Consider the following 111,807-nt stretch of genomic DNA (forward strand, 5'->3'; position numbering starts at 1 on the left):
TCGATTTCCGATCACATCGTCGTGCTGGATTACGGAGTGAAGATTGCATCTGGCTTGCCCGGTCACATTCAGGAAAACCCAAAGGTCATCGAAGCGTATCTGGGCGCCGCAGCATAGGAGACAGCCATGACGCAATTGCTTGAAATCAGGAACCTCGCGGTCAGCTACGGTGCGATCAACGCGCTGAAACAGGTCTCGCTGCACGTGAAGCGCAACGAGATCGTGACGATCATCGGCGGCAATGGCGCGGGCAAAAGCACGATGATGCGCGCGTTATCGGGCATCGAGAAGTCGAGCGGCACGATCGTTTTCGACGGTCAGGATCTGGCGGGCATCCCGGCGCATAAGCGCGTGGGGATGGGCATTGCCCATGTGCCCGAAGGTCGCCAGATCTTTCCCGATCAGACCGTCTTCGAGAATCTGATGCTCGGCGCCTTTTTGCGCCGCGAGTCCGCCGCGACACTGGCATTGGAGATCGAAGCCTGTTTTCAGATGTTTCCGCGTCTCAGGGAGCGCCGCGAACAGTACGCCGGCACGCTGTCGGGCGGCGAGCAGCAGATGCTCGCGATCTGCCGCGCACTGATGAGCCGGCCCAGGATTCTGATGCTCGATGAGCCTTCGCTCGGACTGGCGCCGCTGATCGTCGCGGAGATTTTTCGAATCATCAAGTTGCTGAAAGAGCGTGGCATGACCATTCTGCTCGTCGAACAAATGGCGAACCAGGCGCTCGCGATTTCCGACCGCGCTTATGTGCTCGAAGTGGGCAACATCGTCGTCGAAGGCACCGGCTCGGAACTGCTGACGAGCGACCGCGTGCGCGAAGCCTATCTGGGCAAACAGAAGCATTGACCGCTGCTGCGCGGGCATCCATCGGCCCTGTCCGACGCATGGCGCGTCCAGTGCCGAGGCTTACGAATTTAACGAGGAATTCATGTCTTCCAAACCATTGAATGGCATTCGCGTGCTCGAACTCGGGCAGCTTATCGCCGGACCGTTTGCAGCAAAAATGCTCGCGGAATTCGGCGCCGACGTGATCAAGATCGAGGCGCCGGATAAAGGCGATCCGCTGCGTAACTGGCGCATGCTGCATGAAGGCACCTCCGTCTGGTGGCAGGTGCAGTCGCGCAATAAAAAATCGGTCAGCCTCGATCTTCGTCAACCGGAAGCGCAGGAGTTGATCCTCGCGATGGTCAAGGACGTCGATGTCGTGGTGGAGAACTTCAAGCCCGGCACAATGGAGAAATGGGGCTTGGGCTGGGACGATCTGCACAAGATCAATCCGCGCCTCGTAATGCTGCGCGTCTCGGGCTACGGGCAGACTGGCCCGTATCGCGATCTGCCCGGCTTCGGCGTGATCGGCGAAGCGATGGGCGGCCTGCGTCATCTCAGCGGAGAGCCCGAACGCACGCCGGTTCGCGTCGGCATCTCGATCGGCGATTCGCTTTCGGCATTGCATGGCGTGATCGGCGTATTGCTTGCGCTGCGTGCCCGCGATCAATCGGGCGAAGGGCAGATGATCGACGTCGCGCTCTACGAGTCGGTGTTCAACATGATGGAAAGCCTGCTGCCCGAGTATGCCGTGTTCGGTGAAGTGCGACAGCCCGCTGGCAGCAGTCTGCCCGGCATCGCGCCGAGCAACGCCTATCGATGCGCGGACGGCAAGTATGTGCTGATCGCGGGAAATGGCGACAGCATCTTCAAACGGCTGATGAGCGTCATCGGCAGGAGCGATCTCGGTGAGTCGCCCGAACTGGCCAACAACAACGGCCGGGTGCGGCAAGTAGAGAAGCTCGACGCAGCAATCTCCGGGTGGACAGGGCAACATCGCATGGACGAAGTGCTGAGCCTGTTGAACGCGGCGCACATTCCCGCAGGAAAAATCTACGACGTGGCCGACATCGCATCGGACCCGCACTACCTCGCGCGCGGCATGATCCTCGATGGACAACTGGACGACGGTACGCCGATAAAGCTGCCGGGCATCGTCCCGAAACTGTCGGCGACGCCCGGTGAAGTGAGCAGTCCCGCGCCATCGTTGGGCCAGCATACCGACGAGATTCTCGAACGATTCGGGCTCAACGCCGAACAGCGCGCCGACTGGCGCAGCCGCGGCATCATCTGAGGAGCGAGCACATGTCACTCCAGGTTGCCAATGGCAAGAAGCTGTATATCCAGGAAGTTGCGCCGCGTGATGGCTTTCAGAACGAAATGCAGTTCATCGATACCGATCAGAAAATCGCGCTCGTCGATCGCCTGTCGGATGCCGGTTACGCGAAGATCGAGGTGACATCGTTCACGTCGCCCAAGGCGATCCCCGCGTTGCGTGATGCCGAAGAGGTCATGCATCGCATCCGGCGAAATCCGGACGTCGTTTATACGGTGCTGGTGCCGAATGTTCGTGGCGCCGAACGGGCGATGGAATGCAAGGTCGATGAGATCAATCTCGTGATGTCGGCGAGCGAGACGCACAACCGCGCCAATCTGCGCATGACGCGTGCGCAGTCGCTCGCGCAACTCGCCGATGTGATAGCGTCTGTCAGCAGTGAACGCGTGGCGATCAACGTGTCGCTATCGACCGTTTTCGGCTGTCCGATGGAAGGCGACATCGATCCGTATCAGGTATTCGAACTGGTCGGCCGTTTTGCGACGCTGGGCGCGCATGGCGTCACGTTGTGCGACACGACGGGGATGGCGTATCCGTCGCAAGTCGCGCGCATCGCGCGTGAGGCGCGCAAACTGTTTCCCAAACTGGCGCTAACGCTGCACTTCCACGACACGCGCGGAATGGCGCTTGCCAATACCTTGGCCGCATTGGACGAAGGCATCGAGCGGTTCGACGCGTCACTCGGCGGTCTCGGCGGATGCCCCTACGCACCGGGCGCGAGCGGGAACGCCTGCACCGAGGATCTCGTGCATATGCTCAATCTGATGGGCTATGACACGGGCATCAGGGAGCAGGAGCTGCTGGATATTGCGTCGGGTCTGCCTGGGCTGATTGGGCATGAACTGCCTGGTCACTTGAATAAGGCCGGTCTGCGCTCACGGCTTCATTCTGTGCCGACACGGTGTTAGGCCGATTCAACTGCGCCGGTTTTTGTGGCGAGCGAAACCGCCGCCGGGTCGTTGGACGAGCGTACCTGAGCGTCGTCCATCGCGTCTCGCTCGAGCGAGCGGATTGGCGAGGTTCGTGCGCGTGCCAGGTCAACTGGTTCATCCGCGTCATGATGCTGGCATCGATTCATACTGTTCTCCTAACTACCGCCGGATGAGGACACACCCCCCGACCAGGAGTGCGGTTCCAATCAGGCGAGGAAGATCAATCGGGTGTTCGGGGAGGCCCAGCCATCCGAAATGGTCGATCGTCACCGATGCGAGCATCTGACCGGTCACAAGCAGGACGATAAAGGTCGCAGCCCCGAGCTTGGGGATAAGGAAAATGGCCAGGCCGATGAAGATTGCGCCGAACAGTCCCCCGCTAAATGCCCACCAGGGGATGCGCCCTGCCACGGCCACAGAAGGGATCGGATCGCGCAGAACCAGCGCAAGCAGCGCCATACAGGCGACGCCGACGAAGTAGCTCACAAAGCCCGACCAGGCCGCCGAGTTCAGGGCCACGCGAAGGCTTGCGTTCAGTACCTGCTGAGCGGCCACGCTGGCGCCGGCCAGAATGGTGAGGATCGAAAAGAAGAGCACGTTAGGCATCGGAGTCACCTATTCCTAAAGTTGTCACTGCGATTTGACGGCGCGCTGGTCCATGTTGTCAAATGCCATAAATCATCATTTCCATGCAAAAGAGGCATGATGAACCCGGCTCATATCGACCTGTTTCGCGCCGTGATACGTCACGGCGGGATGACGAGAGCAGCGGAAGCGCTTGGCATCGGCCAGCCTCATGTCAGTCGCGCGGTTGCGCAGCTCGAAGCGGACCTTGGCTTTCCGCTGTTTGTACGAGGGCATGGAAGCGCATTGCCGACAAAGGAGGGAGAAGCTTTTTCGCGCGAAGTCGAGCGGACCTATGCCGGGCTCGATCAGCTTCGGCAAGCGGGTCGCCAGATACGGGAGATAGGAACCGGGTTGCTGCGCGTGGCGTGTCAGCCATCGCTAGCCTCACGGTTCGTGCCACGCGCCATCCGGCGGTTAGGTTTGGCAAGTCCTGGAGTGCGCGTTTCGCTTCACGTGCCGGGCCCCGACACCATCTGGTCATGGACTTCGACTGGGCAGTGCGACATTGGCCTCGTGCGGCCGCGCTCTGGCTACGCCGGAGTCGAGTGCGAATCCTTCCTCACGGTCGATGCGGTCTGTGCGCTGCCGAGGCGGCACGCGTTGGCTCGCAAACGGACCATCGCCGTGTCCGATCTTGTGGGCGTCCCTCTGATCGCGGGTGCCCCGGGTGTTTTCCAGCGGGCGATCGAGGAGTCATTTGCACAGGCGGGCATCGAGCCACGCTTCGTTCTGATGGCGCAGTACACGGCGGCGCGGTGCGGCCTCGTGTCTGAGGGGCTGGGCCTCGCCATTGTCGATCCGCTGCCAGCCCGCGAACTGACTGGTTTGCCCATCGTGCTGCGCCCCTTTCAACCTCGTTTGCCCATTGAGACGATGCTTATCCGGCCGGGCGGGAGGCCGCCTGATAGTCTCGCGGCACGCTTCATCGATCTTCTGAAGGCCGAACGCGATGCTGTGACGTCGGCATCTACCGACTATCGTTGAAGCAGGCTGGTGTGCATCGAATCTGCAGCGGGGGCCGAGGTTCAATCCACCCTGGATTAAATGCAGAAATCAACGGTTGTCTGCCGCTTCGAATGTCCTATGGCTGCTGGATAGCTGCCGGTCACGGGCGGGCCAGCTTCTGTTTCACGGAAAGTCATAGCGTCTTCACATAGGCGGTTCGTGAAGGAGCGGACGGACAATTGCCTGTCGTTGGCATCGCTTCGCCGGGCTTGATGATGGCGAAATTGCACAGTGTAAAATGCGGCGTGGGCATGACCGCGGATGAGTGAGCCCCGTGCCAGGAAGGCGCGTTGAATTTAATGTGCTGCTAGTGGAGAGACTATCAAAATGGGTCCCAACGACACGCAGGGCGCAAGGCCGCCGCTGCGAGGGGAAGCGGGAATCACGATACGCGACGTAGCGAAGGCGCTCAATATCTCGCATACAACGGTCTCGCGCGCGTTGGCCGATAGCCCGAAGATTAGCGACGAGACCAAGTCGCGTGTTCGCGCGGTGGTTGCCCAGATGGGCTACCTTCCTTCCGCCTCGGCGAGAATGATGCGTGGCCGGCGCAGCTCGCTCGTTGGTCTCATCATTCCTGATATTCAGAATGATTTTTATGCGACTGTTGCGAAAATCGTAGCTGACTCCCTTGCATCGCATTCGATGCAGCTTCTGCTGTCCGTCACTGACGATAACCCCGACCGAGAATTGCGCGAACTGAAGGCGATTCTCGAAACGCGCCCTGCTGGAATAGTGATTGTTCCGACGGCGTCTCCGCGCCCGGAAGCCTGCGCGTTGCTGAAGAACGTGGAAACGGTGCAACTCGTGCGTGTGCACGCCGATCTTGCGGGGAGCGCCGTCCTTATCGATGATCGCGCGGGCATCAAGGCAGCAACCCGGCACCTCCTTGATAGCGGCCACACACGACTCGCATTCGTGGGCGGGGACGAAACACTCAGTACAGGGCGGGAGAGGCTTGGCGGATTCCAGGACGCATTGGCCGAACATCGCCTGAAAGCCGCGAAGATAGCGCTTGGATCGCCGCGTCCGGAGTTCGCGCGGCACGCTGTGACCTCCATGATGTCAGGAAGGAACCGCCCGACGGGAATCATCCTTGGCAGTGCCGAGTTGACTCTGGGCGCTCTGCAGGCGCTGAGGGCGCTGAAACTCGACTGGCCACGAGATATATCCGTTGTTGGGTATCACGACCCTGCGTGGTTCGAATTGGCAGAAGGAGGCATTACAACAGTGAGGTTGCCGGTGGAAGACATCGCTACCACTGCGACTACTGTCCTGCTGTCCCGTCTCGGTGAGCGTCAACCTGATGGCGCACCGGAGATCTCACCCGGCATCGTCCAGTTCGAACCATCGTTGGTGCTTCGGGGATCGACGAGGCAGTTGTGAGTCCGTTGCCGGAATGACGTTGAGCATCCCCAGGAAGTAGTAAAAACTCCCCGCCTGTGCTGGTGATCCGACTCGCTCCGGTTTGCAGCGTGAGGCTGGACGTAAACATGAAACCGCTCCCGACTGAAGAGCATGATCGAAACAATCAGTACATCGAAACATGTACCCGGAAGTTGCTGCTCGGGTGCTGATGGAAGCGGCGGCGCTGCGCTCCGCTGTTGATAGCGTCCGTGCCGGAGCACCACGAACCTGGTTTTCCATCCACGATGATGGAGCGACGACCAAGGCCGGCAGAATCGCCGGAATCGTGCCTACCACCACAGTCCACTGATATTGCATGCGGATTCGGGTAAACCATAATGCACACGTGTGCCCAAATTTATCCTATACTTCGATCCAACATCAAGCGCTGGAAGGTTATTGCTGATCGCGACGACCCATCAGGCGCGACATGCAGTCTTTCACCGGTTCAAAGAGCATCGAGTTGGCGTGGCCTGACTCGGGCGGTGCGCGTTATGCAGGCGCCGCCGAGGGGCAGACCTTCTGTTGAATGAATGCAGTTAAACCGAGTAGGCGGAGACACCATGATCAGATCGATCAGCCATGCAACATACCGGCATCGCGACCTCGCGGCCGTTCGGACGTTCTTTGAGGACTTCGGACTGATAGTCGCGCATGAAACGCCGGACCGCATCTTCTTTCGGGGATGCAACGATGCACCGTATCTCTATATCGCAGAGCGCGGAGAGGAACCCGCTTTTGTCGGGGTGGCGTTCGAGGTGGATTCGGAGGAGAGCTTGCAGGTGTTGTCCGCGCGTTTCGGCGCTCCGATCGAAGACCTCGATTATCCGGGCGGTGGAAAACGGGTGGCGACGATGGATCCGGATGGCCGGAGGATCGAGCTTGTTCATGGTGTTGCTCGCGTCGCGCCGATAGCGGTAAGTCGTCCCGCAGTCGCCTGGAATTCCGCGGGCGAACGCCGTCGCCTTGGGAGATTTCCGATTTTCGACGTAGGGCCAGCAGAGGTCATTGCGCTTAAGCACGTCGTAATGAGCTCTCCGAATCCGGCAGCGATTATCGAATGGTTCACGGAGAAGCTAGGCGCATTTCCCTCGGACCTGATCGGCGAAGCGAAAGAAAAAGCAATTGGCGCGTTCATGCGGTTTCCGCGCGGCGCGGAATATGTCGACCACCACAATATCGCTGTCTTCATGGGGCCGACGAATGGTGCACATCATGTCTGCTTCGAGACGATCGATCTCGACGCCATCGGCATGGGCCGTCAATACCTGGCGTCGAAGGGGTACAAGGCGTCGTGGGGCCTCGTGCGTCACTCGCTCGGCGGAGCAGTTTCGGACTATTGGTACGACCCGTCTGGTTTTCGTGTCGAGCATGTGACCGATGGAGACTTCCTCAACGATACGTACCCGACGAGATTGAATCCGCATAACCAGGAATCCCTCGAGCAATGGGGAACCATGGTGATGCCGGAAGACTTCCTGCGCTCCTGACGATCGCGGGGCCGACAGTCGGCCCTCCTGTAACCAGTTCGGAAATGCGATGAAAGTACTTATCACCGATTATGCCTGGCCCGACCTGAAGATCGAAACCGACGTGATTGAAACGGCGGGCTTCGAACTCGTCGCGGGTCCCGCCGTCGCCGGGAGCGAAGAGGACATTGAGCACCTGGTTGCGGAGCATGATCCGGACGCCATTCTGACCTGCTGGGCTCCTGTGTCGGCGCGCGCCATAACGTGCGCGACCAGGCTGAAGATTGTGGCTCGCCTGGGAGTGGGACTGGATAACATCGACGTCGGCGCGGCGACCGCGGTAGGCGCGTGGGTCACGAATGTGCCGGATTACTGCGTTGAAGAAGTTTCGGATCACGCCGTCGCACTTCTGCTGAACCATTTCAGGGCAATTGCCGGATATGACCGCGACGTCAAAGAGGGCCGATGGGCGCCGGGGTCTCGGCCGCTGAAGCGTATAGCCGAACTGACGGTCGGCATTATCGGATACGGGCGCATCGGCCGTGCTACCGGTCGCAAGCTGGCTGCTTTCGGATGCACGGTGCTGGCGACGAACGGCGATTATCCGGTGACCGCGGAAGCAGGCGTACAGACGGCGACCATCGCGGATATCCAGAAGAATGCGGATGCCATCATCCTGCACGCGCCGCTCACCAGCGAAACGCAGCATCTGGTCGACGAAAGTTTCATCTCGGCCTGCAAACACAAGCCGCTGCTCATCAATGTCAGTCGTGGCGGACTGGTCAGCAACGAGGCCGTATTGGACGCGCTCGCGGACGACCGGCTATCCGGTGCGGCACTGGATGTCGTTGAAGGCGAACCGAGCCCACCCGCAAATCTCATCGGACATGCGCGTGTCATCGCGACACCGCATGTGGCGTTCCTATCGGACACCTCAGTCATTGAACTGCGGACCAGGGCTTGCGAAGAGGTAGTGCGGGTTCTCCTTGGCAAAGACCCGGTCAACGCGTGCAACCATCTGCAAAGCGGTCAGTCGCTGCAGGGCGGTGTGGCGAGCGACATTCAGGTGATCCAGACTGTTCAGGGTTCGATCGTGATAAAGAAGGCACTGGACAAGCTGAAGGTTGCCGCTGACTGGCGGTCGGACCCGGCGCGTTCGTTGACGGAAGTCGCAGCGCTGAACGCCGCAACCGAATTACTGGGACCGGGCGTGGTACCTCGTGTTCTGTGGAGCGATAGCGTTCGCAACCAGTTCGCGATGGAACTCGTCTCACCCACACAAAAAAACTGGAAGCAGGAACTCCTTGCGGGCACGATCAATCTCGCGACCGCCCGAAGAGCGGGTGAACTGCTTGGAATGCTGCACAAGCGCTCCTCCAGGTGCCCGGCGCTAGCCGAACGATTCGCTGACCAGACGTTCTTCCGCGAATTGCGGGTGACGCCGTACTTCGAAAGAGTCGCGCAGCGCAACCCGGAATATCGCGACGCAGTTTCGGCAGTCATCGAAGGCATGACAGCGCGGCGACAGGCGCTGGTTCACGGTGATTACAGCCCGAAGAATCTACTGGTCGACGACGCAACCGTCACGGTGGTCGACTGGGAGGTCGCGCATTGGGGCGACCCGCGTTTCGACGTGGCGTTTGTCCTTGCTCATCTGATTCTCAAGGCGCACCGCCGCGAGGCGAACGTGAATGAGCTGTTGCTCGCTGAGCGTTCGTTCGTCGAAGGCTATCTCGTCGAGGGGCCCGCAGTCTTTGACGCCTGTCTTCTGCCGCTGCTCGGGTGTCTGCTGCTGGCGCGCCTCGATAGCGATTCTCCCGTCGACTACATTGCTGAGCTCGACACAGGGGGTATCCGGCGCGTTGCGCGGACATTGCTGGGCGGTGACATGGCGTTCGCGAATCGGTGGTTTAACTAACCAATGGAAATGACGTGACACATCCTTCTTTCAATCTAGCTCGCTCGGCCGATATCTTGCGTGTGCGCGGCCGTCAGATTCTCGACTCCCGTGGGCGCCCGACCGTCGAAGTCGACGTGGAACTGCGAGACGGGTCGTACGGACGCGCTTGTGCTCCATCAGGCGCATCGACGGGCAGGCACGAGGTTCTCGAATTGCGCGACGGCGACGATGGACTCCATGAGGGTCGAGGTGTTTCCAAAGCGGTGAACAACATTAACGGTGCGATCGCCGAGCTTCTCAAGGGGCGGCCCGCAACTTCGCAGGCCGGGCTCGACGAGGCTTTGCGCACTCACGACGGCACGGCGAACCTGTCCCGGCTGGGAGCGAACGCGGTCATTGCAACGTCGCTCGCGATCTGCAGAGCAGCCGCGATGCATGAGCGGCTTCCGCTGCACCGTTACATTGCGCAGCTCGTGGGGACGACGCGGACCTCGATGCCGATGCCGATGACCAATATCCTCAGCGGTGGCGCGCACGCCCGGCGAAGCATGGATTTTCAGGACTTCCTCGCCATCCCCGTCGGCGCGAAGACCTACGGTGATGCCCTGAACATGCTCGCAAGCGTGCGCTCGGCTGCGAGCGAGCTGCTGGCCGAAGACGGTATCACCACCCTGCTGGCAGACGAGGGCGGTCTCAGTCCGGGATATTCGTCTGCGGACGAGGCGTTTCAGCTGATGATGCGCGCATTTGAACGCGCGAAGCTGCGGCCGGGTCACGACATCGCAATCGCAATCGATGTCGCCGCGAGCGAGTTCTATCGTGACGGTAAATATCACCTGGCCGGCGAGCAGCGCACGCTCGACGGCGAAGAGATGGCGGAATACCTCGCGGATTTCATCCGGCGATATCCGTTGATTTCGATCGAGGACGCCTTCGAGCAGGACGACTGGTCTTCGTGGTCCTCATTCACGAAGCGCTTCCCGAACGTGCAAATCGTCGGTGACGACCTGTTTGTGACCAATCCCGAGCGCATCGCGCGCGGAATAGAAGTGGGCGCGGCCAACGCGACGCTTATCAAGGTGAACCAGAACGGCACGCTCTCCGGCGCGTTCGAAGCGATGAAGCGTGCACGGGCGGGGGGCTACGCGACCGTCGTATCCGCGCGTTCCGGGGAAACGGAAGACTCGTTTATTGCCGATCTGGCTGTCGGATCGGATGCGGGCCAAATCAAGATCGGCTCCGTGCGCAGTTCGGAACGTCTCGCGAAATATAACCAGCTAACGCGGATTGCAGAGCTGGAGGACGCGGAACTGACCTTTTCTTTTTCGTAGGGTGACGTCGGATAGCTCGTCATTACTTGATACCTAGGAAACGCATACTCATGACTCCTTCATACACACTCGCCACGTTCCGTCACCAGGGAAAACCCACTCCGGTGATTGAGGTCGATCGCCGTTATTGGCCAATTTCGACGGTGGCACCGGATCTGCTCCCCGCGGATTCCGCTCGCGGCCTGATGCAGCTTTTCGACGACTGGGAGCAGTCCCACAAACGTCTCGGCAGTCTTGCTGCGCGTCTTACATCCGAAGGCGCGCCTGGCGAGATTCAGGCTCCGCAATCGGCCGACGACATCCTCGCACCGTTGCTTTACCCGAACAAGCTGGTCATGTTGGGTGCCAACTATCTCGACCACATGCAACAGGACGCGGGTTATGCGGATTTCGACAAGTCATCGAAGATTCCTGTTTTGTTCATGAAGCCGCCTACTACGGCGATTGTGGGTAGTGGCGCTTCTGTGCCTTACCCGATCCAGACGCAAAAGTTCGATTGGGAAATCGAACTGGCCGTCGTCATCGGCAAGCGGGCGACAAGACTCACAGTGGAGAACGCGATGTCCTGCATCGCAGGCTACACAGTGGGTATCGACCTGTCGGCGCGCGACTGGCAGTTTCACGAAAAGCATCTGGTGAAATTCGATCTGTTCGGCGGCAAGGCATTTGACTCGAGCAATCCGCTCGGACCGTGCATCGTTCCCGCGGATCAAATCAATGCCAACGATCTGCAATTGACTCTCAAGGTCAACGGGGAGGTGAAGCAGCATGCCCGAACCAGTCTGATGATCTGGAACATCGCCGAGCAACTTGCTGCGATCACGGAACACGTGACGCTGGAACCCGGCGATATCGTCATGACCGGAACGCCCAGTGGCGTGGGCCTGAAGACCGGAACGTTCCTCAAGCCGGGCGACAGGCTGGACGCGGAAATCGAAGGGATCGGTCATCTGGCCGTCCAGGTGCAGGCATAGGAGGGGACGGCGATGATTGTCGAGCAACGGACTTACACGGTGAAACCGGGTGCGGTACCGGCGTATCTGGACCTCTACGTGCGGGAGGCGATGGAGGTCCAGAAGAAGCACCTTCCGCGGATGGTTGGGTACTTTTCGACCGATATCGGAGCGCTTAATCAGATCATTCATATGTGGGGCTACGCCGATCTCAACGAGCGGGCGCGATGCCGTGCTGCGCTGTATGAGGATCCGGCCTGGCAAGTGGTCGTGAAGAAGCTTCTCGAGATGATTGAGGTGATGGAAACCAGGATTCTCGTGCCGACCGCTTTTTCGCCAATCAAATGAAGGGGGAAACGTGGATACGACACAACTGGTTGACCTGAAAAGCCTCGAGGACGAGCGGTGCCGCGCGATGACGAGCGCCGACATGGCGGCGCTCGAACGACTGTTCAGCGACGACCTCATCTGGACGCACTCATCCGCTAAGGTCGACGGCAAAAGGGCGTTGCTGGCCAAGATCGAAAGCGGCGAGTCGCAGTATCTCTCCATGCACCGCGAGGACGAGAAGTACGTCATTTCGGCCGACGCTGCCATCGCGTCGGGGGCTGTCAGCATGGAGGTTCGTCTGGGCGGGGTCGAACGATCACTTCGCAGCCGATATACCAATGTCTGGTTTAGAGAGGGAGGCGTCTGGCGCGTCGTAGCGTGGCAATCGACTGCCGTACCGGCATAGTTTGAATTTGTCCTGTTCGGCGCAGCGGCACCGACAACCGCCGACAACATCCACCAGGAATCAGCACTGATCCATGAATGCATCCCCCCAAACAGTATCTGGCACACCGCCCACGGTGAAGCTTCTGATTGACGGTAAGCCAGTTGAATCCACTACCCAGGAGTGGCGAGAGGTGATTAACCCCGCTACCCAGGAAGTGCTTGCTACGGTCCCGTTCGCGACCGCAGACGAGATTGACCGTGCGATCCGTTCGGCGCACGCGGCTTTTGAAAAGTGGAAGCGTACCTCCGTGGGCGCACGCATGCGCATCATGCTGCGCTATCAGGCACTTGTGCGCGAACATCTGCCGCGCATCGCGAAGACATTGAGCGCGGAGCAGGGCAAAACCCTGGCCGACGCCGAGGGTGATATTTTCCGTGGGCTGGAGGTCGTCGAGCACGCTTGCTCGATCGGCAGCCTCGCGCAAGGAGAATTTCTCGAGAATGTCGCCGGCGGCGTAGACACCTATACGCTGCGCCAGCCAATCGGCGTCTGTGCGGGCATTACCCCGTTCAACTTCCCCGCGATGATCCCGCTGTGGATGTTTCCCATGGCCATCGTCTGCGGCAATACCTTCGTATTGAAGCCTTCCGAGCAGGACCCACTGTCGACTATGCAACTGGTCGAGCTTGCAATTGAAGCGGGCGTGCCGCCGGGCGTTCTGAACGTGGTGCACGGCGGCAAGGAAGTCGTCGATGCCCTGTGCACGCACGAACTCGTGAAGGCCGTTTCGTTCGTGGGGTCAACCGCGGTCGGCACTCACGTGTACCGGCTTGCGAGCGAACACGGCAAGCGCGTTCAGTCGATGATGGGCGCGAAGAACCATGCAGTGGTGCTGCCGGACGCGAACCGCGAGCACACCTTGAACGCTTTGGCCGGTGCCGGGTTCGGCGCTGCGGGTCAGCGCTGCATGGCGACTTCAGTCATCGTGTTTGTGGGCGAATCTCATCAGTGGCTGCCCGATCTGGTCGCCAAGGCGAAGCTGTTGAAGGTCAACGCCGGCAGCGAACCCGGAACGGACGTGGGACCGGTGATTTCACGCGCCGCGAAGGCGCGCATTCTTGCGCTACTGGAAACCGGTGTGGCCGAAGGCGCGACGCTGACCCTCGACGGCCGCGATATCAGCGTAAGCGGATACGAGGACGGGAACTTCGTCGGGCCGACAATTTTCTCGGACGTGACGACGGACATGCAGATTTACCGAACCGAAATCTTCGGTCCGGTGCTGCTCGTGATGTCTGTTCCGACGCTTGACGACGCAATCGCTCTCGTGAACGGCAACCCTTATGGAAACGGCGTGGGACTGTTCACCAGCAGTGGCGCTGCTGCCAGAAAGTTTCAAAGCGAAATCGATGTCGGCCAGGTTGGTATCAACATTCCGATTCCAGTACCGGTTCCGTACTTCAGTTTCACGGGCTCACGGGGCTCGAAACTGGGCGACCTTGGCCCTTATGGCAAACAGGTCGTGCAGTTTTACACCCAGACGAAAACCGTCACTGCACGCTGGTTCGACGACGCGACAGTGAATGACGGCGTCAATACGACGATCAGCCTTCGCTAGAAGCGCCATGTCTGCGCGGATCGATCAGGCATCAGACGAGATGTGTGTTCGGTCCGGGCATCGCCGTAAGGGCGTGGAGGAGACCTTTAAATTCGCCTGGGCGAAAGAGCGGTGAAGCGCCGGTCTATATCCCTGTGGATTGCGTCGTTCTAACTCGTGGGAGCTGAAACATGTCATATGCCGTGATCTGCCTGGACCGTCCCCATACTCGCGAGCTGCGGGACAGAACCCGGCTTGCGCATATGGAGTACATCAATGCGCACCGCGAACTCATGCAGCTCGGCGCCGCGCTTCTGGAAGACGCTGGCGAAGGCCGCATAGGCATGATGATCGCGATCGATTTGCCGAACCGCGAGGCAGTGGAAGAGTTCATGCGTAGCGAGCCTTACAACGCCGCCGGAATCTTTGAGAGCGTGATGATCCGCAAATGTGCCCGGGTCTTCCCGGAGACGGACCCCGCGCACTTCGACAATCTGCTGATTGAGGAGCGACGTAAGGCGGTCCTTCAAAAATAGGGTCGTTGGCGGTGTCAGCCGTGACCGGTCGTTGGCGAATCCACTCGCTTTCAGATTCGACCCAACCCTGAACGTTCTCGCGCTGCGAGAACTCGGGAATCGGCAGGAGTCCATATGCGATACACAATCGGAACGGATGCGATTGAATAAGTGCTGGTGCATGGTTCACTGGCAATTCATAGCAATGCCGACGGAACAGTTGCAGGGAGAATAGATATGAAAGTCGACGTGTTCGTTTCCTGGATCGGCGTTGGGCGGATCGGTGGCCCGATGGTCAGGCATCTCGTCAACGCCGGACTTCGAGTGAAGCTCTACGACCGTAGACCTGAGGCAGCCAACGCCATCGCAGCGGATAGAGCTGTCGTGGCATCCAGTGTGGCCGAGTGCCTGGCGGGCGCATCGATCATCTTTACGTCGTTGCCCAACGATGCGGCGCTCGAACAGGTCGTGCTGAATGACGACGGGACGCTGGCGCGATGCGCGGGGGCGGTTCTCGTCGAGACCAGCACGATCTCTCCGCGGCTTTCGCAGCGGGTTGCCGAGGCGTGCATCGCGCACGGCGTCGACTACGTCAGGCTGCCGGTGTCCGGCAACCCGGCGATTGCCGAACAGGCGCGGTTGAGCGCATATGCATCAGGTCCGCACGAAGCATGGGAACGTGTGCAGCCGATCGCTTCGCTTTTCAGCGCTTCGCAAACCTATATGGGCAGTGGAGACGAGGCGCGATATATGAAGCTCGTGCTCAACTGCCTCGTCGCAAACTTCGCACCGCTGATGGCGGAGTCGCTTGCCTTGGGTCGCCGCGGTGGCATCGGCTGGAAAGCGATGCTCGATGCGATCGGCGCTTCGCCTCTGTGTTCCCCATGGCTCAAGCTGAAGCTGCACGCGCTGGAAAACCGTGACTTTACGGCGACTTTTCCGCCCTACATGATCGCGAAGGATATCGATCTGATGCTCGACGCCGCGCGTGAACTCGGCGTGACGATGCCGATGACCGCCGCAACGCGCCAGACGATGCAAGGCATGTGCGCGGAACCATTTTGCGAGGAGGACTTCTTCGCGTTAGTCAAGGTGGTCGAGCGAAACTCGGGCATCGGCGATATCCCGTGCTGACGGATGAAGGAGCGTGGCGAATGGATGATGTGAAGAGCAGGGTACGACTGGATATCGTTCTTCGGCTGGAATCGATCCGGCAACAGGCGATGCTCGACCGGGACGTGTTGTTGTTGCGTGACCTCTTTGCGGAGGACGCGGTCTATACGCACTCGTCGGGCAACGTGCATGACAGAGAAGGGTATCTGCGCGCGTTATCCGCGGGTGAGTTCATTTACAGATTGATTGAAATTCGCGATCGCCACTGTCAGGTGTTGGAAGACACGGTCGTGATAACCGGCTATTCAACGCATGACGTGGACTTCCTATCCGGACCCAGGAAGCTGGAAGCGCGATTCCTGAGCGTCTGGATCAGGAGGCGGGACAAGTGGCGTCACGTTGCATGGCAGACTACGCCGCTCGATTAGTCATTTGTGGTGCCGGACAATGCTTACCGAGTCCCGGTACCATCTTCCCGGCAATTCAATGCGCGTTCTGCCCATCGCTGAATCCGTGGGCCCGCCTCTGCGCGATCTCCCAATCTTCCGACCTCTCGCATCTAGATGAAGGTGCGGAAGCATGCCTTCGATAGTCGCCACATTCAGCGTGGCGGATCGGAGCGTGTCACTCAACGAACAAAATTTTTTTGTCCGTGCCGCGCGGAACTATCAGCGTGGCAGCATCGATCCGTGACGTCGATAGAGAAGAATACATATCCGGCTAATCAATATACGCACAACTATCACGGCAATTTCGATTTTCAATTAGCGTATATGGAGTTGATGTCCTGTAATGACAGTGCTTTCTCAATCAACGATGGTCATTAAGGAGTGCAATAGAAATGTCAAAAGCCGCGAACCGATTGCTTCAAAGCCTCGTGGCCGCAACCTGTGTCGCCTTGGGCGTGTCTTCTCACGCCGCAGACATGACACGCGATAACGGCTCGCTTGTTGGCGACAACCAGAACTCGCAGACTGCCGGTCCGAATGGGCCGGCTTTGCTGCAGGATTCACAATTGATCGAGAAGCTGCAACGCTTCGATCGTGAACGCATTCCAGAACGAGTCGTGCACGCGCGCGGTACCGGCGCGTTCGGTGAGTTCGTACCTACAACGGACATCAGCGATCTGACGAAGGCGGAGGTGTTCACGCCGGGCACGAAGACGCCCGTGTTCGTGCGCTTCTCGACCGTGATGGGCTACCGCGGTTCACCGGAGCAGGCGCGCGATCCGCGCGGTTTTGCGATCAAGTTCTATACGGCGCAAGGCAACTGGGATCTCGTCGGCATCAACTGGCCGATTTTCTTCATTCGCGACGCGATCAAGTTCCCTGACTTCGTTCACGCGAACAAACCCAGTGCCGTGACTGGCGTTCAGGATCCGAACCTCGCGTTCGATTTCTTCGCGCACACGCCCGAGGCAACGAACATGCTCACGCACCTGTATACCGATGAGGGGATGCCTGACTCGTATCGGCACATGGACGGGTTCGGAGTGCATGCGTTCAAGCTCGTCAACGCTCAGGGCCAGGTGCACTACGTGAAGTTCCACTTCAGGAGCGAACAAGGTGTACACGGCATCCGTCCGCAGAATATCCCAGGTTCGATCGGCGCGGACTGGAACCTGATGACGAACGACCTGTATGGCGCACTGAAGGCGGGTAATGATCCGAAGTGGGATCTGTACGTCCAGGTGCTGACACCCGAGGATCTCGGCAAGTTCGATTTCGACGCGCTCGACGACACGAAGATCTGGACCGGTGTGCCCGAGCGCAAGATCGGCACATTGACGCTCAATCGCGTGCCCGACAATTACTTCGAGACGACCGAGGAATCGGCGTTCGCTCCTTCCCGGATGGTGCCGGGAATCGAGCCGTCTGAAGACCGTATGCTGCAGGGCCGGCTGTTCTCGTACGCCGACACGCAGATGTATCGTCTCGGTGCGAACTTTAACGACCTGCCGATCAACCGTCCGCGCGTTCCAGTGGTGAACAACAATCAGGACGGAGCGATGAACAGCGGCGATCGTAAAGGCGAAGTGAACTATGAGCCGTCGACTCTCGGCGAGATTCCGCAGGATCCGCGCTACAAGTACGTGCAGACACCACTTGCCGGCACGACACAGCAGGCCGCGATCCACAAGACGCTGAATTTCCGTCAGGCGGGCGAGTACTACCGTACGTTGTCCGAGCAGGAGAAGGAGGACCTTGTGACGGCGCTGTCGAGCGATCTCAGCCGCGTGACCAACGACACGAACAAATACACGATGCTGTCGTATTTCTTCAAGGCCGACACCGACTACGGTGCGCGCCTCGCCAAAGCCACGCATGCCGACCTGTCGCGCGTGAGGTCGCTCGCCGACAAACTCGCTGAAAACTGATCGCCCTTTCGGGCACGAAGGCCGCGCCGCGGCCTTCGTTCGTTTCCACTTATTTATCATTGCTCCACTGTGCGGAGCCTGCACCCGATGAACCGATTCCGATCCTTCCTGACCCGTGCGCTGTCCGCCGTTTCCCTCGGTGCCGCGGCTGTTGCTGCAACGGGATGCGTGCAGACGTCGTTACCCGATTCAGTCACGCCCAATCCAGGCCCGCGTGCCGATCTACGCCGCTACGACGCGGAATGGTTCGATGCAGCGCGCCTTGGCCGCGTCGATATTCTGCAGGCGCTCGTCAGCGCGCGCTACCCGATTGATGCGACGACCCGCGAAGGCTATACCGCGGTGATCCTTGCCGCGTACCGGCATCAGCCCGCGGCGCTCGACTACCTGTTGCGCGCAAAGGCCAATCCATGCCTCGGCGACCAGCACGGCAACACTGCGCTGATGGGCGCGATCTTCAAGGGGGACACTGCGATCTCGGAGCGCCTGATGAACACACGCTGTCCGATTGATGAGGCCAACAACGCGGGCGAAACGGCACTGTCGTTCGCCGCCCTGTTTGGCCGGCTTGACCTGCTGCCCGAACTTGTCGCGCGCGGCGCGAATCCCGATCATGCCGACGCGCTTGGCCGGACTGCGTTGCAGACCGCGATTCTGCAAGGCAATGAATCGGCGGTTGCCGCATTGGAAAAGGTGGGCGCAGCGCGCAACGAGGATCAGTCGCTGCGCAGCCATCCTTGATGGTCATGACGCGAGAGCGAGAGTTTTGCGAGTCGCCCAGTCCACCACTGCCGTCAGGTATACGAATCCGCCGCTCCAGACCAGCCATTCGTCCACGGCAGCGGCGAATATCCGCTAGCGACTTCCGCGAATGAGTACTTTCGGCCACGAAGCGGCATTCGAGCTTGCCAATACATCGGGCTTCACGGCGGCAATCGATCCGTAGTCCTCGCCCGCGCCTTCCCGGCATCCGAGAACGTGTCGGCAATCAGATTGCGCAGCCATTGGTTGCCGGGTTCCTTGTGTACTTTCGCATGCCAGAAAATGTTGATGCCGATCGTTGGCATTTCGACCGGATGCTTGACGTACGCGAGCTTGAATGGCGCCAGACACTCCATCGCGTAACGCTCCGGAACCGTGGCGATCATATCCGTATTCGAAAGGATATGCCCGACGGCGATGAAATGCGGCACGGTAAGCCGGATGTTTCTGTGAATGCCTTTTCGCTCGATCATCTCGTCTGCTTTCGCATGCCCTGTACCGGGGGAAACGACGACGACGTGATCGGCTTCGGTGAACTGCTTGAGGGAAATTCTTTTCCCTTGAAGCGGATGACCCTGGCGAAACATACATACATAAGCCTGCTGGAACAGGCTGCGTTGCAGGAATCCGGCCTTCAGTTGCGGCAGAAAGCCCATTGCGAGATCGACCTGTCCTACTTCCATCGCGTCCCTTAGATTCACCGCGGAGTTGCGCAGCGTGCTCACAGACACGTGGGGGGCGACGCGAGCCAGCCTGTCCATCAGCTTGGGCAGAAAATAGATTTCCCCTACATCGGCCATGCCGATGGTGAATCTTCGCGTACTCGTTGCGGGGGAAAACACAGGCTGCTGGTTCAACGAGCTTCGGATCGTAGTGAGCGCGACGCTGATCGGCTCTGCAAGTTGACTCGCATAGAGGGTCGGCTCCATTCCCTTCGATGTACGAATGAACAGTTCATCCTGGAGAAGTTTGCGCAACCGGCTGAGCGCGTTGCTCACCGACGGCTGTGTCAAACCAAGTTTGTCGGCCACCCTGGCTACACGGCGCTCGATCAGCAGTTCGTTAAAAACGACCAGCAGGTTCAGGTCAATGTCGTTCAGTTCCAACATATCATTCACGATGTAAATGTTGATAATTCACGATATCACGTTTACCAATGTTGGTGCGGTTCATAGAATTGGTCCATGAAAGATTACCGGGAAGAGCAAATCTCATGGATCTGATTGTCCGTCCGCTCAATCGCACGCTGGCTGTATCGCCGGGAGCCAATCTGCTGCAGTTGCTACGCGAGCACAACGTGCCCATTTCGTATAGCTGCACGGCCGGTCGATGTGGCACATGCCGCTGTAAGGTCACCCGCGGCCACCTCCTCGAGTCGGGGCCGGAGGCACAGACTTTCCGCGTGAAAGAGGGCCAGTTTGCGCTGGCCTGTATGAGCGTATTGACGGAAAGCTGCGAGATCGAAGTACCGGAACCCGACGAAATCGTCATTCATCCGGCGAGGGTGCTGAAGGCCACCGTCGTGGCGGTCGAGGACATGACGCACGACATCAAGCGAATCGTGCTTCGGCCAGCCAGGCCGTTGTCGTTCTCACCCGGGCAATACGCGCAGCTCCAGTTCACTCCGGCCCACATCCGGCCATACTCGATGGCAGGTCTCGCGTCAGACGAAGAACTGGAATTCCACGTTCGTCTGGTCCCCGGTGGCCGGGTATCGAGCTATATCAGTTCTAAAGTCGCTGTCGGTCATCCGGTGCGCGTGAGCGGACCGCTCGGCACGGCATATCTACGCGAAAAACACATTGGGCCGATGTTGTGCGTGGCTGGCGGGACCGGTCTCGCACCGATCCTGTCGATCATTCGCGGCGCCATCCGCGCGGGCTTGGTAAACCCTATCTATCTGTACTTCGGTGTGAGATCCCCACTAGATGTCTACGGGGAGAACTGGCTGCAAGACCTTGCCCGCGAGTATCCCAACCTGTCGGTTCAGGTGATCCCTGCCTCGGATGCGACGGGACTGGCGAGACGCACTGGCCTCGTTACCGATGCAATAGCCAGTGACTGGGGCGACGGTCTGAAAGATTTTCGCGCCTACCTTTGCGGCTCGCCTCCCATGGTGGAGGCAGCCTCACTTCTTCTTGAACAACGCGGAATACCGCCCGAGCACATCTACGCCGACGCCTTCTACTCGAGCGGCACGTAAATCGGAGACAACCACCATGCAAAGTCACACCATTGAACCAGAGCAAGCGCAGGCGAGGCGCGAGTACTACGACCGCATCAGCCGGCAGAACCTGACTCCGTTATGGGAAGTGCTTGGGAAGCTGGTCACGCCGACGCCGGGCTCTCCCGCCGTAGCGGCCCTGTGGCGTTACGCGGAGATTCGCGAACCCCTCATGGAAGCCGGTCGCCTCATTAGTGCGGCCGAGGCTGAACGCCGTGTACTGATCCTGGAGAACCCAGCGCTGCGTGGGCGTTCTGCCATCACGCAAACCCTGTACGCGGGCGTGCAGATGGTCTTGCCCGGCGAGGTGGCTGCCGCGCATCGCCACACACAGTCGGCGCTGAGGCTTCTGCTCGAGGGCGATGCCGCCTATACGGCGGTCGATGGAGAGCGCGCCACGATGCACAGAGGAGACTTCATCCTGACTCCTTCGTGGACATGGCACGACCACGGAAATCCTGGCACTCAGCCGGCCGTTTGGCTCGATGGGCTCGACGTGCCCCTGGTGCAATTCCTCGATGCCAGCTTTTCCGAGCGCTCGAGCGCGGCCACTCAACCGCCCGTCAGGCCCGAAGGCGACAGCCTGAAGCGATACGGCGCGAACATGCTGCCTGTCGACTACCAGCCCGTTGGCGTCTCATCGAGCCCTGTGCTCGTCTATCCCTATGAGCGTACCAGGGAATCGCTGCTGGGGATTTCTCACGGCGAACCGGACGAACATCTCGGCTTCAAGCTGCGTTATGTGAACCCTGCCACCGGCGGATCGCCGATGCCGACGATCGGCGCCTATGCACAGAGGCTCCCCTCCGGTTTCGAAACCCGGCCTTATCGCTGCACGGACGGTACCGTCTACGTCTGTCTGGAGGGTTCCGGCCATGCCGAAATTAGCGGAACCACGCACAGCTTTGGTCCTAATGACATCTTTATTGTTCCTTCCTGGAATGAGCTGCGCATCCACGCAACAAAGGACACGCACCTGTTCAGTTTCAGCGATCGTCCGGTCCATCAGGCGCTTGGCTTGTGGCGCGAATCGCGGGAGTAAGAGAAATGAATAACCAAATGGATTTGGCAGTTCCGGCTTCGCCCCTTTACTCGCTGACCGTACATGGAAGCGAAAAGCGTTTTCCGGTCAATCGCATCTTCTGTGTCGGCCGCAACTACGCCGCTCACGCGCGAGAGATGGGCAAGGATCCCGAGCGGGATCCGCCGTTTTTCTTCATGAAGCCGGCCAGCGCCATCGTAGACGCCTCGGCTCCTGTGTCGGTTCCGTATCCGTCGATGACCTCGAACTATCAGTACGAGATCGAGCTCGTGGTCGCCGTCGGCAAGGGCGGCTTCGAGATTCCGGCGAGCCAGGCGCTCAATCATGTGTTCGGTTACGCCGTTGGACTGGACATGACACGCCGTGATCTGCAGCTTGCGGCTCGCGACGCAGGCCGGCCATGGGAGTTTGGAAAGAGCTTCAGCAACTCGGCTCCGGTTGGGGCATTGCATCCCGTCGGGAAAGCCGGGCATGTGACGTCGGCGGCAATTGAATTGACGGTCAACGGGTCGACCAGGCAGGCATCCGACGTGGCAAAGCTCATCTGGTCGACTGCGGAGTGTATCGCGCACCTGTCTCTCCATGAACCGCTGCGCCCCGGCGATCTGATCATGACCGGAACACCGGAAGGTGTCGGTCCCGTGGTGGTTGGAGATGTGATGCGCGGCCGAATCGACGGACTCCCGGAAGTGGTCGTGACCGTAATCCAGCAGAAGATGGAGGCAGCGCAATGACATCCACGATATTTCCTCAAACCATCAAGTGGGAAGGCGAGGGTACCAGCCGCATCCCGTTCATGGCGTACACCGACGAGTCGATCTACAGGAAAGAGCTGGAGAGGTTCTTCTATCGCAAGCACTGGTGCTATGTCGGCCTTGAAGCTGAGATTCCGAACCCGGGCGACTTCACCCGTACCGTGATTGGCGAGCGGTCCGTCATCATGGTCCGGGGCGCGGACAACAATGTCAACGTCATAGAGAATGCGTGTGCCCATCGCGGCATGGCGTTTTGCAGAGAGCGTCACGGGAACAGGAAAGACGGCTTCACCTGTCCGTACCACCAATGGAATTACACGTTGGAGGGCGATCTGCAGGGCGTTCCGTTTCGCCGGGGTGTGAAGCAGGACGGTAAGGTGCTCGGCGGCATGCCGGCCGACTTCAAGATGCAGGACAACGGCTTGACGAAGTTGAAGGTTGCAACGCGGGGCGGGGTCGTTTTCGCCTCGTTCGACCACGAGATCGAGTCGTTCGAGGATTTCCTCGGCCCGACGATCCTGCAGTGTTTCGACAGGACTTTCAACGGCCGGAGGCTGAAGGTTCTCGGATATAACCGGCAGCGCATTCCGGGCAACTGGAAGCTGATGCAGGAGAACATTAAGGATGCCTACCATCCTGGTCTTCTGCATACGTGGTTCGTGACCTTCGGGCTCTGGCGTGCCGATAACCGGTCGGCCCTGAAGATGGACGCGCACAACCGGCATGCCGCAATGATCTCCACGAGAGGCAACTCGCTGAAGGCGTCAGAGGTTTCGCAGGTCGCGCGCTTCAAGGAGGACATGCAACTCAATGATCCGCGCTTCCTCGATATCGTGGCGGAGCCCTGGTGGGGCGGCCCGACTGCGGTCATGACGACCATTTTCCCGAGTGTCATTCTGCAGCAGTCGGTCAACAGTATCTCGACGCGGCAGATTCAGCCGAACGGACACGGCTCATTCGACTTCTTCTGGACGCACTTCGCGTTCGAGGACGATTCCGAAGAGATGATCCAGCGGCGGCTCAGACAAGCCAACCTGTTCGGTCCGGCAGGCTTCGTCTCTGCCGACGATGGCGAGGTGATCGAATTCTCCCAGTCGTCGTTCGAAAGCCGGCCGTTTCATCGGACACTCGCCGAGCTCGGCGGGCATGAGGTCGCCGATACCGATCACATGGTCAGCGATACGCTCATTCGCGGCATGTACCGCTACTGGCGCGAAGTCATGGAGGCACCGGAATGATGGAGAACCTGAAAAACTGGATGGCGCTGACGCAGCTGTATGCGGACTATGCGAGCGCAGTGGACTCCGGTAACTGGAACCTGTGGCCGGAGTTCTTCACCGAGCAGTGTGTCTACCGCCTGCAGCCCCGGGAGAACTTCGAGCGCGGATTTCCGCTGGCGACACTTTCGTTCGAAAGCAAGGGGATGCTCAAGGATCGCGTCTACGGCATCAATGAGACGCTTTTTCACGACCCGTACTATCAGCGGCATATCGTCGGCGCGCCGCTGGTTCGCAAAGTCGAGGACGGCCGCATCTACAGCGAAGCCAATTACGTCGTGATCCGCACGAAGCTGAACCAGTTGTCGACCGTGTTCAACGCGGGTCGTTACGTCGACGAAGTCGTTGCGACCTCTGACGGTCTGAAGTTTGCATCGCGTCTCGCGATCTACGACAGCGAAATGATTCCGAACTCCATCATCTACCCGGTCTGATCATGAATACTGATACGAATTTTTCGTGGCAGGACGCCATCGCGGTCGAAGACGTGCCCGCCGACGACGTGGTCGGGGTAATCGTCGCGGGAAAGGACCTTGCCATCTACTGCGTGGATGGCGACGTCTTCGTCTCCGACAACCTGTGTACCCACGGCCACGCACGGCTTTGCGACGGCTTTCTCGAAGGTCACGAAATCGAATGCCCGTTGCACCAGGGAAAGTTCGACGTTCGCTCAGGCGAGCCGACCTGTGCCCCGGTAACCCAGGCCATTCGGACCTATCCCGTCAGGATCGAGAACGGCCGGGTTTACGTCGCCTTTGAGTAACGAGGCGTTCCACCAGAACATACAAGGATGTTTCGATGAAGCCAGTTTTTGATTTCTTCTGCCACTCGCCGACCATCATGTTCGGCGCTGGCCGCGCGAACGAGGTGAGTGCGCGATTGCGCGAGCTAGGGCGGTCGAGGGCGCTTGTCGTCACAACCGCTTCGGGACAGCGGCGCTACGCTCAGGTGATCGAATCGATGGGCGCAGCGGTCAAGGCAAGCTTTACCGGTGCGCAGCCTCATTGTCCTATTGAAGTAGCGAATGCGGCACTCGACGCGTTCCGCCAGCGGGAATGTGATGCCGTCGTCACCATCGGTGGTGGATCGACTATCGGCGTTGGCAAATATATCGCGGTAGAGACCGGCGCGCCTCATATCGCATTGCCGACCACGCTTTCGGGGTCGGAGATGACGCCGCTGTTCGGCGTGCTGGTGGATGGCGAAAAGCGCAGCAGGCGTGAACCCAGGGCGCTCGCCAATACCGTGATTGTCGATCCGATGCTTGCGCAATCGTTGCCGATCCGGGAGACCGCGACCACCGGCATGAACGCGCTCGCGCATTGCATCGAGGCGCTGTATGTCCCAAAGAGCAATCCATTGACGAGCCAGCTCGCGCTGACCGGGATCGACATGCTCTACCGCGCGCTGAAGAAACTGGCCGATGAACCCGCTGACGTGGAGGCCCGCACCCAGGCAGCTTATGGCGCAACGATCGGCGGCCTGATGGTCAATTCGGTCGGCATCGGCATGCATCACCGGATCTGTCACATACTGGGCGGGCGCTTCGAGGTGCCCCACGGCGAATCCAACTGTGTCGTACTGCCACATGTACTGGCTTATAACGCGCCGGCGATACCTGAGGCATGCGCGACGATGGAGTCGGTGATGGGCGCACATCCCGCGGTGGCACTGCAGCGACTCGTATGCGATCTTGGTGCGCCCGTCGCGCTAAGCGAACTGGGCGTTGCGGCGGACAGCATCGCGGCCATCGCCAGTGAGTCCTTCCACCACATCGATCACAACCCATTGCCGGTTGACGAGGCAGCCGTGCTCAGGCTGTTGCAGGCCGCGTGGGCCGGGCAGGAGCCGTCCGTGATGCAGGCGCACTAGGGGCATTGCTCGCTTCATCCGGCGTTAGCGGTTTTCGCCTTGTGGCCGCCGGCGGCTTGCACGTATCACATGACCAGAACGATCACAGAAAAACACGCCATCTCTCGCATATTGATTAGTAGACCGTAAGTTATAAAAAAATGGTCGTTGGAACAAAGGAGACTTCAATGGAAATGCCCGGTGCGTTGAGGGGTGTCGCTTTCTTTTCGTTTGTGCAAGTGTCATGCCTCGCATACGGCCAAAGCAGCATTACGCTATACGGCATCATCGATACAGGAGTTGAATACTATAACCATGCTGCTGGTGGCGGCAGTTTCGTCGGTGTGCCCACATTGACTGGCGAAGTGCCTTCGGAGTGGGGATTGACGGGCTCGGAGGATCTCGGCGGAGGCAACAAAGCGTTTTTCAAGCTGGAGAACGGCTTCGCGCCGGGCACCGGCGGTTTCGATTACGGTGGCCGCTTGTTCGGGCGAGCAGCGAACGTGGGGCTGGAGACCGCGTACGGCTCGCTGACGCTTGGGCGGCAGCTCAACATGACGGCTTATTCTCTCCTGAACGCCGACGTTATCGGGCCGTCGATTCATTCACTGTACGTCTTCGACAATTATCTCCCCAATGCACGCAGCGACAACGCCATCGGCTATATGGGAAAGTTTGCGGGCCTGACCATCGGCGCGACATATAGTTTCGGCCGGGACGCAGCTGGTCCCGCCGGCCCTTCTGCAACGAATTGCCCGGGACAGGTGCCCGGCGATTTCCTGGCCTGCAAGCAATACACCGCCCTGATTGCCTACGATTCGTCGAGCTTTGGCGCAGCGGTGTCGTATGACCAGATGCGTGGTAACGAGGGTGCGTCTGCACCGCTGACCAGTAGCGACTACACGGACACACGCTCTGTCGTCGATGGCTATTTCAAGCTGACCAGCCTGAAAGTAGGCGGTGGCTGGATTCACCGCAGCCTGTCGGCCGGTGTCGCAAGCACGCTGTATAACCTGTATTTCCTCGGACTCAGCTATGTGCCGATCGCCTCGCTGGTGATTGACGCGCAGGTCGCCAAGTACATCCAGCTACGCGTGACGAGTTCGACCGGGCTGGTTGCGCGCGCCAGCTATTTTCTGAGCAAGAACACCTCCGTCTATTCTTCCGTGGGTTACATGATCAACGGCCGAAACGGCAGCACGTCGGTGGCCGCCGGCGGTACGGTCGAGCCAGGCGCGGAACAGGTTGGCGTGATGCTCGGTGTGCGTCACGCATTCTGAACCTCGGGACCCACGTGCAAAGCATACGTTGACCCGCGGCGAGTGACCGCAACGAAGCCTGGCGTCGTCGCGCTACATGGGGGGCGACGCTACGCGCCCATGAATGGGGGTGTTTGTACGGCACACTCCGACGACAGTGCGTGCGAGGTGGCTGCGTCGATGGAAGGAGCGGGACGATGCTCGCCGAAGTAAAGGGTGCGGCGCTCGAAAATCGTGTAGATCTCGCCCGCCGAAAGCAGTTTTTCACGGCCGTACGAGCGAGCCGGTGCCAACAGATGATATTTCGCCTCCGCGCCTTCAAACTGAATCTCGATGAGTGATTTGTCGACCAGTTCGCCGACGCAGTCCATCACGGCTTCGTTGGAGAGCATGGCGTCGCATGCGATCAGGCACGCCGCTTCCGCAGCGAAGGTGCCGTTGAAGACGCTCAGACGTCTAAACACTATCTGCTCGATGGCGTTGAGCATCTCGAAGCTCCAGTCGAATGAGGCGCGCAGGGTTCGATGTCTGGGCTGGGCCGTTCGATAACCACCTGCCAGATAGAGCAGAGGCTCGTCGAGCCCCTCGCAGATACCTTCCAGGCCGAGTACGGAAGCGCGGCCGGCGGCCAGTTCGAGTGCGAGCGGAATGCCTTCGAGGCAACGGCATATCTTCTCGACGACGCTGAGCCGATCGTGGCTCATGTCGACATTCACGCCGTTCGAGAACAGGCGCCTCAGGAAGAGACTGACCGCCGGAGAGCGGAACGTGGCATCCGGGCTATCGCCTGCTTCAGGGAGGGCGAGCGGGCCGACACGATAGACGACTTCGAGGGACACACGCAAACGGAACCTGCTGGTGCAGAGGATGCGAACCTGGGGATTGGCGCGGCTGATCAGCCCTACGATTTCGGCCACGTGCTCCACGACGTGCTCGGCGTTGTCGATGACGAGCAAGCCTCGCATTCCCGCCAGCACGCTCGCCATGAGCTGGAGATCAGGCTCATCCTCGTCGAGCGGGTGGCCGCAGACGTCAGCGAACGCGCGCATTACCGCCCCGCGTGTCCGGTGCGTCGCGAGTTCGACGAGGAAGACCTCGACAGCCTGTTCCGCAGCGAGCAGGCGCGCGACTTCCCGGGCAATTCTTGTCTTCCCGATGCCGCCCGCGCCAACGAGCGTCAGGATGCGCGCCGAGGCCATCAGAGAGCGTATTTCGGCTATTGCGGCTTCGCGCCCGAGCAGCGCTTCGCCTGCCGGCATCTGGCTGGACCTGGCGGTTGGTCCGGGTTCGGGGCGCGGCAACGGTATGATCCTCGCGTCGGGGCCAGGGGCCACCAATTGATACCCGCGTCCCGGCACCGTCAGGATCAGCTTGCGATCCGTGCCTAGCGCCTTGCGGATCGCCGAAAGCTGAACGTGAATGTTGTTTTCCTCGACGATCGTATCGGGCCAGACAGTCTCCATGAGTTCATCTTTGGAAACGATGCGTCCGCCCGCGAGGGCGATGGTCGCAAGCACATCGAATGCGCGCGATCCGAGATCCGCCACTTTGCCGCCGCGACGTAGCGCCCGTACGCCGAGATCTACCTCGCATTCGCCAACCTGAATAATCTGCGCGCGCGGATCGAACGATCGGGAGTCGGTTATCGCGTGGTTCATGTCTGCAGTTCCGTCCGACTTACTCGGCAAGGGGCTTGGGGGCGCGGCAACCTGCCCGGTCATTGGCGCTCCGATGCTGCGAGCAGGCCGATTGTGCGCCGGCCGTGTAGAGACGGATGATAGGAGAAGCGTCTTTTCCTCACCCTTACTCCAAAATTAACTTTTGTTAATCTACCGTTGCCGCAGCGGTGGCATAAGGTCTTTCGGACATTCGAGGGTACCGGTGCGCAACGTCGGCGTCGACCGCTGAAGTGAACATTAACTAAATTTAATGAGGCGCCGAAAAACCGCGTATCCGCTCTCGACGGATAATTGGAGGCCAGATGTCTGTGGCGAACAAGACCGGGCTGTACACGTGCGGCATCGTTGCGCCGGGACCGTGCACGGCGGCCGTCTGGAACCGCGAGTGGTTGGGATGAAGATTCTGTTAGTCGAAGACAATCTGCAGGTCGCCAGCTTTCTGAAAAAAGGGCTTGCCGAGGCGGGTCACGTGGTCGATTTCGCCGACAACGGCCAGGACGGCATGTGCCTCGCCATGAGCGGCGCATACGACTCGATCATTCTGGACCGCATGCTGCCGGGCGGCGTGGACGGACTCAGCATCGTGGCGGCGTTGAGGGCGACAGGGAACAAGGTTCCGGTGTTGATCCTGAGCGCGCTCGACGCCGTGGACGAGCGCATTCGCGGACTGAAGGCCGGTGGCGATGACTATGTGGTCAAGCCCTTTGCTTTCGGAGAGGTGCTGGCGCGGCTCGAGGTGCTCATGCGCCGCACGCAGAGCGACGTGCTCGAGACGACGCTCAAGGTGGGCGATCTGTGCGTCGATCTGCTTTCGCGACGGGTGACGCGTGCGGGCAAGGCGATCAGCCTGAAGCCGCGCGAGTTCAAGCTGCTCGAGTACATGATGCGGCATGCCGATCAGGTCGTGACGCGCACGATGCTGCTGGAGAATATCTGGGAATATCACTTCGACCCGCAGACCAACGTGATTGATGTGCACGTCAGCAAGCTTCGGCAAAAGATCGATGCGGGATTTGAACGCTCGCTCCTGCACACCGTGCGAAACTCCGGGTACATGCTTTCGGCCGACGCATGAATTCGATCCCCCCTCCGAAGCCGCCGACCGATGTGCCCGCCGTCATGAATCTGGAAGACTCGAACGTTCAAACGTTGTGGGATGACGGTGTCCTTGTCCTCTCGCGCGTCAAGACGCGCGGCGCCGCGAAAACGCAGCTCGCCGCGCGGCCGTCGGCCAGTCGGCCATCGGCGGAAGCCCTGTCGTTGCTCGAGAACGCCTATCGACTGCGCGCACGACTCGATAGTCCCCGCTTCACGCAACCGGATGCGCTTCTGCGGGAGAGCCGGGGGCTCACGCTTGTCCTCGACGATCCGGGCGGCAGCGTCCTCTCCACCATGCAGACGCACCTTTTGCCGCTCAGTCAGGTTCTATCGATCGCGGCGAACGTGGCGGCCGCGCTCGACGCATTGCATCGGCGCGGCCTCATCCATAACGACATCCGGCCCGCTCATCTGCTCGTCAACGCAAAGACCGGCGGGGCCGCGCTCACCGGGTTCGGATTGACTTCAACTGCCGCTGCCGAAGACAAGGAAACCGGCCAGCCGGTCCTGTTCACGGACGCGCTGCCCTACATCGCGCCCGAGCGCACCGGCCTCGTGAACCGGAGATCCGATGCGCGATCGGATCTGTACTCGCTCGGCGTCGTCATCTACTGGATGCTCACGGGCAGATTCCCTTATCTGGCTAGCTCGGCGGCTGAATGGCTGCACTCCCATACGGCGAAAAAACTCATCTCGCTGAAGGAATACGCGCCTGAGGTTCCCGATTCTCTTGCCGCCATTGTCGAGCGGCTGCTCGCGAAAGCCGCGGAGGACCGGTACCAGACCGCGCGAGGCGTCGAGCACGACCTGCGGTTGTGCGCCGTGCAATACCGGCGCGGCGCGCGCATCGAACCCTTCGTGCTGGGCTCGGCGGACTCGGACGATCGCCTGCTCATTCCCGACCGTTTGTACGGGCGAGAAGAGGAAGTGCGAGCACTGTCCAATGTCTTCGACCGTGTCGCTTACGACGGCTCACCGGAATTCGTTCTGGTGTCCGGCTACTCGGGGGTCGGGAAATCGTCGCTGGTCGAGGAGTTCCATCAGTCGATGTCCTGTTCGGGCAGCCTGTTTGCGTCAGGAAAGTTCGACCAGTACAAACGGGACATTCCCTATGCAACGATCGCACAGTCGATGGAGATGCTCGTACAGCAGATTCTTGACAAAGACGCATCTGAAATCGGCGCATGGCGGGAGCGTATTCAGGAAGCACTGGGCTCTCAAGGACAACTGATCGTCAATCTGATTCCCGAGCTCGAACGCCTCGTCGGCCCGCAGCCTGCGGTGGCCGAACTTCCGCCGCACGATGCGCAGACACGGTTTGTCGCGGTGCTGACGCGATTCATCGGGGCCTTCGCCTCTCCAGGGCAGCCGCTGGTGCTCTTCCTCGACGATCTCCAGTGGCTGGACTCCGGCACGATCCCGGTACTCGAATCACTGGGTAAGTCGCAAGACATCAGGCACCTGATGCTCATCGGCGCGTTTCGCGACAACGAAGTCGGGACCACGCACCCGTTGACGCGCGTCATCGCGGCAATCCGCGCAGGACGGGTTCGGGTTCATGACCTGTTGCTGGCTCCGCTCGGTGTGGACGACGTGGCACATCTGGTTCGCGATGCGACACACGGCGATATGCGGCACACGGCGCAACTTGCGCAGGTCATGTTCGACAAGACAGGGGGGAATCCGTTTTTCGTCGTCCAGTTCCTTCAGATTCTCGCGGAGGAAGGTTTTCTCACGTTCGACGAGGCGCGTCACGAATGGGCATCCAACGCGGATCAGATTGCGGGAAGAGGCTTTCCCGACAGCATCGTGGATCTGATGGTCGACAAGCTCGGCCGCCTGTCCGATTCGACCCGCCACGCGCTCGTGAATTTCGCGTGCCTTGGCGCCCGCGTTTCAACGGCGGTACTCGCGCGCGTGAGCGGCCAGTCGAGCGAGGCGATTGATGCGGAGCTCGCGGAGGCCGCCGCCCAAGGCATCGTCTATCGGCAGGCCGATGGCTACGCATTCGTTCACGACCGGATCCATGAGGCCGCCTACGCGCTGTTGGCCGAGGCGGATCGCGCGCCCGCGCATCTTCGCATTGGGACGATGCTGGACGATGGGGATGACAATCCAGAAGTCGAACGAAATATATTCGAAATCGTCAATCAGTACGACCGGGCCATCCACGTCATCGACGACATTCGGGTGCGCATGCGAGTGGCCAGCCTCAATTTGCGCGCTGGCCGCCGTGCGAGGGCTTCCGCGGCCTACGGTTCCGCCCTCGCGTATCTGACGGTCGGAAGCGATATTCTCGGCAGCGGGGCATGGCAAACGCACTACGACGAGAAGTTCTCGCTCGAACTGCTTCGAGCTGAATGCGAATTCCTCACGGGAAGTACAACGCTGGCCGATGAGCGCCTGCGCGGTCTCGCCGCCAGGGCGGAGAACGTGCCGCACAAGGCCGCGGTGGCGTTTCTCCGCGTAACGCTGCATACCGCGCTCGATCAGATGCAGGCTGCCGTCGAAATCTGCCTCGACTATCTGCGTCAGGTCGGCATCGACTGGGCTCCGCATCCCGCTCGTGCGGCCGCCCAGGCGGAGTATGCGACGCTGCTCGCCCAGATCGGGCAAAGACCAGTCGCGTCCCTCATCGATCTTCCGCTGCTCGAGAACGAAACGCTGGAGGCAACGCTCAATGTGCTGACCGCGGTCCTGCCTCCCGCCTTCTTCACGGACGAGAACCTGGTGTGCCTGGTTTTGTCCCGCATGGCGAACCTGAGCATTCGACATGGGAATGCCGACGCTTCTTCGTTGGGTTTTGCCTACCTCGGCATGGTGGCGGGTCCGCTTTTTGGCGATTACCGCGCGGGATTCGAGTTCGGCAGGCTGGGACTGGCGCTCGTGGACGAGAAAGGGCTTGGCCGGTTCAGGGCGCGCGTGTACATGTGCTTTGCCTATCACGTGATGCCGTGGACGCAGCCCATGCGCGCGGGACTGCCGCTGTTGCGGCGAGCATTCGAAGCGGCCACGCAGAGCGGAGATCTTACCTATATCGGCTTCAGCAGCTGCTGTCTGGTGACGAGCCTGCTCGCCGCCGGTCATCCGCTTGCCGAGGTCGAGGACGAGGCCGTCGAACGCCTGCGCATCGTTCGCGCCGCGGGATTCGGGCTGATCGTCGACATCATGACCGCCCAGTTGTCGTTGATCCGCGGGCTAAGGGGACTGGCGCCCTGGCTCGGCTCCGCCCATGCGGATTATGCGGACGAGGCCGCTTTGGAGCGCCATCTCGAAGGCAATCCCGCGCTCGCCATCGCGGCGTGCTGGTACTGGATACGCCAGTTGCAGGCGCGCTATCTCGCCGGGGACATCGAGGGCGCGCTCGAGGCGCGCAAGCGGGCGGCGCCATTGCTGTGGACAACGTCGGGCCACTTCGAACTGGCGGAATATCACTTCTTTAGCGCGCTGACGCGCCTGAAATGGCATGACGCCCTCGCGCCCGACGAGCAGGCCGCCAACCAGGCGGCGCTAGCGGAACACGTCGAGAAGCTGTGTGACTGGGCCCGGCACTGCCCCGCGAACTTCGCCTCGCGTGCCGCGCTGGTCGAGGCCGAAATTGCGCGTATAGAGAAGCGCGAGTTTGAAGCGATGCGGCACTACGAGCGGGCGATAGCGGATGCCCACGAGCAGCGTCTGCCGCATGTCGAGGGGCTCGCCAACGAGATTGCCGGTCAGTTCTACAAGGACCGCGGGTTTGCGGCCATCGGCGTAGTCTATCTGCGCAACGCCCGGCTGGCTTATCTGAACTGGGGGGCGACGGCGAAAGTCAGGGCGCTCGATGCGCGCCATCCGGGACTCATGGCGGAAGATGCGGCGGGTCCGTCGAGCGAGCCCGTGGCGAATCAACTGGACGTGGAGACGGTTGTCAAGGCATCCCAGGCAATTTCCAGCGAGCGGGTCCTGGAGCGGTTGATGCATACGCTGATGACCATCGTCCTCGAACACGCGGGCGCCCGGCGTGCGTTGCTGATCTTGCCACATGCGGAGCATCTCTGGATCGAGGCGGAGGCGAATTCGATTCGTGAGGGCAGCATGGTTAGCGTCGGCCGCCGGGCCGCATCGTCGGAAACGGTGCCGCTCGCCTTGCTGCATCACAGCCTTCGCACGCACGAACCGGTGCTGGTGGACGATGCTTCGATGGAGAATCCGTTTGCCACGGATGAGTATTTCGGCGGCACGTGCGCGCGCTCGGTTCTGTCTTTGCCCCTCGTCAAGCAGGCCCGGGTGATAGGCGCGCTGTATCTCGAGAACGAGCTCGCGCCAGGTGTTTTTACACCCTCGCGGATGGCGGTGCTCAGACTGCTCGCATCGCAGGCCGCGATATCGATTGAAAACGCCACGCTGGAGGAGATCGAGGCATTGCTGGAGGAAAAGGATGCCTTGCTGCACGAGGTGCATCATCGGGTCAAAAACAATCTCCAGCTGATCAGCAGCCTGCTCAATCTTCAGGCGGCGCGCGTTGAAGACCGGTCGACCGCGGAGCTCTTTCTGGATAGCAGAAACCGCGTGCGCTCGATGGCGATGGTTCACGAGAATCTGTATCGCGCCGGCAATTTCGCGCGCATCGACATGGCGTCTCATATCCGCAATCTGTGCGCGCATCTCTCCCGTGTTTATGAACTGAGCCAACTGAACGTGTCTCTGGACGTGCTCGTGGACGACGTACAGCTCGACATGAACCGGGCGGTGGCTTGCGGCATGATCGTGAACGAGCTCGTCTCGAACGCGCTCAAACATGCGTTTCCAGAGGGCCGGCGCGGGTGTCTGCGCGTCGGGCTGGTGTCGGACGACGAGCGCAGGTGCAGGCTCAGCGTATCGGACGACGGCATAGGGTTGCCGCCGGATTTTTCCGTCGAGGAGGCCGAGTCGCTCGGCCTGCAACTCGTTTCCGACCTTGCCCGCCAACTCCATGCTTCGGTTCAGCGAGGCGGCGACGCGGGCACGAGCTTTGTCATTCATTTCAAACTCTAGGGATTAGGCGGCCTTCACCATGGCACCGGCGCGCATACTCATTGTGGAAGACGATCGTGTCGTTGCACGCGATATTGCTCAACAGCTGATGCGCTGCGGTCATACGGTCGCGGGCAGCGTCGCGAGCGGCGAGGAGGCGATAGCGGTGGCGGCCCGGGCGCCGCTGGACCTCGTCCTCATGGATGTGCGCCTGGAAGGAGAACTGGACGGTATCGATACTGCGCGGCGGTTACGCGAAACGTACAGCCTGCCCATCGTATTTCTCACCGCCTACGCCGACGAGGAGACGGTCCGGCGCGCGACGGTCACCGAGCCGTTCGGGTATGTCCTGAAGCCTTTCGAAGACCAGCAACTGCGCACGGTCGTGGAGATGGCGCTGTACAAGCATGGCGCCGAGCGCCGCCTGCGCGAGAGCGAGCAGCGCTATGCCGTGACGCTTGCGAGCATTGGCGACGGCGTGATTGCGACGGACTGCGAATCGCGCATTACGCTGATCAACCCCGTGGCGGAGGCGCTGACGGGGTGGTCGCGGGAGGAGGCCGCGGGCCAGCCGCTCGCGAAGATTCTCGTGCTGATCGACGAGGACACGAACACGCCGCTGGGCGACATGGGAACCGCGGTCCTGCGCAACCGGGCGCCGGTTGACCTGCCGGCGAAGACGAGACTGGTTGGCAGACACGGGCGCGAAGTTCCGGTCGAAACCCGGGGGACGCCCATTGTCGACGATGTGGGGCAGGTCGTCGGTGTCGTGCTCGCGATTCGCGACGTGACCGAGACGCGGCGCGCGGCGCAAGCGGAGATCCTGCGCGAAACCAACGAGCGTGTCGGCGCGGCAATGCGGGGATCGAACGTTGGCGTATGGGAACTGGAACTCAGCGGCGAAAATGAACGCGATTGGGTACTTCGCTGCTGGAACGTCCGCGAGTGGCTCGGCTATGGCGAGCATGCCGGTGCTCCCAGCTTCGGCCGATTCATGGAGATCGTTCATCCTGACGACCGGATCCGTTTTGGCGAAACGTTTAGAAGCCAGTGCAGGGGCGGCGGCGCGCTGGAGATCGAGCACCGCCTGCTGCACCGCGACGGGTCGTACCGATGGGTGCTCACGCGCGGCACGCCGCGCGGGCAGTCCGGCGTCGCGTCTGCCCGCCTGAGCGGCACGTTGATCGACATTACCGAGCTCAAGCGTGCGGAGCAGGCGCTGCGCGCCAGCGAGGAGCGCTTTCGAGGCACGTTCGAGAACGCCGCGGTCGGGATCGCACACTGCGGCTCGGATGGGCGATTCCTGCGTGTCAATCAACGCTACTGCGAGATCGTAGGCTATACCCGGGATGCGCTCCTCAAGATGACCTTCAGGGACGTCACGGACGAATCGTATTTGCCTGCCAGCGTTTCGAGGTTCGGACTGTTGTTCGAGAAGAAAATCCCTCACTACGCCGAAGACAAGCTCCTCGTGCGCGGCGATGGAACGCGGGTTTGGGTCAATGTCTGCGTGGCAATGCAATGGGAACCCGGCGAGCGGATCTACCATACGATCGCGGTCCTGCAGGACATTTCGGAGCGTAAAACGCTCGAGGCGACGGTGCGCATCGCGAGAGACGAGGCAGAGGCCGCGAACAAGGCAAAGGATCAATTCCTCGCCAATATCAGCCACGAACTCAGGACACCGCTGAACGGCATCCTCGGCTATGCGCAGATCCTGCGCCGCGACGACGGGCTCAATCCACGCCAGAAGTCGCACGTGTCGGTCATCGAGCAAAGCGGGACACACCTGTTGACGCTGATAAACGATCTGCTGGAGTTCGCGCGCATGGGCGCGGGCCGAATCGAACTGCAACCGGGCGATGTGCTTCTCGCACCATTTCTGGAAATGCTTGCGGAGATGGTTGGTGTGCGCGCAAGAGAAAAGGGTCTGACGCAGACATGCGTGATTGCGTCGTGCATGCCGGGCGTCATTCGGGTCGACGAAAAGCGCTTGCGCCAGGTATTGCTCAACCTGCTTTCGAATGCCGTGAAATTCACGGACGAAGGAGAAGTCACGTTCGCGGTCGGACAGGTTAGCCCCGGCATGCTGCGCTTCGAGGTGCGGGACACAGGCGTGGGCATCACCGCCGATCAGATCGAGCGGGTGTTTCGACCGTTCGAACAGGCAGGCGATACCGAGAGGCGCAGCGCGGGTGTGGGGCTGGGACTTTCGATCAGTCAGCATCTCGTCCGGCTCATGGGCAGTGAGATTCATGTGGAGAGTGAACACGGACGCGGGAGCCGGTTCTGGTTCGATCTCGCGGTGCCGGATCAGGGCGAACGGGCGCAAGCGGCGGATGACGCGGATTGCACGAGACGTGAGGACATAGACAGCGTAGCTGTCGAGCCATCGGCGCCCTTCGATGGGCATTGCCCGGACATGCCGTCCGGCGTAGTGAGCTCATTCGGGGACGGTGAGCGCGCGCTTGACGCCTCGATGCCATTTTCATCTGCTCCGGGCGACCCTGGCACGCCCGCGCTGCTTGCCGTTCCTTCGCAAGAGAACATGGAGATTCTGCACCGTCTCGCGTTGCGAGGGCAGATGCGCGACGTCATCCGGCATGCCGATTCCGTGCTGGAAAGCGACGAACGTTACCAGGCATTCGTGCGGCGGGTGCGCCGGCTCGCGGAGAACTTCGAGTCGAGGGAGCTGCTCGTATTCATCGAGCGGCATATGAACGGAAGAGAGCCGGCATGACAGAAGAACTCGATAGCGTTGCGCCGCTCGTTCTGGTTGTCGACGATACGGCGTCGAATCTGGGTCTCGTGGTCGACTTTCTCGAAGGCAACGGCCTGCGCGTCTCGATTGCCCGCGACGGTGAAGAAGCACTGAGGCGGGCGGATCTCGTGCACCCGGACCTGATTCTGCTCGACGTGATGATGCCCGGTCTGGATGGATTCGAAGTGTGCCGCAGACTGAAGGCCAATCCGCAAACCCACGCGGTTCCCGTCATCTTCATGACCTCGCTTTCGCAGACGGCGGAAAAGACGGCCGGCTTCCACGTCGGGGCAGTCGACTACGTGACCAAGCCGCTGCGGATGGAGGAACTGCTCGCGCGTGTAAAAACGCATCTCAAGCTGGGGCGGCTGCAGAAAGCCCTGAAAGAGCAGAACGCACGCCTTCAGGACGAGGTGCGCAGCCGCGAAGCCGCGCAGGACGCGCTGATCGAAATGATCAATAGCGTGCGTAACACATCGAATGCAATCGCTCACGATCTTCGAACGCCGTTGACCGAACTCCGTTTCAGGATGGAGACGATGATCCTCGATCTCAAGACGAAGGTCGATGCCGAAACGCTGGAGCGGCTGGAGGGTGCGTTGAGCGACATCGACCGTGTCATCTGCATCTTCAATGCGCTTTTGCGCCTCGCGGAAATCGATGCGGGAGTGCGCAGGTCGGGGTTTCTGCAAAGTGATGTCGCTCATATCGTTGCGGAAGCGGTGGAGTTCTATCAGCCGCTCGCGGAACTGCGCGGCCTCACGCTGTCGCTGAGCTGCCCGGATAGCCTGCCGGCGTTGGTCGACCCGCTGTTGCTCGCCCAGGCGATCGGCAATCTCATCGATAACGCGCTGAAGTTTGCGAGCACAGACGTACATGTCGCGCTGAGCGGCGCGGACGGCTCGATCGAAGTCGAGGTGGCCGACAACGGTCCCGGTGTGCCGGATTCGGAGAAAGGCAGGGTGACCGAGCGGTTCTATCGCGGCGACGCGAGTCGGGGAACGCCAGGCGTTGGCCTGGGGCTGGCGCTCGTCAAAGGGGTTGCGACATTGCATCGCGGCACGCTTCGGCTCGAGGACAACGATCCGGGATTGATCGTGAGATTGGCGCTATCAGGCTGATCCGGATGGGGCGGGCGGAGCGCTGCTGAATTGAGCGGTGAGCCGATGGCCCGCAGACGCATTCGCCCTCAGGGCGTGACACGGCTCGTGCGGATGGTTTGCGTGCGCCTACGGGGCGACCTCGCCAGCGACGACCTGGTCGGCGTAGCACCAGATCCAGCGCTCCCCTGGCTCGATCGAGCGCACGAGCGGATGATCGGTCTCGTGATAGTGTCTGCTCGCATGCCGGTTCGGCGAAGAGTCACAGCATCCCACATATCCGCACGTCAGACACAGGCGTAGATGAACCCAGTGCTGCCCGGACTTGACGCAGTCTTCGCAGTAATCCTTATCAGTCTGGACGATCCGGGCTTCACTGAGATGGGAACATGTCGTGCTCAACTTGAACTCCCTGAACTATTGAAATCATTGAGGGCATTGCCTGCCATGCCGCCGCGATGGCGAGGCTCGTGCACGATAGGGGCACGCTGCAGGCTTAATCGTGTTGAAAACGTCTTCCGGGATGGCCGCCAGGCGAAAGGCTCGCGACGGCGGGCCAGCCGGTCCGCGGGCGCCCGGCGGTCACGGTGGCAGGGCTTTCCCTGCTGTCGTTATCAGCGGCAGTCACGGGAGTCGCGCTGACGCGCGTGCTCGCGGTATCCGTTTCGTTCAGTCTGCGACGGAGCGCGTCAAGACGCCGGATATCGGGAGCTTGCGAATTCATATCGAGGAGGCCGTCGAATTGCGCAACGAGCGCCGTGGCCTCACCTGCGTCGTCTCTTTCGATGAAGTGCGTGGCGAGGTCGAGCGCGGCGCGCAATTTCCAGGTCACTGCGCCGTGTTCGTTCGCGAGCGTCATGGCGGCGTTCAAAAGGTGCGTTGCCTGAGCCTCGCAATGTGCGCGTGCCTCATGCGCCGCGCCGTCCAGCGCATGCGCGTGCTGGAGTTCCACCCAGCCTCTGGCTCGCAGGAGCTCGGGCAGGAAGCAATGCTCGCCATGGGTTTCGCCATGGCGGATCGCGTCGTCGAGCTTCGCGCTGGCTTCCGTGAAACGACGGGCTCTTGCAAGCGCCTCGGCCCACGAGACGACGAACGGCGCAGTCATGCGCCGGAAGCCGCGCGCAACGAGGCGCTGCAGGGCAGGCTCGAGCCGCGCGAGCACCGACGCTTCGCCGCCGGACTGAAGATCGATCTGGACGGACAGACATTCCGCATAGTCTTCCCAGATGGCGAAGCGATGGGTCGCCACCTGCGAGCGCAACAGCGCGAGATAGCGCGATGCGGCCTGCAAGTCGCCGCACTGAAGCGCAATCGGCACCGCCACGGTGGCAAGCAGGTGACTTAGCGAAGGTTCCAGCATGTCCCGGCGCACGGGGTCGAGCGAGATTTGCATCAGTTGCATGGCCAGCGCCGGCTTTCCGTGAAGCCACGCAATGCGTGCCAGCGTGCCATTGCAGAGCACAAGAGGATCAACGCCCATCGTGCCGCAAGACGAGTCGCCGCTGCCTGATTTGCCAAGCTCGGTCACGGCGAACTCAAGACGTTCGCGGGCCTGTTCGTGCTCGCCGAAGCCATGTAGCGAGATGGCCAGCATCGCGCCCGCCAGCAGTTGCTGCCAGCGCGATTCGCTATGCTCCGCCGCCTGCTGGATGCGTGTGGCGTAGCGGATCGACGCGTGAATGTCCGCGCTTGTCAGCGAGGTGTGCCAGAGACCACACAGGGCGCGCGTAACGAACGCGTCGTCGCGCGCTGCCTGCGCGAGCCGCAACACGCGTTGCCACAGCGACATCGCCGTTTCGACGTTGCCGCCCACGCACGTGAGCGTGGAGGCGTAGGCGGCGCACAGCCGCATTTCGCAGAAGACATCGACCCAGCCGGCGGGCAGGGTGTCGAGCACGTCCAGCGCGTGCCGTGCACGCTCGCAGCATTCGTGCACGAGCGATGCATCGAGCAGTGTGCCGACCAGCGCCCCCGCGAGCGCGACCCCCTGGGCGGGGTCGCCGTTTTCAGAGAACGCCCAATCGTATGCGTTGCGTGCGTCGTCGAGAGAAAGGCGCGAGTTGAGATCCGCGCCGGCCCGGCGTCCTTCCGCGCGGATGAGGCCATGTTCCTCAATGCGTTTTTTCATGTAGCCCACGTGCCGGGCTGCGATGACATGCACCTCCCCTTCATCGCGAAGTTTCTCCATCGCATAAGCGCGCGTGCTCTTGGTCAACCGATAAGTTGCGATCGGACCATGAAATTCCACGTTCAGAAGTGACTTCGTCGTGAGCTCGCCGAGGCTCGACACGACCACCGCGATCGACATGCCGGGCTCGGTTGCGACGGCACAGACCGCATCGAACGTGAACGTGCCCGTAAAGCACCCGAGGCGCCGGAAGAGAATGCGCGAAGGTGCGTCGAGCAGCGCGTAGCTCCACTCGAACGTCGCGCGCAAGGTTTGATGCCGCGGCAACGCCGAACGTAATCCACCGGTGAGAAGGTCGAGCTGGTGATCGAGCCGGGAAGCCACGCCTTCGACGCCGAGCGTGGCCACCCGCGCCGCGGCAAGTTCGATGGCGAGCGGCAGGCCATCGAGGCGCCGGCAGATGTCGGCGGCGAGGGCGATGCTTTTTTCGTCGGCGACGCAGTCGGTGGCGAGCGACCGGGCCCGGCACAGGAACAGTTCGATTGCCGAATAGCCGAGCATCGCGTCGGCTGCGAGCCCGTTCTCGGGCACGCGAAGCGGTTCGAGGCGCAACACGGACTCAGCCCGGATATGCAGTGCTTCGCGGCTGGTCACGAGCACGCGCACCAACGAGTTGCGCGCGACCAGCGCCTCCACGAGCTGGGCCACGACGTCGATCACATGCTCGGCGTTGTCGAGCACGAGGAGGCACTCCAATGCGGCGAGGGCATCATACAGCGCGTCCGGGCAGCGCTGCGCGTCCTCCACGGGAAGCTTGAGCGCGTCGGCAAGGATAGTGAGGACTGCCTCGTTTGAGGAAACTCTGGCAAGCTCGACAAAGCATACCGATCGACCGTGGCGGCACCGCATTCCGTTCGCAACGTGGAGGGCGAGCGCGGTTTTGCCGATGCCGCCCGCGCCAACGACCGTCGTGACCGGTCCCTGATCGAGCTGATCGATGACCTGTTCGATTTCGGCGTCGCGTCCGATCAGTGGCGAGACGAGTGGCGGCAGCGACGCGCTCTGAGGCGCGGGCGCGGCCTGCGGACGAGCCTCGGCCGCCTGGGTGCCCCTGCCAACCAGCAGATAGCCCCGGCCCGGCACGGTCTTTATCAGATCGCGGTCCACGCCGAACAGTTTGCGCAACGCCGCAATATGCACCTGAAGCCGATTTTCCTCGACAATCAGGCCCGGCCAGACCGCATCCATGATGTCGTCTTTCGACAGAATGGCGCCATTAGCACGATAGAGCACTTCGAGGATATCGAAAGCGCGCGCGCCGATTCGCAGCGAAATGCCATTTTGCTGAACGCTTCGCTGATCGAAGCTGACCAGCAACGATCCTATCTGAATCATGGTCGTCTCCATCTGGCGAGATTCTGATTTTCTCGACGACGCGTAACTGATCAAGCGTTGGCGATGAAACGGCGTGAGGCCATCATTTCTGAACCGGTTTGGCGTCCCGGGCTTGCCGAGCTTGCCGGGACACGAGCGAGCGGCGCGCAGAACCGGGCAATACGGCGATTTCGAGTAATTTGCAGTGTAAACAAAGTTGAGTGGGACGTCTTGAACAAAAATGCGCAACACAGGGCCAGACAGGTGATTTTCAAACCCGCGCGGCGATGGCGCCCGTTGCGCCTGTTAAGCCGGATGTATAAATGTCACGTTGAAACGCGGCGTTCGTTATGTGCGGCGCGACTTGAATTCTCGCTAATCATTCAAAAAAGCTTCACTTGCACGAACGATCGAGCCAGCGCGTGCGAGGAAATAGTGCGAGGCAGATTTGTACGGCAAATCGATGTTGCCGGCGCTCGCAAAGGAACCCGGATCGTAAGTCAAGGCGGCGATGGCAGTGGAGCGTCTTCTACATATGCAGGCTGCCTGTCATTTCAGGACGTTAAGAACGATTAAGTCGCGTTTCAATTCGCGCGGCGGATCACGCGCGTATGATCGCGAGGAGTACGCTCTCAGCCGGGATCAGGCATAGACAAGCTTTTGTCGAAGCTGATCGCTTCGACGCGACGCACAAGGAATATCCGATGGCCAGGTTGGAAGTGACAGTCCCACAGCTATCCGAATCGGTCACCGAAGCGACGCTACTTGCCTGGAAGAAGAAGGCAGGTGATGCGGTCGCGCAAGACGAGATTCTGATCGAGCTGGAGACGGACAAGGTCGTGCTCGAAGTTCCGGCGCCCGGCGCCGGTGTTCTGGCCGGGGTTCTGCACGATCAGGGCGACACCGTACATGCCGGCGATGTCATCGCGGTGATCGATACCGAGGGCGCCGTTGCTGCGAGGGCGCCGGTCCAGCCGGCTGCCGTGCCCGCTGCGACCCGGGCGGAAGGTCCAGCAGCGCCGGCACCTGCGGACGCGGCATACTTCGACGTGGTCGTCATCGGCTCCGGTCCCGGCGGCTATATCGCCGCGATACGCGCGGCACAGCTTGGCAGGTCCGTAGCCTGTGTCGAGGAGTGGAAGAATTCCGCCGGCAAGCCGAAGCTCGGCGGCACCTGCCTCAACGTCGGCTGCATTCCGTCGAAGGCGTTGCTGGCTTCGTCGGAGGAATACGAGAATGTGCTGCGTCACCTGGGCGATCATGGCATTGCCGTTGGAAACGTCACGCTCGATGCGGGCAAAATGGTCGCGCGCAAGGAAACCATCGTCGAGAAGATAACTGGCGGCGTCGAGTTTCTCTTTCGCAAGAACAGGATTACGTGGCTCAAAGGGCACGGCAAGCTCGTGGGCAAGGCGGGCGAATCGATACGCGTCGAAGTTGCCGGCGACGGCGAGACGGCGACCTATACGGCCAAGGACGTGATCATTGCGACGGGCTCCAACGCCCGTCATCTGCCCGGCGTTGCCGTGGATAACCGCATTGTCTGTGATAACGAAGGGGCGCTCGCCTTCGACTCCGTACCTGCCCGGCTGGCCGTGATTGGCGCCGGCGTCATCGGGCTCGAGTTGGGGTCCGTCTGGCGGCGGCTCGGCGCCGATGTCACCTTGCTGGAGATGTTGCCGGACTTCCTGCCAACGGCGGACGAGGCAATAGCGAAAGAGGCTGCGAAGCAGTTCTCGAAGCAAGGCCTGAAGATCGTGCCTGGTGTATCGATCTCAGAAGTCAAGGCGAGCGGCAACGGCGTGTCGATCTCCTATACGGAGAGGGACGGCGCGCAACAGGTGCTCGATGCGGACCGCCTGATCGTGTCGATCGGACGCGTGCCGAACACGCGCGATCTTGGGCTCGAGTCGGTCGGGTTATCGATCGATCAAAGAGGTTTTATTCCCGTTGACGAGCATTGCGCAACAAACGTGCCGCACATCTATGCGATCGGCGACGTCGTGCGTGGCCCGATGCTCGCGCACAAGGCCGAGGATGAAGGCGTGCTGGTGGCGGAGGTCATCGACGGACAGAAGCCGCATATCGACTATAACTGCATCCCGTGGGTTATCTATACGGAGCCCGAAATTGCGTGGGTGGGGAAGACCGGACAGCAATTGAAGGCGGAAGGCCGTAACGTGGTGAGCGGGCAGTTTCCGATGACGGCCAATGGCCGCGCCCTTGGGATCGGCAGGACCGAAGGTTTCGTCAAGGTGATTGCGGACGCGGACACCGATGAGATATTGGGAGTCCATATCATCTCAGCAAACGCCTCCGATCTGATCGCGGAAGCCGTGGTGGCGCTCGAATTCAGGGCGTCGTCGGAAGACATAGGCATGATCTGCCATGCTCATCCGTCGCTTTCCGAAGTGATGCGGGAGGCGGCGCTGGCCGTTCGAAAACGTGCGCTCAATATCTAGCGTCTGCTTACATATGGAACACACGTGCGTTGCCGCGAGAAGGGCCGCCCGCAAGGACTGTGACGCCGCGAATACTCAACGTACTCGCAAGGAGCATGACGTAGCGGGCGGCATGGTCACCGCAAGTTCGCCGCGCCGGCGACGAGCTCGATGAACGCACTGATGCGCCTCGATCCGCGCTGGTTGGGCAAATAAAGCGCGGTCACCGCGGACCGGGCGTTGTTCGGATTGACCTCATAGCCTTCGAAAAGCCTGGTCAGGCGTCCACTTTGCACATCGGAAGCCACGAGCCAGTTCGGGAGCAACGCGACACCGGCGCCGTTCAGCGCCGCTTCGCGGAGAATGTCCGAATTGTTTGTCTTCAGTCTTCCCGTCACCACAACCTCGGACTGCACACCATCCTTGCAGAACATCCAAACCTGCCGGCCGGCTCCATAAGAAAAGCGCAGACTCTGGTGCGCAGTCAATTCCTCGGGCGCTACCGGCGTGCCGAATTCGCTCAGATAAACGTGACTGGCCACGACATACCGTTTGAAGTTGCCGATGTGCCGGCTGATCATGCTGGCATCCGGCGGCGGCGTGCCGAGGCGGATTGCGAGGTCGATTCGCTCGGAGACCAGATCGGAAACCGTGTCGGTCAGCGTGATGTCCAGATCGAGTTTGGGGTAGCGTGAAAGGAACGCGCCGAGGTGCGGGCTGATGCATTGACGGGCAAACTCCACAGGGACGGATACCCGCAGCGGACCGGAGGGTTCATCGCCGCGGTCGGTGACGGCAGCGTCGGCTTCGGCGATGTCTTCGAGAATGCGCTTTGCGCGCAGGTAGTAAGTCTTGCCCGCATCGGACAGGGTGACGAGGCGCGTCGTTCGATTGAGCAACGCGGTGCCGAGCGCTTCTTCTAGCGCGTCGACGGAGCGCGTGACAGACGAGGTTGCGAGTTCGAGCTTTCGCGCCGCGCTCGAAAAGCCGCCACTTTCTGTTACTTCGACGAACGCGCGTAGCGCCTGAAGTTTGTCCATCGCTTTGTCTCCGGTGCAACGAACCGTTGCATGCTGTTCCTATTCTAGCTTTCGACAAGCGGATCTATCTTGTGTGTAGACACCTTTGAAGGAGAATCGGAATGGAACCGCTTGAAATTCGTATCACGCACGATTTCATCTGCCCGTGGTGCTGGATCGGCGAGACGAAGCTCGAGGAAGCCATAGCGGCGGAAGGCGCAAGCGAGAACGTCAAGTACGTGTTCGTGCCGTATGAGCTGAATCCGGACATGCCGCAAGAGGGGCGAGACCGGAAAGCGTATCGCACGGCCAAATTCGGCAGTTGGGCCCGCTCGCAGGCCATGGACGCTCACGTGGCGGACGAAGGCCGATTGCATGGATTATCGTTCGATTACGAAAAGGTGAAACGCACGCCGAACACGATGGCCGCACATCGGCTCGTGTGGTTTGCCCAGCACGAAGGGCGTGACGCGCGCGCATTGGTCCATGCGATTTTTCGCGCGTACTTCACCGAGGGGCGCGATATCGGCGATAGGGGAGTATTGACGGACATTGCCGCTTCTGTGGGGCTCGACAGGGCGCGTGTGAACGAACTGTTTGCTTCGCAAGACGGATATGCGCAGGTGCGCAAGCTCGAAGCCGCTTCTGCTCTCGCGTCGATCCACGCCGTTCCGTACGTCAAGCTCGGGAGCGAAGTCGTGAGCGGTGCCCAGCCCGTCCCGGTGTTTCGTCGTGCGTTGCGTGTCGCGATGAATGGAGACGCCGAGCCACGCATAGCTGCCTCGTAATGCATCACGCAGAGTGCGCGGGTTTCGCCGCGTGCTCTAACCATCGTTCGCGCGCGTCCGGCCCTTCGGAGGCTTCCAGCACGCAGGCAAGAATCGAGTGGTTCGCATTGGCCGGCCAGGTGCCGCGCCGGTAAGGGCGGTAGACAGCATCGCCACGTTCGACCGGCCTGCCAGTCACGGTGCAGACCGTCTTGTGCCGTGAATAGGTGCGCTTCCAGATCTGATCGGTGTAAAGGCCGCACGTAGCGTCATACCAATAGATCGAGATGGTTGTACTCGAAAGGCGTTCGAGTATCCGGATGTAGCCGGAGAACGGCACATGGGATGCCGGTCGCGACGTTCTCGAGCGCGTACCCCCGAGTTTCGCATTGCGCTCCACGCTTGCCTGTTCTACGGCTTCAGCATTCGTGAACGAACTCGACGCGTGCTGAAGCGAGATGATGGTTTGCTTCCACGGTTCGTCGTTTGCATCGGGGTCCATTGGGCAGCTCCATATCGTACGCACGCGATCGGCTCCAGGCTCGGCCGGCCGGGCACGTTGCCCTTTCGGGCGCCGCGTTGAGGTCGGACAGGCAGCTCCATTGTGGATCGTGGCCGCTAAAAGGTCCTGAGCCCGACGATAAAAACTCCTGAAACGTTCAAGGCGTAGCAGGCGCGACCGTGCGCAGAGCGATGCCTGGGGTGCAAGCCCCGCAGGCAGAAGCGGGGCGGACGGCCGCTTGCGCGCCGCCGCCCTTGAGCGCGTGGTCAGTCCTGAAGCGGGACAAAGGCCGGATAGTCGACATAACCCTCGGCGCCGCCGCCAAAGAACGTGCCCGGGTCGGCTTCGTTGAGGGGGAGGGCGTCGCGCAACCGCGTGGGCAGGTCCGGGTTCGCGATGAACGGACGGCCGAACGCGATGAGATCCGCGCGGCCGCTCTCGATCGCATGAGTCGCTGATTCCAGCGTATACCCGCCCGCAAGCATCAATACGCCCTTGAATTGCCGCCGCATGAGCTTGATGATGGCGTCCCAGCGAGGATCATGCTTTTCGTCCTTCACCGTGCCGACGATAGCGGGCTCGACGAGGTGCAGGTAGGCCAGATTCCAGTCGTTCAGGCGCTCGGCGATATGGCCGAAGGTGGCTTCAGGCGTGTCGTCGCCCATGCCCATGAAACGGCCCATGGGCGTGAGCCGCACGCCGACGTTCACCGCGCCCACCTCGTCGCTGACCGCCGCCACGACTTCGAAGAGCAGACGCGTGCGGTTTTCGATGCTGCCGCCATACGCATCGGTGCGGCGATTGCTATTGCTGTTAATGAACTGGTCGATCAGATAGCCGTTGCCGGCGTGAATCTCGACACCGTCCATACCGGATTCCATCGCATTGCGCGCGGCAATGCGAAAGTCCTGCACGATCTGCGCGATACCTTCGAGCGTCAATTCCCGGGGCACCGGCACGTCGGCCCAGGCACCGTTGCCGTTGTCGTCGACAATGAAGGTCTTGCCCGGCACAGGCATCGCCGTCGGTGCGACGGGCAGGCCGCCGCCGGGCTGGAAGACCGGATGCGAGACGCGTCCGACGTGCCAGAGCTGCAGGAAGATCTTTCCGCCTTCGGCATGAACGGCCTCGCTCACACTGCGCCATCCTTCGATCTGTGCGGGGCTGTGGATGCCGGGAGTCCAGGCGTAGCCTTGCCCCTGTTGCGATATTTGCGTGGCCTCGGTGACGATCAGCGCCGCGCCGGTGCGCTGCCGGTAGTACTCGACGTTCATCGGGGTCGGCACGTTGCCCGGCTGACCGGCGCGCGAGCGCGTGAGCGGCGCCATGGCGACGCGATGCGAGAGTGAATGGCGGCCGAGACGAATCGGTTGAAAGAGAGCGTCAGACATGGAGATCTCCGTGGATGTAGGGGAGCGGGATGTCTGCAACGTTATCGATGATCGGCGCCGCGGAGAATCCATGCCCAACGCTACGCAGTTTTGCGTTGGACGCTAGTCATCGGTTCGCCATGGCTTGCCGAGGCCGAACGATGCGGCAAGCTGGGGGCCTTTCTCGAGCAGCGAAGTCACTTCGGCGCGTCGCTGCGTCGACCAGGCCGCGAGCCGCTGGACGACATCGGTTGCGTCTGGCGAAAGCGCTTGCGCGAGCGAAACGGCGTCGTGCGCCGCCTTCGACGTTCCGGACGCCGTGTGCGGGCGCACTGTGCATGCCGCGTCGCCAGTCAGCACTACACGGCCCACGGCGAAATCGGGGCTCAGCGCGTCGAAGATGGCCTGAACGAAGGGGGCCCGTGTGGCTAGCACCAGTTGTGCGAAAACGGACGGGAGCCGTTCGCTGGCGAGCCGCCTCAGCGTCGAGACGGAGTCGTCGGAGAGCTGACCCGGATGGATCGACGCGTGATGAACGGTGCCGGCCCGATCGGTCAAATGGCGGCGCAACGCCTGGGTGTCCGCCTCATTGCGATACCAGAGCCAGTTGAAACGCCGCGTCCCCGGTGTGAGCGATCCGTCCAGCGCGGGAATCAGGAATGCCATGAAGAGTTCGCCAGGCGCCTTGTGGAGCGTCATGTTCTCGACCAGCGTGGCGATTGTTTCGGCGTCGAAATCGGCTTCGTCGATAATGCCGCGCCAGGCGATATAGCCCGCAAACGACGGCGTATAGCCGGGAAAGAGCTGTGATCGCAATCCCGAGCCTGTGCCGTCCGCCGCGATCAGAACGTCGGCGCGCACGGTGCGGCCGTCGATGCGGACATCGACGTATTCGGAGTCCTGATGAAACCCGGTTATCGCCTGACCGTACCGAATGCGCTCGCGCGGCAACATGCTGCAGAGCGAGCGATAGACGGCGTCCCACGACGAGAACGGCAGCATCTCCGGCTCGTCGCGTGTGAGCGCTCCGTCGCGGTCGATCCAGCGGCGGCGGTGCGTCGGCACGCTGATCGTCTCGCGGCAGTGATGCCCGTGCTGTTCGAGGAAGGCCATCATGCGCCGCAGGACCGCCACACCGCCGCCCTGGCCACGCAGAGGTGTTGCGGACCGCTCGTAAATCTCGACCTCGTGACCCGTGCAATCGAGTGTCAAGGCGGCCGCGAGACCGGCAATCGAGCCTCCGGCAATGATGATTTTCATTGTTGCCTCCTGTACTCATCGTCAGGCGTGTGGCGTCACGCGTCGCAATCGAAGCAAACCGCGTGGCGCTCGTGCGCCGCATCGAAAACAGCCCCGCTGGCGCGCCGGTTCTGCTTCGGCACGCACCCAGCGGGCAGGACGAATGATGCCATCTTCACCTGGATTCTGCGTCGGAGCGCATCGTGCGAAAGCGGCTCGCGTGCGGCCGCCGAATCATTTCTGGCCGACGCGAGGCAGTCGCTTCAGAACTTTTAAGGTTTTGACGACGCGGCGCGGAGCTAGATGTGAAGGAGCTTGCCCGCGTTGCCGCCGAGTATCATGGCGCGCTGTTCCGCACTCAGGTCGAGCCGGTCCAGAAAGCGGACTGGCTGCTCATAGCCCATGTCGAAGCAATAGTCGCTGCCGAGCACCAGCCGATCCACGCCGATGTTCTGCATCAGGTAATCCAGCACCGGGCCGGAATGCGAAACCGTGTCATAGCTGAAGCGCCGCAGATAGCTGCTCGGCTTTTGCGCCAGCCGCCGCGTTTCGGGCCGCGCCGTCCAGCCCGCGTCCAGACGTCCGACGAGAATCGGCAGCGCGCCTCCTGCATGCGGCAGCGTCACGTGCAGATCCGGATAGCGGTCGAGAACGCCGCCGAGAATCAGGTGCGAACCAGCGATCGCCGTATCGAATGGATTGCCAAGCAGGTTGCTCAGGTAGAAGTCGCCGAGACGCGAGCCGCCGACGGTCTGCTGCGGGTGGAGAAAGACAGGCAGTTTCAATTGCTCGATGCGCGCGAAGATCGGCGAAAACCGTGGGTCGTCGAGGTCGAGAGTGTTGATGTTCGTCCCCATGTACACACCGCGAACGCCGGGCAACTGCGACGCGCGCTCGAGTTCGTCGATGGAATCGGTGGCGTTGAGCATCGGTAATGTCGCGAGCACGACGAATCTGGAAGGATGCTGCTGATAGACGCGTGATGCCGCCGTGTTCCATTCGCGTGCGAGCCTTGCATTGAATGCCCGGTCGCCCCAATAGGCCATCGGCACGCTCAACGACAAAGCCTGCACGTCCACGCCCGATGCATCCATGTCCTTCAGACGCTCATCGACATTGATGAACTTCATCGGCAGGGGACCGAGACCGCCAGCAGGCGTCTGGAAGGTGAAGGACGTGTCGTCGCAGACGAACGAGCCGCCGAACGGCTTCCCATCGCCGCCAACGAGGTCGCAATAACTTTCCGGGTAGTAGTGCGCGTGAATGTCGATCGATCTGACCTTGGCCGGCGCAAGGCCGGTGGCTGCAATCCGTGGCTCGGCCGCCGGGGCGGTACGCCCCGCAACGACGGTGCCGGCCAGCGCGGTGAGCGCGCCAAGCACGCGCCGCCGGCCGGGTGAGGGGCAACAAAGGCAATTCATGGTGTTGTCTCCGGTTTCTTTGAGGGAGTTGCTGGCCGCGCTTGTGTGCCGTTAGCCGCGTCGCGCCATACCCAGCTCGCACTCGACCAACTGGGCGTCGAAGAGGGCGCGCTCACGCGCTGCGCGCTCGGAGTTGTCGCTCAGGGAGAACACGACAATCCCGGCGAACGCGGCCGCCATGGAAAAGAGCGCGGGATATTCATACGGGTAGAGGGCGTGAGCGTGCCCAAGCACCTGCACCCAGACAGTCGGGCTTAGTATGGTCAGCGTGACGGCGGTGGCGAGGCCGAGCAGCCCGCCCAGAACCGCGCCGCGCGTGGTGAGGCCACGCCAGTAAACGGAAAGCAGGAGCACCGGGAAATTCGAGCTGGCCGCGATCGAAAATGCCAGGCTGACGATAAACGCGATGTTCTGCTTTTCGAATGCGATGCCGAGCAGAATCGCCAGCACGCCCAGCACGAGCGTGGTCACGCGCGCCACGCGCATTTCCTCGCGGTCCGAAGCCTTGCCACGACGCAGGACGTTCGCGTACAGATCGTGCGAGATCGCGGACGAGCCTGCCAGCGTGAGACCGGCTACGACGGCGAGAATGGTCGAGAACGCGACGGCACAGATGAACCCGAGGAACACGTTGCCGCCGACGGCGTGCGCGAGGTGAATCGCCACCATGTTCGCACCGCCGATCACGGCGCCCGACGCGGTGTGGTATTGCGGGTCCGTTGCGACGAGCGCGATAGTTCCGAAGCCGATGACGATGATGAGCGCGTAACCGACGCCGACGATGCCAGTTGCGTAGAGAATGCTCTTGCGTGCGGCTTTTACGTCGCCGACGGTGAAGAACCGCATGAGGATGTGAGGCAGGCCGGCCGTGCCGAAGATCAAGGCGAGGCCTAGCGATACAGCGGAAACCGGATCGGAAACGAGGCCGCCCGGACTCATGATGGCGGTGTGCTTCGGATGCGCAAGGATCGCCTGGGCGAATAGCGCATTGAGGCTGAAGCCGAAATGTATGAGCACCATCAATGCCATGAAGGCCGCTCCGGCAAGCAGGAGAACCGCCTTGATGATCTGGATCCACGTTGTCGCGAGCATGCCTCCGAAGAAGACATAGACGACCATCAGCAGTCCTACGATAACGACTGCGAACGTGTAGTTCAGGCCGAACAGCAATTCGACGAGCTTGCCCGCGCCAACCATCTGCGAGACGAGATACAGCAGGACGATGACGATAGAGCTGGACGCCGCGAAGGCGCGTATCGGCTCCTGCTTAAGCCGGTAGGAGACCACGTCCGCCAGCGTGTACTTGCCGAGGTTGCGCAGCGGTTCGGCGATCAGGAAGAGAATGATCGGCCAGCTCGCGAGAAAGCCGATCGAGTAGATCAGACCGTCATAGCCGCTCGTGAAAACGAGTGCGGAAATGCCGAGCAGTGACGCTGCCGACATGTAGTCGCCCGCAATCGCCCAGCCGTTCTGGAATGCCGTGATCTTGCCGGCGGCGGCGTAGTGGTCGGCCACGCTGTGATTCTTGCGGGCGGCCCAGCGGGTGATGACGAGCGTCGAGGCCACGAAGAGCAGGAACATGCCGATCGCGATCGGATTGTGGCCGTGCGCGAGCGACGAGGGCTCGGCCGCGAGTGCGGGCAAAGCGTCGAGGGCGAGGACGGCCGGTAACAGGATGCGTTTCATTGACCGTCTCCTGCGCGGATCGCCGCCGCAATGACGTCGTGAACCGAGTTGGCTCGATGGACGTACACGGCGACGAGCGCGAACGTGAGAACGAACATGCCGAAGCCGACGGGGATGCCCCACGTGCTCGGTTCGCCGGATACGATCGGTGTGCCGAGCAGTTTGGGTGAGAACGCGAGGGTCAGGATGAAGGCGAAATAGATCGCCAGCATCAGGAGCGTTAGTGACCACGCGAACGTCCGGCGCTTTCTGACCAGATCGCGAAAGCGCGAGTCGTTGAGCAGCGGATGCGCTGCGGTGGCGGATGCCGCCATGCTTTCCATGGCGGCGCCCGCGACTGCCGGGACAGGATGTTCCACGATGTTTCCTCCTGGTCGAATGCGATGTAGCAGAGATGCGATGCGGCTGCCCCGCGCGGACAGCCTCGCTCGCGCTCAGAAATGGGCGGGTACCGCGGTTTCCCGCATCACGGCTTCCGGTGTCCGGTAACGTTCAGCCATTTCGCGTTCGGTTTCGTCCTTGAGCTGCGCTTGCATATAGGCGCCGAGATGGCGGGCGTGCTGAACGATCGCGATGCCGAATTGCGTGCGCACGTCGCTATATTCGGCCAATGCATCGAGCGTATCCGCGTTGCGCGTGAGCGCGGCAAGCAGCGCCATGGCATCGCCGGCGGCCTTCGTCACGCCCATGCCGCAATGCGGACGCGCAACGAAGGCGGCGTCGCCCAGCAGCGCGATCCGGCCAAACGCCATTCTGGGTACTTCGAGATCGAAGATCGGCTGGAAGAGCGGTTGTGCTGCCCGCGTGACGACCTCTGCGAACTGAGGCGCGAGCAGGGCGAGCGCGGCTTCCTCCATGTCGGTGAGAACTTCGCGGCGGATGTGGGTCGGCGGAATGCCACCGGTCCACAGCTTGCCTGTGGCGTCGGTCAGCAGGTTGGGCAAATCCGTATCTTCGCTGGTGGCGCGATACCAGACGAAGTTGTACCGCCGCTCGCCGGGCTTCGTGCTATTGCCCTGCCCGGCGACGGGATAGCCAATGATTTGCTCGCGAGGAGGCAGGCAGAACGCGAACCTGTCGAAGAGAGCGGCATGCGTTTCGGCGGACAGTGTGGTCTCGTCGACGAGACCGCGCCATGCCACGTAACCGGCGTACTTGAGCTGAGCATCGGGCAGGAACTTTTCGCGCACCGCGGAGCGGAATCCGTCTGCCGCGATCACGAGATCGGCGTGCATGGCGGAGCCGTCGGAGAGCGTGACGGTGGCGCGCTCCGGGCCGTCCGCGATGTCCGTGACGGTTGCGCCCGAGTGGTAGTGCTGGTCCGGCAAAGCCGAGCGCAGCACGTGGTACATCTTGCTCCAGGCGGTGAGTGTCTGCGGGAGTTCGCGCTCGGAATCGACCGAGCCATCCTGAGCGAAGGTGACGCGCGATTTCACCTTTACGCCGATCGATTCGTCGATGCGCACTCCAGCGGCGTGCATCACCTCGAACAGCTCCGGATGCGTCACGATTCCCGCGCCGCGGCCGGATAGCTCTTGCGGCACGCGCTCGAAGACGTCGACATCCCAGCCGTTGCGCAGCAGGAGATTCGCGGCGAAGAGGCCGCCAAGGGAGCCGCCGATGATGGCAGCTTTCCGGTTCGTCGAAGTGTGGTTCATGTCAGGCTCCATTGGCTACTGCGTTCGGGGTTTGGGCTGTGCCCGGGATGTTCAGTTGAGCCACTTCGGCAGCCGGGAAGTTGAGCTCGATCGTGACGCCTGACGGATCTTCGACGAAAACCTGGTGTAGTCCGAGGCTGGGTACTGTGCGGTCGCGCCATGCGATGTTCTCTGCGCGCAACGTATCCCACATGGCTTGAACGCCGGTGGCGAGGAACGCAATGTGATCGACGGTGCCTGTTCCTGTTGCCGGCAGCTTCCTGTCGCCGAGATAGGCAAGGAGTCCTTCCGGGTTGTCAGGGTCGACGCCGATGATGTGAACCGTGCCGTATTCGCCTTCGTCGCCGCCCTTGTACAGCCATGCGCCGGGAAAGTCGAACGGAGGGCGGTAGCCCTGCTTGAATCCGAGTACGCGCTCGTAGAACCGGCATGATTTTTCGAGGTCGAGTGTGCGGATCGAGTAGTGGGCTAGTTTGGTGACTGGCATGATGCTCTCCTTTATTGATCAATCGATTAATGATCGTTCGATCAATTGTAGTTCAAAAATCATGAGGGCAAGACTGGTCTCGGGCGATGTTAACCCTGGGCGGGACGCGCTTGACTCAGTCCGATGGACGTAAGCCTGCGTAACCGCTGGCGTCACATTGCGAGTGGATCGCGGCATCATCGGCATCCATGTCTGAACGGGGGCGCCACAACGCCGGCAGTTCCCATTCATCGCGCAGTCGCTCGAGAGCGTAGGCGCGCGTCGATTCAGTCAGACGATACCGTGCAATCGGACCGTCGAACTCGACGTTCACGATGGACTTCGCAACAAGCTCTCCAATTGCGTCAATCGCGGCGTCGAAGGTCAGATCGGTGCCGCAGGCCGTGGCTTCGATCGTTTCGAGCGTGAACACGTGGCCGAGGAGGGCAAGCCTGTGAAAGAGCTTGCGGCTCGTGGGAGCGAGCAGGCAATAGCTCCAGTCGAATGCCGCACGTAGCGTCTGGTGCCGCGCAAGCGCCGCGCGATAGCCGTGCGTGAGCATCGTCAACGGGTTGTCGAGCCCGCGACTCACGCCGGCGATGCCGAGACTTGGCACGCGCGCCGCAGCCAGTTCGAGCGCGAGCGGTACGCCGTCGAGCCGGCGGCAAATCTCGCCGATCAGCGAAATGGTTGTCGCGTCGAGATCCGTCGCCCCTTGGGCTTGCACACATGACAGAAAAAGCTGGACGGCGGGTTGCGTGAGGATTTCGCTTGCGGATGCATCGGCGGCGGGAATCGCCAGCGGTTCAACGCGAAAGACGGATTCGTGTCCGAGACGCAAGCGCTCGCGGCTCGTCACGAGCACGCGCAGCCGTGGATTGCCGCGCGTCAGGTGGTCGACTAGTGCGGCGACATCGTCGACGATGTGTTCCGCGTTGTCGAGAAAGAGCAGCGTGTCGGTACCGGATAGCCTTGCACGTAACGCCTCGACTTCGCGTGCCGACTCGCCGGCAGTCAGGCCGCAGGCCCGCGCGATGACGTCGGGAAGCTGATCGCGGCTGGTGAGTGCGGCAAGCTCTACGGCATGTACGCGCAGCGATCCTTCTTCGGCGATCCTGTGAGCGATCGACATGGCGAGCGCCGTCTTGCCGACACCGCCTGCACCGGTCAAGGTCAGGACCTGGGTTGCCGGGAGGGCGGCGCACGCCTGCGCGATTGCCCCGTCGCGCCCGATGAGCGGCGCGCATCGCAGGAGCGGCGATTCGGACGACGCGTCGCGAGGGGCGCTGCCGCGCAATTGCAATGTCCGATGCGGCGCGAACATGTAGCCGCGGCCAGGCACGGTGACGATGCATTCGTGATCGTTGCCGAGCGCCTTTCGCAATAGATAGAGCTGAACCTGAATGTTGTTTTCCTCGACCACCACGCCGTTCCAGACAGTGCGCAGAAGCTCCGCCTTCGTGACGACGCGGCCCGGCGACGAGAGGATCAGCGCGAGTACGTCGAACGCACGGCCGCCCAGGCGAATGACCTGTCCGTCCCTGCGCAGTTCACGCTGCGTCAGATCGACGTCACATCGGCCGAACCGGATTCGGGCCTGATTGACGATGGCGGCGCAATCGCCGGATTCGCGGACTTCGTCGTGCATTTCGGTGGGCGTACTTTCCATCTTGTGCTCGCAGGCCGGGACACATTCAAACATGCGTTTCCGGCATAGGTTATTTATCACGCAATTATTTAAACCAGATCAAGCTCACGAATCTCCGTTGAATTCGAAAAATGCAAGCGCCGCGGCGATCGTTATTGATCTTTTGATAACTATAATGCAGAGGACGCCGGACGGGGTTGCTGGTGGCGCAACGCTGCATTGCGCGCAGCCCGTGTTCCGGATTGCACCCGGCGCGCCTACGCTATCGGCATATCGACAAGGCTGATCGGAAGGAGCAAAAACATGGCTGATAAAAAATCGCGTCGCGCTGTTGTCATTGGTGGTTCGCTGGGCGGTCTGTTTACGGCCGCGTCTTTGCGCGCCATCGGCTGGACAGTCGATGTCTACGAGCGCTCGGTGAGCGAACTGGACAGCCGGGGTGGCGGGCTCGTCGTGCAGCCCGATCTGCTCGAGGCGTTCCGCTTCGCGGGCATCGCGCACGCGCCGCAGCTCGGCGTGCCATCGCGGGACCGGCAGTACCTCGACGCGAGCGGCAAGGTGCTGTTCCGCCAGCGCATGCCGCAGGCTCAGACAGCCTGGAGCGTGCTGTACAACACGTTGAAGGCAGGGCTGCCGGATGGGATCGTCCGTGCGGGTGTGGCACTCTCGGACTTCGTACAGGACGGCGATGGCGTCGAGGCGATCCTGTCGAATGGCGAGCGCGTTCGTGCGGATCTCCTGATTGCCGCAGACGGTCCGCACTCGACGACGCGCTCACTGTTGTTGCCCGACGATTTTCCGGACTATGCGGGATATGTGGCCTGGCGGGGGCTTCTGCCGGAAACGGCCGTAGACGGGGCTGCCGCGGCCCGGCTCGTCGATGCGTTCACGTTCCAGAGCGGCGCTGCACACCAGTTGCTGACCTATCTCATCCCTGGAGAAGACGGCTCGACGCGTCCGGGAGAGCGGCGTTGGAACTGGGTCTGGTACCGGCCTCTGGCAGCCGGCGCACCGCTCGACGCGGCGCTGACGGACCGGTACGGCGTGCGGCGCACGCTCTCCGTCCCTCCGGGCGCCCTCAGCGACGAGAGCCGCGCACGTCTGCGAGCGGACGCCGGCGAGCAACTCGCGCCCGCACTGGCCGCGCTGGTTCACGCGACCGACGCGCCGTTCCTGCAGATCATCCAGGATTACCGGGCGCCTAAGCTCGTGTTCGACAGGGCGGTGCTGCTAGGCGACGCGGCCTTTGTCGCGCGGCCGCACACCGGCGCAGGCGCCGCGAAGGCTGCCGCAAACGCGGTGGCCCTCGCACAGCGGCTGCGCGACCCCGACGGTTCGATCGATGAGGCGCTGGCACAGTGGGAAGCCGTGGAGTGGCACAACGGTATGCGTCTGTACGAGTTCGGCATCAACCTCGGCGCGCAGATCATGGGCGACCTCAGCCTGCACACGGCACGATGATGCGCTCCAGGGCGGTTCATCGCGCGGACCGGCGTCGCCATGCACCTGGAGATACGCCGACGATCTTGAGGAACACGCGGCTCAAGTGGCTTTGATCCGCGAAGCCGCAATACGCCGCGATCTCCGAAAGCGTCATGTCCGTGGCCACCATGAGTTGACGCGCCTGTTCCGTGCGCTTTTCGAGCACCCATTGATGCGGCGTTTGCCCCGTTTCCTTCGCAAATGCACGTATGAAATAGCCGCGCGACAAGTTGCATTCGCGCGCGACGTCGGCAATGGAGAGGCCATCGCGCGAAGGGGCGAGTAGTATTTCTTTCGCGCGTGTCGCGCAAGCCGCCGACAGTGCGCCTTTGACACCGCCTTTGATACGCTCGTCGGCGGGTCGCAGGTCGCCGTATTGACGCGCGAGATGCGTTCCAATGGCAATGCCGAGTTGTTCGATGAAGAGCGTATTGAGCGGGCCGGACATCTCGAGGCTGGCGGCGAGCGCGCGAGCGAGATGGCCTAGCACGGCATCGTCCTGATTGGGCCCGCAGGTCAGCCCGCGGACGACGGCCACATTGTGCTCATCGGTCAGGCGAGTCAGGAATGCGTGAGACAACTCGACAAGCAGAAAGTCGAAGTTGCCATATAAGTCGGCCCGATAGTCCTCGGAGAAATCGCGAATATAAATCGAGCTGTCATGAAAGCGCCGATCGATTGGCCTCGCGCCGCGAAAGATCTTGCGCCGGTGACCGCTTCGCAACGAGACGCCCACGAGAAAGCCGCGTTCGCATCCTGGCATCGCGATGCGTTCCAGTTCCGGTTTGTCCATGCACTTGCGAAAGAACGTGATGTCACCGTTCTCGACCTGCAGGTCCTGGCGCAGATTGGTGGAGACGCACCCGAGCGAATCTTTCGACCCGGTCGATGTGCCTTGCGTGAACGCTGACGAAATCATCAAAGCTACCTCGAGCCGGGCGCGACCCGGCGTGCGTTTGCTGACGGCCCGCTCAGCGGCCCGCCAGGCGGCCGGCCGAAAGCGCCTGAACCGACGTGATTCGCGTACCGTCTGCCGGGCACCGGCAAGACGCGGCTTGCTCTGTAACGTACCGCAGTGCCCGGTGGTAGTACGTCGCGATTATGGCGCAGAACGGTGCAACACGGTGGTTTCGCGATTGGTAATCCGGGCCGCGATTTCCAGTCATCCAAGCATCTTGCCGTTCAGGGTTTGGCCGAGGTTCTTCGGGCAACTGGAAGCGCCATTAAGCATATTTAAGTGCCGGCAAAGGACCTTTTATCTTTCCGTCGATAAGCTCTATTCCCGGTGCGAAGCATGGACCGTTTGCATCGCGGACAACAGCAACGTGCAAACTCAGTGCGCCATTGAGCGTTTGGGAATGCCAGGACGGAGAACACGGATGAACTTGCAAGCAAACGGGATCACGCCTTCGCCGACGCGGCGCAGAATACTATCGGCCGGCGCAGAGGCGGCCGGCGCGGTCGCCATGTCGGGTGTGGCGGCATCGGCGGCCGGCGGGACGGCTGCGCACGCCGCAAACGGACATCAGCGCAGCGGCGGTTACGTCAGGGCCGAAGACGGCACCGAAATCTACGTCAAGGACTGGGGCGCGGGCACGACGGTGGTCTTCTCGCACGGCTGGCCACTTTCGGCGGACGCGTGGGATCCGCAGATGCTCTTTCTGGTGAATCAGGGCTATCGCGTGATCGCGCACGATCGCCGCGGGCATGGACGCTCGGGGCAACCGTCCGCCGGAAATGATATGGATACCTATGCAGACGATCTGGCCGCCGTGCTCGATGCCCTCGATTTGCGTAACGCCATGCTCGTCGGCCACTCGACGGGCGGCGGCGAGGTTGCGCGCTACATCGGCCGGCACGGCTCGAAGCGGGTGGCCAAGGCCGTGCTGATCGGTGCGGTGCCGCCGCAGATGGTCGAGTCGGCGACCAACCCCGGCGGCCTGCCCATGTCCGTGTTCGACGGCATTCGCGATGGCGTGGCCGCCAATCGGTCGCAGTTCTATCTCGACGTCGCAATGCCGTTCTATGGGTTCAACCGCCCGAACGCGAAGGTGTCGCAGGGCTTGATTCAGGACTTCTGGCGTCAGGGCATGCAGGGCTCGATCAAAGGGCAATACGAGTGCGTCAAGCAGTTCTCCGAGGTCGACTACACGGAGGACCTGAAGAAGATGGACGTGCCCACGCTCATCCTGCATGGCGACGATGACCAGATGGTGCCGATCGACAATTCGGCACGTCTGTCGGCGAAGATCGTCAGGAACGCCACGCTCAAGGTGTATCCCGGTGCGTCGCATGGCATGTGCAGCACGCATGTCGCACAGGTGAACGCGGATCTGCTGGCTTTCCTCAAAGAGTGAGATCGGCCGAAACGATCTGGAGAGACACGTATGGGCTTTCAGCGCTGCGTAGAGACTGCCGAAGGCACTTCGTTCCAGTTCGAGGAGCGCGATCTCGCGCGGCACGGCGCGGTGCGGACGTCGCGCGAGGCGCGGGCACGGAGCGCGCGATGAAACCCGCACCCGCGGCATCGCCGGACGAAGTGGCGGGTGTGCGTATTCCGCAAACCGCGCTCGCGATCCTCGCCGCCGAAAACGCCTGCGCGGCGCTCGAGCCGGTTCTGGTCGGGCACGCCCGGCGTGTCTTCGTGTTCGCGGCGCTGATCGGCCGGCGCGAGCACCGGGCGTGCGACGAGGAAACGCTCTATGTGACGGCGATGTACGCGAATATGGGACTCAGTCCGGCCTATGCGCACTCGAGCTTGCGCTACGAGGTGGACGGCGCCGATGCGGCGCGTTCGTTGCTTGCGGATGTCTCCCCCCGCGTGGCCGAGGACGTGTGGCGGGCGATCGCGCTGCACACCACGCCGGGTATTCCAGTGCATGTTTCGCCGCTTGCGCACGTGCTCGCGGAGGCGGCAGGGACCGATCTCGTCGGCACGAACTACGACGCGTACACGCGTGCCGAACGCGAGGCCATTCTCGCGGCCTATCCACGCGAAGCCACGTTCAACGAAGACGTGATCCGGGCAATAGGCAGAGGCCTCGCGCATCGGCCGCACACGACGAGCGGCACGTGGAGCGCGGACATTCTTGCCCGCATGGATCCCGATTACTGCCGGCTGAACTTTTGCGGGCTGATTCTCGGCTCGCGCTGGAGTCGGCCGGACAGGGACGTCTCTTTTCGCCCATGACAAGGGATGTCATGAAGCCCGGTTTCATCCCGATGCCGGCCTGCCCGATTTGCGGTGCGATCGCTTGAGCGCATGGGGCACGCCATTCAGGAACGCGTCGATTTGCTGGGCGATTTGCGCGTCGATATCTTCGGGCACCGGCAAAGCATAAATCCACTTGCGCACGCCGATATAGAAAATGCTGGCGTGCAGGCTCCAGATCAGCTCGAGGTCGGAGGCCCGTTCCGTGGCGGTCGTGGCGGCATCCGCGCCGTACGCCGCGCGGATCTCGCGCATCATCGGCATGAACACGCGTTCGCGCAGGCGCCCCAGGTAGCGCGAGTTGATGCCTTCCTTGGTGAGCCCGGCGAAGATGAAGATGCGGATCCACTCGCGCCGCAGGATGACTTTCGCATACGCCGTGTAGAAGCGCACCATCCGCTCCTGAATGGGAATCGCGCGGTCCGTTATGAGCTTTTCCCACGCCGTGTTCCACTCGTAGACTTCGTCGTAGACGCGGTCGATCAGCGCTTCCTTGCTGGGGAAATACCGGTAAAGCAGTGGCTGGGTGACGCCGATCTGGCGCGCCAGCTCGCGTGTGCTGCCTGAAAATCCGTGCGTCGCGAAATGATCGATGGCTTTGAGGACGATTTGCCGCTCGCGCACTTCGGGCGGAAGGCGCCGCCCCGCGCCGGGCTGGCCGCCATTCGCGGCGTCGTCGGGCGGCTCGGTCTGCGCGGTTGCTCTACGGGGCATGCTGGATCCACTCCTCGATCGGTGGACTGGATCATACAAACTTTGACCCCGGGTGGCTAGCGGCAGGCGGACCGTGAGCGCTGCGCCGTATGGCCTCGCAGCCGGTGCGACCGCTCGCTTGGACCGGGCCGACGGTGTGGCGCAAGCGTGCCCATCACGCGTCGATGAGCGTCCTCAGCGCGTCGCCCGCCAGCGGCATTTCGCGCACCCGCTTGCCCGTCGCGTCGAACAGCGCATTGGCGAGCGCACCTGCCGTGGGACCCATCGAGGCCTCCGCCGTACCGAGGAACGGCGCGCCGGGCCGGTCGATCAGATGAACGTCGATGCGCTTCGGTACCGAGGAAAAGCGCAGGATCGGGTACGTTCCCCAGTCGAAGCTGCGAATGCGGTTCGTGTCGTAGCGCAGTTCTTCGTGCAGGGTCCAGCTGGCCGACTGCACGATGCCGCCTTCGATCTGGTTGCGCGCGCCGTCGGGATTCACGATCTGGCCGCAATCCACAGCGGCCTGCGCTTGTTCGAGCCTGACGAGGCCCGTTTCGGGCTCGACGGAGATTTCCACGGCGATGGCGACATAGGCCATCAGGTTCTTGTACTTCGCGAATGCGAAGCCCACGCCGCGATTGCGCGCGCGCGGCGCGCGCGGCCAGCCGAACTGCTTTGCCGCAAGCTCGATCACGTCCTTCGCGCGCGGATCGTCGAGGTGACGCAGCCGGAACTCGACGGGGTCGATGCCGGCCATGTATGCGAGCTCGTCCATCGTGCTTTCGATGGAGAACACGTTGGTATGCGCGCCAAGCGAGCGCATCGCCGAGGTCTGCAGGGGCATGGTCGGCGAGAAGTTGTTCATTACCTCGATGTTCGGCAATGTGTAGAGCGGAATCCCGTTGCGGTCGCCGCCGCCCTCGGGCTGCGGCATCGGCGTGGAGGGCGCGGAAACGAAGGGTTTTTCGAGCATGCGTGCGGGCAGCAGGCGCCCCGCGTTGACGATGCGCTCGTTGTGCGAACTGCTCCAGAGCGCGTATTGCCAGTCCACGATGCGACCGCTCGCGTCGATCGACGCCTTCACCTGCGTCACCATCGCGGGCGTGAAGTGGTCCCACGTGTGTTCCTGTTCGCGCATCCATTGCACGCGCACCGGATGCCCCGGCATGGCCGTGGCGATCAGCGCGGCATGCGCGGCGGCATCGTCGGCGCCGTTGTGGCCATAGCAGCCGGAGCCTTCGGTGTGGACGCAGCGCACGCTTTCCTTTGGCATGGCGAGCATTTCGGCCAGCGCGTCGCGCAGCGGATAGACCCCTTGCGAGTGGGTCCAGACGGTGAGCTGGCCGCCGTCGAGTTGCGCGACGGCGCAGGACGGCCCGATCGAGCCATGCAGCAGATAGCGCTTGATGAAGCGTGCCTCCACTGTCTTGACGGCGGGCTCAGCGGGGGCATGGTGGTCCGCGATCCTGATCTGCTGCGTGCAGAGCGGCTTGAGGTCGCGATGCACGGTCGCCGGATCCGGCAGGGGCCGTCCGGGCGACCATTGGCTGCTCGCCGCGAGGGCGCGTTGCGCCACCACGGCCTGCCATTCGCCTTGCGCCACCACGGCCAGCATGCTGCCGTTGCGCACGATCCTGAGCACGCCGGGCATCTTCATGACCGCGGCTTCATCGAAGGCGAGGAGCTTCGCGTCGTACACGGGCGGCATGACGACGCGCGCGTGCAGCATGCCCGGCAGCTGCATGTCATGAACGTAGCTCACGCCGCCTGTGACCTTCGACGGGATGTCGAGCCGCGGGAGCGGCGTGCCGATCACGCGGAACGTCTTCGGATCCTTGAGCGGTGAGGTGGGCGTCGCGTTGCGATGCAGGTCCACGAGGCCGACGGCCTCGCCATAGGTCATCGTGCGGCCGTCCTGCGCGCGAATCACGGCGTCGCTTGCGGCGAGCGCGCCGGCATCGACGCCAAAGCGCTTCGCGGCGGCGTCGACGAGCAGGCCGCGAACTTGCGCGGCGGCATTGAGCAGCGCACTGCCGCTGTCGGCTATGGTATGGCTGCCGGCAGTCAGACCCTCGTCTGGCGAGGCGCCCGTGTCGGCGGTGAGGAACGTGATGAGCGAGGGCGCCATGTTCAGCTCTTCGGCGGCGACCTGAAGCAGGGCCGTGCGCACGCCGGTGCCGAGCTCGACCTTGCCGGTGAAGACCGTGACCTTGCCTTCGGGTGTGATCTTGATCCACGCATCGAGCAACGGATTGGTCTTGAGGCTGCCCGCAAGCGCCTGGGTAGCCTTACCAATGTGCACGGCCGCGCCCTCGTCGGCGATGACTTCCTGAGCGGGCACGTCAGCGCCCTTGACCATGCTGAACGCGACGAAGAGCGCGCCGGAAATCATGAAGTGCCGGCGGCCTTCGTCGATGGAATCGTCGTGGTGGCTCATGATGCTGTCTTTGCGGCAGTGGTGGGTTGCGCGGCGGGGGCGCCCGCCTGCGGCGCGGGCAGGCCCGCGACTTCGCGGATGGCGGCGAGGATGCGCATGTGCGTGCCGCAACGGCACAGGTTCGGCTCCATGTGCGCGCGCAGTTCCTGCTCCGTGGGATGCGCGTTGCGATCGAGCAGCGCCTGGGCGCGCATGATCATGCCCGCGATGCAATAGCCGCACTGCGCGGCTTGATGCCTGATGAACGACTGCTGCAGCGCGCCCGGATGCGCCGCGCTGCCGAGACTTTCGAGCGTGCGCACCGGCCTCGTGCCGATCGCGCTGACGGGCACGAGGCAGGAGAACGTCGCCTCGCCGTCCACGATGACCGTGCACGCGCCGCATTGACCGAGTCCGCAGCCGAACTTCGCGCCGTGAAGCTCGAGATCGTTGCGCAAGGCGTAAAGCAGCGGCGTTGACGGATCGATGTCGAGCGAGTGCTGGACGCCGTTTACGTTGAGTGAAATCATCGCGCACTGTCCTCCTTCCTAAGCTGGCTGACGAGCGGTTCGGCGTCGGGCCAGGCGGGTCCTGCCGAGTAAGCGCCGCGGATGTAGGCGACGAGGTCGGCGATCTGGCGGTCGTCATAGACGCCCGCAAACGCGGGCATGTAGTTCATCGTGTCCGCGCCGTGCCAGGTGATGCCGTTCAGGATCATCTGCACCGCGTTGCGCGGTGTGTTCGCGTTGATCGCCGTGCTGAACGCGAGCGCCGGGCGCTCGCCGATCGTCTGCATCGGCGAGCCCGTGCCGTGGCATTGCGCGCAGGAGGCGTTGAAGAACACGGCGCCGCGCTGTTCGGCGGGCGTGGGTTCGCGTGCCGCGACGCGCACGGCTGGTGCGGCTTCGCGCGGCGCGCCCTTCTGGAGCGAGAGGATGTAAGTGGCGATCGCCTCGACGTCTTCCATCGGCACGGTCGCGAGATCGCGCGTGACCGGCAGCATCGGGCCCGCGGCGGCGCCGTGCTCCGAGGCGCGTCCGGTACGCAGGTAGGTGACGAGCTGTTCCTTCGTCCACGGCTTCGCCGCGCTGCCGAGTGCATTGAGCGGGGGCGCTTCCCAGCCGTCCACGACGCCGCCGTCGAATGCGTGGCCGGCCTTCTCGCCGCCGATGGCGTTCAGCGGCGAATGGCACGACGCGCAGTGGCCGAGACCATCGACGAGCAGCTTGCCGCGATTCCACTGCGCGTCTTGCGAAGCATCCGCCTCGCGGGGACCCGAACGCAGGAACAACAGGTTCCAGAAGGCCACCGGCGGCCTGAAGTTCAGCGGAAAGATCAGCTGATTGGCGGGCGCGCTCGCCTGAACCGGTTCCCGGCTCATCAGATACGCATAGGCCGCGGCAATGTCGTGATCGGACATGCGGGTGAAATGCACATAGGGAAACGCGGGGTAGAGGAGATGGCCGTCCCGCGAAATTCCATGCCGCACAGCCCGCGCAAAGGCGGCCTCGGACCATGCGCCGATGCCCGTTTGCGGGTCGGGCGTGATGTTGGTTGCGTAGATCGTGCCGAACGGCGTCGCGAGCGGCAAGCCGCCCGCGAACGGCTGGCCGTCCTTCGCCGTGTGGCAGACGATGCAGTCGCCGAGCGCGACCACGCGCGCACCCTCGCGCTTGAGCTGCGCATCGAAGCTGTCCGGGGCCGGCGGCGCGATCGGCGCGATGGCCGGCTTGTACATGATGGCTGCGGCGATCGCGAGGCCCGCGACGACGATCCCCGCTGCAGCGATCCCGAGGCGTCTGCGGTTCATGAAGGCTCCCGATGCGAGGTTGCAGGCACGACGCGGGTCCTGGTGACGGCGCCACGGTGCGGCGTCGCCGGGCGGGTCATCGTGCCCGATGCTGCGCACTTCGCGGGCGCGAGACCGGACAGCGCGTGGGGGCTCGGCAAGTAGGGCATGGTCGGATTCCTGTTGCGGGTGAGACGGCCGGGAGCCTGCCTGGCCACGTGATGCGCGCTTACGCCGTGGTGCGCGCATGCGGGCGGCCGACGAGCAGAAAATGGCCGAGCGAGACGAGCGGGAAAGCGAGCGCGACGCAGGCGATGAGCGTCCAGCCGCCATGCTCGTACAGTGTGCTCGCGAGCGCCGAGCCCGCCGCGCCGCCGACGAAGATGCTCGTCATGTAGAGCGCATTGAGCCGGCCGCGGCTTGCCGCGTGAAGCGCATAGATTTCCCGCTGCCCGAGGACCATGTTCATCTGTACCGCGAAGTCGAGCACGATGCCCGTGACGACGAGGCCGTACACGCCGAACGCCGGATGGATCAGCGCGGGCGTGTAGGCGAGCGCGGCGGCGATCAGCGCGATGAACGTGGCCCGCACGGAGTGGCCCGCATCGGCGAGGCGTCCCGCGACCGGCGCGGACGTCGCACCGATCGCGCCGACCAGCGCGAACACCGCGATGGCCGACTGTGAAAGGCCATAGTGGCGCGTGAGTTCGATCGGCACGGCGGTCCAGAAGAGACTGAATGAGGCGAACATCAGCCCTTGGTAGAGGGCGCGGTGGCGCAGCACAGGCATCGTGCGCACGAGATGCAGCAGCGAACCGATGAGCTCGAAATAGGACGCCTGGTGCTCGGGCTGGCGGCGCGGAATCGTCAGTGCGAGGATGGCCGTGACCAGCGCCATCAGCACGGCGGCGGCGGCGAACACGAAGCGCCAGCCGAAGTGATCCGCGACGAGGCTCGAGAGCGGGCGTGAGAGCAGGATGCCGAGCAGCAGCCCGCTCATGATCGTGCCGACAATGCGCCCGCGCGCATGATCGGGCGCGAGGTGCGCCGCGAGTGGAATCAGGATCTGCACGGCGACGGAGCTAAAGCCGATCAGCAGCGAGAGGGCGAGGAACCAGCCCGGAGAATGCGCGAGCGAGGCGGCCGCGAGGCTCACGATCGACACGAGGGCGGTCGCGATCATGAGCTTGCGGTTTTCGAGCAGATCACCAAGCGGCACGATGAAGAACAGGCCGAGCGCATAGCCGATCTGCGTGAGCGAGACGATCAGGCTTGCCGAACCAGCGGACATGTGCAACGACGGACCGATCAGCTCGGTGATCGGCTGCGCGTAGTACAGGTTGGCGACGATCGCGCCGCAACTGAAAGCGAACAGCGCAATGAGTCCCTGGGTGAGTTCGATTGCGTGTGTCTTGCGGCCAAGCGTGCTCGAGGGCGTGGGCATGATGGCTCCTTGAATGATGAGGTCACTGTGGCGGGTCGGCCCGGCATTGGCTGTGTTTCGATCTTCGGCCGGGGCCGGGGCCGGGGCCGGGTCCCGTCGTCGCGACACCGGAGCAGCATTGGCGATGTCGGTTGTGTCAAGCTTAGGTAAGCGTCGCCGGTCGCGGAATACACCTGCGACGCAACCGCCCGTTGCTTGCTTCGCAACGAAAAGGCTCCGATTCCGTCCACCCGCGCGCCGTCGCGCGCGGCAGCCGCTCCCGAGAGGCGATCCGCGTGGCGCCAGGCCCTCGTGTCTTCGCGATCCTCACGATGCTGGAAGAAGGATGTCACGACGCGTCTGAAAAATCTTGAATCCGGCCGTTAATTCTTGCGCGCTCCCGCTGCGCAGGCTTTCAGTTTTCCCTGGCAGTGCCCAGGATCCCGCTGGCATAATCGCCGTCATGGACAAGCTTCTCGCGCTCAACACTCTGCTCGAAGTCGCCGACGCAGGCGGCTTTGCCAAGGCCGCGCAGCGCCTCGGCGTGGCGACGTCGTCCGTTACGCGTCTGATGGATGCCCTCGAAGCCGCGCTTGGCACCGCGCTGCTCACGCGCACGCCCCGCCGCGTCAGCCTGACCGAAGCGGGCACGGCGTACGTGGAGCAGATCTCCCGGATCCTCGACGACCTCGCCGAGGCCGACGAAAGCGTGCTCGACAGCGGCGCCACGCCGGCCGGCGCGTTGCGCATCACGGTGCCGTCCGTCTATAACCGCATCGTGCTCGCGCCGCATCTGACTGCCTATCTGCGTGAGTACCCGCGCGTCGCCCTCGACGTCGTGGTCACCGATCATTTCGTGGATCTTGCCATCGAGCGTATCGACATCGCGGTGAGAATCGGGCTGCCTTCGGGGGACCCCAATCTCATCGTGAGGAAGCTGGCCGAGAACCCGCGCTTTGTCGTCGCGAGCCACGAGTACCTCGAACGCGCGGGCATGCCGGGGCATCCAGGCGAAATCGCGGAGCACGAATGCCTGCGCATCGCCTATGGCGGCAGTTATCGCGCGAGCCAGGTCTGGACGTTCTCGCGCGGTGACGTGGAGGAAAAGGCGAGCGTGCGCGGGCGGCTCATTTCCAACAACCTCGACATGCTGCTCGAAGCGGCGCTGGCCGGCCAAGGGCTCGTGCTGCTGCCCGCCTGGCTCGTGAACGAGCACGTCCGCGCGGGCCGCCTGGTGCACTGTTTTGCAGACTGGCGCGTGACGCCGCACAACGGCGACGCTGTCGCCTATGCCGCGTATCTGCCTAACCGGCGTCACTCGACCAAGGTGCGCGCCTTGCTGCAATTTCTCGAGGCGCGGGTCGGACAAAAGGCGGGCTAGCGCGCCGCGTGCTTCGCGGCGAACGCCAGCAGGTCATATCACGTTTGCTGGGCGGCGCTCCCGTTCAGAACAATTCAGCGGCTATTAATGCGCGGCGCTCCGGGTGCTGTCAGTATGGATGCCCGCATGCTCGCCGCGTCAGTTACCCGGTTTCCTCGCGAGCAGCAGCGCGCAAACGATGCCGGCTATCGCGCACGCCGCCGCGAGCCGGTAGTTGTCCGCGAGCGCCAGCGTGACGGCCTGCGTGCGAACGCCGTGGTCGAGCAGCGCGAGACTGGCGGCGCTCGCCAGAGACGGATCGCTCGCGAGCGAGGCGCCGCCCGCCGAGGGCAGCGCGCGCAGCCGCTCCAGCGTGAGGGGATTGAATGCATCGACATGGGCGCCGAGCATGTCCGAGTTCGTCGCTTCGAAGAGGCGTTGCGTGAGCGCGAGCGAGGTGGTGCCGAGCTGGCCGCTGAAAAGGCGCGTGGTTTGAATGACCGCGCCGAATGTCAGGGCATGCTCGGCGGTTACGTGCTTGCCGAGGAAGTAGATGACCGAGGTCAGCACCATGGTTTGTCCGAGCGCCTGCAGCAGTTGCGAGGGAATGAAGTCCGTTTCGGCCCAGGCGCTCGTGATGCCGGTACCCAGCACGAAAGCGAAAGCCACGGTGGCGAAGCCGATCTTGATGAGCAGGCGCGGGTCGACCCGCAGCAGCATGAACGCGACGGCGGGCGCAAAGAGGACCTGGGGGATGGCGATCCAGCGCAGCGTGTCGCCAACCTGTAGCGGGCGCAAGCCATGGACGCTGGCGAGAAAGAAAGACGGGATGAAACTCGTGTTCAGCACGCAGAAGCGGATGAGCCCGATCAGGACGATCAGGATCACGATGTTGGGACGCAGGAACCACGCGAGATGGATGGCGGGACGTGTGGAAAGGATCTGGATGGCGACCGACCCGGCGAGCAGCACGGCGCCCGCGCCCATCATCCAGACGATGAAGGGCGACTGGAACCAGAACAGCCGCTCGCCCTGGTCGAGCGCGATCACGAGCGCCATGAAACCGCAGGCGCCTAGCAGCAGGCCCGCGTAATCGGGCGGCGCCTCGCGCGCGCGGGTGGGCTCGTCCTGCATCGCGATGAAGAGGCAAAGGATGAACGGCAGGCAGAGCAGCGCGTTTTGCCAGAAGAGCCAGTGCCAGCTCAGATGCTCGCTGTACCAGCCCTCGAGCGTCGCCGAGATATTGAGCGAGGTTTCGAGGTTCATCGCGTAAGCCGCGATGCCGAACGGAATCAGGCGCGCGGGCAGCGTGCGCACGATGAAGCTCACGGTGGTCGGCACGAATGCGCCCGAGGAAAGTCCCGCGCAGGTTTGAAGGAGGATGAAGACGCGAAAGTCGGTGGCGAAGGGCAGCAGGACTTCGGCGGCGAGGAACAGCGATGCCGCGACGAGGAGAACCCGGCGCACACCGAAGACAAATGCGGCCCAGACGGCAATGGGGCCGGCGAACATCTGCGCGGCGGTGAAGGCGGTGTTGATCCACGATCCGTCGTCGAAGCTCACGCCCAGCGCGCCGCGAATGTCGGCGAGGCCGAGCGAGGTGATGCGCGAGGTCAGCGTGGAAATCATCGCGCCGAGCAGCACCGCGCCGATCGCCGCATACGAGCGCCAGGTCGGGACGGGTGCGGCGGGAGCCGGCGCGGGAGCGGCCGGGGCGAGGCAGGCATGAGAGAGCGCGGCGTTATGCATCGGAAGGAGGACACAATGAACAGTAGTGCGAAATATATTACGATCGATTATCGCTGCCGCAAAGGGGCATGAATTGGAATCCGTGCCGCCGAACGATAGTGCCCTGACGAGAAGGCATCTGTTCGTCATCGCGGGCTTTGCAATGTTTGCGCTGCTCGTCGCGATCGCGATCGTGTTCGCTTTTTCGGAGGGCAGCCACAGCACGGACGATGCGTACGTCACAGGGCACGTTCACATGATTTCGCCGCGCGTCAACGGTACGGTCGAGCGCGTCGTCGTGGACGACAACCAGTTCGTGCATGCGGGGCAAGTGCTCGTCGAGCTCGATCCGCGCGACTTCGACGTGCGCGTCGCGCTCGAACGCGCCCGCATTCTGCAGGCGCAGGCGGCGCAGCGCGGCGCGCAGGCCGCGATCGCCGAGGCGCAGTCCGCCATCGTTGCAGCCGGGGCGGATGAGCACAAATCCAGGCTCGACTACGAGCGGGCGAAGTCGCTCGTTTCCGGGACGCCTCGCGCGCTCTCGCAACAGGAGTTCGATAGCGCCGATGCCGCCTGGATTGCCGCGCGCTCGCACGTGGACGCCGCCAACGCGCGCCTCGTGGCCGCGCGCGCCGCGCTGTTCGCGGCGCAGGCGCAGGAGGCGCAGGGCAACGCGAATTTGCGTGACGCGGCGTTGCAGCGGGAGTACGCATCGGTGGTGGCGCCGGTGGCAGGCTACGTGGGGCGCAAGACGGTCGAGTCCGGCCAGCGTGTGGCGCCTGGCCAGCCACTGCTCGCGATCGTCGAGCCTGCCGTGTGGGTCGTCGCGAACTACCGCGAGACACAACTGAAGCACATCGCGGCGGGCGACGCAGCCACGGTGACGGTGGACGCCGAGCCGGGCGTCACGCTGCACGGCCGCGTGGACAGTCTGGCTCCGGCGACGGGCGCGCAGTTCGCGCTCCTCCCGCCCGATAACGCCACCGGCAACTTTACGAAGGTCGTCCAGCGCGTGCCGGTCAAGATCGTTTTCGATCAGCCCTTGCCCGTGCGGCTCGCGCCGGGCCTGTCCGTTCATGCGGCCATTCAGCCGGCGGAGCACGCGCGATGAGCCGCGGCGTCAGTGCTATGACGATGGCCGCGCTGCTTTGCTCGTGCACCGTGGCACATCGTGCGGATCTGTCCGTCCCGCTCGCGCCGGGGCCGTTCCGGCATGCAGGCGAGACGGCGGGCGCGCCCCGCGTAGGGAGCGCCTGGCCGGCGATGTTCGGCGACCCGCAACTGGAGCGCCTCATCGGGCAGGCGCTCGAACAGAATCTCGATATCAGGCAGGCGAATGCGCGCATCGATCTGGCCCGGGCTGCCGTGACCACGAGCCGGGCGGCGCTCGTGCCGTCGGCTGATGCGGGCGCGGGCTACTCGCGCAGCCGCGCCTCGGGCACGATCGACAACGCGTTGCCCAAGCGCATGATGCGCACGTGGGCGGTGGCCGCCGACGTGACGTACACCGTGGACTGGACGGGCGCCTTGCGCGGCGAGGCGGCAGCGGCGCAGTCCAACGCCATTGCGGCCGAAGCGGACGCCGACGCGGCGAAGCTGCGCGTAGCCACGGAGGTCGCCGCCGATTACCTGACGCTGCACTACGTGGACGAAGACATCGCCGTGCTCACACGTTCCGTGGCGCTGCGCGAGACTGCCGTGAAGCTCGTCGAGGCCCGGTCGCAAGTGGGCAATACGAGCGATCTCGACGTCCTGCGCGCACGCACGGAATGGCAGACGACGCGCGCCGAACTCACCGAAAGCCGGCGCCTGCGTGAGAACCTCGTCGATGCGCTGGCGGTGCTGCTCGGCCGATCGGCGGCCACGTTCGAACTCGGAAACGGAAGCGGAAGCGGAAACGGAAACAGAAGCGGCGCCGTGCGCGTGCCGCCGGTGCCCGTCGGTCTGCCGGCGGACGTGCTCACGCAGCGTCCTGATGTCTACGCGGCGGGGCGCCGGCTCGATGCGGCGGCATGGACCGTAGGCGTGGCGAGAACGGCATGGTTGCCGCAGTTGACGCTAACCGCCGACGGCGGCTTCGCGAGCCACAGCCTCAGCGACTTTCTCGACCGCAATAGCTCGCTGTGGGGACTCGCCGCGTCGCTTACGCTGCCGCTGTTCGACGGCGGCCGGCGCGACGCCGCGCTCGCTTCGGCGCAAGCCCGCTACACGCTGGCCGAGGCGGCGTATCGCGGCGTGGCGTACAACGCCCTGCGAGAGGCGCAGGATGCGCTCAACGACATCGCAGCCGGGCGCGAGCGCATCGCGGCGTTCGACGCCGCCGCCTCGACTTCGGATCAGGTCGCGCAACTGTCGCGCCGGCGCTATGCGCTCGGGTACGTCAACTACTTCGAAGTCGTCGATTCGGACCGCGACGCGTTGTCGATCGAGCGGGACGCCATTCACGCGCGCGAGGCGCTGGCGGTGGCGACCATTGGCCTCGTGCGGGCACTGGGCGGCGGCTGGTCCGTACCGGATTCCGCGCAGACGGCACACAAGCTGGGCGAACATGGGAGTTAGCCTATGCGCGCCACACGCGGGTTCAGAACGTTTCAGTCCTTATTAATGTGCGTCGCCGCGAAAAGGTGACACGATAAGCGAACACGATACCGGCCGTTGAAGGCTTCTCCTTGCTGGTTTCAACGCAAGGCGGTGGACCCGACTGATGATCCGCGCGCGAGACGAGACAGCAATCGAGACTCGAACTTGACACGGTGGGCAAGCGTGCGCGCAATTCCCAACGGGCAGGCAAGACGCACATGATTGACGCAGACGATACGAGCGCGAGCTCACCGGAATCCGAACCCCCGTTCTCCTCGCTGGAGCATCGGCGGCACCAGATGTTTCCCCGCCTTTCCAGTACGCAGATCCAGAGCGCGAGACGTTTTGCACGCCGCAAGTCGTTCAGGGCCGGAGACCTGGTCTTCGAAACCGGACGCGTGGACGAAGGATTGCATATCCTGCTGAGCGGCTGCGTCCGAATCTTTTCGCGCGACCCGCGGGGGCGCACTACGCTCGTGATCGAGCACCACGACGGGCATTTCATGGGCGAGATGGTGCAGCTCACCGGCAAGCCGTCCCTCGTCGACGCGATCGCAGTGACCGATTGCGACACGCTCGTGCTGAAGCCGGAGCAACTGCGGGCGCTCATCATCGCGGACGCCCAGCTCGGCGAACACATCATGCGCGCGTTGATCCTGCGGCGTCTCGGGCTCATCGAGCAGGGACTGGGGCCCATTATCGTCGGCCATGCCGACGACGCGCATCTGGTTCGGCTGCAGGGCTTCCTGAGGCGCAACGCGTATCCTTCGACCGTGATCGATGCGAGCAACGATTCGGAGGCCGTACGGTTCCTTGCCGGCCTCACCTCGAAGCCCGACGACTTTCCGCTCGTGTTTTGTCCCGACGGATCGGTCCTGCGAGCGCCGGACGAAGCGGAACTCGCCACCCGGCTGGGTCTCGTGCCGACGTTCTGCGCTTCGCAATGCTACGACATCGCGATCATCGGAGCCGGACCGGCGGGCCTCGCGACGGCGGTTTACGCGGCGTCTGAAGGGCTCTCGGTGGTGGTGTTCGATCGGCGCGCGCCGGGAGGCCAGGCTGGCGCGAGCGCGCGCATCGAAAACTACCTGGGCTTTCCGACGGGAATCACGGGGCAGGCGCTCGCGGCGCGCGCATTCCAGCAGGCTCTCAAATTCGGTGCTCATGTCGCCATTCCGACGGCGGTCGAGCGCATCGAACGCACATCCGGCAAGTTCGCGCTTGCGCTTTCCGATCAACAGTGCGTTCGCGCGCGAGCAGTCGTGGTGGCGAGCGGCGCGGCGTACCGCAAACCTTGCGTGCCAGGCTTCGAGCGCTTCGACGGCCGAGGGATCTACTACTGGGCGTCGCCCATCGAGGCGCGTATCGTGAGAGGCCATGACGTCGTGCTGATCGGCGGCGGCAACTCGGCGGGGCAGGCGATCGTGTTTCTCGCCAACTTCGCGAGAAGCGTGCGCGTGCTGATTCGCGGGCATAGTCTCGAAGCCAGCATGTCGCGCTATCTGATCGATCGAATCGGCGCGCTGCAAAACGTTTCGATTTGCGCGAACTGCACGCTCGAAGCGCTGGAGGCGAGCCAGGGATGTCTCGAACGGATTCACGTGCGGCATCGGGAAGCCGGAGGCGAGGTCATCGAGCTCATCGAGACGCAGCATCTTTTCCTGTTTATCGGCGCAGATCCGAAAACCGACTGGCTGACATCGAGCGGCGTTCAACTGGACGAGCGCGGATTCGTCATGACGGGACAGTCCGAGGTCAGCAAGGCTTCGAGCTGCCTTCCGCTGGAGACGAATGTGCCGGGCCTCTTCGCCATCGGCGACGTGCGCTCAGGCGCGCCAAAGCGGGTGGCCGCGGCCGTCGGAGATGGTGCGGCGGTGGTGGGGCAGATTCATGCGTGGCTCAACCAGGACGCGGAGCCAAGCAGGGCTTCCTGAGCCGCGCATACGGGGCGGCTTGACCCAGACGCATATGGGCGGGGTAATCGAAGCTTCGGTGTGCATACCAACGCGTTACGGTTCGAGCAGGCGCAACAGGCGCAACTCTTCGAGATCGAGTTCGGATTCGATGCGATGCAAGACCGCATCGTCCACCTTGCCGTCGCGGTGCAGGTCGAGCAGCGTCTTGCGCGACACGCCGACGAGTTCGAGCTCGACGCGCAGGAAGCGCGCACGGTGCTCGACCCGTTCAGCGCCCGACGTGTACGCGTTCTCGTTGGCGCTGACACGGATCCGGTATTCGGCGAGCAGGCGTTCGATCGTGGCGCGTTCGAGGTCGGACGCACGCTTGCCGATTTCCTCGAGCGCGGCGAGGGACGCGCCGAACGTACGGGCGCGAGCCTCGTGCTCGGACATGGTATGGCGTGCGACCGGGCGCAGCTTCAGCAGCCGGATCAGCGGCGCGAGACTGCCGCCCTGCACGACGAGCGTCGCGATGATGAGCAGGAAGGTGCTGAAGACGATCAGATCACGTCCCGGGAAATTTCCCGGCAATGCAATCGCGGCTGCGAGGCTCACGACGCCGCGCATGCCGGCCCATCCGAGCACGACGGCCTCGCCGAACGACCACGGCTGGCTGCTCACGTGCCCTGCGCGCAAGCGGCTCGGCAGCCAGATCGCGGCGAACACCCACACGAGGCGCGCGGCGATGGCTGCCGCGGTCGCGGGCAACGCGACACGCAGGCCGGCCATCAGCACGGCGCCTTCGTGATTCACGTGCGCGAGGATGCCATGCAGCGTGAGGCCGATCAGGATGAAGACGAGCGCATCGAGCGCGAACACGATCGCTTCCCACGTCGCCTTCGCCTTGATGCGCATGCCGGCATCGAATACGCGATGCTGGCGGATGCCGAGCACGAGACCGCAGGTCACGACCGAGAGCACGCCTGATCCGTGCACGGCCTCGGCGATGCCATAGCTCGCCCAGGCCATGACGAAGGTCAGGACAATGCCGAGCATCGGATCGCGAAGACGCGGCAGCACCCAGCACATGGCCTGGCCGCATGCGAGACCGACCGCGACGCCGATCAGCGTCAGCGCGAAGAACAGCCCCGTTCCGCTCGCGACCGTGATCGTGGCCGTGAGCGCGGCGGACACCGCCATCTGATAGAGCAGCAGGCCCGAGGCGTCGTTCACGAGGCTTTCGCCTTCGAGCACGGCCACGAGTCTTCCGGGCAGCGGATGGCGCTGAAGGATCGCCTTCGCCGCGACCGCATCGGGGGGCGAGACGATCGCGCCGAGCGTGAAGCAGGCGGCCCACGGCAGATCGGGGTTGAAGGCGCGCACGCAGACAGCGACGGCAAGTGTCGTGAACGTGACCGCACCGAGCACGAGCGAAACGATGGTGGTGAGCTCCTGCCGGAACTCCTTCCATGCCGTGTAGAACGAACTCGACATCAGCAGCGGCGGCAGCACGGCCGCGAGCAGCAAGTCCGGGTCCATGTCGGGAACGCGCTTGCCGGCGACCGCGATCACGCAGCCGCCCAGCAGCAGCACGACGGCGGGCGGGATCGCCACGCGCTCGGCGAGCCAGGTCAGCGCGCCCGCGCCGCAGATCAGCAGCAGAAGATAGTGAAAAAGCTCGACGTTGTTCATCCGCGTGCCGGCAGGTCTGGCAGCGCGGGAACGTGTGCGGGGCGATGCGTCACGATGATTGCCGGTTCTTTGCCGTGGCGTCGGATACGTGAGCGCCCGGCAGCGAACCGAACATGTGCTGGCCGCATTTTGCCTCGCGCCATGCAGCGCCCGGCTTGATGCCCGCGAGCATCCGGCGCGCGAGCGGAAGGATCTGCTCGCCGGCCAGCATACCGAGCAGTCCCAGCAGAGCGATGGTGGGCGGAGCTGGCGACTGCACGCCAATCGCGTAGTAGACGACACCGACAAGGATGCCGGCGAGCAGCGAAAAAATATATGGCTTCACGATTCGAACCTCGTTGACGACCGGCGCACCGACGATCTTTGCGCCGCATTTGCACGGCAAATTTTTAAAAAGAGTATCGGGTTTTCATAATTGGGAAAAGGCTTATTCAGATTATTTAAGGGTAAATTTTTTGGAATTAGATTAATTCCATTTTTTAGTTGTTGATTTTCCGCTTTAGCGTGTCAAATAACCGGAGCTGGCTGACGATCTCACCAGTGCAATACACCCTGGCCCCCTCCCGGTCATACCCGTGAGGCAGCGTCTCCTCTCTCTGGTACAAAGGAAATATTTGTCATGAGCAATCCTAAGCTTGAAGTCCTTACTCCGCAGAACAGCCAGCTGATCATCATCGATCAACAGCCGCAGATGGCCTTCGGCGTGCAGTCGATCGACCGTCAGGTGCTGAAGAACAACGTCGTCGCGCTGGCCAAGGCGGCCAAGGTGTTCAACATCCCGACCACGATCACCTCGGTCGAAACGGAAAGCTTCTCGGGCTATACGTATCCCGAACTGCTCGACGTGTTCCCGGACCACAAACTGCTGGAGCGTACGTCCATGAATTCGTGGGACGACCAGAAGGTTCGCGACGCGCTCAAGGCGAACGGCCGCAAGAAGGTGATCGTGGCGGGCCTGTGGACGGAAGTCTGCAATACGACATTCGCGCTGTGCGCCATGCTCGAAGGCGGCTACGAAATCTACATGGTGGCCGATGCGTCGGGCGGTACCTCGAAGGATGCGCACGATTTCTCGATGCAGCGCATGATCCAGGCCGGCGTCGTGCCCGTCACGTGGCAACAGGTCATGCTCGAGTGGCAGCGCGACTGGGCTCGTCGCGAAACGTACGACGCGGTCATGGCGATTGCGAAGGAGCATTCGGGCGCCTACGGCATGGGCGTCGACTATGCCTACACGATGGTTCACAAGGCACAGCAGCGCACGGCTGAACCGCATGAACTGCTCGCGGCGGTACCGGCGAGGTAATCGCGGTTCGTCGTGGCCGCACGGACCGATGCGGCGCTTTTCATGCGAAGGCGCCGCGTCGGCGGGCGCATAAGGTTGGCTGCTTTCAGCGTTCGGACATGGCCCATGGCGCGTGGGCCAGGTGCTCGACGAGAAAGTCGAGCAGCGCGGTGACGCGTGTCGTGCGCAGCATGCCGGGCGGCGTAATGAGGTTCACGTCGATGTCGTCGATTGCCCAGTCGCACATGATGTGCTCGAGCTCGCCGCGCTTCAACGCATCCCACACCAGAAACTCCGGTTGAAGGGCGATGCCCTGACCGGCGAGCAACGCGGGCACGAGTACGTCGGCGTTGTTGGTGCGGATGCGCCCGCGCACGGGCACGGCATGTTCTTCGCGGGACGTCGCGTTGCGAAAGCGCCAGTACTCCGGCGTCGGCAGGTTCGTGTAGGTCAGCACCGTGTGCTGCTCGAGTTCGCGCGGATGAGCGGGACGTCCATGCTGTTCGAGATAGGCGGGCGCCGCGACGAGCGGCCGGCGCACTGCGCAGAGGCGGCGCGAGCGCAGCGAAGAGTCGCTCAGTTCGGCAATCCGGATCGCGACGTCGAAGCCGCCCGCCACGATGTCGATCAGATGGTCGGTGAGCGTGAGCTCGACGTCGACGCCCGGATAGCGGGCGAGAAAGTCGGGAAGCAGCGGCGCGAAATAGCGCAGGCCAAACGACATCGGTGCGTTCACACGCACGACGCCGTGCGGCTCGATCGCGAGTGCCGACGCTTCGCTTTCGAGGATCTCCGCGTCGGCGAGCAGTTGCATCGCGCGCTCGCGCAGTTGTTCGCCGGTCGGCGTGAGCGACAGCTTGCGCGTCGTGCGGTACAGCAGCATGGTGCCGAGCTTTTGCTCGAGACGCGCGATGGCCTTGGAGACGGTCGGCTGTGAAACGCCGAGCAGGTCCGCAGCCTTGGCGAACGAGCCGGTCTCGGCCACGCGCGAGAAGATGGCCCAGGCTTCGAGATCAGGGAGATTTTGCATGTTGGCGCATGTTGCAATCGAAACGACGGACGTCGGGTGGGCCTGCCTCGGCGATAAGGACAACTCAATGCCGCCGTGCGGACGCGAAGCGGATCCCGGTGGCACGAACCGGGATGCGACGACCCGCATTCTAATCCTTCGAGGAGTCTGATCGCATGGAATCGTATCTCGTATCACTCAGTGCGGGCGTGCTCGTCGGCGTGATCTACAGCGTCATCAAGGTCCGCTCGCCGGCGCCGCCGCTGGTTGCTCTCATCGGTTTGCTGGGCATGTTGATCGGCGCGCAGGCCATCCCAACCCTCAGGCCGCTGTTCGGCTTTTAATCGAAGTACGTGAAGCGAGGAAACGCACATGTGTGCAACCGCTACCCATCCTGATCTCATTCTGCATAACGGACGGTTCACCACGCTCGACCGTTCGAACCCGATCGCCACCGCCGTGGCTGTCGCCGATGGCCGCTTCGTCGCCGTGGGCAGCGATGCCGAGGTGATGCCGCTCGCGGGCGGCGCGACCCGCGTCGTCGATCTCGGCGGCCGGCCGGCGCTCCCGGGGCTGATCGACAATCACCTGCATCTGATTCGCGGCGGTCTCAACTACAACATGGAGTTGCGCTGGGACGGCGTGCGCTCTCTCGCCGTGGCGATGGAGATGCTCAGGCAGCAGGTCGCGATCACGCCAGCGCCGCAATGGGTGCGCGTGGTCGGCGGCTTCACCGAGCATCAGTTCGAAGAGAAGCGGCTGCCGAGCATCGAAGAGCTCAACGCCGTGGCGCCCGATACGCCCGTGTTCATTCTGCATCTGTACGATCGGGCGCTGCTCAACGCAGCCGCGCTGCGCGTGGTGGGCTATACGAAAGAGACGCCGGAGCCGCCGGGCGGCACGATCCTGCGCGACGGCGCGGGCAACCCCACCGGACTGCTGCTCGCGAATCCCAATGCGTCGATTCTCTACGCGACGCTCGCGAAAGGTCCGAAGCTGCCGCCCGAGTATCAATACAATTCGACGCGCCATTTCATGCGCGAACTCAACCGCCTCGGCGTGACCGGCGCAATCGACGCGGGCGGCGGCTCGCAGAATTATCCCGACGATTACGAAGTCATCCGCAAGCTCCATGAAGCGGGCGAGATGACGGTGCGCATCGCGTACAACCTCTTTACGCAAAAGCCGAACGACGAGAAGGAAGACTTCGTGAACTGGACCCGCACGGTCAAGTATCACGATGGTTCGGACTACTTCAGACACAACGGCGCGGGCGAGATGCTCGTGTTCTCGGCGGCCGACTTCGAGGACTTCCGTGTCGCGCGCCCCGAGCTGCCGCCCGGGATGGAAGGCGAGCTCGAAGGCGTAGTGCGCGTGCTCGCGCAGAACCGCTGGCCGTGGCGGCTGCATGCCACCTATGACGAAACCATCAGCCGCGCGCTCGACGTGTTCGAGAAGGTCAACCAGGACATTCCGCTCGAAGGCCTCAACTGGTTCTTCGATCACGCGGAAACCGTTTCCGGGCGTTCGATGGACCGCATCGCGGCGCTGGGCGGCGGCATCGCGGTGCAGCATCGCATGGCCTACCAGGGCGAGTATTTCGTCGAGCGCTACGGCGCGCAGGCGGCGGAGGCCACACCGCCGGTCGCGAAGATGCTGGAGAGAGGCATCAAGGTCTCGGCCGGCACCGACGCCACGCGCGTGGCGTCGTACAACCCCTGGGTATCGCTTGCGTGGCTCGTGACCGGCAAGACGGTTGGCGGCCTGCGGATGTATCCGCAGCGCAACCTGCTCGATCGCGAAACGGCCCTGCGCATGTGGACGGAGTACGTCACCTGGTTCTCGAACGAAGAAGGCAGGAAAGGCCGCATCGCGGTCGGCCAACTGGCGGACCTGATGGTGCCGGACCGCGACTTCTTCGCGTGCGCCGAGGACGATATCGCCGCCACGACGGCATTGCTCACGGTGGTCGGCGGCAGGATCGTCTGGGGAGCGGGCCCGTTCTCGCAATACGACGCGCCGATTCCGCCCGCCATGCCGGACTGGTCGCCGGTGCGCCAGTACGGCGGCTATGGCGGCTGGGGCGTGAAGCAGCGCGAGGGCGCGCCGTTGCAGCGTGCCGCGGCGGCGGCGATGTGCGCTTGCGCAAACGCCTGCGACCTGCATGGCCACGGCCACGCGAGTGCATGGGGCAGTACATTGCCGACCTCGGATGCCAAGGGTTTCTGGGGCGCGTTCGGTTGCTCCTGCTGGGCGATCTGACATGACGGCGCTGACCGGCAGCAGCAACCCCGCATGGGTCCGTGCGCTGCTTTCGCCGTGGTGGGTCGCGCCGCTCGTGCGCCTTGCGCTGGTGTCCGCCTATTTGATCGGCGGTGTCGACAAGGCGCTGCACTTCGACAGCGCCATCTCGGAGCAGGCGCATTTCGGCCTGCATCCGCCCGCGTTCTGGGCAGCGCTCGCGATCGTGGTCGAGATCGGCGGTTCGCTGTGCGTGGTGGTGCGCCGCTTCACGTGGATCGGCGTGGGCGGCCTCGGTATGCTGACGGCCGTGGCGATGCTGGTTGCCAACGACTTCTGGAACCAGACCGGCACTGCGCGCTTCATGGCGCTCAACAGTTTTTTCGAGCATCTGGGACTGATCGCGGCGCTCGTGCTCGTGACCATGCTCGCCGATGCGCAACCCGCGGCCAGCGACAGCCGCGCCTGATCGATCAGGAAGACTGATCGATCAGCAAGATGAAATATCAAGGAAATCACGCTATGAAAGCCATTCGCTCCGTATTCGTTGCCCTGATGATCGCGGGCAGTTTCGTCGGCGCGCCCGCGTCGTTCGCCAAGCCGCCGGTGCCGCCGGCGCTGCCGCCGTGGGTCGCGGTCGGTCCGCAGTACGACACGACCCACGTGTATGTCGCTCCCGAAGATTTCGACCGTTTCACCGACAGCTTCGTGGCGACGTTCGGCGGCAGCAAGTCGAAGCAGGGCGTGTTCCAGGTCACGCCGACGCCGAGCCAGACGATGTCGCAGCTCGTCTTCACGCCGTCGGGCACGATCTCCGTGTTCGGCTTCAAGACGCCTATTCCCTGGCCCTTCGGCGCGGAGCGCTCGGGCTACCTCGTGACCGACATGGACGCAGCGATGAAGTCGGCGCGCGCACTCGGCGCGGATGTGATCGTCGATACGTTTCCCGACCCGATCGGCCGCGACGCGATCATCTCGTGGCCGGGCGGCGTGAACATGCAGATCTACTGGCATACCCAGGCGCCGCATTACGATGCGCTGCAGACCGTTCCCGAGAACCGGGTCTACGTGTCGCCGGAACGTCTGCGCAAGTTCGTGCACGCCTATGTCAAGTTCTCGCACGGCAAGGTCGTCTCCGACGTGACCAACGCGCCCGGCGTCGAAATCGGCCGGCCGAACGACACGTATCGCCGCGTTCGTATCGAGTCGGGCTTCGGCAACGTGACCGTGCTCGTGACGGACGGCCATCTGCCCTATCCATTCGGGCGGGAAATGACGGGCTACGAAGTGCCGAATCTCGCCGCGACGTTGCAGAAGGCCAAGGCCGCGGGCGTGACTGTTCTCGTGCCGCCGTTCACCTCGGATGGCCGCGATGCCGCGGTCGTCCAGTTCCCGGGCGGCTACATCGCCGAAATCCACGCGAACGCAGCGAAATGAAGTCCGAGGATACGATCCTTGCCGCGATCGCCGGCTTTGTCGATACGCTGAGTTTCGTTGCGCTGTTCGGGCTGTTCACCGCCCACGTGACAGGCAACTTCGTGCTGATCGGCGCCGGCGTGGCGGGCTTCGGCCAGGGTGTCCTGCTCAAGCTGATCGTATTTCCCGCGTTCGTCGGCGGGGTCGTCCTGAGCAGCCTGCTGGTGCGCTCGCTCTCCGAGGGGCGCGCGCGTCAGGGTGCCCGTCTGCTTCATGCAGTGCAGGCCGTGCTCATGGTCGGCTTTTGCCTTGCTGGTGTATGGGCAACGCCGGTCAGTCAGCCCGACAGCCTGCCGGTGATCGTGGCCGGTGTCGCGGGCGCGTTCGCGATGGGCGTGCAGAACGCGCATCCGCGTTTGATTCAGCGCCCCGGTGTGCCGAATACCGTCATGACGGGTAACGTCACGCAAGCCATTCTCGACGTGGTCGACATGCTATCGCTGGACACGGCCGGGAGTGCACGCGGCGCGGCACGCGAGCGTTTCGGGAAGATGATGCCGGCCATTGCCGCATTCGCGATCGGGGCGGTGGCCGGCGCGCTGGCGCTGCGCTACATGGGGTTTTGGGCGCTGCTGGCGCCCGCGTGCGCACTCGTCGGGCTCGCGTTGACTACCGGAGAGCATGAGCGTGCGCAGACGCCGGGGCACGCATGAATCGAAACGGCGCAAGGCATCGTCCCGCGAATCTCATCGCTGATTGCACTGCTAATTGCACTGCTTACGCTCGCCCCGTGAGCGGGGCGGCCACGTACATCCACAAGCACGATCACAAGCACAACCACAAGCCGGCAATGGCAAGGAAATCCATGATCTGGGGCACGACGCGCGAGCGTCGATTCGAGAGGGCCGCGAGCTTGATGGCCATCGCGGGGCTGCTGCTTGCGAGCGCCGACGCGGTGTTCGCGGATACGGTGGCGCAACCGGCAACAGCGGCGAGCCTCGCGGCCGCCGGCACGGCGGCCAACGGCGGCGCAACGGCCGCTGTATGCGACGCCAAACGTCCTGTCGTGATGTTCAATCGCTGGCAGGAGGACTGGTCGGCGCTTGCCAATCCCTGCGTTCCGCGCGCGCCGCTCGACGGTCTCAAGTACATCCCGCTCGGCGGCAATCCCTCGTCATATCTTTCGCTCGGCGCGAACCTGCGCGAGCGCGTCGAGAGCAATAACGCGCCGCTGTTCGGCATCGGCTCGGCGCAGTCGAATACGTATCTGCTCCAGCGTATCGAGGTCCATGCGGATGCGCATCTTGCCGATCACTGGCAGTTCTTCGTGCAACTCGCGGACGCACGCGCGTTCGGCAAGAACACGGTCACGCCGGTCGACAAGAACCCGCTCGATCTCGAGCAGGCATTCGTCACCTATACGGGGGCGCTGGGCGGCGGCACGTTCAAGTTTCGTGTCGGCCGCCAGGAAATGGCATTCGACCTGCAGCGTTTCGTCTCCGTGCGCGACGGCCCGAATGTGCGCCAGGCCTTCGACGCGCTCTGGGCCGACTACGAATACCATAAGTGGCGCTTTATCGCCTACGCGACGCAGCCCGTGCAGAACCGCGACGCCACGGTATTCGATGATGTGTCGAACCGGGACATCACGTTCAGCGGCGTGCGCTTCGAGCGCCAGTCGGTGGGTCCGGGCGATCTGTCCGGCTACTGGTCGCGCTACAACCGCAGCAATGCGCAATACCTCGACGCGCACGGCCCGGAGCGGCGCGATGTCTGGGACCTGCGTTACACCGGCACGCACGGCCGCTTCGACTGGGATGCCGAAGGCATGTTGCAGACGGGAACGGTCGGCAACAGCACGATCGGCGCGTGGGCGATCGGCTCGATCGCGGGCTACAAGCTCGACATGCCGTGGTCGCCGCGCATCGGACTGCAGTTCGATGCGGCTTCGGGTGACCGGCACCCCGGCGATGGCCGGGTCGGTACCTTCAATCCGCTGTTTCCGAACGGCTACTACTTCACGCTTGCTGGCTATACCGGTTATTCGAACCTGATTCACGTGAAGCCGTCCATCACGCTCAAGCCGACCGCGAATCTCGCGCTGCTCGGCGCGCTGGGTTTCCAGTGGCGCGAGACGACCGGCGACGCCGTGTATCAGCAGGGAAATCAGGTCGTGCCTGGCACAGCGGGCAAGGGCAGTCTATGGACGGGCATGTATGTGCAGTTGCGGGCGGACTGGACGATTGCGGCCAACCTCATTGGTTCGATCGAAGCCGTGCACTTTCAGGTGGGCAACACGATACGTCAGGCGGGCGGCCATAACGCCGACTACGCGGGCATTGAGTTGAAGTACGGGTGGTAACACCGGCTAACAAGCGTGAGGAGTGGCGCCAGCGGGCGTTGTCGCATGAAGGTGTTGGGGTGTTGGCGAGGCGATTGCGTGGAGGACGCATATGTCGGTGACGAGGCGCGTAAGCGCGTCGTTCAGTATGTCGGTTGGAATTCGACGCCGGGACCGCAAGGACCGAATCGGAAGCGCTATGCCGGCCTCTTTTCTGCTCGGTCACGGCAATTGATTTTGCGGTATGGGTAGGACGACAGGTAGGCGGAGTGGGAGTCAACCATGGCGGCGCGTTGCGGGTAACTGTTGGAATTGGCTGCCTTACGGTCGAAATCCAATCTTTATGCCAGCTTTCAGATACATGTGCTCTCTAACCTTTTGCAGTGCAGGGTGGATGCCGTTCATGCATAAGTACTGGAATGATTAGCAGAAGCGTCCAGATCGAAAGTCCTCACGCTGAATGCTTTCCGCGTGCATCTTCTCCTTTCCGTTGGCAACAATCCTTGCGGCAATTTCTGGAACTAATCTGCGCAGGAGTCTTTCAGAGACATAGAGAAAGCGGGCGGCACAGCACAGATTTGTCGCTATTCACGACTCCACAATCTCTTCCAAATCTGCTAGTAGTTCTTCCTGATATTTGAGTGACATGGTCCGCTTCCTCTCAATCAAACATCTTGTGTCTGAACTTCTACTTATCTTTCTCAGCATTACATTATTGCCAGAAAGTACATCGGAGATGCAACAGTAAGCGACGAGTGTTGGCCGAGAGAGGCATGGACGTATTTTTCCCGAAATCCAGCCATGAAACTCGCTCTTGTTTATGCCGAGATGCTTTGCAAGTCGCGCCGCTTTTCCGTCAAACAATGTACTAACTGTATATTGGAGGAAGTTGCCGGATGAATTGCATTTCGTGAACACACCAGGATTTTGATGAACATCATCCGGCAATTCCGCTACCAAAGTCGGCGTCGTAGAATTGGGGGGCAGAATCGCTCCTGCTTTGAAACCAGTGCGAACAGCGTCACCACTTTGTGTAACGGAAGCAGTGTCCGCAGTTCGAGGTCGTGACGGAGTGTCAATTTCTCAAGCGCATCGCCCCAATCGCCTGCTATCTCTGCTACCACGTTCATGCTTATGTCGTAGCAGCGGTTGGCCAGTGAATCCTGGTTGGAAACGTTATCTACGAAAAAACGAACTATGGCTCGACAGGCGAGCGACCTTGGAAGCATTCGGCGAAGCGCTTGGCGTAAGGCGGTGCCGTACGTTATTCTTTGCAGGACGGAATATCAGGAGATTACGGATGCGTTACGCAATCGACCAGTTCCACGCCTTTCATTCGCACGTGTTCTGCGAAGGGTGGTTTTCCGGGTTGGCTAACCGGAATGCGTGCGTGTACGTACTGCTTGACGGTGTGCGTTACCCCGCCGAAGTCGAACTGCTGCCTCGCGATGACTTGCGAACCGCTTTCGGTCCGGGTGCTGAGAAGTGGGGGTTTGTCTTGTCGTGCAAAGTGCGGCCCTCAAGCCCCAGTTGGTACGGAGCAGTCCAGCTGGTGCTGTTCGACGGTGAGCGCGAGCTGATGGTCGAACAGCCTGCGATCATCCCGTACGACGCGGAACGCCGCGGCGCGTCTAACGCCGAACTGGATTTCTTCCGACGCATGTACGAAGCCGACGCGCCGAACGTCCTTGAGATCGGCTCGCGCAAGCGTAGTGGCAACGCCAAAACTGATCGCGTGCCTGGCCATGCCAGCTATGTCGGCTTCGACATCGCGGCGGGGCCCAACGTTGATGTGGTTGGTGACGCACACTTCATGTCGCAAACACTGCCGCACAACCATTTTGATTTCGTGTTCTCGATTTCCACGTTCGAGCACCTGCTGATGCCGTGGAAAGCTGCGGTCGAGTTGAACACCGTCATGAAGAATGGCGGTCTTGCATTCATCCATTCGCACCAGACGTGGCCTGTGCACGACGCACCGTGGGACTTTTACCGGTTCTCGAAGTTCGGTTGGCACGGCATATTCAACCGGTACAGTGGGTTCGAAGTCATCGCGAGCGAGCACGCCGAGCCCGCGACGATTATTCCGAAAATGCAGATGAATAATCCGTCCACGTTCCTTGAACTCCAAACTGGCTATCTCATGAGCGTGTGTCTGGTGAAGAAAATCGGGCCGAGCATCCTAAGCTGGGATGCCGATCCCGCGACCATCATGGTGACTGCCTATCCGGGCTGACTCTGCTTGCTTTTCCGCTATCTGTGTTCTGGCGCTGCCAATGACGATATTTCAGATGCCCAACGCATCAGCGGACGGCATGTCGCTCGCCTGGATCGTGCGAGCATCCTTCAGCCAGCCGGGCAGGACAAGCATTTCCAGTCGCGCGTGTCTCTCCTAAGCAAAACAGCCGGAGCCTGCCGGGCATTCCATCGCGCTCCGACGTCGGTATCGAACAGGTTCGTCCCTATTCGGGCACTCCGTTCTGGCAAGAGTACGCACCAGGCGTCGTTGCCCGTCGATGTGAATCACGGAATAACGGACCAGGCTGGGTTGTTTTGTTAATGATACAAAGCAGACTCGCAGTCCGTAGCCCGTCATCGATCCAGGGAAACTTCATGTCCAGACATTTCGCTTCAATCGCCTGCGCCTGCCTTGCGGCCGTTCTGAGCCCGGGCGTCATGGCCGCCGGGCCCGGCAATGCGGCAGACGGCTCTTCTCCATTCACGCTCAGTGACGTGAACAGGGTTGCAATGACAACCGCTGCCGGAGTGCAAGTCTATTCCTGCGAGTACGATCAGGCGCATCGCCTCCAGTGGGTCTTCGCGCGCCCGCAAGCGACACTCTACGATGCCAGTGGGGCCGCGGTGATTGAGCATGGGAAAGGCCCGTCATGGAAAGCGGGAGATGGCAGCAGGATCGAGGGCGAACTGATTTCGCAAGCGCCCAGCGCGACACCCGGCAGCATTCCCCAACTTCTGCTACGAGCGAAAAGCGTTGCCGGCAATGGGATGCTTGCCGACGTGCGCTACGTTGAGCGGCTGGATACGGTGGGAGGCGCCGCGCCGCCCGCAGCATGTACCACCGAGCATCAGATCGGCCAATCCCCCTATCTGGCGCGGTACGTGTTCTGGAAGTAAGGGTGACCTGCGTTTCCACACGGCTTCTCCCAACAGAAGGCGCGATAGCTGCCCGCGCGTCACTTGGCGCCGTAAACGGCGTCGCGCAGATCGATTGTGTATTGGCCGTTCATACCTTCGTAGAGCGTGTTCGACAGCGACACGACGGTCAGCCCGCGTGTGCGGTCGACGAACCACGAGTGACCGTAGACCCCGCCCCAGCGCCACGTGCCTGGCGATTCCGGCGACGCCGCCGCGTGCGGGTCGCGCAGCACAGAAAAGCCGATTCCGAAGCCGACGCCGGGCCGGTCCGGCAAATCGAGGTCGCCGGTCTGCACGCGTCCCATTTCGTCGACGAGGGCGGCAGGCAGCAGAGCGCCGCCGCCCGCGCGCAGCGTGTCCAGCACATGCAGTACGTCGCCTGCGCTGCCCACCATCCCCGCGCCGCCTGACGCAAAAGCCCGCGCGTCGAGCGCGCGTGCCGGCGAGTACGTGACGCCGGCCGTTCCTTCGAGAATGGGTACGGTCTCGTTCTCGGCGAGCCGGTGCGGCTGCGGCGTATCGTTCACGTATGGTGTCGCGAGCCGCGCTGGATCGGGAGCGACGAACGCAGTGTCGCGAACACCGAGCGGACGCAGCACGAGCGCATCGACAGCATCGGCGAGCGGCATCCCGCAGACAGCCTCGATCAGTGCGCCGGTCACGTCGAGCGCGACTGAATAGTTCCAGCTCGTTCCCGGCGCGTACAGCAGTGGCGTGCTCGCGATCCGGCGCACGTTTTCGGCGAGCGTGATGCCTGCGCCATCGAGCCCGTCCGATACGCCCGCGCGCGCATACGGCCCGTTCGTTTCGGCTTGCGCAAAGCGATAGCCGAGGCCCGCGGTATGCGTGAGTAGCTGGCGCACCGTGATCGCCGGCACGTGGCCGTCGGGCAGGGCCGGGCGAAAATCGGCCAGCCAGCGGGTGACCTCATCGTCGAGCGACAGTTTGCCTTGCGCCACGAGCACCATCGCGGCGGTCGAGACGATCGGCTTCGTCACCGACGCGAGCCTGAACAGCGTGTCCTCGCGCATGGGCGTACGCGATTCACGGTCCGCGAACCCGGCGGCGCGCTGATAGACGAGCTGTCCGTTGCGCGCGATCAGCACGACCGCACCGACGAGGCGCTGCGCGTCGAGCGCGCGGGACAGCACCGCATCGACCCGCGCGGCGAGTGCGGGATCGGCGGACTGCGGCAATGACGATGCTGGGGAGAGCGGCATGAAAGGGCTCCGTCGTGACCGGTCGAGCCGACATGTTAGGGGAGCCCCGGCCGGAACCGCCATTAACCCGTACGCCGCAAAGGGCTACGAGCCCTGCACGGTCGATCGTGACTTCACCACGGGATCGTTTCGTTTTCCCAGCGCGTGAACGTTCCTGTGGGGCCGTCCGGGCCCAGCAGCGCGACGCGCACCGCCTCGCGAGCGCCCGCTTCGACGCTGTCCGTGCCCGCATAACCGTTGAGGTTCGTTTTGGTAAAGCCCGGGGAGACAGCGTTGACCTTGATTCCCTCCGGCTCCAGCTCCATCGCCATGGCGACTGTCAAAGCATTGAGGGCCGTCTTGGACGCAGGGTAGACGGGGCCGAAGATCGGGCGGTAGGCAAAGGCTGGGTCCGAGTTCACCGTAAGCGACCCAACGCCACTCGATACGTTGACGATGCGGGCTGCCGGCGCCTTGCGCAGGAGCGGCAGCATCGCCTGATAAACGGCGAGGACGCCGAATACGTTGGTGTCCCACACCGCGCGCATTTCATCGAGCGACACGTTGCTCGGGCGGGTTGTCTTCGCGTACTCCTCGATGGACTGACCGGGCAGTCTTTTCGTATTCGAAATGGCCGCGTTCTGGATCAGTACATCGAGGCGGCCAAACTCGTGGCCCACGCGCTCCGCCGCGGCCGTGATCGAAGCCTGATCCGTCACGTCGAGCTGAAGTGCGCAGGCGCCTGCCCCCACTTCTTTGGCCGCGGCTTCGCCGCGCTCGGCATTGCGCGATCCGACCAGCACAGTGAAGCCGTGTGCCGCGAGATCCTTGGCAATCTGAAGACCGATTCCTTGATTCGCCCCGGTGACCAGGGCGACGGGTTTGTCCTGCATGGCAATCTCCTTGTTGTCCCGGCGGTGGTGCCGGTCGGTCAGCGAACCTCGGCCGCCCACGCTATCGCGTCGGCGCCGGCCGGGATGCGCACCGGTGATGAAGGGTCGGTCGCCGCGCGCCACACGGCTTCGGCGACGTCCTGTGTCCGGGTGATCGGCGCAGACGGATCACCCAGCCTCGCGAAGAGGTTCTTGACGAGATCGGCATACGCTTCGTGGTCGAGGCCGGCCATGCGCGCGCGCCCGTTCTCTGCGAAGCGGGTCTCGGGCGAGCGGCCCGGCAGCACCAGGCACGCCCGCACGCCGAACGGCTCGAGCTCCAGCGCCAACGACTCGGTGAACGCGTTCACCGCTGCCTTGCTCGCGTGGTATGCGGCGATCAGGGGCAGAGCCTTCAGCGTCACGCTCGACGTGACGTTTACGATCACGCCGGCCCTGCGCTGCCGAAACTGGGGCAGCACCGCCTGCGTCAAGGCGATCGTGCCGAAGGTGTTGGTCTCGAAGACCTCGCGCACCGTTGCGGCCGGGGTGAGTTCTACCGGGGAGGCTGCGCCGAAGCCCGCGTTGTTGACGAGGACATCGATCGGGCCCGCGGCTTCGACGGCGTTGCGGATGCTTGCCGGGTCCGTGACGTCGAGCGCCAACACGCGCAGGTGGTCCGAAGGCGGCAGCACGTCGGCGCGCGGCGTGCGCATGGTGGCGACGACGCGCCAGTCGCGGGCGAGGAAGTAACGGGCGATTTCGAGGCCGAAGCCGGAAGAGCAGCCGGTGATCAGCACGGTTTTCATGAGCGTTCCTGTTACGTGATAAGGGAGTGCTCTTACGATAGATGGCCTAAACCGTACTTGCTACAATCAGAGATCCGAATTTCGTTTGCAGGAGTCCGACGATGATCGACCCTTTGGCGGAAGTGGTCATGCTGCTGCAACCGGGCGCCCGATTCTCGAAGCTGGTCTTCGGCGCGAGCCCGTGGCGGATCAGCCGCTCCGATGCCGGCCAGCCGTTCTATTGCGTCGTCCTCGAGGGCGGGTGCTGCATCGCGATCGATGGACACGCGCCGATCGAGCTCCTGTCGGGCGACTTCATCCTGATACCAGCGGCCTACGGCGTCGCGATGTCCAGCCTCGGCGCGCCGCCGGGCATCGAGTCGCGGGCGCCTGTTGCGCTGGGCAACGGTGAGTACAGAATCGGCGATGAAGACAACCCGATCGATGCGCGCGTGATGGCCGGACATTGCAGCTTCGGTTCGCCGGATGCCTCGCTGCTGGTCTCTTTGCTGCCGCAATTCGTGCACGTGCGCGGGGAACAGCGGCTGGCCACGCTCGTGCAACTCGTGCGTGAGGAGTCGCGCGAGCAGCGGCCCGCTCGCGAGATCGTGCTCTCGCGGCTGCTGGAAGTACTGCTCATCGAGGCACTGCGCTTCGCTGCGGGCACCAACGCGTCACCCGGACTGGTGCGCGGGCTTGCCGACGGCCGTCTTGCAGCCGCGATCCGCGGGATGCACGAACACCCGACGCGCGCGTGGACGGTTGCCGAACTCGCCAGGGAGGCCGCGCTTTCGCGTTCCACGTTTTTCGAGCGTTTTAGCCGCGCGGTCGGCGTCGCGCCGATGGAATACCTGCTCAACTGGCGAATGGCGATCGCGAAGGACCTGCTATCCCGAAACGCTGGCCGTGTCGCCGAGATTGCGCAGCGCGTCGGATACAGTTCCGCCAGCACCTTCAGCGTCGCCTTCACACGGCACGTCGGGCGGCCGCCGACGCAGTATGCGCGCGAGTGCATTGTCCAGAACCCGAATGACTACGGCGACGTGCATGGCTGAGCCTTCGCCGCCACGTCGCGAACTGGTGTCCAGCCAACGCCGCTGCGTTCCTGATCGCGGCCAGCCACACATGGGAACCGCGATCACAGCGGCTCGCGAAACAGCTTCAGAAATGCCGACAGCACTGGAGAAACCTGCTTGCGAGACGGGTAATACAGAAAGAATCCGGGGAACGGCGGCGTCCAGTCCTCCAGCAGTCTGACGAGCCGGCCCGACGCCAGCAGGCTCGCCGCTTCATGCTCAAGCACGTAAGCTACGCCGAGCCCCTCTGCTGCGGCATCGAGCATCATGCCCGGATCGTTGAAGGTCAGCGGCCCTTCCAGACTGACTCTCAGTTCGCGGCCATCCCGTTCGAATTCCCATGCATACAGCGTGTGCGCAGTGACCATGCGGTAATTGATGCATCGGTGTTGCGACAGGTCCTCGGGAATGCCGGGCGCCGGATACCGTTCCAGATACGCCGGGGATGCCACCACGGCCATCCGCAGATCCGGGCCGATGCGCCGCGCGACCATGTCCTTCTGCAGCTTTTCCCCTAACCGGATGCCGGCGTCGAAGCCATCCGCGACGATGTCGCGCAAGCCGAAGTCGACGATCACTTCAACTGTCGCATCCGGGTACGCCGCGCAGAACCGCGGCAGCACCGGCCGAACCGCTGCCTCATAGGCTTGCCGTGTCGCGGTGATGCGCAGTGTGCCGGACACGCTGTCGCGTTCCTGGCGCAGACCGCTCAACGTGTCGTCGATCGCTGCCAATGCGGGCTCGAGCGTCCGCAGCAGATGCTCGCCCGCCTCGGTGGGCGCCACGCTGCGGCTCGTACGCCGAAGCAGCACGATTCCGAGCCGCTCTTCGAGCCGCTTGATCGTGTAGCTGAGCATCGAGTTCGAAACGCCGAGATCGGCCGCCGCACGCGTGAAGCTGCGCGTGCGGGCAACAAGGGCGAAGGCGGAGAGATCGTCGAGACTTTTTCTTGCGATCGTTCGACTGGGTTGCATGGCGCATGCGAATTATTCTGGATGATCGAAAGAATAGTCGCCTCTGCCATGAGATCAAGGCGCTGCGGCATGACGCGCGGCGACGGACCGGTTCGTCGTGCCCCGCGCGTAGGGCGATGAAGCGGAAACCGGCTCATCACGGGTTGTTCGAACGGCCTTGGCTGGGCGTTGGCGCAGGAGGCGCCAAAGGCGGGGTATCGCGTCTGATCCCGCAAGCACCACTAGCGCTCAAGCAGAGACAGCATGGCTGGCAGGTAACGTGGGCCAGCGGGCTGGTGTTCCGCAAGGAACGCACTGATGCTATCCAGATCCGCCGGCGTCAGACGGACTGAAGCCGCGCCGAGGTTTTCTTCGAGGTATTTGCGCCGTTTGGTGCCGGGAATCGGCACCAGATCATCACCTTGCTGCAGCAGCCACGCGAGCGCAATCTGGCCGGGTGTCGCAGACTTCCCGTTCGCAAGTGCTTTGACGAAATCCGCGAGCTTGACGTTGGCGTCGAAGTTGCTGCCCTGTATGCGCGGATCATTGGCTGCTCGCCAATCGTCGGCGGGAAGCTCCTCCGCCCGCTTGCTCATGCCGGTCAGGAAACCCCGGCCGAGCGGGCTGTAGGGAACAAAGCCGATGCCAAGTTCACGCAGGGCCGGCAAGACCTTGTCTTCGACGCCGCGCTCAAAGAGCGAATACTCGCTCTGCACGGCTGAAACGGGTTGCACGGCGTGTGCGCGCCGGATGGTGTCGACACTGGCTTCGGACAAGCCGAAATAGCGAACCTTGCCCGCGGCGATGGCGTCCTTGACCGCGCCCGCAACGTCCTCGATCGGCACGGCGGGATCCACGCGATGCTGATAGAGCAGATCGATGTGATCGGTCTGCAACCGGACCAGCGACGCGTCGATCACCTCCTTGATATGTTCGGGGCGGCTGTCGAGACCGCGCACCCCGTTCTCGAACCTGAAGCCGAATTTGGTCGCGATCGTGACTTCATGACGACGCCCTTTCAGCGCGCGTCCGAGCAGTTCTTCGTTGGCGAAAGGGCCATAGACCTCTGCCGTATCGAGGAATGTGCAACCCAGTTCGATCGCCCGATGGATCGTGGCGATCGACTCCGCGTCATCGGGTGTGCCGTATGCATAGGACATCCCCATGCACCCCAGCCCAATCTCCGAAACGACGAGTCCTTCACGTCCAAGCTTGCGCGTGTTCAGCATATGCCCTCCTTGATGGCCGTCTGTCTACAATGGCACGCGCGTCAAAGAGGTGTTAGACCAATACTCTTGATCTTTTGCACAATTCTTTGGTGCGAGTGCGGTGTGAATGGATTCGCCGACATCTCCATCGCGAGGAATGCGTGCGCCTGCGGGGACGAAGCCGGCGGAGGGGCCGTGGAGTCGTTGCCGGATGCTGGCGGGTGTCGCGAGGGCGGCGCGCTACGCACGTGCAAGCCGCGGCAGCGCAAAGAGCCGATCATGCACGATCGATGCCGCCCCGATCGCCGCGCCGTCGGCGCCGAAGCGCGTCACGGTGATGGGGGGCGGCTCGAAGCCATGCAACAGATGAGCCGAGAGCAGGTTTTCGACTTTGGCTTCGACGTGCGGGAACAGCACGCTCAACGGGCCGCCCAGCACGATCCTGTCCGGATCGAGCAAATAGATCAGATTGAGCATGCCGGTCGCCAGCACTTTCGCCCATGCGTCGAAAGCCTGTTCGAGTTCCTTCGTCGCCGCGCGGCGTCCCTCTTTGGCGAGCCACTGCAGTCCGTCGGCATAGGAGCGGTTGCGCGGGAGAAACGCACGGAAACGCTCGTATCCCGCGAGCAGTTCGAAAGTTTGGGTGCCGACGGCATCCGGTCCGCAGCCCATCACCATATGTCCGAGTTCTCCCGCGTAACCATGCGCGCCTTCGATGATGCGGCCGCTCTGCACGATCGCGCCGCCTAGCCCTTCGGCAAGCAGCATCAGCAGCATGTTCTGCGCTTCGCGTTCGTCGGCCATCGCGCATTCCGCGTTGGCGAATGCGACCGCGTCGTTGCAGATTGAAATCGGCCACGGCAGATCGTCGCGCAACGACAGACGCTGCTTCAACGGAACGTCGCGCCAGCCGAGGAACGGCGCGACAACCACGCGACCGCTACGGTCGACGAGGCCGGGAATGGAAACGCATACGCCCTGTAGCCGGGTCGGGTCGATCCCCGCTGCGGCAACGATGCGACCGGGGAGCCGGCCGATCTGGTCAATCGCGGAATCGGGCGTCTTCGAAGCGGGTTCGACCGGTTCGACGATTCTGTACACGATGCGCATATTCAGGTCGACCAGAACCGCGGTGAGCGAGATGCTCGATACGTCGATTCCGATTGCGTACGCGCCTTGCGGATCGAGACGGATGCCCGCTCCGGGCCGACCAGGACGACCGTCGTCGAGCCGGGCAGCGGACTCGACGACGAGACCCGAATCGATCAGCTCCTTGACGGCATGCCCGATCGTCGCGCGCGTCAGATTGAGTTCCCGCGCGAGGTCGGCGCGGCTGAACGTCGCTCCGCGACGCAGCATCCTGAGGCACCTGACGGTATTGATGTGACGAAGCAGGACCGAGGTAGCTGCCGCGCCTTCGCCAATCTGGAGAGCGGATGGCGGTAATTCGTCGGCGCTCCGTGCTCGTTCGCTGCGCTCCGCTGGCATCGGGATGCGCTCGTTGCTGTCCGGGAGATGCTCGCGGCGCGTTTTGCGGAAACGATACAGATAGCTTTTCAGGGTGGCTACCGTGATTGGCAGTCCGTTTGCATTCAAGGCTTCGACTATGTCGAAGAGACGCGCGCCGTCCACAAGGCGTTGTTCTATCTCAGGCATCACGAGGCGCAGCCGCGCGGCTTTCGTACGGGCCTGAACGCCGGAAATCGCCTCGCGAAGCGAATCTTGCCATTCCATATCGTGTCCCTTCAAATGATGCATTCGATATGCATCCTATATGCATTCATTGCACGTAAATGACGTGTAATCACGCATTGATTGTCCTATTTGTTTGTTTAGACTGCAAACATATCTACGGCGGACCAGCGATGCACGCGGTCCGGGTCGTGTCCGCCGTGTTGTTTCGAAACGAATGGAGAGCTTCGTGAGCAAGGATGATCGGCAATTGAGGGTGGGGGTACTCGGATGCGGGCCAATTTCCCAGTTTGCGCACTTCGAGTCAGTCCAGAAAGCGGGCAACGCGGTGCTGCACGCGGTGTGCGACGTCGACGAAGGCCTGGCGCGCCATTTCGGTGAGTTCTACGAGGCGGAGCGCATTTATCAGGACTACGACACGATGCTTGCGGATCCCGCGATCGAAGCCGTCGTGATCGCGACTTCCGATGCCTTTCACGTGCCTGCCGCGATGAAAGCGATCGCGGCGGGCAAGCACGTGCTCTGCGAGAAGCCGATCGGCGTGTCGGTAGATGAAGTCGAAGCGCTTGCCGAGGCCGTGAAGCGAAGCGGCAAGGTGCTTCAGGTCGGGCACATGCTGCGCTTCGATCCGGGCATCGAGTCGGCCAAGGCATTCGTGCAAGACGAAATGGGCGACATGCTCGCGCTCAAAGCCTGGTACTGCGATTCGACTCATCGTTACACGAATACGGATGCGATTCAGCCGCTCGCGCGGCGGGGTACGCGGGTGCTTCGTCCGGCTGGCGATCCGAAGGCGGACAGGCAGCGGTATTTCATGCTGGCGCATGGCAGTCATCTGGTCGATCTCGCACGATACCTGGCGGGTCCGATCCGCTCTGTCGACGCACGGCTGCGCGAGCGGTTCGGTGCCTATTGCTGGTTCGTCGATGTCGATTTCGAAAGCGGCGCGCTCGGACATCTCGATCTGACCATTCCGGTCCGCATGGACTGGCACGAAGGATTCCAGATCTACGGTGAAAACGGCAGCGTGGCCGCGAAGATCTACAACCCCTGGTACTACCGGTCGAGCGATGTCGAAGTTTTCCACGAAAGCAACGCGACGACGACGCGCGTGCTCGGCGCGGATGGACACTTCTATCGCCGTCAGCTCGAGGGCTTCGCCGATGCCGCGCTGAACGGCACGCCGACACGCGGCGCCGGCATCGACGACGGCGTTGCGTCCATGCGCGCGATGGTTGCGATCGCGCAATCGGTTCGCACGGGCAAGCCCGTTGCATTGGCGGACGCGGGAGGCGCACTGTGATGACGCCAGGCGTATTTGCGCGCACCTATGCGGCAAGGTTCCCGGGCGAACTGTTCGCCCGGATCCGGGGGGATGGTTTCTCGTCGGTTCAATTCAATCTGTCTTGTGCCAGACTCGCTTCCCTTCCGGCAGAGCTGCCCGACGGCGTGGCGGCCGCGGTCGCGGAGGGCGCGCGCCGTGAGGGCGTGGTACTGAGCGCGCTTTCCGGCACGTACAACATGGCGCATCCGGATGCGACGCGGCGCGCCCGCGACCGGCGCGCATTGGCCAACGTGATCCGCGCCGCACGCGACATGGGCGTTTCCCTGGTCACGTTATGCACCGGTTCGCGCGATCCGGAGGACATGTGGCGCGCACATCCCGATAACGCATCCGGGCAAGCATGGGCGACGCTGCGCGACGAGCTGGAACACGCACTTGGGCTTGCAGATACGTACGGTGTCGCGCTGGGAATCGAACCTGAGCCCGCTAACGTGGTCGCGAATGCGGTCCTCGCGCGAAGGATCCTCGACGAAATGGATTCGCCGCGTCTCGGCATCGTTCTCGATGCGGCGAACCTGCTGCCACGGGACGTGCTGCCGCGTCAGCATGAGATCGTGGCTCAGGCGGCGGATCTGCTGGGCGGCAATCTGCTGCTCGTGCATGCGAAAGACATCGATGCGAGTGGCAACGTCGTTCCGGCTGGGAAGGGTGCGGTCGACCTGCCTGCGTTCGTCGCACGTGTGAGCGCCGCCGGGTATGACGGCCCGCTGATCGCGCACAACTTCGCCGAATCGGCCGCTCCCGAGGTAGCCGCTTACCTGGCCTCGCTCATCGGGAGCCGGACATCGTGAAGCGCGAGTTTTTCGAAACGGACGACGGTTGCCGGCTCGCCTATGTCGACGCAGGGCGTGGCGTGCCGTTTCTTTGGCAGCACGGCCTCGGCGCGGATCAGAGCCAGCCCGCCGAAGTGTTGCCGCCGCTCGAAGGCATCCGCCGCATCACGCTCGAATGCCGCGGCCATGGGGAGTCGGCGCTCGGTAACGTCGACGCGATTTCCATCGCGCAGTTCGCCGACGATGCGATCGCGCTGCTCGATCACCTAGGCATCGAGCGCGCTGTTCTAGGCGGGATTTCGCTTGGCGCGGCGGTCGCATTGCGGCTTGCCGTGACACGACGCGAGCGCGCGGCGGCGCTGATTCTCGCCCGGCCGGCATGGACGGATGAGCCGGCACCTGCGCGCCTGCGAATCTATCGCGACGTAGCGGGTTTGCTCGAAGCGCATGGTGCGAGCGAAGGACGGCGGCATCTCGAAGCGTCGAGCCGGTTTCGCGAGATCGAGCGGATCTCTCCGGACAACGCGGCGTCGATGCGCGGCTTCTTCGAGCGGCCCGATCCGGCCTCGACGATCGCGCTGCTCGACAGGATCCCTGCCCAGGGACCGGGCGTTTCGCGCGACGACATAGGCGGGCTCGCATTGCCGACGCTGGTCGTTGCGAACGATCACGACTACGTGCATCCGCTCGAGACGGCCGTTGCGCTGGCCGGGTGGATTCCAGGCGCCGAGCTTCGCCGGATCACGTCGAAAACGGTCAGCCGCCGGCAATATGTGGATGAGTTCGGGCAGACGCTGAGCGACTTCCTGACGCCGATGAGGGAGCACGCATGACGATTTTTCCGGTTGCTCGCCCGTCGGCAGTCGAAGAAGGCGGCCCGATCCTGGTGATCGACATCGGCGGCACCCACATCAAGTTCGGTTACGTACGGGACGGACGGCCGCTCGCGTACAGGAAACACGTACCGACCGACGCGTTGCGCTCGGGCGATGCGATCGATGCGCTGTCGCGGATCGTGACGGAGGTTGCCGCCGAGGCCGGATTGAAACCGGCCTCGGTCGTGGCCGCCGTTCCGGGATTCATCGATACGGATCACGATCGCGTCCTGCACGCGGAAAACGTCGCCGGTCTCAACGGCAGGCGGCTTGGAAAGGAACTCGGCAGCCGGCTGGGCTGCCGGGTCTTGCTGGAGCGCGACGCCGTGCTCGCACTGATGGGCGAAACACGTGCGGGCGCCGCGCAGCATGCGGATCATGTGCTCGGCATTTTCTTCGGCACGGGCATTGGCGCGGCGTTCATGGACGGGGGCAAGCCGTTTCGTGGCGCGGGCTGGGCGCTTGAAATCGGGCTGATGCCGTTCGTTGCCGATGGGGCGCTTGAGGCCGGCTCACAACCGGACTGTCTGGAAACCCATGCATCGGGCCGGGCGCTGAAGCAGATTGCCGGGCGCTTCGACGTGCCGATCGAACGCGTATTCAGCGTGCCCGAAGCCGATCCAGCCTTGCACGAAGCGCTCGTGCATTTCGTTCGCCATCAGGCGCTGGCGGTCGGGATGGCGGCGGCCATGATTTCGCCGGCCACGATCCTGATCGGCGGTGGCGTAGTGGAGATGGCCGGTTATCCGCGCGCAATGCTGCATGCGCTGATCGCCAGCTACGTACCGGCTGCCCGGACAGGGCGGCCACTCGATCTGCGCTGGTGCCAGTATGGATGGGACGCGGTGCTGTACGGCGCGTCGTCCATCGTTTCGGAAAACCAGAAGCAGACAATCGAACGATAGGAGACGAAGATGAAACTCGCGAAGCAGAGGGGCGATTTCACCGCCCGCTTGAGGAGAGGTGTCTGCAAGTCCGCATGGAAGGTATCGGGTTCATTGGCATTGATGGCGATGGGTGCCGGCGCGTCGGCGGCCACGATCACGATCGCATCGGTCAACAACCCGGACATGATCGAGCTGAAGAAGCTGTCGCCGGCGTTCGAGAAGGCGAACCCGGACATCAAGCTGAACTGGGTCGTGCTCGAAGAGAACGTTCTGCGCCAGCGCGTGACGACCGATATCACGACGAACGGCGGTCAATTCGACGCGGTCATGCTGACCAGCTACGAAGCGCCGCTGTGGGGCCGGCGCGGCTGGCTCGTGCCGCTCGACGACATGCCGGCCGCCTACGATCTGAACGACGTGTTCAAGACGGTGCGCGACACGTTATCGGACGGCGGGCACCTGTACGCATTGCCGTTCTACGTCGAGAGCACGATGACGTACTACAGGAAGGACCTGTTCGCCGAGAACGGGCTGACGATGCCCGATCAGCCCACCTACCAGCAGATCGCCGCTTTCGCCGACAAGCTGAACGATCCCGCGAAAGGGCTCTACGGCGTGTGCCTGCGCGGCAAGGCTGGATGGGGAGAGAACATGGCGTATCTGTCGACGGTGGCCAACACGTTCGGCGGGCGCTGGTACGACGAAAACTGGCGGGCACAGTTGACCTCGCCGCAATGGAAGAAGGCGGTGAGCTACTACGTCGACCTTCTCCGGAAGGACGGGCCGCCCGGCGCCAGTTCGAACGGGTTCAACGAGAACCTGACGCTGATGGCGTCGGGGCGGTGCGCGATGTGGGTAGACGCGACTGTGGCAGCCAGTTTTCTGTCCAACACGACGCAATCGCGCGTGGCAGGCAAGATCGGCTATGCGCTGGCGCCGATTGCCGATACGCCGAAGGGTTCGCATTGGCTCGGCGGCTGGGCGCTCGCGGTGCCGAGTTCGTCGAAGTCGCACGAAGCCGCGCAGAAGTTCGTTGCATGGGCAACGTCGAAGCAGTACATCGAGCTGGTGGCGAAGGATGAAGGATGGGCCTCTGTGCCTCCCGGCACCCGCAAGTCGACGTACGAGCGTGCCGACTACCGGCAGGCCGCGCCATTCGCGAGCATCGTGCTCAAATCTATCGAGACTGCGGACCCGAACGACGCAACTGCGCAAAAGGTTCCGTATTCCGGTATCCAGTACGTTAGCATTCCTGAGTTCCAGTCGATCGGCGCGGTCGTCGGGCAGAGTATCGCGGGCGCATTGGCCGGGCAGATGAGCGTCGATCAGGCGCTTCAGGCCGGCAACACGGCGGCCGATCGCGCGGTGCGCCAGGCCGGGCTCCAGAAGTGAGCGCGGCATCATCGGAACACAGTTCGAGGCTCGGGCGGAGATTTCCCCGCGCCGAGTCTCGAACGGCTCACATCGTCATTTGTGTTTGAGGAACGATCGTATGTACCTGGAAAAATACCGGCTCGACGGCCGGATCGCGGTCGTCACGGGCGGCGCGAGCGGAATCGGGCTCGCCTGTTCGCAGGCCCTGCTGGAGGCAGGGGCGCGCGTCGTCGTTGCCGATGCGAGCGAAGCCAACCTTCGGAGAGCGCGCGCGCAGATTCGAGGCGGTGACGAGGGGCGCGTCGAGTTCGCGCCGCTGGACGTGACGCAGGCGGCCGCCGTCGATGCGTTTGCGCGCGCTTGCCGCGAGCGCCACGGCAAGGTCGACATCCTCGTCAACTGCGCGGGGATCGGCCGTCAGTCGAGCGGCGAGGAAACGGACGAAGACGAATGGCGGCTGGTGCTGGACGTCAACCTCAACGGGACGTTCTGGTGTGCGAAGGCATTCGGCGCGGTGATGCTCGCGCAAGGCGGCGGCGCGATCGTCAATATCGGATCGATGTCGGGCGATATCGTGACGCGTCCGCAGAAGAACGTTCACTACAACGTGTCGAAGGCGGGTGTTCATCACATGACGCGTTCGCTCGCGGCGGAATGGGCGGATCGGAACGTCCGCGTCAATGCCGTCGCCCCCGGCTTTGTCGAAACGCCGATGAGCGCGTATGCGTTGAAGACCGACGTCGAAACGACGCGGACGTGGCTGTCGAATACGCCCAGCGGGCGCGTCGGCCAGCCCGACGAAGTTGCGTCGATCGTGCACTTCCTCGCATCGGATGCGTCGAGCCTGATGACCGGCGCGATTGTTGCGGCGGACGGCGGTTACACGCTGTGGTGATGGCATGCGATCGCCTCGTTACTCGGCCCCAATGCATCTGCGACCGCATTTGACGAAGACGGCGAGCGCGGAGCGCGTGACGGATGCCGGCGTCGTTCGCGGCTCGCCGATGCTGTGCAGGCATCGCAACGGGCGGGCCGTGGCGCGCGATTCGTGTTCGAGCCGATCTGGTAGCATCCGTTCAATCATTCATGGGTCTCGAAAACGAAGGAGCGTCGTGGCTAGCAGGTCGGGTAAGAAGGGTGCGGGGCAAAGCGAGCGACCGGCTCGCCTGATCGACGTCGCGCACCGCGCCGAGGTTTCGCGCGCCACGGCGGCGCGCGTGCTGGGAGGCTACGGCTTCGTCGGCGGCGAGACGCGCGAACGTGTGCTGGCCGCGGCGCGCGAGCTGAACTACAGCGCGAACGTCGTGGCCCGTGCAATGCGGGCGGGCCGCACGCAGACCATCGGCGTCGTCGTCGCGGACATCAGCAACTCGTTCTTCAGTCATGCGACGCGGGCCATCATCGACACGGCCGCGAAGGCGGGCTATCAGACGCTGGTGCTCAACACGGACGACGATCTCGCCAAGGAAATCGACGCCGTGCGCGTGCTGGTCGAGAAGCGCGTCGATGGTCTGATCGTGGTGCCGTCGTCGCCGACCCGCTACGACCATCTCGTACAGGAAGGCGAACTCGCCAAGCCGCTCGTGCTGCTCGATCGCCGCGTCGAAGAGTTGCACGTGCCGGTTGTCTGCACCGACGACCGGGGCGGTGCGAGAGCGGCCGTCGAGCTTTTCCTCGCACGCGGACATACGCGTATCGGCTTGCTGGTGGCAACCGCCGCGGCGCGAGGCGGCCCGCAAGCGCCGCAGCCTGACGATGCCGTTTCCACCGTGCACGAACGCGTGGCGGGTGCGCTGGAGGCAATCGATGCGCGTCGCGCGCGCCAACCCGCCATCCGCTACTGCCGCAGCACGATCGAAGAGGCGCGGGAGGGCGCGCTGGCGCTGCTGACGCACAAAACGCCCGCCACCGCGATCCTCGCGACCAACGAGGAAATGACCTTCGGCGTGCTGGCGGCTTGCGACGAGCTGGGGCTTGCCGTCGGCAAGGATGTCTCGCTGGTCAGTTTCGACGATACCCCGTGGTCGCGCGCGATCGCGCCGGCGATTTCCGTCGTCAGGCGTCCGGTCTACGAACTCGGCCATGCGGCGGCGAGCGCATTGATCAGGGAAATCCGCGGCGAGGGCCGATCCGGGGAGATCCTGCTGCCCGTCGAACTCATCGATAGGCGATCGGTAGCGAAACACGCGAAACGGGCTCGCTAGTTCGGCTCGAAGCGTACGCACAGCCCTTTGTGCGTGCTCGATACCTCGCCATTCCGTATTGACAGTTACGAAAGACTCTGAAAATATCGCCGGAAAAGAGATCGATCTCACAAGATCGGTCGCCTATTTGTGAGATCGATCTCATCATGGAGGAGCACAATGAATCTCATCAATCGTTTGACGGTCTGCGCCGTGGCCGGCGCCATGCTTGCATTGTCATCGGCGGCGCCGTGCGCGGCCAAGGAAGTGAAGTCGGTCGGAATTTCCGTCGGATCCCTGGGCAATCCGGGTTTCGTCATCATGTCCAACACGGCAGCGCGTCTGATCCACAAGGCGAACCCGCGAGCCCAGGTCACGACGGTCAGCTACGACTATGACCTCGGCAAGCAATTCAACCAGATCGACAATTTCATCGCGGCCGGAGTCGATTTCATCCTGCTCAATCCGGGCGATCCGAAGGCGGTTGCGCCCGCCATAAAGAAGGCGCATGCGGCCGGCATTCCGGTCATTGCGTTCGATACAGCCGCGCAAGGGGCGGACGCGAACGTGACGACCGACAACGTGATGGCAGGGCGGATTTCCTGTCAGTACATTGCCGACAAGCTCAAGGGCAAAGGTAACGTCATCATCGAAAACGGCCCGCAAGTCTCGTCCGTGATCGATCGCGTCACGGGCTGCAAGCAGGTATTCGGTCGATATCCGGGCATCAAGGTGCTGTCGGACAACCTGGACGGCAAAGGCTCGCGCGAGGGCGGCATGGCGGTTGCCCAGGGTTACCTGACGCGCTTCCCGAAGATCGATGCGATCTTCACCATCAACGATCCTCAGGCAATCGGCACGGCGCTGGCCGCGCGGCAGATGAACCGCAGCGATTTCTTCATCACGTCGGTGGACGGCTCGCCCGATATCGAAGCAGCGCTGAAGGACCCCGGTTTCTCGATGATCGAGGCATCGGCAAGCCAGGATTTCTATTCGATACCGAAGGTCGCCGTCGAAGTCGGCCTCGGGTTGATCAACGGCAAGAAGCCCGAGAAACCGCTGATTCTCGTTCCGTCCAGTCTCGTGACCCGGGCCAATGTCGGCGCGTACAAAGGCTGGAACGCGAAGCACGACGACTGAGCGCCGGCGGGCGCGCAGCGCGACTTCTCGCGCGCCCGGCCCTGATGATCTTTTCTTCGAATTCTCCATGACGAATCTCAGCAACAGGACATTGGCGTCGTTCGGTCCGGACGTCGACGTGCCGACCTATGACCGCGGCCGCGTGCGTCCCGGAATCGTGCACTTCGGTGTCGGCAATTTCCATCGCGTGCATCAGGCCATCGCGATCGACGCCTGCCTGCATCATCCGGCACACGAAAACTGGGGCATTTGCGGCGTCGGCCTGATGGACGGCGCCGCGGCCGACGGGAAAGCCGACGCTTATCGCCGGCAAGACAACCTCTATACCGTTACCGAACTGACGCCGGATGCGCCGCGCCGGGCTCGCGTGGTCGGCGCAATGGTCGAGTACCTGCACGCGCCGCGCGACCCGGAAGCGGTACTCGCGCGTCTTGCCGATGCCGCTACGCGCATCGTGTCGTTGACCATTACCGAGGGCGGATACAACCTCGACGAAGCAAGCGGGGAATTCCGGCTCGACACGCCGGAAATCCGTGAGGAGCTGACCGGCGGCGCGCCTCGCACCGTGTTCGGCTACATCGTCGCCGCACTGCGACGCCGGCGCGATGCCGGGCTGCCGCCGTTCACGGTGATGTCTTGCGACAATCTCCCGCGCAACGGCGATACGACCCGCCACTGTGTCGTGAGCTTCGCGAAGATCGTCGATCCGGCGTTGGCGGACTGGATCGAGGCGAACGGCGCATTCCCGAATTCGATGGTCGACCGCATCGCGCCGCAGGTGCCGGAAAGCGAGCGCTTGCGGCTGGTCGCCGCGACCGGCGTCGACGATCTCGTTGCGGCGACTTGCGAGACCTACACGAGCTGGGTCGTCGAGGACCGCTTTTGCGCCGGGCGCCCTCGGCTCGAACTGGCCGGCGTCGTGTTCAGCGACGAGGTTCCGGCTTATGTCGCGGTGAAGGGGCGGCTGTCCAATGCCGCCCACATGCTGATGTGCTATCCCGCGCTGCTGATGGGCGCGCGCTTCGTCGACGAAGGCATGCGCTTCCCGGAGATCGTCCGGTTGCTCAAGAACTTCTGGACGCTCGACGCGCGTCCCCTGGTCGAGCCGCCGAGCGGATATTCCGTCGATGCGTTCACTGAGAGCGTTCTCGCCCGCTTCGCCAATCCCGCGATCAAGGATCAGTTGCTTCGCGTCGCGGGCGACGGCGCATCCAAGATCGTCGTCTTCCACGGCAAGACCATCGCGCAACTGATCGCTGGCGACGGCGACCTGACGCGCGAAGCGTTCCTGATCGCGTTGTTCGGACGCTACCTCGGCGGTGTCGACGATCGCGGCGAACGCTTCGACGTGTTCGAACCGCACATCGGCACCGCGGACTGGACGCGGCTGCGCGAAGGCGATCCGCTGGCGGTACTCGACATCGATGCATTTCGCGGACTCGGCCTGCGCGGCAGCCCGCGTTTCGTGGCGGCGTATCGGGACATGTCGGAACGGCTTGCGGCGCAGGGCGTCGCCGCGACGTTGACGCAGATTCTGGTTCAGGAGTGAGCCGATGAACAATGCGAACAATCCACCGCTTCTGGAGATTCGCAATGTCTCCAAGTCTTTCGGGCGGTTCCGGGCGCTGAAGGGCGTGTCGCTCAGCGTGAATGCGGGCGAGATCCATTCGCTGATGGGCGAGAACGGTGCCGGCAAGTCGACGCTGATGAAGATTCTTGCCGGCGCACATCGGCCGGACGAAGGTTCGGAAATCCTGATCGACGGCCGTCCGGTGACGATCGATGGGCCGATGGCCGCCAAGGCGCTCGGTATCGCGATCATCTATCAGGAACTCGCGCTCGCGCCGAATCTCACGGTCGCCGAAAACATCTACCTTGGCCGCGAGCCGAGCCGTGGCGCGCTGATCGACCGCGATGCGATGGCGGCCGGCGTCGGGACCGTTCTGCAACGCCTCGGCGCCAGCTTCACCGCGCACTGCAAGGTGGCGGCGCTGTCGATCGCGGAGCGCCAGCTGGTCGAGATCGCCCGCGCGCTCCATGCGCGATCGAGGCTGCTCATCATGGACGAGCCGACGACCACGCTGTCCGAGCGCGAGACCGAGCGGCTGTTCGAACTCGTTCGCCAACTGAGGCAGGAGGGGCTCGCGATCGTCTACATCAGCCACCGGATGAAGGAGGTCTACGAGCTTTCGGATCGCGTGTCGGTGCTGCGCGACGGCGCCTATGCCGGCACGCTCGAGCACGGCGCGATCACGCCGGACGCCGTGGTGAGCATGATGGTCGGCCGCGATCTGTCCTCTTTCTACAAGAAGGTGCACGACGCGCATCGCAGTCAAGGCCGGGCCATCCTGTCCGTGCGCGGCGTGACCGATGGCCGGCGCATCCATCCATGTTCGTTCGACATACGCGAAGGGGAAGTGCTCGGCATCGCGGGCCTGGTCGGAGCGGGGCGCACGGAGCTTGCAAGATTGATCTACGGCGCGGATCCCAGAACCGGCGGCACGATTTCGGTCGACGGCCGCGAGGCGGACATCCGCTCGCCGCTGTCCGCCATCAACGCAGGCATCGCCTATCTGACCGAGGACCGGAAGCTGTTGGGATTGATGCTCGACATGTCGGTGTCGGAGAACCTCAACCTCGGTGTGATCGCACGCGATGCGCGGGCCGGCGGCTTTCTGAATCTGCGCAAGGCCCGTCGGCGGACGGCGTCGGCGATCGAGGCAACGGGCATTCGTGCGGCTTCGCCGGCCGTACCGGTGGGCGGCCTGTCGGGCGGAAACCAGCAGAAGGTCCTGCTGTCGCGCCTGCTCGAAACACAGCCGCGCGTGCTGATTCTCGACGAGCCGACGCGTGGCGTCGACATCGGCGCGAAGTCCGAGATTTACCGCCTGATCGATCGCCTCGCGCGCGATGGCGTCGGCGTGGCGGTGATCTCGTCGGAGTTGCCGGAGATCGTGGGTATCTGCGATCGCGTGCTCGTCATGCGCGAAGGCGCGATTGCCGGCGAAGTCGGCGGCGCGGCCGGGTCCGGACAAATCACGCAGGAAAACATCATGGCGATCGCCACGTCCGCCGTACCGGACGCAGCCTGACGCGATTTGCCATCGGCACGGATACGATTCAACACAGCACGGAAGGCATCATGACTTCGATTCAATCGCCCGCGGCCGAGACGCCGCAACACAAGATCGCCGTGACCGGCGCGCTTCGGGGACTCGGCATGCTGCCGGCTCTCGTGCTCATCGCCGTTCTGTTTCAACTACTCTCGGGCTACGTCGAATCAGGCAGCCTGTCCTGGGCGCATGGCCGCGTGATGACCTGGAACAACCTGTCGGTCGTGCTTCAGCAAGCGTCCATCAACACGGTGCTCGCGGCCGGCATGACGTTCGTGATCCTGACCGGAGGCATCGACCTGTCGGTCGGCTCCGTGCTGGCCGCCTCCGCGATGCTGGCGCTCCTGACGTCGCTGGAGCCGGGGTGGGGCATGGCGGGGTTCTTCGTTGCGCTTGCAGCCGGCGCGGCATTGGGCCTCGTCAACGGTTCGCTGATCGCCTTCCTGCGCCTGCCGCCTTTCATCGTGACGCTCGGCACGATGACGTCGGTGCGCGGGCTCGCGCGCCTGTTCGGCCAGGACAACACGATCTTCAACCCGAGCCTTCCGTTCGCCGTGCTCGGCAACGGGACGATCTTCGGCGTGCCGTTGCTCGTCATCATCGCGCTCGCCACGGTCGTGATTTCCTGGCTCATCCTGCGTCGCACGGTGTTGGGCATGCGCATCTATGCGGTCGGCGGAAACGCCGAGGCATCGCGGCTTGCCGGCATCAAGGTTGGGGCGGTCACGCTGTTCGTCTATGGCCTGTCGGGTCTGCTCGCCGGGCTCGGCGGCGCGTTGTCCGCGGCGCGGCTCTATGCGGCGAACGGCATGCAACTGGGGCAGTCCTATGAACTCGACGCGATTGCCGCCGTCATTCTGGGTGGGACCAGCTTCGTCGGCGGTATCGGTTCGATCTGGGGCACGCTGATCGGTGCGCTCATCATCGCGGTGCTGTCGAACGGCCTGATCCTGATCGGCGTATCCGATACCTGGCAGTTCATCATCAAGGGGCTGGTCATCATCGGCGCGGTCGCGCTCGATCATCTCCGCGGTTCGGCCAGCGCAAGGACGTGATGGGTGTCGGGAAGCAGCAGGGCGCACGGGTCGGATTCTGGCCGTGCAGCCCTACAGGGTTGGGCACGCAGTGAAACAGCGTCTCGATATCGATGTGGCGAACGCCGCCCCCCGCCGAAGGCATCTGCATGAGGGCATGAGAGCATGAGACGAGGGCGGCGCGTTCACTTCCGGTTATGCACTCCGTGCCGCGCCGCGAGCCATAGATTCACGGAGTGGCTTGCGGTACGCACCGCTTCCACGAGGCGGCTGTCCGACGCGAGTTCGCCCCATACGCGTCGATCGGCGCAGAAGACCGCGACCGGGTCTTCCGAAGCCAGCATTGCGCGGATTTCCTGATGATCCAGAAGACTATCGCGGTACGGGATACGCAGCGTGCCGTCGGCCCAGCGTGCCAGAAAAGCCAGGAATAGCGCGGGCAGCAGCGCCGTTGCCGAAGGCGATGCGCCGCGCGCGAAGCAGTCGCGTAGCGTCGGTACGATGAATCCCGACAGCTTCGTGAAGCCGTCGGCGGCGACGCGCTCGTTCGTGTCCCGGATGTCCGGATTGCCGAACCGTTCGAGCACGACGTCGCGATATCGTGGAAGATCGACCGGACTGGGAAGCAGGCTCGGAATGACATCCTGCGTGATGTAGTCGCCGGCGAATCGGGCGATCTCCGCGTCGCCCGTGCCTTCGTGAATGTATTCGAATCCGGCCAGCGTCCCGGCCCACGCGATGCAGCTATGGGTGGCGTTCAGGATGCGGATCTTCGCTTCCTCGTAGGGGAGCACGGAATCGACGAGCTCCGCGCCGGCCGACTCCCACGCGGGCCTTCCCGCGATGAAATCGTCTTCGATCACCCACTGGGCAAAGGACTCGCCCATCACCGGACATCGATCGTCGAAGCCGGTGGCGGCGAGTACGTGAGGGCGAATGTCGGGTGTCGGGCGCGGCGTGATACGGTCGACCATCGCGCTCGGGGTCGTCGTATGCTCGTCGACCCAGCGCTTCAGTTCGGCAAGGTTGCGTCGTTCGAGGAATTCGGCGAAACCAGCGCGAAATTTTTCGCCGTTATGACGCAGATTGTCACAGCATTGCAGCGTGACGGGCCCGCCGTCGGCACGGCGTCGTGCATCGAGGATCGCGGCGAGCACTCCGTAAATGGTCGTGCGAGCGCCGTCGAGGTCGGCTGCGATGTCGGGATGGGAAACATCGAGCCGGTCGCGGCTGTCGAGGTAATACCCGCTCTCGGTGACCGTAAACGAAATGATTCTGCATGTACGCGATGCACCGCATTCGATGAGCGGCGCATGATCCGGTGACCAGGGCAATACGTGCTGGATGGAGCGAATGTGTTCGTATGCGCGAACGCCGTCCGGCGTCACGGTTTCGAGCGTATACATGCCGTTCTGTGCCGCAAGCGCCTCGTGTGTCGGGTTCATGTCGCTTCTGATGTTGCCGGCGGCGATGGACCAATCGAGGGCATGCTCATTCCCGCTTTCGCGCAGTCTGTGCAAGTACCAGGCTTGATGCGCACGGTGGAATGAACCCGTGCCAATGTGAAGAATGATCCGCCCGGTATTGGCGGAGTGAGTCGGAGAGCTCATGAGAACCTGGGGTGTGGGTTAAACAGAGTCGCGCAGTGCGGGATCAGGCAGCCTTCGCGTGCGGGCTCAGCCGGCGGAATGCCTGGCCGTGCTCGTCGAACAGGTGGCAGTGCTCGGCGTTTGCCTGCACGCCCAGCGCCTCGCCGGTGCGGTACGTGTCGAGCGGCGGAATTCGCGCGATCAGCCCGTCCGGCGCGACGGCCGACTCCGCGTACAGGTACGCGGAGTCGCCGAGCGATTCGACCGCCATCGTCTTCGCGACGACTCCCGCCGTCCCGGCGCCGACCTTCAGGTGTTCGGGTCTCACACCGACCGTCACGGCCGCGCCGCGCTGCAGCCCCGCCGCTTCCACTGCGACGCGCTGCGTGTCGCCGCTGTCGAAGCGCACCAGCACGCCGGCCGCGTCGGCCGATTCGACCGTGCCCTTCAGGAAGTTCATCTTCGGCGAGCCGATGAAGCCCGCGACGAACTGGTTCGCGGGGGCGTGGTATAGCTCGTTCGGCGTGCCGACCTGCTGCACGGCGCCGCCCGACAGCACGACGATCTTGTCCGCCAGCGTCATCGCCTCGACCTGGTCGTGCGTCACGTAGATCATCGTCGTCTTCAACTCGTCGTGCAGACGCGCGAATTCGAGGCGCATCTTCACGCGCAGCGCGGCGTCGAGGTTCGACAGCGGCTCGTCGAACAGGAACACCTTGGGTTTTCTCGTGATCGCGCGGCCGATCGCGACGCGCTGCCGCTGACCGCCCGACAACTGCTTCGGCTTGCGCTCGAGCAGGTGATCGATGTGCAGGATCTTCGCGGCCTGCTTCACGGCCTGGTCGATCTCGGGCTTTTTCGCACCCGCGAGCTTCAGCCCGAACGCCATGTTGTCGTACAGCGTCATGTGCGGATACAGCGCATACGACTGGAACACCATGGCGATGCCGCGCTTCGCGCTCGGCACGTCGTTGACCCTCGCGCCGTCGATCAGCAGGTCGCCGCTCGAGATGTCCTCGAGCCCTGCGATCATCCGCATCAGGGTCGATTTGCCGCAACCGCTCGGCCCGACGAACACGACGAATTCGCCGTCGGCGATGTCGAGGTTCACGTTGCGCAGCACTTCGTTGTCGTCGTAGCGCTTCGCGATGTTGCGCAGGAGCACGCTTGCCATGATTTGTCTCCGTTCGTTGGTGATGCGCCGCGTTGCCGCGCGGCGCGCAATCAGTGCTGGTTCGGCAGCACCACGCCTGCCGCCATGTTCACACCCGCGCCTGTATCCGCGCCTGCCGTCATTTGACCGCCCCGAACGTGAGCCCGCGCACGAGCTGCTTCTGCGACAGCCAGCCGACGATC

Annotated in this window: 92 protein-coding genes and 1 pseudogene (1 of these 93 cut by a window edge); 60 read left to right on the forward strand and 33 right to left on the reverse strand. The window is 63.0% G+C overall.

Features of this window, described 5'->3' with window-relative positions; all coding sequences use genetic code 11:
• The 4 genes from B9Z01_RS30645 to B9Z01_RS30660 all read left to right on the forward strand — a co-directional run.
• Nucleotides 1-117 carry the end of a branched-chain amino acid ABC transporter ATP-binding protein/permease gene (locus B9Z01_RS30645; protein ID WP_085489298.1) on the forward strand. It extends 1,641 nt beyond the left edge of the window, so only the last 117 of its 1,758 coding nucleotides appear in the window; its start codon lies off the left edge, out of view; its stop codon occupies nt 115-117.
• Between the two features lie 9 nt (nt 118-126).
• Nucleotides 127-849, forward strand: coding sequence for an ABC transporter ATP-binding protein (locus B9Z01_RS30650; protein WP_085489299.1), 723 nt, complete (start codon nt 127-129; stop codon nt 847-849).
• Nucleotides 850-931: 82 nt separating this feature from the next.
• Nucleotides 932-2,122, forward strand: a complete 1,191-nt coding sequence (locus tag B9Z01_RS30655) for a CaiB/BaiF CoA transferase family protein (RefSeq protein ID WP_085489300.1) — start codon at nt 932-934, stop codon at nt 2,120-2,122.
• An 11-nt stretch (nt 2,123-2,133) separates the two neighbouring features.
• A complete protein-coding gene (locus tag B9Z01_RS30660; protein ID WP_085489301.1) occupies nt 2,134-3,072 on the forward strand; it encodes a hydroxymethylglutaryl-CoA lyase in 939 nt (312 codons plus the stop codon).
• Between the two features lie 183 nt (nt 3,073-3,255).
• Here B9Z01_RS30660 and B9Z01_RS30665 read toward each other — a convergent pair whose 3' ends face one another.
• Nucleotides 3,256-3,702, reverse strand: a complete 447-nt coding sequence (locus B9Z01_RS30665) for a DMT family transporter (RefSeq protein WP_085489302.1) — start codon at nt 3,700-3,702, stop codon at nt 3,256-3,258.
• A gap of 150 nt (nt 3,703-3,852) precedes the next feature.
• Here B9Z01_RS30665 and B9Z01_RS30670 point away from each other — a divergent pair, with 150 nt between their 5' ends.
• The 14 genes from B9Z01_RS30670 (at nt 3,853) to B9Z01_RS30735 (ending at nt 18,849) form a co-directional block, all read left to right on the forward strand.
• Entirely contained in the window at nt 3,853-4,707 is an 855-nt protein-coding gene (locus tag B9Z01_RS30670; RefSeq protein WP_420814742.1) for a LysR family transcriptional regulator, read from the forward strand.
• A 348-nt stretch (nt 4,708-5,055) separates the two neighbouring features.
• Nucleotides 5,056-6,114, forward strand: coding sequence for a LacI family DNA-binding transcriptional regulator (locus B9Z01_RS30675; RefSeq protein WP_085489304.1), 1,059 nt, complete (start codon nt 5,056-5,058; stop codon nt 6,112-6,114).
• Between the two features lie 584 nt (nt 6,115-6,698).
• Nucleotides 6,699-7,625 carry a VOC family protein gene (locus tag B9Z01_RS30680; RefSeq protein ID WP_167387588.1) on the forward strand — a complete coding sequence of 309 codons (927 nt, stop codon included), beginning with the start codon at nt 6,699-6,701 and terminating at the stop codon, nt 7,623-7,625.
• A 49-nt stretch (nt 7,626-7,674) separates the two neighbouring features.
• A complete protein-coding gene (locus B9Z01_RS35750; RefSeq protein ID WP_167387589.1) occupies nt 7,675-9,522 on the forward strand; it encodes an NAD(P)-dependent oxidoreductase in 1,848 nt (615 codons plus the stop codon).
• Nucleotides 9,523-9,575: 53 nt separating this feature from the next.
• Nucleotides 9,576-10,835 carry a phosphopyruvate hydratase gene (eno, locus tag B9Z01_RS30690; RefSeq protein WP_143809116.1) on the forward strand — a complete coding sequence of 420 codons (1,260 nt, stop codon included), beginning with the start codon at nt 9,576-9,578 and terminating at the stop codon, nt 10,833-10,835.
• Between the two features lie 50 nt (nt 10,836-10,885).
• The gene (locus tag B9Z01_RS30695; protein ID WP_085489307.1) at nt 10,886-11,809 is read left to right on the forward strand and encodes a fumarylacetoacetate hydrolase family protein; all 924 of its coding nucleotides are present in this window, start codon (nt 10,886-10,888) and stop codon (nt 11,807-11,809) included.
• Nucleotides 11,810-11,821: 12 nt separating this feature from the next.
• On the forward strand, nt 11,822-12,136 hold the full coding sequence (locus B9Z01_RS30700) for an NIPSNAP family protein (RefSeq protein ID WP_085489308.1): 315 nt from the start codon (nt 11,822-11,824) through the stop codon (nt 12,134-12,136).
• Between the two features lie 10 nt (nt 12,137-12,146).
• Nucleotides 12,147-12,524, forward strand: coding sequence for a nuclear transport factor 2 family protein (locus B9Z01_RS30705; RefSeq protein WP_085489309.1), 378 nt, complete (start codon nt 12,147-12,149; stop codon nt 12,522-12,524).
• Nucleotides 12,525-12,597: 73 nt separating this feature from the next.
• Entirely contained in the window at nt 12,598-14,124 is a 1,527-nt protein-coding gene (locus B9Z01_RS30710; protein ID WP_085489310.1) for a CoA-acylating methylmalonate-semialdehyde dehydrogenase, read from the forward strand.
• A gap of 170 nt (nt 14,125-14,294) precedes the next feature.
• Nucleotides 14,295-14,639, forward strand: coding sequence for a YciI family protein (locus B9Z01_RS30715; protein WP_085489311.1), 345 nt, complete (start codon nt 14,295-14,297; stop codon nt 14,637-14,639).
• A gap of 216 nt (nt 14,640-14,855) precedes the next feature.
• Complete coding sequence (locus B9Z01_RS30720; RefSeq protein WP_085489312.1) at nt 14,856-15,752, forward strand: NAD(P)-dependent oxidoreductase; 897 nt, start codon at nt 14,856-14,858, stop codon at nt 15,750-15,752.
• 20 nt (nt 15,753-15,772) lie between these two features.
• Nucleotides 15,773-16,159: a nuclear transport factor 2 family protein gene (locus tag B9Z01_RS30725; RefSeq protein ID WP_085489313.1), complete on the forward strand. Its 387-nt coding sequence runs from the start codon at nt 15,773-15,775 to the stop codon at nt 16,157-16,159.
• 413 nt (nt 16,160-16,572) lie between these two features.
• Nucleotides 16,573-18,108 (forward strand): catalase, encoded by a 1,536-nt coding sequence (locus B9Z01_RS30730; protein ID WP_085489314.1) that lies wholly within the window; start codon nt 16,573-16,575, stop codon nt 18,106-18,108.
• An 87-nt stretch (nt 18,109-18,195) separates the two neighbouring features.
• Nucleotides 18,196-18,849 (forward strand): ankyrin repeat domain-containing protein, encoded by a 654-nt coding sequence (locus B9Z01_RS30735; protein WP_085489315.1) that lies wholly within the window; start codon nt 18,196-18,198, stop codon nt 18,847-18,849.
• A 182-nt stretch (nt 18,850-19,031) separates the two neighbouring features.
• On the opposite strand, the gene B9Z01_RS30740 is transcribed toward B9Z01_RS30735, so the two are convergent.
• Nucleotides 19,032-19,976: a LysR family transcriptional regulator gene (locus tag B9Z01_RS30740; RefSeq protein WP_085489383.1), complete on the reverse strand. Its 945-nt coding sequence runs from the start codon at nt 19,974-19,976 to the stop codon at nt 19,032-19,034.
• Between the two features lie 107 nt (nt 19,977-20,083).
• On the opposite strand from B9Z01_RS30740, the gene B9Z01_RS30745 reads away from it, so the two are divergent.
• From B9Z01_RS30745 to B9Z01_RS30780, 8 genes are all read left to right on the forward strand, one after another.
• The gene (locus tag B9Z01_RS30745) at nt 20,084-21,073 is read left to right on the forward strand and encodes a 2Fe-2S iron-sulfur cluster-binding protein (RefSeq protein WP_085489316.1); all 990 of its coding nucleotides are present in this window, start codon (nt 20,084-20,086) and stop codon (nt 21,071-21,073) included.
• Nucleotides 21,074-21,089: 16 nt separating this feature from the next.
• Nucleotides 21,090-22,136, forward strand: a complete 1,047-nt coding sequence (gtdA, locus tag B9Z01_RS30750) for a gentisate 1,2-dioxygenase (protein WP_085489317.1) — start codon at nt 21,090-21,092, stop codon at nt 22,134-22,136.
• Between the two features lie 17 nt (nt 22,137-22,153).
• A complete protein-coding gene (locus B9Z01_RS30755) occupies nt 22,154-22,870 on the forward strand; it encodes a fumarylacetoacetate hydrolase family protein (protein WP_085489318.1) in 717 nt (238 codons plus the stop codon).
• Nucleotides 22,867-24,129: an aromatic ring-hydroxylating dioxygenase subunit alpha gene (locus tag B9Z01_RS30760; RefSeq protein WP_085489319.1), complete on the forward strand. Its 1,263-nt coding sequence runs from the start codon at nt 22,867-22,869 to the stop codon at nt 24,127-24,129. Before B9Z01_RS30755 ends, B9Z01_RS30760 begins: the two co-directional genes overlap by 4 nt.
• Nucleotides 24,126-24,602 carry an aromatic-ring-hydroxylating dioxygenase subunit beta gene (locus B9Z01_RS30765; RefSeq protein WP_085489320.1) on the forward strand — a complete coding sequence of 159 codons (477 nt, stop codon included), beginning with the start codon at nt 24,126-24,128 and terminating at the stop codon, nt 24,600-24,602. Before B9Z01_RS30760 ends, B9Z01_RS30765 begins: the two co-directional genes overlap by 4 nt.
• 2 nt (nt 24,603-24,604) lie before the next feature.
• Nucleotides 24,605-24,931: a non-heme iron oxygenase ferredoxin subunit gene (locus B9Z01_RS30770; RefSeq protein WP_085489321.1), complete on the forward strand. Its 327-nt coding sequence runs from the start codon at nt 24,605-24,607 to the stop codon at nt 24,929-24,931.
• 77 nt (nt 24,932-25,008) lie between these two features.
• On the forward strand, nt 25,009-26,040 hold the full coding sequence (locus tag B9Z01_RS30775) for a maleylacetate reductase (protein WP_167387590.1): 1,032 nt from the start codon (nt 25,009-25,011) through the stop codon (nt 26,038-26,040).
• Between the two features lie 173 nt (nt 26,041-26,213).
• A complete protein-coding gene (locus B9Z01_RS30780; protein ID WP_085489384.1) occupies nt 26,214-27,299 on the forward strand; it encodes a porin in 1,086 nt (361 codons plus the stop codon).
• Between the two features lie 89 nt (nt 27,300-27,388).
• Here the strand turns inward: B9Z01_RS30780 and B9Z01_RS30785 are convergent, their stop codons facing one another.
• Nucleotides 27,389-28,936 carry an ATP-binding protein gene (locus B9Z01_RS30785; RefSeq protein WP_167387591.1) on the reverse strand — a complete coding sequence of 516 codons (1,548 nt, stop codon included), beginning with the start codon at nt 28,934-28,936 and terminating at the stop codon, nt 27,389-27,391.
• Nucleotides 28,937-29,351: 415 nt separating this feature from the next.
• On the opposite strand from B9Z01_RS30785, the gene B9Z01_RS30790 reads away from it, so the two are divergent.
• The 4 genes from B9Z01_RS30790 to B9Z01_RS30805 are packed head-to-tail and all read left to right on the forward strand — an operon-like array spanning nt 29,352 to nt 38,929.
• Nucleotides 29,352-30,032, forward strand: coding sequence for a response regulator transcription factor (locus B9Z01_RS30790; protein WP_085489324.1), 681 nt, complete (start codon nt 29,352-29,354; stop codon nt 30,030-30,032).
• A 44-nt stretch (nt 30,033-30,076) separates the two neighbouring features.
• On the forward strand, nt 30,077-35,068 hold the full coding sequence (locus B9Z01_RS30795; protein ID WP_085489385.1) for an AAA family ATPase: 4,992 nt from the start codon (nt 30,077-30,079) through the stop codon (nt 35,066-35,068).
• A gap of 19 nt (nt 35,069-35,087) precedes the next feature.
• Nucleotides 35,088-37,787 (forward strand): PAS domain S-box protein, encoded by a 2,700-nt coding sequence (locus tag B9Z01_RS30800; protein ID WP_085489325.1) that lies wholly within the window; start codon nt 35,088-35,090, stop codon nt 37,785-37,787.
• Nucleotides 37,784-38,929, forward strand: coding sequence for a hybrid sensor histidine kinase/response regulator (locus B9Z01_RS30805; RefSeq protein ID WP_085489326.1), 1,146 nt, complete (start codon nt 37,784-37,786; stop codon nt 38,927-38,929). The genes B9Z01_RS30800 and B9Z01_RS30805 overlap by 4 nt, the downstream gene beginning before the upstream one ends.
• A 108-nt stretch (nt 38,930-39,037) precedes the next feature.
• Here the strand turns inward: B9Z01_RS30805 and B9Z01_RS30810 are convergent, their stop codons facing one another.
• Both B9Z01_RS30810 and B9Z01_RS30815 read right to left on the reverse strand, forming a co-directional pair.
• The gene (locus tag B9Z01_RS30810) at nt 39,038-39,310 is read right to left on the reverse strand and encodes a UBP-type zinc finger domain-containing protein (RefSeq protein ID WP_085489327.1); all 273 of its coding nucleotides are present in this window, start codon (nt 39,308-39,310) and stop codon (nt 39,038-39,040) included.
• A gap of 94 nt (nt 39,311-39,404) precedes the next feature.
• Entirely contained in the window at nt 39,405-42,659 is a 3,255-nt protein-coding gene (locus B9Z01_RS30815; protein ID WP_338047431.1) for a winged helix-turn-helix domain-containing protein, read from the reverse strand.
• A 455-nt stretch (nt 42,660-43,114) separates the two neighbouring features.
• Here B9Z01_RS30815 and lpdA point away from each other — a divergent pair, with 455 nt between their 5' ends.
• The gene (gene lpdA, locus B9Z01_RS30820) at nt 43,115-44,872 is read left to right on the forward strand and encodes a dihydrolipoyl dehydrogenase (RefSeq protein WP_085489329.1); all 1,758 of its coding nucleotides are present in this window, start codon (nt 43,115-43,117) and stop codon (nt 44,870-44,872) included.
• Nucleotides 44,873-44,988: 116 nt separating this feature from the next.
• Here the strand turns inward: lpdA and B9Z01_RS30825 are convergent, their stop codons facing one another.
• Nucleotides 44,989-45,891 carry a LysR family transcriptional regulator gene (locus B9Z01_RS30825; protein WP_085489330.1) on the reverse strand — a complete coding sequence of 301 codons (903 nt, stop codon included), beginning with the start codon at nt 45,889-45,891 and terminating at the stop codon, nt 44,989-44,991.
• Between the two features lie 101 nt (nt 45,892-45,992).
• Between B9Z01_RS30825 and B9Z01_RS30830 the strand changes: the two genes are divergently transcribed.
• Entirely contained in the window at nt 45,993-46,658 is a 666-nt protein-coding gene (locus tag B9Z01_RS30830) for a DsbA family oxidoreductase (RefSeq protein WP_085489331.1), read from the forward strand.
• 4 nt (nt 46,659-46,662) lie between these two features.
• Here the strand turns inward: B9Z01_RS30830 and B9Z01_RS30835 are convergent, their stop codons facing one another.
• The 9 genes from B9Z01_RS30835 to B9Z01_RS30880 form a co-directional block, all read right to left on the reverse strand.
• The gene (locus B9Z01_RS30835) at nt 46,663-47,139 is read right to left on the reverse strand and encodes a DUF3331 domain-containing protein (protein WP_085489332.1); all 477 of its coding nucleotides are present in this window, start codon (nt 47,137-47,139) and stop codon (nt 46,663-46,665) included.
• A gap of 266 nt (nt 47,140-47,405) precedes the next feature.
• On the reverse strand, nt 47,406-48,530 hold the full coding sequence (locus B9Z01_RS30840) for an alkene reductase (RefSeq protein WP_085489333.1): 1,125 nt from the start codon (nt 48,528-48,530) through the stop codon (nt 47,406-47,408).
• Between the two features lie 102 nt (nt 48,531-48,632).
• Nucleotides 48,633-49,769, reverse strand: a complete 1,137-nt coding sequence (locus B9Z01_RS30845; RefSeq protein ID WP_085489334.1) for an FAD binding domain-containing protein — start codon at nt 49,767-49,769, stop codon at nt 48,633-48,635.
• Between the two features lie 278 nt (nt 49,770-50,047).
• Nucleotides 50,048-51,169 carry an amidohydrolase family protein gene (locus B9Z01_RS30855; RefSeq protein ID WP_085489336.1) on the reverse strand — a complete coding sequence of 374 codons (1,122 nt, stop codon included), beginning with the start codon at nt 51,167-51,169 and terminating at the stop codon, nt 50,048-50,050.
• Between the two features lie 51 nt (nt 51,170-51,220).
• Nucleotides 51,221-52,855, reverse strand: coding sequence for a cation acetate symporter (locus tag B9Z01_RS30860; RefSeq protein ID WP_085489337.1), 1,635 nt, complete (start codon nt 52,853-52,855; stop codon nt 51,221-51,223).
• Complete coding sequence (locus B9Z01_RS30865) at nt 52,852-53,214, reverse strand: DUF485 domain-containing protein (protein WP_085489338.1); 363 nt, start codon at nt 53,212-53,214, stop codon at nt 52,852-52,854. Before B9Z01_RS30865 ends, B9Z01_RS30860 begins: the two co-directional genes overlap by 4 nt.
• Nucleotides 53,215-53,289: 75 nt before the next feature.
• On the reverse strand, nt 53,290-54,513 hold the full coding sequence (locus tag B9Z01_RS30870; RefSeq protein ID WP_085489339.1) for an FAD binding domain-containing protein: 1,224 nt from the start codon (nt 54,511-54,513) through the stop codon (nt 53,290-53,292).
• A 1-nt stretch (nt 54,514) separates the two neighbouring features.
• Entirely contained in the window at nt 54,515-55,000 is a 486-nt protein-coding gene (locus tag B9Z01_RS30875; RefSeq protein WP_085489340.1) for a VOC family protein, read from the reverse strand.
• Nucleotides 55,001-55,115: 115 nt separating this feature from the next.
• Nucleotides 55,116-56,648 (reverse strand): ATP-binding protein, encoded by a 1,533-nt coding sequence (locus B9Z01_RS30880; RefSeq protein WP_167387592.1) that lies wholly within the window; start codon nt 56,646-56,648, stop codon nt 55,116-55,118.
• Nucleotides 56,649-56,930: 282 nt separating this feature from the next.
• Between B9Z01_RS30880 and B9Z01_RS30885 the strand changes: the two genes are divergently transcribed.
• Nucleotides 56,931-58,088: an FAD binding domain-containing protein gene (locus B9Z01_RS30885; protein ID WP_085489342.1), complete on the forward strand. Its 1,158-nt coding sequence runs from the start codon at nt 56,931-56,933 to the stop codon at nt 58,086-58,088.
• Nucleotides 58,089-58,104: 16 nt separating this feature from the next.
• On the opposite strand, the gene B9Z01_RS30890 is transcribed toward B9Z01_RS30885, so the two are convergent.
• The gene (locus B9Z01_RS30890; RefSeq protein WP_085489343.1) at nt 58,105-59,028 is read right to left on the reverse strand and encodes a helix-turn-helix domain-containing protein; all 924 of its coding nucleotides are present in this window, start codon (nt 59,026-59,028) and stop codon (nt 58,105-58,107) included.
• Nucleotides 59,029-59,488: 460 nt separating this feature from the next.
• Here B9Z01_RS30890 and B9Z01_RS30895 point away from each other — a divergent pair, with 460 nt between their 5' ends.
• Nucleotides 59,489-60,466 (forward strand): alpha/beta fold hydrolase, encoded by a 978-nt coding sequence (locus tag B9Z01_RS30895; RefSeq protein ID WP_085489344.1) that lies wholly within the window; start codon nt 59,489-59,491, stop codon nt 60,464-60,466.
• Between the two features lie 149 nt (nt 60,467-60,615).
• On the forward strand, nt 60,616-61,299 hold the full coding sequence (locus B9Z01_RS30900) for an HD domain-containing protein (RefSeq protein ID WP_085489345.1): 684 nt from the start codon (nt 60,616-60,618) through the stop codon (nt 61,297-61,299).
• 24 nt (nt 61,300-61,323) lie between these two features.
• Here the strand turns inward: B9Z01_RS30900 and B9Z01_RS30905 are convergent, their stop codons facing one another.
• From B9Z01_RS30905 to B9Z01_RS30925, 5 genes are all read right to left on the reverse strand, one after another.
• Nucleotides 61,324-62,034, reverse strand: coding sequence for a TetR/AcrR family transcriptional regulator (locus tag B9Z01_RS30905; protein ID WP_085489346.1), 711 nt, complete (start codon nt 62,032-62,034; stop codon nt 61,324-61,326).
• Between the two features lie 154 nt (nt 62,035-62,188).
• Nucleotides 62,189-64,453 (reverse strand): xanthine dehydrogenase family protein molybdopterin-binding subunit, encoded by a 2,265-nt coding sequence (locus B9Z01_RS30910; RefSeq protein ID WP_085489347.1) that lies wholly within the window; start codon nt 64,451-64,453, stop codon nt 62,189-62,191.
• Nucleotides 64,450-64,962: a (2Fe-2S)-binding protein gene (locus tag B9Z01_RS30915; protein WP_085489348.1), complete on the reverse strand. Its 513-nt coding sequence runs from the start codon at nt 64,960-64,962 to the stop codon at nt 64,450-64,452. The genes B9Z01_RS30910 and B9Z01_RS30915 overlap by 4 nt, the downstream gene beginning before the upstream one ends.
• On the reverse strand, nt 64,959-66,242 hold the full coding sequence (locus B9Z01_RS30920; protein ID WP_085489386.1) for a c-type cytochrome: 1,284 nt from the start codon (nt 66,240-66,242) through the stop codon (nt 64,959-64,961). Before B9Z01_RS30920 ends, B9Z01_RS30915 begins: the two co-directional genes overlap by 4 nt.
• 208 nt (nt 66,243-66,450) lie before the next feature.
• Nucleotides 66,451-67,665 (reverse strand): MFS transporter, encoded by a 1,215-nt coding sequence (locus B9Z01_RS30925; protein ID WP_085489349.1) that lies wholly within the window; start codon nt 67,663-67,665, stop codon nt 66,451-66,453.
• Nucleotides 67,666-68,107: 442 nt separating this feature from the next.
• Here B9Z01_RS30925 and B9Z01_RS30930 point away from each other — a divergent pair, with 442 nt between their 5' ends.
• The gene (locus B9Z01_RS30930; protein WP_085489350.1) at nt 68,108-69,025 is read left to right on the forward strand and encodes a LysR family transcriptional regulator; all 918 of its coding nucleotides are present in this window, start codon (nt 68,108-68,110) and stop codon (nt 69,023-69,025) included.
• A 138-nt stretch (nt 69,026-69,163) separates the two neighbouring features.
• On the opposite strand, the gene B9Z01_RS30935 is transcribed toward B9Z01_RS30930, so the two are convergent.
• The gene (locus B9Z01_RS30935) at nt 69,164-70,753 is read right to left on the reverse strand and encodes an MFS transporter (protein ID WP_085489351.1); all 1,590 of its coding nucleotides are present in this window, start codon (nt 70,751-70,753) and stop codon (nt 69,164-69,166) included.
• Nucleotides 70,754-70,835: 82 nt separating this feature from the next.
• Here B9Z01_RS30935 and B9Z01_RS30940 point away from each other — a divergent pair, with 82 nt between their 5' ends.
• The 3 genes from B9Z01_RS30940 (at nt 70,836) to B9Z01_RS30950 (ending at nt 75,246) form a co-directional block, all read left to right on the forward strand.
• A complete protein-coding gene (locus B9Z01_RS30940; protein WP_244196203.1) occupies nt 70,836-71,843 on the forward strand; it encodes an HlyD family secretion protein in 1,008 nt (335 codons plus the stop codon).
• Nucleotides 71,840-73,291 carry an efflux transporter outer membrane subunit gene (locus B9Z01_RS30945; protein ID WP_085489352.1) on the forward strand — a complete coding sequence of 484 codons (1,452 nt, stop codon included), beginning with the start codon at nt 71,840-71,842 and terminating at the stop codon, nt 73,289-73,291. The genes B9Z01_RS30940 and B9Z01_RS30945 overlap by 4 nt, the downstream gene beginning before the upstream one ends.
• A gap of 239 nt (nt 73,292-73,530) precedes the next feature.
• The gene (locus B9Z01_RS30950) at nt 73,531-75,246 is read left to right on the forward strand and encodes an FAD-dependent oxidoreductase (RefSeq protein WP_085489353.1); all 1,716 of its coding nucleotides are present in this window, start codon (nt 73,531-73,533) and stop codon (nt 75,244-75,246) included.
• A 75-nt stretch (nt 75,247-75,321) separates the two neighbouring features.
• Here B9Z01_RS30950 and B9Z01_RS30955 read toward each other — a convergent pair whose 3' ends face one another.
• Together B9Z01_RS30955 and B9Z01_RS30960 are read right to left on the reverse strand one after the other, a co-directional pair.
• The gene (locus tag B9Z01_RS30955) at nt 75,322-76,902 is read right to left on the reverse strand and encodes a cation:proton antiporter (protein ID WP_085489354.1); all 1,581 of its coding nucleotides are present in this window, start codon (nt 76,900-76,902) and stop codon (nt 75,322-75,324) included.
• A gap of 49 nt (nt 76,903-76,951) precedes the next feature.
• Nucleotides 76,952-77,227 carry a DUF1427 family protein gene (locus B9Z01_RS30960; RefSeq protein WP_085489388.1) on the reverse strand — a complete coding sequence of 92 codons (276 nt, stop codon included), beginning with the start codon at nt 77,225-77,227 and terminating at the stop codon, nt 76,952-76,954.
• 294 nt (nt 77,228-77,521) lie between these two features.
• Between B9Z01_RS30960 and B9Z01_RS30965 the strand changes: the two genes are divergently transcribed.
• The gene (locus B9Z01_RS30965) at nt 77,522-78,208 is read left to right on the forward strand and encodes a hydrolase (protein WP_085489355.1); all 687 of its coding nucleotides are present in this window, start codon (nt 77,522-77,524) and stop codon (nt 78,206-78,208) included.
• Between the two features lie 85 nt (nt 78,209-78,293).
• On the opposite strand, the gene B9Z01_RS30970 is transcribed toward B9Z01_RS30965, so the two are convergent.
• A complete protein-coding gene (locus tag B9Z01_RS30970; RefSeq protein ID WP_085489356.1) occupies nt 78,294-79,217 on the reverse strand; it encodes a LysR family transcriptional regulator in 924 nt (307 codons plus the stop codon).
• Between the two features lie 155 nt (nt 79,218-79,372).
• Between B9Z01_RS30970 and B9Z01_RS30975 the strand changes: the two genes are divergently transcribed.
• The 8 genes from B9Z01_RS30975 to B9Z01_RS31010 all read left to right on the forward strand — a co-directional run bounded on the left by B9Z01_RS30975 (nt 79,373) and on the right by B9Z01_RS31010 (nt 88,329).
• Nucleotides 79,373-79,540 carry a DUF1427 family protein gene (locus tag B9Z01_RS30975; RefSeq protein ID WP_085489357.1) on the forward strand — a complete coding sequence of 56 codons (168 nt, stop codon included), beginning with the start codon at nt 79,373-79,375 and terminating at the stop codon, nt 79,538-79,540.
• Nucleotides 79,541-79,568: 28 nt separating this feature from the next.
• On the forward strand, nt 79,569-81,458 hold the full coding sequence (locus B9Z01_RS30980; RefSeq protein ID WP_085489358.1) for an amidohydrolase: 1,890 nt from the start codon (nt 79,569-79,571) through the stop codon (nt 81,456-81,458).
• A gap of 1 nt (nt 81,459) precedes the next feature.
• Nucleotides 81,460-81,906 (forward strand): DoxX family protein, encoded by a 447-nt coding sequence (locus tag B9Z01_RS30985; protein WP_085489359.1) that lies wholly within the window; start codon nt 81,460-81,462, stop codon nt 81,904-81,906.
• A 53-nt stretch (nt 81,907-81,959) separates the two neighbouring features.
• On the forward strand, nt 81,960-82,874 hold the full coding sequence (locus B9Z01_RS30990) for a VOC family protein (protein ID WP_085489360.1): 915 nt from the start codon (nt 81,960-81,962) through the stop codon (nt 82,872-82,874).
• On the forward strand, nt 82,871-83,566 hold the full coding sequence (locus B9Z01_RS30995; RefSeq protein WP_085489361.1) for a YoaK family protein: 696 nt from the start codon (nt 82,871-82,873) through the stop codon (nt 83,564-83,566). Before B9Z01_RS30990 ends, B9Z01_RS30995 begins: the two co-directional genes overlap by 4 nt.
• 137 nt (nt 83,567-83,703) lie before the next feature.
• Nucleotides 83,704-85,215, forward strand: a complete 1,512-nt coding sequence (locus B9Z01_RS31000; RefSeq protein WP_420814740.1) for an alginate export family protein — start codon at nt 83,704-83,706, stop codon at nt 85,213-85,215.
• A gap of 1,279 nt (nt 85,216-86,494) precedes the next feature.
• Nucleotides 86,495-87,430: a methyltransferase domain-containing protein gene (locus B9Z01_RS31005; RefSeq protein ID WP_085489363.1), complete on the forward strand. Its 936-nt coding sequence runs from the start codon at nt 86,495-86,497 to the stop codon at nt 87,428-87,430.
• Nucleotides 87,431-87,807: 377 nt separating this feature from the next.
• Nucleotides 87,808-88,329 carry a DUF3455 domain-containing protein gene (locus B9Z01_RS31010; RefSeq protein ID WP_085489389.1) on the forward strand — a complete coding sequence of 174 codons (522 nt, stop codon included), beginning with the start codon at nt 87,808-87,810 and terminating at the stop codon, nt 88,327-88,329.
• A 59-nt stretch (nt 88,330-88,388) separates the two neighbouring features.
• Here the strand turns inward: B9Z01_RS31010 and B9Z01_RS31015 are convergent, their stop codons facing one another.
• The 3 genes from B9Z01_RS31015 to B9Z01_RS31025 form a co-directional block, all read right to left on the reverse strand.
• On the reverse strand, nt 88,389-89,570 hold the full coding sequence (locus tag B9Z01_RS31015) for a serine hydrolase domain-containing protein (protein ID WP_085489364.1): 1,182 nt from the start codon (nt 89,568-89,570) through the stop codon (nt 88,389-88,391).
• A 113-nt stretch (nt 89,571-89,683) separates the two neighbouring features.
• Nucleotides 89,684-90,442, reverse strand: a complete 759-nt coding sequence (locus B9Z01_RS31020; protein ID WP_085489365.1) for an SDR family oxidoreductase — start codon at nt 90,440-90,442, stop codon at nt 89,684-89,686.
• A 38-nt stretch (nt 90,443-90,480) separates the two neighbouring features.
• Nucleotides 90,481-91,230, reverse strand: coding sequence for an SDR family oxidoreductase (locus B9Z01_RS31025; RefSeq protein ID WP_085489366.1), 750 nt, complete (start codon nt 91,228-91,230; stop codon nt 90,481-90,483).
• A 101-nt stretch (nt 91,231-91,331) separates the two neighbouring features.
• Here B9Z01_RS31025 and B9Z01_RS31030 point away from each other — a divergent pair, with 101 nt between their 5' ends.
• On the forward strand, nt 91,332-92,264 hold the full coding sequence (locus B9Z01_RS31030; protein ID WP_085489367.1) for an AraC family transcriptional regulator: 933 nt from the start codon (nt 91,332-91,334) through the stop codon (nt 92,262-92,264).
• 83 nt (nt 92,265-92,347) lie between these two features.
• Here B9Z01_RS31030 and B9Z01_RS31035 read toward each other — a convergent pair whose 3' ends face one another.
• The 3 genes from B9Z01_RS31035 to B9Z01_RS31045 all read right to left on the reverse strand — a co-directional run bounded on the left by B9Z01_RS31035 (nt 92,348) and on the right by B9Z01_RS31045 (nt 96,180).
• Nucleotides 92,348-93,259, reverse strand: coding sequence for a LysR family transcriptional regulator (locus B9Z01_RS31035; RefSeq protein ID WP_244196196.1), 912 nt, complete (start codon nt 93,257-93,259; stop codon nt 92,348-92,350).
• A gap of 221 nt (nt 93,260-93,480) precedes the next feature.
• Entirely contained in the window at nt 93,481-94,467 is a 987-nt protein-coding gene (locus B9Z01_RS31040; protein ID WP_085489368.1) for an aldo/keto reductase, read from the reverse strand.
• A 219-nt stretch (nt 94,468-94,686) separates the two neighbouring features.
• Nucleotides 94,687-96,180 (reverse strand): ROK family protein, encoded by a 1,494-nt coding sequence (locus B9Z01_RS31045; protein WP_167387593.1) that lies wholly within the window; start codon nt 96,178-96,180, stop codon nt 94,687-94,689.
• A 187-nt stretch (nt 96,181-96,367) separates the two neighbouring features.
• Between B9Z01_RS31045 and B9Z01_RS31050 the strand changes: the two genes are divergently transcribed.
• The 11 genes and pseudogenes from B9Z01_RS31050 (at nt 96,368) to B9Z01_RS31100 (ending at nt 108,883) form a co-directional block, all read left to right on the forward strand.
• On the forward strand, nt 96,368-97,441 hold the full coding sequence (locus tag B9Z01_RS31050; protein WP_244196197.1) for a Gfo/Idh/MocA family protein: 1,074 nt from the start codon (nt 96,368-96,370) through the stop codon (nt 97,439-97,441).
• Nucleotides 97,441-98,274, forward strand: a complete 834-nt coding sequence (locus tag B9Z01_RS31055) for a sugar phosphate isomerase/epimerase family protein (RefSeq protein ID WP_085489371.1) — start codon at nt 97,441-97,443, stop codon at nt 98,272-98,274. The genes B9Z01_RS31050 and B9Z01_RS31055 overlap by 1 nt, the downstream gene beginning before the upstream one ends.
• The gene (locus B9Z01_RS31060) at nt 98,271-99,089 is read left to right on the forward strand and encodes an alpha/beta fold hydrolase (RefSeq protein WP_167387594.1); all 819 of its coding nucleotides are present in this window, start codon (nt 98,271-98,273) and stop codon (nt 99,087-99,089) included. Before B9Z01_RS31055 ends, B9Z01_RS31060 begins: the two co-directional genes overlap by 4 nt.
• Nucleotides 99,086-100,036, forward strand: coding sequence for an ROK family protein (locus tag B9Z01_RS31065; protein WP_085489373.1), 951 nt, complete (start codon nt 99,086-99,088; stop codon nt 100,034-100,036). The genes B9Z01_RS31060 and B9Z01_RS31065 overlap by 4 nt, the downstream gene beginning before the upstream one ends.
• 120 nt (nt 100,037-100,156) lie before the next feature.
• Nucleotides 100,157-101,410, forward strand: a pseudogene (locus tag B9Z01_RS31070) (ABC transporter substrate-binding protein); the annotation flags it as partial.
• 100 nt (nt 101,411-101,510) lie between these two features.
• Complete coding sequence (locus B9Z01_RS31075; protein ID WP_085489375.1) at nt 101,511-102,287, forward strand: SDR family NAD(P)-dependent oxidoreductase; 777 nt, start codon at nt 101,511-101,513, stop codon at nt 102,285-102,287.
• A 217-nt stretch (nt 102,288-102,504) separates the two neighbouring features.
• On the forward strand, nt 102,505-103,596 hold the full coding sequence (locus tag B9Z01_RS31080) for a LacI family DNA-binding transcriptional regulator (protein ID WP_167387595.1): 1,092 nt from the start codon (nt 102,505-102,507) through the stop codon (nt 103,594-103,596).
• Nucleotides 103,597-103,755: 159 nt separating this feature from the next.
• On the forward strand, nt 103,756-104,715 hold the full coding sequence (locus B9Z01_RS31085) for an ABC transporter substrate-binding protein (protein WP_085489377.1): 960 nt from the start codon (nt 103,756-103,758) through the stop codon (nt 104,713-104,715).
• A gap of 67 nt (nt 104,716-104,782) precedes the next feature.
• A complete protein-coding gene (locus B9Z01_RS31090; protein ID WP_085489378.1) occupies nt 104,783-106,264 on the forward strand; it encodes a mannitol dehydrogenase family protein in 1,482 nt (493 codons plus the stop codon).
• A 4-nt stretch (nt 106,265-106,268) separates the two neighbouring features.
• Nucleotides 106,269-107,807, forward strand: coding sequence for a sugar ABC transporter ATP-binding protein (locus tag B9Z01_RS31095; RefSeq protein WP_085489379.1), 1,539 nt, complete (start codon nt 106,269-106,271; stop codon nt 107,805-107,807).
• A 50-nt stretch (nt 107,808-107,857) separates the two neighbouring features.
• Nucleotides 107,858-108,883, forward strand: coding sequence for an ABC transporter permease subunit (locus B9Z01_RS31100; RefSeq protein WP_085489380.1), 1,026 nt, complete (start codon nt 107,858-107,860; stop codon nt 108,881-108,883).
• Nucleotides 108,884-109,047: 164 nt separating this feature from the next.
• Here B9Z01_RS31100 and dalD read toward each other — a convergent pair whose 3' ends face one another.
• Nucleotides 109,048-110,472 (reverse strand): D-arabinitol 4-dehydrogenase, encoded by a 1,425-nt coding sequence (gene dalD, locus B9Z01_RS31105; protein WP_085489381.1) that lies wholly within the window; start codon nt 110,470-110,472, stop codon nt 109,048-109,050.
• 43 nt (nt 110,473-110,515) lie between these two features.
• Complete coding sequence (locus B9Z01_RS31110) at nt 110,516-111,625, reverse strand: ABC transporter ATP-binding protein (protein WP_085489382.1); 1,110 nt, start codon at nt 111,623-111,625, stop codon at nt 110,516-110,518.
• Nucleotides 111,626-111,807 lie beyond the last annotated feature (182 nt).

Source organism: Paraburkholderia susongensis (genome assembly GCF_900177725.1).
Classification (GTDB): domain Bacteria; phylum Pseudomonadota; class Gammaproteobacteria; order Burkholderiales; family Burkholderiaceae; genus Paraburkholderia; species Paraburkholderia susongensis.

Bases quoted from the DNA above. Each gene is read 5' to 3' on its own strand.
- B9Z01_RS30970 (WP_085489356.1), bottom strand. From the start codon at position 79,217: ATGCAAAATCTCCCTGATCTCGAAGCCTGGGCCATCTTCTCGCGCGTG.
- B9Z01_RS30950 (WP_085489353.1), top strand. From the start codon at position 73,531: ATGATTGACGCAGACGATACGAGCGCGAGCTCACCGGAATCCGAACCC.
- B9Z01_RS30860 (WP_085489337.1), bottom strand. From the start codon at position 52,855: ATGAAACGCATCCTGTTACCGGCCGTCCTCGCCCTCGACGCTTTGCCC.
- B9Z01_RS30780 (WP_085489384.1), top strand. From the start codon at position 26,214: ATGCCCGGTGCGTTGAGGGGTGTCGCTTTCTTTTCGTTTGTGCAAGTG.
- B9Z01_RS30825 (WP_085489330.1), bottom strand. From the start codon at position 45,891: ATGGACAAACTTCAGGCGCTACGCGCGTTCGTCGAAGTAACAGAAAGT.
- B9Z01_RS31000 (WP_420814740.1), top strand. From the start codon at position 83,704: ATGGCAAGGAAATCCATGATCTGGGGCACGACGCGCGAGCGTCGATTC.
- B9Z01_RS30975 (WP_085489357.1), top strand. From the start codon at position 79,373: ATGGAATCGTATCTCGTATCACTCAGTGCGGGCGTGCTCGTCGGCGTG.
- B9Z01_RS30725 (WP_085489313.1), top strand. From the start codon at position 15,773: ATGGATGATGTGAAGAGCAGGGTACGACTGGATATCGTTCTTCGGCTG.
- B9Z01_RS30720 (WP_085489312.1), top strand. From the start codon at position 14,856: ATGAAAGTCGACGTGTTCGTTTCCTGGATCGGCGTTGGGCGGATCGGT.
- B9Z01_RS30885 (WP_085489342.1), top strand. From the start codon at position 56,931: ATGGCTGATAAAAAATCGCGTCGCGCTGTTGTCATTGGTGGTTCGCTG.
- B9Z01_RS30700 (WP_085489308.1), top strand. From the start codon at position 11,822: ATGATTGTCGAGCAACGGACTTACACGGTGAAACCGGGTGCGGTACCG.
- B9Z01_RS30945 (WP_085489352.1), top strand. From the start codon at position 71,840: ATGAGCCGCGGCGTCAGTGCTATGACGATGGCCGCGCTGCTTTGCTCG.
- B9Z01_RS30995 (WP_085489361.1), top strand. From the start codon at position 82,871: ATGAAGTCCGAGGATACGATCCTTGCCGCGATCGCCGGCTTTGTCGAT.
- B9Z01_RS30925 (WP_085489349.1), bottom strand. From the start codon at position 67,665: ATGCCCACGCCCTCGAGCACGCTTGGCCGCAAGACACACGCAATCGAA.
- gtdA (WP_085489317.1), top strand. From the start codon at position 21,090: ATGCAAAGTCACACCATTGAACCAGAGCAAGCGCAGGCGAGGCGCGAG.
- B9Z01_RS30845 (WP_085489334.1), bottom strand. From the start codon at position 49,769: ATGAAAATCATCATTGCCGGAGGCTCGATTGCCGGTCTCGCGGCCGCC.
- B9Z01_RS31065 (WP_085489373.1), top strand. From the start codon at position 99,086: ATGACGATTTTTCCGGTTGCTCGCCCGTCGGCAGTCGAAGAAGGCGGC.
- lpdA (WP_085489329.1), top strand. From the start codon at position 43,115: ATGGCCAGGTTGGAAGTGACAGTCCCACAGCTATCCGAATCGGTCACC.
- B9Z01_RS31100 (WP_085489380.1), top strand. From the start codon at position 107,858: ATGACTTCGATTCAATCGCCCGCGGCCGAGACGCCGCAACACAAGATC.
- B9Z01_RS30785 (WP_167387591.1), bottom strand. From the start codon at position 28,936: ATGAACCACGCGATAACCGACTCCCGATCGTTCGATCCGCGCGCGCAG.
- B9Z01_RS30675 (WP_085489304.1), top strand. From the start codon at position 5,056: ATGGGTCCCAACGACACGCAGGGCGCAAGGCCGCCGCTGCGAGGGGAA.
- B9Z01_RS30745 (WP_085489316.1), top strand. From the start codon at position 20,084: ATGGATCTGATTGTCCGTCCGCTCAATCGCACGCTGGCTGTATCGCCG.
- B9Z01_RS30935 (WP_085489351.1), bottom strand. From the start codon at position 70,753: ATGCATAACGCCGCGCTCTCTCATGCCTGCCTCGCCCCGGCCGCTCCC.
- B9Z01_RS30665 (WP_085489302.1), bottom strand. From the start codon at position 3,702: ATGCCTAACGTGCTCTTCTTTTCGATCCTCACCATTCTGGCCGGCGCC.
- B9Z01_RS31110 (WP_085489382.1), bottom strand. From the start codon at position 111,625: ATGGCAAGCGTGCTCCTGCGCAACATCGCGAAGCGCTACGACGACAAC.
- B9Z01_RS30755 (WP_085489318.1), top strand. From the start codon at position 22,154: ATGGATTTGGCAGTTCCGGCTTCGCCCCTTTACTCGCTGACCGTACAT.
- B9Z01_RS30710 (WP_085489310.1), top strand. From the start codon at position 12,598: ATGAATGCATCCCCCCAAACAGTATCTGGCACACCGCCCACGGTGAAG.
- B9Z01_RS30930 (WP_085489350.1), top strand. From the start codon at position 68,108: ATGGACAAGCTTCTCGCGCTCAACACTCTGCTCGAAGTCGCCGACGCA.
- B9Z01_RS30875 (WP_085489340.1), bottom strand. From the start codon at position 55,000: ATGCCAGTCACCAAACTAGCCCACTACTCGATCCGCACACTCGACCTC.
- B9Z01_RS31030 (WP_085489367.1), top strand. From the start codon at position 91,332: ATGATCGACCCTTTGGCGGAAGTGGTCATGCTGCTGCAACCGGGCGCC.
- B9Z01_RS30730 (WP_085489314.1), top strand. From the start codon at position 16,573: ATGTCAAAAGCCGCGAACCGATTGCTTCAAAGCCTCGTGGCCGCAACC.
- B9Z01_RS30715 (WP_085489311.1), top strand. From the start codon at position 14,295: ATGTCATATGCCGTGATCTGCCTGGACCGTCCCCATACTCGCGAGCTG.
- B9Z01_RS31045 (WP_167387593.1), bottom strand. From the start codon at position 96,180: ATGGAATGGCAAGATTCGCTTCGCGAGGCGATTTCCGGCGTTCAGGCC.
- B9Z01_RS30890 (WP_085489343.1), bottom strand. From the start codon at position 59,028: ATGATTTCGTCAGCGTTCACGCAAGGCACATCGACCGGGTCGAAAGAT.
- B9Z01_RS30855 (WP_085489336.1), bottom strand. From the start codon at position 51,169: ATGAATTGCCTTTGTTGCCCCTCACCCGGCCGGCGGCGCGTGCTTGGC.
- B9Z01_RS30900 (WP_085489345.1), top strand. From the start codon at position 60,616: ATGAAACCCGCACCCGCGGCATCGCCGGACGAAGTGGCGGGTGTGCGT.
- B9Z01_RS30670 (WP_420814742.1), top strand. From the start codon at position 3,853: ATGACGAGAGCAGCGGAAGCGCTTGGCATCGGCCAGCCTCATGTCAGT.
- B9Z01_RS31015 (WP_085489364.1), bottom strand. From the start codon at position 89,570: ATGCCGCTCTCCCCAGCATCGTCATTGCCGCAGTCCGCCGATCCCGCA.
- B9Z01_RS30990 (WP_085489360.1), top strand. From the start codon at position 81,960: ATGAAAGCCATTCGCTCCGTATTCGTTGCCCTGATGATCGCGGGCAGT.
- B9Z01_RS31005 (WP_085489363.1), top strand. From the start codon at position 86,495: ATGCGTTACGCAATCGACCAGTTCCACGCCTTTCATTCGCACGTGTTC.
- B9Z01_RS30905 (WP_085489346.1), bottom strand. From the start codon at position 62,034: ATGCCCCGTAGAGCAACCGCGCAGACCGAGCCGCCCGACGACGCCGCG.
- B9Z01_RS31055 (WP_085489371.1), top strand. From the start codon at position 97,441: ATGACGCCAGGCGTATTTGCGCGCACCTATGCGGCAAGGTTCCCGGGC.
- B9Z01_RS30920 (WP_085489386.1), bottom strand. From the start codon at position 66,242: ATGAACCGCAGACGCCTCGGGATCGCTGCAGCGGGGATCGTCGTCGCG.
- B9Z01_RS31075 (WP_085489375.1), top strand. From the start codon at position 101,511: ATGTACCTGGAAAAATACCGGCTCGACGGCCGGATCGCGGTCGTCACG.
- B9Z01_RS30895 (WP_085489344.1), top strand. From the start codon at position 59,489: ATGAACTTGCAAGCAAACGGGATCACGCCTTCGCCGACGCGGCGCAGA.
- B9Z01_RS30650 (WP_085489299.1), top strand. From the start codon at position 127: ATGACGCAATTGCTTGAAATCAGGAACCTCGCGGTCAGCTACGGTGCG.
- B9Z01_RS30965 (WP_085489355.1), top strand. From the start codon at position 77,522: ATGAGCAATCCTAAGCTTGAAGTCCTTACTCCGCAGAACAGCCAGCTG.
- B9Z01_RS31025 (WP_085489366.1), bottom strand. From the start codon at position 91,230: ATGAAAACCGTGCTGATCACCGGCTGCTCTTCCGGCTTCGGCCTCGAA.
- B9Z01_RS30980 (WP_085489358.1), top strand. From the start codon at position 79,569: ATGTGTGCAACCGCTACCCATCCTGATCTCATTCTGCATAACGGACGG.
- B9Z01_RS31095 (WP_085489379.1), top strand. From the start codon at position 106,269: ATGAACAATGCGAACAATCCACCGCTTCTGGAGATTCGCAATGTCTCC.
- B9Z01_RS30910 (WP_085489347.1), bottom strand. From the start codon at position 64,453: ATGAGCCACCACGACGATTCCATCGACGAAGGCCGCCGGCACTTCATG.
- B9Z01_RS30835 (WP_085489332.1), bottom strand. From the start codon at position 47,139: ATGGACCCCGATGCAAACGACGAACCGTGGAAGCAAACCATCATCTCG.
- B9Z01_RS30830 (WP_085489331.1), top strand. From the start codon at position 45,993: ATGGAACCGCTTGAAATTCGTATCACGCACGATTTCATCTGCCCGTGG.
- B9Z01_RS31020 (WP_085489365.1), bottom strand. From the start codon at position 90,442: ATGCAGGACAAACCCGTCGCCCTGGTCACCGGGGCGAATCAAGGAATC.
- B9Z01_RS31085 (WP_085489377.1), top strand. From the start codon at position 103,756: ATGAATCTCATCAATCGTTTGACGGTCTGCGCCGTGGCCGGCGCCATG.
- B9Z01_RS30870 (WP_085489339.1), bottom strand. From the start codon at position 54,513: ATGAACCACACTTCGACGAACCGGAAAGCTGCCATCATCGGCGGCTCC.
- B9Z01_RS30765 (WP_085489320.1), top strand. From the start codon at position 24,126: ATGATGGAGAACCTGAAAAACTGGATGGCGCTGACGCAGCTGTATGCG.
- B9Z01_RS31010 (WP_085489389.1), top strand. From the start codon at position 87,808: ATGTCCAGACATTTCGCTTCAATCGCCTGCGCCTGCCTTGCGGCCGTT.
- B9Z01_RS30770 (WP_085489321.1), top strand. From the start codon at position 24,605: ATGAATACTGATACGAATTTTTCGTGGCAGGACGCCATCGCGGTCGAA.
- B9Z01_RS30735 (WP_085489315.1), top strand. From the start codon at position 18,196: ATGAACCGATTCCGATCCTTCCTGACCCGTGCGCTGTCCGCCGTTTCC.
- B9Z01_RS30955 (WP_085489354.1), bottom strand. From the start codon at position 76,902: ATGAACAACGTCGAGCTTTTTCACTATCTTCTGCTGCTGATCTGCGGC.
- B9Z01_RS31090 (WP_085489378.1), top strand. From the start codon at position 104,783: ATGACGAATCTCAGCAACAGGACATTGGCGTCGTTCGGTCCGGACGTC.
- B9Z01_RS30915 (WP_085489348.1), bottom strand. From the start codon at position 64,962: ATGATTTCACTCAACGTAAACGGCGTCCAGCACTCGCTCGACATCGAT.
- B9Z01_RS31040 (WP_085489368.1), bottom strand. From the start codon at position 94,467: ATGCTGAACACGCGCAAGCTTGGACGTGAAGGACTCGTCGTTTCGGAG.
- B9Z01_RS30695 (WP_085489307.1), top strand. From the start codon at position 10,886: ATGACTCCTTCATACACACTCGCCACGTTCCGTCACCAGGGAAAACCC.
- B9Z01_RS30775 (WP_167387590.1), top strand. From the start codon at position 25,009: ATGTTCGGCGCTGGCCGCGCGAACGAGGTGAGTGCGCGATTGCGCGAG.
- B9Z01_RS35750 (WP_167387589.1), top strand. From the start codon at position 7,675: ATGAAAGTACTTATCACCGATTATGCCTGGCCCGACCTGAAGATCGAA.
- B9Z01_RS30660 (WP_085489301.1), top strand. From the start codon at position 2,134: ATGTCACTCCAGGTTGCCAATGGCAAGAAGCTGTATATCCAGGAAGTT.
- B9Z01_RS30655 (WP_085489300.1), top strand. From the start codon at position 932: ATGTCTTCCAAACCATTGAATGGCATTCGCGTGCTCGAACTCGGGCAG.
- B9Z01_RS30760 (WP_085489319.1), top strand. From the start codon at position 22,867: ATGACATCCACGATATTTCCTCAAACCATCAAGTGGGAAGGCGAGGGT.
- B9Z01_RS30840 (WP_085489333.1), bottom strand. From the start codon at position 48,530: ATGTCTGACGCTCTCTTTCAACCGATTCGTCTCGGCCGCCATTCACTC.
- B9Z01_RS30800 (WP_085489325.1), top strand. From the start codon at position 35,088: ATGGCACCGGCGCGCATACTCATTGTGGAAGACGATCGTGTCGTTGCA.
- B9Z01_RS30805 (WP_085489326.1), top strand. From the start codon at position 37,784: ATGACAGAAGAACTCGATAGCGTTGCGCCGCTCGTTCTGGTTGTCGAC.
- dalD (WP_085489381.1), bottom strand. From the start codon at position 110,472: ATGAGCTCTCCGACTCACTCCGCCAATACCGGGCGGATCATTCTTCAC.
- B9Z01_RS30985 (WP_085489359.1), top strand. From the start codon at position 81,460: ATGACGGCGCTGACCGGCAGCAGCAACCCCGCATGGGTCCGTGCGCTG.
- B9Z01_RS30680 (WP_167387588.1), top strand. From the start codon at position 6,699: ATGATCAGATCGATCAGCCATGCAACATACCGGCATCGCGACCTCGCG.
- B9Z01_RS31035 (WP_244196196.1), bottom strand. From the start codon at position 93,259: ATGCAACCCAGTCGAACGATCGCAAGAAAAAGTCTCGACGATCTCTCC.
- B9Z01_RS30790 (WP_085489324.1), top strand. From the start codon at position 29,352: ATGAAGATTCTGTTAGTCGAAGACAATCTGCAGGTCGCCAGCTTTCTG.
- B9Z01_RS30795 (WP_085489385.1), top strand. From the start codon at position 30,077: ATGAATCTGGAAGACTCGAACGTTCAAACGTTGTGGGATGACGGTGTC.
- B9Z01_RS30880 (WP_167387592.1), bottom strand. From the start codon at position 56,648: ATGGAAAGTACGCCCACCGAAATGCACGACGAAGTCCGCGAATCCGGC.